The sequence below is a fragment of the Scytonema sp. NUACC21 genome (assembly GCF_054684315.1).
In genome coordinates, this window is sequence record NZ_BAAFZH010000102.1 from 1 (window position 1) to 115343 (window position 115343).

The window sequence follows — 115343 nt, forward strand, 5'->3', positions numbered from 1 at the left end:
AGAGGATTGTTATTCTGCTGTTTTACAGTGTGTAGCAATAAATCTAAACAAGGCTTACGCTAATTTTTTTGAAGGTAGGGCTAGGTTCCCGAGATTCAAATCAAAGCACCATAAGCAGTCAATCCAGTATCCCCAAAACGTTAAAGTTGTTGGTGATTGTTTGGAAATCCCTAAGATTGGAGTTGTTAAAACAGTCTTTCACAGACCCATTGAAGGAAAAGTCAAGACAGTCACCATAAGCAAAACTCCTACAGACAAATACTTCGCTTCTATCCTTTGTGAGGTAGAAGGTGAATCAAGCCAACCGAATGGTGATAGAACACTCGGTATTGATTTGGGATTGAAAGACTTTGCTATTGTTCATGATGGTAAACAAGTTACCAAACATTCAAACCCAAAACATCTAAAACGTCATGAAAGGAATCTAGCCAGGAAACAAAAAAAGTTTGCTCGTAAGGTTAAAGGTAGTAACTCAAGAAACAAATATAGAAAACTCGTAGCTAAAGTGTACGAAAGAGTATCGAATTCCCGTCAGGACTTCCTACACAAACTAAGTAGGTTCCTGGTAGATGAAAGCCAAATCATCGTTGTAGAGAATCTCAATGTAAAGGGAATGGTACGGAACCGCAAGAACCGCAAAATCAATATCCGATGTCGGTTGGGGAATGTTTGTGAACTTTCTAGACTATAAGTTAAAAGCCAAGGATGGACAACTCATAGAGATAGGAAGGTTTTTCCCCAGTTCAAAAACCTGTTCGCGCTGCGGTCATGTCGTAGATGAGTTAACGCTCGATATGCGGGAATGGGATTGCCCGTCGTGCGATACTCATCACGACCGCGATGGCAACGCAGCGTTGAACATCAGAAATGAAGGTATCCGGATATTAAAAAATGGCGGAGGGAGCCCCGTTATTGCTGATAGAGGCTGTCTAAGACCACCTACTCGTAAGGGCAAGGGGCAACGGTCAATGAAGTCAGAAGCCAACACTGTACTCGGTACTCCGAGTCAGTGTGGGTAGTTCACAGGTAATCTTCTGGGGAGAAGGGAGTCAATTAGGCGCTCAACATAAACTACAAGTTGTAATATAAAAAAATAATAAATTTTGTATCAATTCTTAACAATTCTATATATAAAATGGCAACTCCTGAGAAACGCGGATATACGCAGACGGAACAGACAAAAATCCACATTTATAGGTATTTATCTGCAGTTTACATCCATCCATCGCTGTAACTTATCAGCATTAATATCATTCCTGAGTTCGATCCCTTGAGTACTACAAGATAGAATATAGCTTAGCCTTGGTGCCGTTGTTTACTTAATTAGTAGCAAATTTTACAGAATTGGCTAAACAGAATTCTGTAATGAATAAAGGCTGAGAAGGCAGATAGCATCTAACCCCCAATTGTGAGTTTTATGAATTCCCGGATTCGCTTTTTGATGTGCTCCCCTGACTACTACGATGTAGACTATGTCATTAACCCTTGGATGGAAGGGAACATTCACAAGTCATCGAGAGACCGCGCCGTAGAACAGTGGGAAAAACTGCATCACACGCTTAAAGAACATGCGGTTGTAGATTTAGTACCCCCTCAGAAAGGCTGGCCTGATATGGTATTTACAGCAAACGCCGGTCTGGTGCTGGGAAATACTGTAGTTCTAAGTCGTTTTTTACACAAAGAGCGTCAGGGAGAAGAACCTTATTTCAAGCAGTGGTTTGAGGAAAATGGGTATACTGTCCACGAACTACCTAAAGATTTGCCTTTTGAAGGTGCAGGGGACGCACTGCTGGATCGGGAAGGGCGCTGGCTTTGGGCTGGGTATGGTTTCCGTACAGAATTGGATTCTCATCCCTATCTAGCAAAATGGCTGGATATTGAGGTGCTGTCGTTGCGTCTGATAGATGAGCGCTTTTACCACCTAGATACTTGCTTCTGCCCCTTGAGTAACGGCTATTTGCTGTACTATCCACCCGCTTTTGATTCCTACTCCAATCGCTTAATAGAAATGCGGGTTCACAAAGATAAGCGCATAGCTATAGCAGAAGCGGATGCGGTCAACTTTGCCTGCAATGCGGTGAATGTGGACCACATTGTTATCATGAATAAAGCTTCGGAAGCTTTGAAAGCACGTCTTGCACAAGTTGGTTTCCAAGTGGTGGAAACTCCACTCTCGGAATTTATGAAAGCTGGTGGCGCAGCTAAATGTTTGACTCTGCGCTCCACCGAACCCATACAGGAAGAAGTCCATGCCAATGTGTCGGTTGAAAGTCGCATCATCCGTATAGAAGGGCATTTACTTGACTCTGGTTTGATTAACCGCGCTTTGGATTTGATTGTCGATCCCGGCGGTAGTTTCCAAGTGCTAAATTTTTCATTGGGAGAACAGCGGCAAAGTACTTCAGCAGCAGAGGTGAAAGTCTCAGCGCCCTCCCATGAAGTTATGGAAACTATCGTTTCTCTTTTAATCGATTTGGGTGCGGTTGATTTACCCCAAGATGAGCGCGACGCCAAGCTGGAACCTGTTATTCTGCCTGGAGTTGCACCAGACGATTTTTATGTCACCACAATTTATCCCACTGAGGTGCGGATTAATGGTAATTGGGTGAAAGTTCACCATCAGCGGATGGATGGGGCGATCGCTATTTCCCAAACTCCCAATGGGCTGTTCGCGCAGTGTAAAATTTTACGCGATTTAGAAGTGGGCGAGCAGGTGGTTGTGGATGTCCAAGGTATCCGTACCATTCGCAAAACTGAATCGCGAGAACAGCGAAATGCCCAAGAATTCAGCTTTATGTCTGCAGGTGTTTCCAGCGAACGACGCGTGGAACTCGTTGTGGAGCAAGTGGCTTGGGAATTGCGTAAAATCCGCGATGCTGGTGGTAAAGTAGTGGTGACAGCAGGACCAGTGGTCATTCACACTGGTGGTGGCGAACATTTGGCGCGATTGATTCGAGAAGGATACGTTCAAGCACTATTGGGTGGGAATGCGATCGCCGTCCATGATATCGAGCAAGCAATCATGGGTACTTCCCTTGGCGTGGATATGAAGCGAGGTGTTGCAGTACGTGGCGGTCACCGCCATCACCTCAAGGTTATTAACACGATTCGTCGTTATGGTAGCATCGCCAAGGCTGTTGAGGCGGGAGTTATTACCACTGGCGTCATGTATGAATGCGCCCGCAATGGCGTACCTTTCTGTTTGGCTGGTTCTATTCGGGATGATGGTCCTTTACCCGATACCGAAATGGATTTGATTAAGGCGCAAACTGAATACGCTAGGCTGCTCAAAGGTGCGGAGATGATTTTGATGTTGTCTAGTATGCTTCACTCAATTGGCGTGGGGAATATGACTCCTGCTGGAGTGAAGATGGTGTGTGTGGATATCAATCCAGCAGTGGTCACAAAATTGAGCGATCGCGGTTCGATAGAATCTGTCGGCGTTGTCACCGATGTAGGATTGTTCCTCAGTCTGTTGATTCAGCAATTGGATAAGTTGACCAGCCCTTACACTGCTAAGGTGAGTTAATTGACGCTTTCTGCTTTACTTGCTGTAAGTAGGGTGGGTACTACCCACCTTACAAAAGAGACGGCTGAAAGCTGCTTTGAGATATTTACGCCTCAGTCCAACTATCTATAAGTGCGGGCAGAGCTTCTCTCAAGCGTTTTTGCCAGTCAGGAATAGCTTTTAATCGCGCTTTGAGGTCGGAATCTAGTTTAAAGCATATGGGGTTGGGATCTAGCGACTTCTCCCCTTGTGGCTGCCAGCGATATGGGTGATTTTTAGAAAAGGGCATACATAAAAATTCAATAGTGGTATACTACTTTAGTAAACCACAAAAATATTAGATGGTGAGAGTTTGTCAAAATACGATGAGTCAATCAATAAACTACAAAAGTAAGCAGATAAAGAAGAGAGGAAAAAATGCAAGGCGTAGCTTTCACCAGAGGGTTAGAAATTCGTTGGGTCAGCTTCATTGCTGATTTCTTACTAGCGGGGATGGTAGTTGGACCAATTGCTGCTCCCTTTCTGGCTGCGTCTGAGTTACCCCTGTTACCCATAATTGGAGACATCATTTATTTTATGGGCGAGCACGTGTGCCCGCAGCCAGATATGGGAGTAGCTTTGGCACCGCCTTACATTATGGCAATATGTATGCGTTGTTACGGAACTGTGACCGGGTTGCTGATAACGCGTCTGCTATTTGCAGTTACAAATGGTCAAGGTTTTTACTGGTTGAGCCAGTATGGTTGGAATGGTGCCGCCCTTGCCAGTATCTTAATGATGGCTTATCCATTAGAGTTGGCAGCACAGGTTCTGGGTTGGTGGAGTTTTAATAATTACGTTGTCACACCTTTTGGGTTGACGACGGGTTTGGCATGGGGATTGTTTGCTATGCCAATTTTGCACGGACGAACAATTAGGAAGCTATGCCGCTAATTATTAACTTCCTACCATCACGTGAAATTGTCGTGGACACTGTTTGACTGGTAAAGTTGTTGCTTGCAGTCACTTCATAATCTCCAAGGAAGCCCCTGATTTTGTATTCTCCATTGGCATCAGTTTTTCCTTGTGCGTTAGTCCACCACTGATTAAAAACTAAGTCTAGGTAAACCTGACCACTTAGCTTTAAGCTCCAGTCCGCATTATAAATTGGTGCATCGTAGAGCCAGTGTTTGCCATCCCAAAAACCCCACATCATAAAACCAGTGGTTGCTGGATGGCTGAAAACAGCTGTCATAAAATCCCGCGTTACGTCAGCCTGTAACTGCTCATCGGGTGTCAGGATGTCGAACTCAGTAATCTTGATAGGAAGGTTAAACTTAGCAAAGCGATCGAGAGTGCTGAGAAAGTCCGGTATTGAAATAACAGTACCATTGAACAGAAGATGACCTTGTATACCAATACCCTCAACGGGAGCACCATTAGCAAGTAGGTACTGAATTATACTTTCATATTCATCAGCCTTGATGCTGCTCTCATATAAGTTCTGGTTGACGTATAGAACAGCATCTGGATCTGCTTCATGGGCGACCTTAAACCAATCTACAAGAATCGATTGACCCAGAATTGTTTGAAAATCGAAGTTCTCACACGGCTCATTGACAACATCCCACTCTGTAATCTGACCCTTTAAGTAGCTAACTTCATCACGGATATGGTTGATGGTACGAGTGCGTAAAAGCTCATCAGCGGCTGCCTTTCCTTTCTGGGCGAGAGTATTGTTGTAGAGTGTCTCCAACTCAGGGGGCGAGTTCCGCCAACTTGGCCAAATCAGATTGTTACCTCTTGTTGTCAAATTTTTGTCTCTAAGCCATTTGACAGCTTCAATAGCTTGCGGACGTAATTCCGGGTTGTCCCAGAGTGCCCACTTAAGACCATTTTCGCTCGCCGCTTCATTAAATAGCTGTAAGATGTTGTCTCGATACTTACTGCTATCAGGGTTAACCGAACTCAACAGTAGACCATCGTCAATTGCAGTGCCAAATTTGTAGGCGTGGCGCTTCATGGCAACGCGTACATCTGCATTCGGAACCGGATTCCCGTTGACATCTGTCACGACGATCGTTAAATCACCTTTGCGGTATTTTTCAATATTCTGGGTAGCAACATCACGCCACCCGGTATTAGAGGGACTTTGCGCTACGAGCTCCGAGCCTTGTGTCTGTTGCTCTGGAAGAACTACTTCTTGCGCTTGTGTCAGTGCAACATGAATACCGAACATCATCAGAAAGCTGACCAAACCCGCTATCAGTGTAATACCTGTTTGCCTCCTCCATAACCATGTTTTTTGCTTTTTGGAATTACGCATGTTGACTATTTCCTGATTTTTTGCTTCTTTTACACGAATGCTTTTACTTAAAAACAGGGTGTTAGCTGAATCAGCATTGTTAGGACATGATACTAAAAGGTGCGCTCTTTCATCACACTTAGGGGAAAATCATTAAGACAGGTTTCGTAAGTTGAAGCTTTTGCTAGGAAATAGTCTGGGTAATTTCAATATTGACTTGATGGTGAGATAATTATAAGTTTTATCTTTACACCAGGCTTACCTCCTTGACTGCCCTGCCGTACCGAGAAGTCATCTCTGTGAATAAAGATCGAACATAGGTTTTCTGATTGTACTGCTTCTGTACTAGTTCGTATCCTCTCTGAGCTTGGATTTGAGCCTTATAAGGATTGTCTAAAAGGCTCTGTATTGCTTGTTTCATTCCATTAGCATCATAGGGATTAACACCAGTCACTATACCTATATCAATCAAATCACCAACAATTCCCGGCATCCGGGTAATGATAACAGGTCGCCGACAAGCCATTGCCTCAAACAAAGTAGTCAGTCCGGCTTCTTGGGTATTCTCAATTAGGGAAACAACACAGATGTCTGAATCGCGGTACAATTGCAGTAATTCACGCCAGTTGTAAAAACGGAATGACATGTTATCTGGTATGGGGTTGGGAAAAGATTTCTTTAATTTTTTTGCGTTAGGAGAAAAGGCACAGATTTTAACGTCAACATCTAAATCTTGAATTGCAGCAGCAAGAGTGCGATAGTCGCGTTTTTCTAAACCTCCGCTGCCAATAATCGGACGCTGCTTTTGGGTTGAGGCTATTCCTGGAGTAAAAAAGGATATGTCTGTTGGCTGCGAACTAAGTTGATAAACTTGATGCTTGGGTAACCTCAAGTACTCGCGCAGAAAGTTAATTTGTGAAGAAGCAGTAGATACAAATAAGTCTATTTTGTCTGCTAAGTTAAAGAACTTTAACGCTAACCGACCACGAGGTCTATTTATATTGTGGAAGTAGACAACGAATCTGGGTTTCTTTCCTTGAAGAGTGCTCAGTGTGGCTAGGGGAATACCTATATCTTCACCAGTGCAATAAACAACATCGTCCTCTTGAAACTGTGAAGACAATTTGCGTGCCAAAGCCCAGTGTTCGGGACGACTTATAATCTTTGCACGCACTTTATCTATAGGCAAAATTTCTTCTTCTCCTGTTTGATAAATCTCAGCCCCTAAAAGATGGCTTAATTCCCATATAGCGTGCATGGGACATATTCCTAGTTGAGCGTTTTGTGCTATGCTTTCTAAGTCAGATGATGGGCTGACAGCTATGTAGTATTTCAAGTTGTTCTCCTTAAGTTCTAATTTGGTACTAAGCTTTAGAAAAGATTTGGACTCCTAGTCTCACAAGAGCGGAATTGCGATCGCCATAGCAAGAGTAGTTTAGTAGATAGATTGCATAATATTGTGGTGGTCATTTAAATCACGTATACCACCACGAATAATGCTGGAACATTATATGTAACATTTCTACAGTTATGCATTTTCTGCAACTGAGAATTTCTATCAATCAAGGATACTAAAATGATATGTAAAAACTATTGCAATTAATCGTCAAGATTGTGTAATTTTATAAGGCTACATTTTATAGATACAGTAAATTCAACGTGTATAGAAAAGTCCTATATTTTAGCTTTCCTGTCAAGGACTTTTAACCGTTATTTTTTTGTTTAAACTTTCATTTTTTTAGGTTTTCCTATCTTGTACATTGATTATACTAAATGATTCTCGAATAATCCTGCAGTCATGGATAGTGGGCTTTAGCTAGACCTATGTTTGTTTCAAAAATTAAAGAGAATTTTACAACCATTTTTTCTTTTAAATTTTTTAAAAATTACTTTTTTTGGCATCTATCAAAAGTATGATTTCTCTTTTTTAAGAACCGATCGATTTCTTGCAAAGAACGCGCAAAAATTCCAAATCACTCTTGAAAAATTCTTTAAGTCATGTAGATAGGGCTATACCTTAGAGATCTAAGCTTTGTAAAGCATAGCCCTACCGACATATATTTTAAAAATCAAACAGGATTCCTATATATGTGAAAGAATGTGAAAGACTTTAATGCCACAGTGATTGAATCGGTAGCCCGAAACCTAAATAATTCCGAATGGTCAGAAGTAGGGCAAGAACCCCGATAAAAAAGACTGTGGTTTGAATATCTTGAACAAAACAAGAAAGTTTTTCCCGCCAAAGCCCATAAAGGTTAACTATATATAGAGGAAAATCACTTAGTGCAATAACAATAATTGCCCCAATGGTCCCGAATCGAGCGAAAAAAACGGGTAGGATGAACGTAATTGTTGCAAACCGAGCAAAGTTACTTTGGGCTGAGTACAAAGGTTTCCCAATTGCGAGTAGAGCGGGACTGATTGTATAAAATAGCAGGGAAAACCAGATACCACAGCATAGGATTGGCATCATCCAGGTCGCCTGACTGTACCTTTTGTCATACAATACTGCTATTACCAAATCACCAATAGTCACGAGGGCAGCTAATAAAACCCCAAACCCCAACAACATCAACCGTCGCTGACGGAGTATTTTTGTTCGTAAAGTTGCCCTTGGTGCGTCAGTTAGGTTAGCTATTGCCGGAAAAATCACTTTATAGCTAAGTTGTCTGATAACTTCTCGGGGTATGCTTGCTAGAGTGTAAGCTACTGTATAGACACCTAGCATTTCAAATGAAAGCAGCTTAGCTAAAACGAGACGGTCAGCTTGTTCAGCCGCAAACATCAGCCCTGATGAAATAAACATCCATTTTCCGAAAGACAAAATTTCTTTGACTGCTTCCGGTTCCCAGCCAAAGCGAGTGGGAGATCCTGGTACTAACCAGTAGCTGCTAATCGCTTTATACAATCCACCTACCGCCACTCCAAAACCTAAAGTCCAAATATTGGGGTACCACCAAACTAAGAGAATTAAGGTGGAAAAATAACAAAACTGCAATATCAGTTCGTAAACGTTGAGCTTACCTAACTCCATTCGACGGTGGAGAGTGTGCAGACCAATAGAACTTAATCCGTCAAAAACTGAGGAAAGCACAACGATAGGAATTAACCATAGAAGGCGTTGGTCATTGTAAAATTTTGAGATTGGAAAGGTAAGAACGAGGCAGACAAGCCAGATTACCAAACCTCGAATTGCTTGTAGTGTTTTTGCAGTGCTGAGGAAAGCGGGTTCATCACCTCGCTTGCTGTTGACTATGTTTTGAGCAATACCTATATCTGAAAACAATTCAAGACCCACTCTCAGAGTGTTGACCAAAGCCATCAGACCAAAAAACTCTGGTACGAGCAGGCGAGTTAGAATTAAATTATTACCAAACCGTAGGATTTGAATTCCTCCAAAACCAAGAATCGTCCAAATTGCACCACGGATGGCAAGTTTTTTTACAGATTTCATACTTTCATTTCAAGGTGATAAATTCTTGCGCTTAAGAGAGCAAGTTAAGTTTTTAAAGGACGAAGTTTAAACATATATTGAAATTCCAACCTTGAGCAAATCATGCTGAGGACAATCGGTCCGTAAATACCAACGGCTGACCCTAGTAGAAAATGCGTGACAGGTTCTGAAATGCCAAATAGTTTCTGAAGTAAAATGCGAACAGAGGATGCAGTAATGATATGGGCAACAAAAATTTCTAAAGAAAAGACCCCCCACTGTTTTGCAAAATGGAATCTATTGAACTTTTGCAGTAGAACGGACAAAGCCACTGAGGCGGCAATACCTATTATTGCGATGAAGAAAATTGCAATAGTATTTTCAGTTAATTGCAATAGCACTGCTAGCCCAATTGCTAAATATCCAACTACTGTTGTTAAAAGCAAAGGAAACAATTTCGTTTTGGTGATACCTGTAAGCCAGGAACTCATACCAAACATCAGCCCTAAAGCAAAGTAAATAGCATAACGCCGGACTAAATATAATACCCCCCAAAGTCCAATGCTGACATCGAAACAATAGGAAATGTACAATAATGCAGAAAGACTGAGAAAGATGGCAGGCGAGATTCTTAACTTATGGAGAATTCCATAGGCAAGCAAAATTACAAACAAAGTGTAGAGAAACCAAAATTGCTGGTAGGGTTGATAGGTAATTTTTAAAATATCTGCAGGTGAGACTGGTTGATTGGTGTAACGCGATATGAACAACTGTAGTAAGCTCTGGATCAGCGACCACACAAAATAAGGGTATGCGATGACATACACCTTATCAAGCACAAAATTTTTCAAAGGTTTGGAAAGCGATCGCTGTACAAACAAACCAGAGACGAAAAAGAACAAAGGCATATGAAAAGCATAAATCCAGCGATCGACAAAGACAATCGGCGCAGACTCTTCCAAAACGGAACTTTTCACCAAACCCTGTAGGACGTGACCCACCACAACTAAAAAGATACCGACCCCCTTGGTATAATCTACCCAGTCCAGTCTTTCCCGCTTTATTTTTGTAGATATTTCCTGAGCCATAAGCGTCTTTCCTCGTTACACCACTGATAAAAAACTTTAGGAATGTATAGAGAACAACATTTAGGGAGTCTATCTATTTTTCTAGTTATAGTTGGCTGATTGCAGTTTCTTTTTTGGTTGTGAAAACTGAAACTTCTTTTTGCGGTAAATTGGGACGGATCGATTCGACTCGTCCTTGTAATGCTGCAGTTATGACACAATGCAGCCGTCCAACCTCATGGATAATATTGAAGTCTTGTTCAACCTTTGCTCGACCTGCTGTACCAAATGCATCTCGAAGTTCGGGGTTTAGCAGTAATTTTGCGATACGATTTGCTAGGGAAATAGCATCTCCTGCTGGAACTAAGTATCCATTGACACCATCTTCAACCAACTCACTGACTCCAGCAATCTGTGTTGCTACAATCGGCACACCTGCTGCCATTGCTTCCATCAGTACAACGGGTATCCCCTCTGCAAAGCTAGACATTACAAACACATCTGTCTGTTGCAAATGCTGGCGTACTTCTGCTTGGGACTGATAGCCAACAAATTTGACATTGCTGTTTAATTTTAGTTCGGCAGTCATTGCTTCGAGTCGGGCTCGATCTGGACCATCCCCGACAACTGTCAGCACAATTTCTGGATGGGCATCTTTTAAAGCAGCAAGGCTTTCTAGCAGGATAGGCAACCCTTTTACTGCAGCCAATCGCCCCACAAAAAGTAACCGTTTTCCTAATTGGTTGTGAGTGACAACATCGAATAAAGCTGGATCGATACCGCAATGGATAATGTGCATTTGATTCCACTTGTCAATGGGTGCAAATACCATTCCTTGACTGCGGGCATAGTGGCTGATACAGCACACAAACAGCGAGCGTTTGATTTTTTCGTCGAGTCGCCAACGGTGAGGCTCAAAAAAGATGTAAGGACCGTGAAGGGTGAAGCTGTAAGTAAAACCACCTAAATCAGCCGCTAACATTGCTACGGTTCCGCTGGAACTGGCTAAGTGATTGTGTAGGTGTTCGATATGTTTGGTCTTGATTTGTTGAGCCAGAATACCCGCTTCTACAAAGTAGAATAATTGGTAGATAAAACCGCGCCATCCCGGCTGTTGTGTAGACCATGCTAGCTTCAATGCCCGCAAATACCGCATCGGGGAACCGAAAAATAAGCTTATATGCGCTAGTAGTAACCCAATGGGATTGGGGGGAAGAATATAGAAGGTGCGATCGCGTTCGCTTTTTTGTTCTGGTCCCACCATGTGTTCGTCCCCAGTGCGGCGAATGGAAAAGGTATGCACCTCTACTCCAAGTTCCCTTAAACCAGCGACTTCACGCTGGATAAAGGTATCTGTTGCTCTGGGGTACTCACCAGTTAAATAAGCAATTCGCATGACTCAGCCTCCTACACTTTGTAATGAAGGCGTGGGAGAAGGCACGTCTAACAATTCCAGATCGCTACAGCTGCGCTCAATAGCAGTGTCAAGCGAATACCTGGGTTCCCAGTTTAAAACTTTTTTTGCACGGGCATTAGGGTAGTTAAACGGCTTAAACCTAGCATCCAGTACTCTTGGAATAAATATACCGGGGTATCTTGCCTGTCCTTTGAGCACGACTTTATTGTATGTCCACAAGATCCAGGCTAAGAAGCGCATGAGGGACCAACTGATGGAAATTGTACGAGGCAAAGAATCTAAGTATCGAGCCAATTTCTCAGCATAAACATTTTGGGTGGGCAAATTGTCATCAATAATATTTAGGGTTTGCCCGATTGCCTCATTTCGCTCGACTGCAAGGACAATTGCGTCAGCACAATTTTCAACGTATGCCAAGGGACACTTGGCATTGCCGCCTACTTTCAACCACAGGTTACCGATTAACGGTGCTCCAATACAGGTATTCCACAGACTATCTCGTCCATAAATCATTCCAGGGCGAACATATGTCACCTGAGCCCTGTAATTCTCCTCGAACTCGCGGACAAGTTCTTCCTGTAGGAGCTTGACTTGTGCGTATTCATCCCGCTCAAGGGGATTGCTTTCCAGGGGTGTATCTTCAGAAATTGTTGTGCTAGATGAGTAGTCATACACCGAGAAGGTGCTGATGTCAACCAGTCGGAAAACTTGAGCTTCAATCATGGCGTCAAGCAAGTTTTCGGTGGCAATGACTGTACCGGCAAATCGTGCGTAAAAGTCACCATCTTTGACCACTGCCAAATGGACAACAGCATCTACACCTTTGAGTGCATCGACAATCCCATCCTTGCGCCGCAAATCAAGACGGGCAAGTTCTACATTTGGGTGGTTGTGCCATGCAAGGCGATTCACAGAACTGGCAGGTCGCACAACCGCACGCACTTGATGCCCGCGTCGCAGTGCTTCAGCGACAACATACTTGCCCAAATATCCTGATGCGCCTGTTATTAGTAGTTTCATACTCGGTTGGTCTCCGCAAGCAACAATTGAACTAATCGATTTGTACGTTCCATATCTTCAAACCCAATCGGTGGGGTTTTGCCATCAATCAGAGCTTCATAGGTTTTATCCAGAAGTCGATGCAAACCTTCATAGGGGGTTTTTTGCATAATCTTGCGTCGGAAGTTAGTCAACGATGCTCCCATCAACTCCCATCCGTTTACAAAATGGTTAATCAATGGCGAGAGGAGTTTACTACCCCGAGGTGCAACACAACGCAGGTAGGGCTGAAACAAATCCGTTTCTGCATAACCTTTTGAACCCCGCACGGTAACAAAGAAACACGTGGGTAGTGCGTGACAAGTGAAGCGAATTCGAGCGTGTTTTGAACCTGCGATCGCGATTGCATCTAAGTCGTCGTATTTAAACAAGTTCCCACCACCGTGATTGCTCCATGCAGCACTCACGCGATTGAAATCATCTGGAATGAAGCGTACAATCAAGGAACATATATGTGTAATAAAATCATGAACCACCCCTGCAGGGAGTTTGTGAATCGGATTGGGCAGATTCTCGTCTGCAAATGGTCCGCCGCTACGAATATCAACTGCTATCCGGACTTCTACTTCCTGCACCTCACCGATAATACCATCGTTTACTAATTGTTTGATTGCCAGGATTTGTTCGTTGAAGCAGTAATTCTGGTTTTCAATCAGCCAACGGTTCTGAGATTGGGAAAATTCCCAAAGTTCTTTGAACTCATCGTAGGTGGGTGTAATGGGTTTCTCACAGAAAACGTGTACATTAGCTGCCAAACAGTCCTGAGCAATTCGCTTGTGGGTATTGGGCGGGGTTAAAATGTGAACAACATCAGGCTTCACCTCATCCAACATTTGGCGATAGTCTGTGTAAATTGAGTCAGCACCAAACCGTCGCGCCGCATACCTAGCAGCTGCCTTGGAAAGGTCGCACACACTTGCTAAATGTGCGATCTCGCATTCAGCTAGAAATTTTAGATGCTCTTTGGATATGGCTCCCGTGCCAATTACAGCTGATTTCAGTGTTGTTGTCATTATTTTGTCATGTATCATTAATTGTTAATTGCTAATTGTCATTAACCATTGACTCTTAGCCTGCTGAAGTCACACTTTTGTATTCCAGAATTGTGCGCTGCTGGTTGAATAACCGAGAAATGTGAAACTTAATTTGACCCTGTAGTTGTGGAAATTTGTCTAACACACAAAACAGAGCGTAAATCATTGCATCTGATGATTGAAAACCTCTTTTGCGTGTAAAGCGATAAACGCGGAAAGCTAAAAAGGTATACGCAATTAACAGTAACACTATGCTCAAACCCTGAGTTGGCACAATAGCAGCGATCGCTAACAATGGCAAAAGCAAACTCCAGAACCAAATTCTACGACTTTCTCGCACCCAATGACGCTCTGGGCTGCGTCCGTGCAGCCAAGAACCCTCTGCATAAGCGTGACCGTTACGAATCGATCGCTTCCACCACTGCCCTAAGCGCAAAATTTGGGCATCGTGCAATGTCATTTCTGCATCAATACGCAAAATTCTACCACCTATTTGACGCAGTCGCACACAAAGTTCTGGTTCTTCGCCTGCAATCAGTGTTGGATTGTAGCCTCCAACCTGTTTGAATGCACTCACCCGCATCATCGCATCACCACCACAGGCTTTCGCTTCGCCTACGGGGGTATTCCACTCAATATCACACAGAAGATTGTAAACTGAGTTACGGGGAAACTCTTCGCGACGCCGACCGCACACCACAACTACATCAGGCTGGGCAACTAATTCACTTTCAGCTCGTTCCAACCATCCCTCTACAACCCGACAGTCCCCATCCACAAACTGAACAAATTCAACTTCTGGTTTGACTTGTAACAAGTACTCAAACCCTGCATTTCTAGCACGGGCAGCAGTGAAGGGAACAGATAAATCGAGTTCCACTACATGAACACCAAGGGATTGAGCTAGCGCTACACTACCATCTGTTGAGCCTGAATCAACGTAGACAACAGTTCTCCCTTCCCCTATCACTGATTTGAAACAATGGTAGAGACGTTTTCCTTCGTTGCGTCCAATAACAACAATTCCAATAGGTCGCAAGGTAATACCTCCTAAGATTGTAATCCGTTTTTATCAACTTAAGTTATGTTTTTTCTAACTAGTTTTTTTTGACTTACAGTTAAAGCTACTGTTATATAAAGAACCCAGTATAAATTAGCTAAACGCATTAAAAAACTTTCCGTCATGTTATTCATTGCCAGGAATGTAAGAAAAGCTAGCGGCCAAAGTTCTTCTAAATCTTTGGTTGCATAAGCTCGCTTTAATGCCCGCGCAAAGGATAGAACAAAACTTATTAAAAACACTAACAAACCAATAAATCCGACATCAAGTGCTATATCAATAAAGCCATTGTGAGCGTGGGGAGGAATCCAACCTGATATCGATTTACCTGCTTCAACTGCAAACTTACTTTTGGGTGCCCAATACGCATCACGACCATAACCCAATAATGGTCTTTCCATTAATCTGGCTATCACAGCACTCCATAAAGGCGTGCGACCAGTAAGAGTAGGATCTTTTCCTAAACCAGAAATCAATTCTACCCAATTACTAAAAATCACCAGAGCTACACATCCGAGAATCAGAATTCCAATGTCTATAAAAATTACGCTAATTTTTCCCTGCCAACGGAATTTTTTGTAAAATACCATAATTAGTATAAGCAGGAAAGAGAGCACAAGAGAAGTTTTCGATGTTGAAAGCAGCATCAACAACAGGGCGAAACTAAAACCAGTCCACCTATAGAGTTTTGAAGTCCCTTTTGGCAGGGAAAATAAGGCTAAAGAGCATAAAACCATCATGCTTCCAAGGTTATTTTTATATCCATATACTCCTCTCCATGCCCCTGGATGGTCTGCTCCATGTTTGCCAATAGAAGGCAACCCAATGGCAAAAACTAAACTCAGAAAAGCCCCTATTAATAAAGTAAGGGCAATAAGTTGTACCTGTTCTTTTAAGTTAAATCTTGTAGCGAAATATAAGCCAAAGGAGGTCATCATCAAGACCTCTTTCATATTAAACAATGTAAAATCTGGAAATTCAGACCAGAAAAATGATATTAGAGATAAAACCGTTAATATACAAAGTAAGAGGTCTCGACTAGCTGTGATTAATGTTTTTTTCCAATGAAAAATGACGAGGAAGCTAGAGCCAAACCAAACTAAATATCTCACCGATGTGACAACAGCACTTGGAAGAATATCGCCTATTGCGCCTATACCTAATGCTCCCGAGAAAAAAAATAATCCTAATATGACAAATCCCTGCTCAGCTAGTCTTAAAAACTTTTTCACAATCTTAAAAGAGGTTTAATAGAAGTACTTAAAGGAACTCTAGCTGTAAATCAAAAGTCATCGTTTAATGACTTTTGATTTTTTTACTCTGACCTACTTAACTACACTATGGATAACGTATCTTGCTGCCATCCATGAAACTTGTAGCAGGTTTGTTCTATATGTTTGATACGTCTTTCATATGTTTTCTCAAATGTATGTTTTTTGGCAAATTCTAAAGCCTTGAATGACTTATCTCTCACAGATTGTCTGTTCTTTTGCAATTCAGCAACCTTACAGGCTAGTGCTTTCGGTCGATCCATCTCAATCAGCCATCCTGCTTCAGAATATTTTACAATTCCCATAAATGCCTCATTAGCATATCCAATAATTGGTACACCACATGACATTGTTTCAAGATAAGTGCATGAAGGGTCGCTTTGTCTGTGACAGCAAACAAATAAATCCACATTTTGTTTGACAAAAGGAAGTAACTGTGATTTGAAACCCAGCATGCCCATCATCTTGACACAATCACTTAGACCTGTAGCGGCAATTTTGACCTGCATTGGCTCTTTAAGATTGCCATCACCACAGATAAACATTTGAAAAGGAACCTTTAATTGCTTGAGTTCTTGAGCAATATCTATAAGGTGATCGGCACCTTTCATTTCGATCAGGCGACCTGAAAAACAAAGTCGAAGAGGTTTGTGCTGACTGCACAGGTAGTTGGTTCTTTCTTCAACTTCTTCTCGGGTTGCTAACAAATTGTTAGGAACTCGGTTATCGAAATAAAGAAATGCGTTAGGGTTAATCTTGGAATATTCCTCGTAAGTGGGAGTTCCATTACATTGAATTCCATCCGCTAACTTGATAGCTTTTACCTGTTTTCTTTCCTGATTATCCTCCCAAAAAGTTTTTCGGAAACGGAGAAGTGGATTTCTCACGGTTAAATGTATGATTTGTTTCCTGGCTTTTAAGCTGTATTCTGAGATGTAAATACAAGGAACACTAGAGGATTTGCAGTATTGGCTGATTCGGTTGTGTTTGTGTCCAACAGCAGTGTAGACAATGGATGTGTTTTGAAGCAGAACAGCGGGACTGAGATGTTTGTAAGAGACTATTTCTAACTCGAAAGGTAGTTCCTTTGGCTTGAGAGTCACTGTCTCTATCAGTTCAGTTTTTTTCGGGTCTTGCTCTACAAGAAGTCTCATTTTACCGGGCCAGAGGCTCGAAAATTTAAGCATTTCATCCAAAAATTTTCTGACCATCATCACTTGTGTATCTTGCAAACTCTTGACTTGATAGTTGGGTAGTACAGTCAGACCTAAATTTTTGGGATTCATAATGACTCCTAATTATTCCCCAGAAGAAATTATAGGCAGACAAGCAAGCTTAAAACACAAAAGAAACCCCCAGTAAAGTTCTACCTTAATTAAAAATTGAAGTTGTGCAAGCCTCAAAAGCTTTGAAGTTAAGGCTTTGTCAGGTGTACTGTGTCTCTCTCAGTCCGAACCCAGTTGTTTTGGGGTTTAACCAGAAACTTGAAATAAACAGGAATTTTCCAAAGAACGTAAAAAGGAATCGTTAAAAGTTCGCGTAAAGGTAGGTCGTTGCTGGCAAACTTAGCCCAAGCCACAAGAATTGCCATGAGAAAACAAAATCCTGCTGTGGCAACTAGGGTCACTGATGTCCATGATGCCCCTAAAATTGCACACAATAGAGTTATTATCATGAGTGATAACCAAAGAACAACGAGCAGGGATAAAGGTGGCACGCACAAATCTAAAGCGCTTACTAACAAATCAAATCTTCTTTGAGAAACTGCTGCTTTAAGCAGGTGAGGAACATAAGCCTTTATGATTTGTAAATGACCGTGCTCCCAGCGTGTTCTCTGGCTTCTTGCTGCCTGCGCTTGTGGTGGTAGGTATGCTGTTACCGTCGCTTCTGGACAAAACATAGGTTTGTGTCCGGCGATAGTCAAATCCAATCCTAGTTTCATATCTTCAACAATATGACCGCTGGCTAGATTAACAGCGCGAATCACTGACCAAGGGAAAGCCATACCTGTACCGTTTAACAAGCAAGGCATTCTCAAGAAAGCTGACCCACGGGGACGAACTAAATTTCTCACTATGATGGAAAACTGTGAAACAAAGTCTTTTGATGACTTAGAATTTTTAGGTTTTGTCATTAAGTAAATAGACTGTACGGGTCGCTCTGTAGCGATCGCATACCGGGTAAGCTGTTCAATGGCACCTGAATGAACTGTACAATCAGCATCTACTATCACAACTACATCAGGTGGATCTGACTCTAGAAAGCGCAAACCATAGTCCAAGGCATACCCTTTGCCTCTTTGGTGAGAATCTTGACGTTCCAAGACTGTAGCACCTGCGGCACGAGCGATTTCAGCTGTTGTATCGGTGCAATTGTCAGCAATAACAATCAAGCGGTCTTGTTGCTTCAATACTGGGGTCAATTTTTCCAGCGTTGACCCAATCGCCAGTTCTTCATTATGAGCGGGAACCAGTACAGCTACTTTGGCATCCTGCCATCTATCCCCAGTCTGTAAAATGGTAGCTGGGAACAGTGCCGCAGTACATTCAATCAGAAAAAACAAGCAGATACTAAAAAGACCGGATGCACTGACTAGCAAAACAGCATCAGTACACAGAGTCAAGATCTGGCTTCCTGACATAGAATTGCAACCTCAATTAATAACTAAATTAAAAAGTAGTCAGTGGTTAGTGGCTAGTAGTTAGCAGTCATCAAGAACCACTAACCGCTAACCACTAACAAATACAAATCAAACTTTTTTCGTAGCGATAATTTTCGCAGGTATTCCAACTGCTGTTGCTCCTGCAGGAACATCGCACAGAACTACAGCATTAGCACCAATATTCGCGTTATCTCCGATAGTGACATCGCCAAAGATTTTTGCACCAGCACCAACATTGACACGCTTACCCAATTTAGGCGCATCAAAGGGACGCTCTAAGTAACGGTTACCCAACGTCACTCCTTGGCGAATGATACTATCGTCGTCGATAGAGCAGTATCCGTGAACGACTATAGCTCCTTGATGTTCGATTATGACGCGACGACCAAGTTGAACAGTGTATGGAAGTTCAATCCCGTAGCCATTGCGAACCTTTCTATAGAGCATTTTATATAGAATGCTAAAAGGTGCTCGCAAAAGCTTTGGTTTAATCTTCATCCTCCAAACACCAAAACGGTGAACTGCGACGGCTCGGAATCCCGGCTTGGTCCAATCTCTTCCGTGGGCAATCCAGTCTTCTTTAAGAAGTTGCCAAAGACTTAGAGTAGAAGTTTCCCCTCTGTCAATACTTGGCATCACGTTTATTTGTGTACCCATCGTTCAGTCCCCTTTTCAGTTTCTGCAAAACTTTGTTCCGTTCGAGGGTCGGAATAGTAGAAGTAACTGCTAGGTTCATGCTTCACTTTCACAGCGTTAGCAACGATACCTAGAACGTTAGCTTCAGAACGTTCCAGAAGGGACTTAGCAGCTGTAGCACTCTCTAAATCAACAACACCGGGTCTGGTTACCAACAAAACTCCGTCCGTCATTTTTCCTAAAATTGCTGCATCAGCTGTCCCAGCTAGGGGAGGAGTGTCAATCACGATGTAATCGTAATTTTCAGAAAACATCTGAATGAGAGCAGTCATACGTTCTGAATCAATCAAAGCAAGGGGATTAGGAGGTTGAACTCCTGCAGTCAGGACGGATAATTGTTTTGTCACCTCCTGTACAGCTTGTAAAAATTCATCGTGACCGACAATAACGTTACTTAAACCCACTGAGTTGATAAGACCCCACAGATGATGTTGCGTTGGGTGGCGCATATCTGCATCAATCAGCAAAACTCTTCGCTCTGCTTGAGCTAGTACCGCCGCTAAATTGGCAGACACTTCTGATTTTCCCTCACCAGGAACAGAACTGGTCACGACAATGGTGCGAACCTTTCTGTGACTGATGAACTTTAAGTTTGCCTGAAGCATTTGGTACGCTTCATGAATCACTGTACGAGGATAGGTAGCCACAACAATGCGAGGAGAGATTCCTTCACGCATCAAAGTCATGGAAGTCGATGTGGTATTTGATTCAAAATGTGGAATTAACCCCATTAGGGTGTAGCCAAAAAATGCTTCGGTTTCCTGAACTGTTTTTAGCGACCTGTCTACCAAATCCACAAAAAATGCTGCAGCTATACCAAGCAACAAACCACCAAATACACCACCCCCTCCCAATAGCAAGGTTAACTTAGAAAGAGTTGGTCTTTTGGGAACCTCGGCAGGTTGTACGATTCTAGCATTGCCAACGGTTTGCTTTTCAGCTACTTGGATTTCTTGGAGTCTTGATGTCAGATTTTCGTAGTTTTTTTGTGCGAGGTTTAGACGACGCTCCAAATCTCCTTGTGTTTTCTCCAAATTTGGTAGGGCTGTCAGCCTCTGTTTGTATGTCTCTCGGATACGAGACAACGCTTGTGTTTTCTTTTCCAAACCCTGGCGTTGTGTTTCTAACCGAGCATATTCAGTCGCCAAATCTTGTTTGATTTTCCCCATCTGCAACTTTCCAGTGGCGACCTTCTGCTGAGAACCAGAAACCTGACCTATCCGCGCTTGAAGTAAAGAATTGAGAGTTGCTTCCTGATTCTTTAAGTTAGTAATAAATGGATGCTCTTCCGTGTAGCGTGCTCTTTCCGTTGCTAGCTTTGTTTGTACCTTTTGTAATTCTCCCAAGACATCCTGTACGCCAGCCGTTTGATTTAAGGATGTAATATCTACGGCATTTGCCCCAGCCAATTTGAGTTCTTTACTGACTTGTGCTTGTTGAGCAGTCACCTCCGCTAGGGTCGCCTGAGCTTGATTTATTTCTTCCTCTAGCTGGGCAACATTACTAATAGCAGCGCTTGCCTCTTCTGGCAACTGGACAATCTTATTGCGAGCTTTAAACTGGCGCAGTGCTTCTGATGCTCTATCCAATTCTGCCCGAGCATAGGGCAGTTGTTTCTTAATAAATTCTCCGGCAGCAAGAACTTGAGATTGGTTTGTTTGAATGTTATTATCAACGTAGGTTTTCATTACCTGGTTGACAACTTCTGCTGCAAGTTCTGCCTTCTCCGATGTATAATAAACTTTTAAAACATCCGTGCCTACAACTGGTTCTACTTTGATTTCAAGTAATTCTGGCTCGAGAGGTTTCCCATCATCTCCTTTCAACTCTAAGGTATTAATAACTTGTTTCAAAATAGGTTGAGCACCCACAACTACAGCTTGGGTATCTAATGGGTTTCCCTCACGCATTAAGGATTCAAGATGTCCGATCTTCTCTCCTGCTTTTGTCAGCGATGAAGTTCTGTCTGATTGGAATAGAAGTATCCCAGTCGCTTGATACTTCGGCTTTTGTAGAGAAATTCCCACTGCTGATAATCCCAGGGAAGCAACAAGAACTGCGACTATGGTTTGCCAGCGTCGCTTCAAAACTAGCAAGTATTTTTGAATATCTATTTCTTCTTGATAGCCTTTTGTTTCCATACTAAACTAATTTCCTAACTATAGTTCAATGCGAAATTGCAGCCGACATTGAAATAGTAATGCTGATACTTCGGTCTCATAGCATAGGCTATCTTTCAGCAACTTGAAAATAATACTCCAGTAATACCTCTATAGAAAGATGTGATTTTAACTTCATTTTGAATGTTTACCGCTTGCGATCGCTGTTCAACTTCAATTGAACGGGTTTAAGTACCAAATTGTCAGTCTTTACACTCGATTAAACTGTATTTCATTCGCTTCCCTCTTTAGCAATATCTTTTGAGCAACAGCTGCGTGTATTGCCTTGCTAAGGGTGCAAGAAAAATCCTTCAGCTTACTCTTTGTATACTATTGTACCAATATGGCACTGTTTAATATCGCTGCGATCTCCAAACTGCCTTGGGTTGCACTTGCAAGGGCAGCGAATGCAATTTTGCCTGCCATAACATCTACGACTTTCACCAATGTTGGTAAATGCACAGAGAGGTTGCATAATTTTTCAAACCTTTCTATACTTCAACGAACCCGTTTCTCAGTATGACGTCCAGAACTACAAGTACAAACGGTAACGGTTGCAAACCAATTGATGTCTTCAAACACACTTTCAATTTAGTTGCACTTTCAGTTATTTGTAACTTTAAGCTCTAAGCATACTGACTTGTTACTGTTACATATTGTCGAAACTAAATATATCTTTTATCTTTTGCAATTTCAAGTAGAAATATGGAATCTTTTTAAAGAAACTGTAAATTTTATTGATTTAACATTAAAGTAATAAAAGTGATAAAAGTGTGTTTCTTATGCAATACATAAACGGCTACATGACCTGAAACCGTTGTAAATACAAATATTTCTCCTTGTATAATTAATTTCTAGATAACAGAGTTTTTACTTTCAAAAATATATAAAGATTTGATAATTCTCAATATGTAGCAAAAGTGGGAAAAGTGTGTAAAGAATGAATTTTAAGACCAAAAAAATACAATTTTTCCTATTTTCTAACTTATAGCATAATTAGTTAATGGCTTATAAAACCTGACGAATCAACCCATTTAGTACAAAAAGGCTCTCTGTATGAAGGCTAAAGGATGAAACGAACAAGTTTACAGCATTTTTCAGGTAAATGAAGTACAAAGTGAGGAATCATTTCAATGACCGGAAAAAAGTCCCACACCATTAGTCCGGTGATTGCAACAATCCGGTTCTTTTAAATTATGTCAACGGGAAATCGATCTTTTCAGCTATAAAGATCGGCTTTTTATTCCCAATGCGTCACAAATGACTCGACGTCCCAGAACACGAGTTCAACGGACACTTGCAAACCATTCAACAATTCCATCAGCTACTACTTTTGCTAACTTCTTTTGTTCTTGCAAATCCGTAACCCACTCAAATTCATAAGGGTTGCTCATAAAACCTAACTCTAATAACACCGAGGGTGCGCTGGCTGGACGTGTCAGTGCTAAATTATCCCAAAACACACCGTAGGAAGGTCGTCCTAATTTTCTTACTATATAGTTGTGCATGAAAACTGCTAGGTTATGAGCTTGAGGATGGTACCAAAAAGTTCCGACTCCTTGAGTTTTTTCGGCATCGCCTTCATCAGGCAAGGAATTGTAATGTACTGACAGGGCAATAGCTGGTTCTTCTTTATCGATCGCTGTGACACGGTCAACTAATGATACTTCGCGATCGTCCTCCCGTGTCATCACAACTGTCGCCCCTCGCTTTACCAATTCGTCGCGGAGCAATCTAGAGACACTGAGGTTAACATCTTTTTCTAAATAACCAGTTGGTCCTGCGGCACCAGATTCTTTACCTCCATGTCCTGGGTCTAGTAAGATTTTAATACCAGATAACGGATTTCGTTTTTTTACCTCTGTACTGGGAGGATGGCGTAAAGCTAAAATGAGACTTGTACCTTCGTATCTCAACTTGTATCCCCACTGTTGAGCATTTTTAAGATTAAACGTATACTGTACTGCCTCTTGTCCACTCTCTGAAAAGGTAAGTAATTGTTTCCAATCTAATCGAGAAATTAAGGGATCGTCATCCAAACGGATAATATCAGTTTGGGCAGTTGTATTATGAAGAGTAAGAGTCAAAATGCGATCGCCCTGCTCTACGTTCACGGGAACGGGAACTTGCAAAGGGAAAACCATTTCAGTTACACCGGGCAGTTTGCGATATCCAACACTCCGAATCATTGAGCGTGGAGGAATAGCCCCTGTAAGAACACGAGTTTCCTTGCTATTAATCCAAGCACCATAGTTTAATCGCAGCCACTCCCCTTCGCGTCCCGTAACGGTTGCTTGAGTACCCTTTGGTAGAGGCGTAAGTCTGGAATAATCTGTACTGGGTCCAGTGCGTGCTACTCCTGAATCTGCCGTCACCTCAATAACTTCTAACTGTGCAGGTGAGAGGATGGCAATTTTTCCAGGACTCGATTGAGTCATGGTTTTGCCATCTAAAGTCAGTTGAAACTGAGGTTGTCCCATATCAGCAGGTATTGCTACTGTTGTGCAACCAGCATACTTGCTTATTCCTGATTGCATAGAAGCTTGATTTTGTCCTGTTAAGGCTGCAGAATTTGCTGGAAGTTGTGCCACTTGCGGCTGGGGTAAAAGGGAAACAGTTTGATTTCCCAGCTTTACAGAAACATTTGCACCAGGAGGGGCTATGGCGCTAAAACAGATCGGTTCCCCTGGAAGTTTAGCAATATTGACTGCTGGGGTAAGAGAATTTTTAGCAAAAGCTAATCCCTGTGGTATTTCTGGTTGGGTCGAAACCCTTGTTACCTTAATCTGGACTTCCTCTTGCTGATAGCGGATGGTAAAGACATTTTCTCCCAACTGCAAAGGCAAGCTTGGGGCAAAATGACCGGACTTACTACGGTTTATTGGCTTACCATTGATTAAAACTTGTCCCTTCGATGGCGCGGTGCCAATGAAGAAGACTTTGCGAGCGCTTGTCTGGTAGTTTGCTCGCGGATAAACAATCTTCAGGGATTGCTCTTGAGCCAAAGCTACAGATGTAGAGATAACTATGGAAGTTAATATTACTAATCCTAGTACTGATTTCACGTCAAAATAGAATAATAATTTACAAAAAATAGTGGTGAGTGGTGAGTGTTAGTAATAATTCTTACTTACGACTCCCTACTCCCCACTCTCTAATTACTGTGGCACAATGGCGGGATGTATTTTTGGGAGTTGCAAGACATTAAAATTAATATGACTAAATTTGTATTTGTGACTGGTGGTGTAGTTTCCAGTATTGGTAAAGGAATTGTAGCAGCAAGTTTGGGGCGGTTGCTCAAGTCACGGGATTACTCTGTGTCAATTCTCAAGCTAGACCCCTAGCTAATAGCCCTAGACCATCTCGGTTCCCTACCGAATTGCGTCATCATTTGCTTTATCAACAGAGGTATGAAGCAGAATGGTTGCCTTTTGCCATCTAACCACCGACGATTATCCCCAATATAAGCAGTAGCACCTCGGTACGGTAAGCTCTCTAGAGACTCGGTGACCCATCGTCGAATTGAAAGTTGATGGTAAATCATCGGCTCATTGCGCCAAGGGACTGTTTGCAACTTGAAACGGATGACAAACGAGATGTCTGCTGTGCCTAGTTGTTTGTTATTTTTGATAAGTGGAACCTGATTGGGAGGCCATGACATAAGTTCCGCTCCTGGATTGAGGCTGACAACTCGATAAAATGTCAGTTGGTACTGACTGTTTACGCCAAAAGTGACTTCTGGGTTTTTCAGAAATTCAACAGCCAGGAAATCTGGTATCGCTTGAAAGCGAATATCAATGCCGTATTGATTTTTTACTTGAGATCGCAAGGGATAAATTGTTGGCTCCTCCTCCCACTCCCAAGCATCATCATCAAGTTTGTCGAGAATGGGCTCTACCTCATCATCACCCAAGTAATTGCTAAATTCCTCGCGCAGCCAATCTTTGATCAACCCAGGCAAGTCAAAAAGGTCGGCGCGTTCTGTCGCTAACAGCCAAGGTACACTAGGGCGTTGCCAGCCATTACGTTCTGTTTTAATAATGTTTGGAAAGCTGGCAGTTATGATACGGTCGAGGGAGTAGACGGGAACAGAGGGATAACCTCGACCCAGAAGTTTGACACGTTTTTGAGCGAGAGATTTAGCAACTTGCTGCCATGCAGTAGGAACCAGGAGAGAAAAAAGCTTGTATTGCATATCCTCAGTGAGTTCCCAAGCTCCAGGGAGAATATATTTAAAGGTCATAGCGTAATTCCTTTGTTTTTTTGAGTGCTTTGAAGAAAGCGCCGTAGAGCGATCGCGCTAAAGTTTTTTCCCAGGGTTGTTTTCCTTCAGCCTCGATAGCAAGTTGAAGTTCTTTAATAATGCCCACTAAAAGTGAGGTAGCTTCACTGTCGAGTTTGCTTTCAACTGATAGAGGAGCAAACTTGGCATCTAGAAAATGAACAATGCAGGGTACACCACCCCGTACCAAACGCCCGATGATTTGCCAAATACTTACCAACTGAGTCCAGCAAAGTACAGAACGTTCATCGTTAGTCAATTGCTTGAAGGACATTGCCCGACAGTTCAAGTCGAGCATTTTCGCTACCGCATACTGGTAAAATTCATTTTCTACATTTGCCAGCGAGAGAACATTGCTTCGTTTTTGCAGTGGCTTGTAGAGGCTGGATTCTGAAGATTTCTCCAGCGCCCAATTGTTAAGTTGTTGGACAGTCGTTTGCCAATCATCGGGCACTGGCATCGGTCGGCTCAAGAACACGGCTGCTCCAAATGCTGCTATCTGGTGCTCGTTAAGGATGTTATGACCCCGCTCTAGTGCCATCAAAGGAGCGATGACAATTAGAGTGGGGATTTTTCCGACATCCCGAATTTTTCCCCGACGAATACCGCTTAAGTGAGCCGGAGCATTATCTCGGCGCAGGGTGGCAATGTCTTCAAGATGTTCAACGCGGTAGAGGGGTTTTAAAATCGACTCAACCCACTCCGCTTCGTCATAGCTGTTAACAATCAATAGCAAGCGTTGGCGATCGCGCCACCGTTCTGAATCCTTCTGTTCCAGGTTTTTTAACGTCTCAAATAACTGAGTGAGAAAGCTTTTGGCTTGTGAAGCACGATCGCAGATTGCCTTCACCATATCGTCTGCAGCTTTTCTTCTGTTAGCTGGTGGCAGTCCTGATAAGGCGATATACTTTCCAACTGCGTTGCGCTGCGGGCTGAAGAAAAAGTCACTTTCACCAATCCCTGCATTGCCTGCCGTGTTATTATTGTTAGCGGGCTCTAGCAAAATAGTAGGGTTTTCCCGGATATGATAAGCCGGAGTGCCAGGAGCGTAGCTAGTTCCTGAAATTAGTACTGTATGAGGACCATCCCAACCGTCAACAGCAAAGAGATTGGGGAAATTCAGGAGTAAATAGCGACCTACTCCTACATAGCGGAAATACTCTAACTTGCCACCAGATTTGTTACTGCGATCGCGTGTATATCTAAAGCCCAGAATGTTCCCCACTGGCGAAGATGGTACAACCGGGAGGTAGTCGCGGGGTGGGCGGTACACAAGGGCAAGGCTGGTGTCGTGCAGGTCAAGAACACGCGAGCGAGTGAGTGCGTTCAGGTTATCAACTAAGAAACCTAGCCTGTCGTTGAGTACCGTCACGAGAATCGCTAAATGCAGGTGGTGCGTGGCTTCCTCAAACTTAGTTTTATCTGTGAGAGAAATTTCCATTGATTCGAGCCATCTACTTAACCAATCAGCAACCTCAGCCAATGCTCTAAAGTCACTTTCGGAACTCAGTAGGGTAAAGGCAAGGTCGGAAAGTTCTCCTCCTTTGCGGCGATTCAGGGGAGCTTGCAAAAATCCCTCCAGTGTTTGCATGATTTTTTTGCGGCGCTGACGCTCTTCTTCCGGAGGTAAACCAGCCTCAATCCGCTTATGCCTTTCCTTACTGCGTTCCCCACGTGTTAGCTTGGGCGACAGTTCGTTGTCTTCTGTTTCCGGTGTTTCCAGGATGTCACGGATAACATGGGCAAACAACGAACGACCCGTAAAGGGGTTTTGTCCCAACCATTCCACAAGTTTTGGCTGATTGTGGAGCCGAGGGAGAATTAGGTCAGTAGCAATTTGAGCGTAGTCATTGGCTCTCTTTGCCACTGCAACGAGTTCAGCTGCCATGTTGCGGCGGTCAGAATTGTAAATAGCGGTAGCGAATTTGAGTCCTAACTTATTTAATAAAGAGTTTCCAGAAGCATCGACTAAAACTTCATCTGGAGCACAAGCTTCGTCAAACTGCACCTGTACCCTGTCAGCTTCATCAACAAAAAGAAAGTCACATTCGCGGTAAACGGCTTCAGCGAAAGTCAGTTTTTCTGCAAAAACTTGAGAAGGAACGCGAGTATGAATGAAACTGGCTGGGGTTAACACCCACACCAAAGCTTGAGCAATGTCTCGTTCTAGTTGATGACGCGGACACTTATAATATAAGGGACAGGTGTATTTATCTTCAGATTCACCCTCCTCCAAATCTTCCAACTCCTCATCGTCTTCTACATTAGAGTTGCGATTGTCAGTAGTAGTTTGCTTTTGATAAAGGTTGTGACAGGGTTCGTCGCCAAACTCCCACTTATCCTCTGATTGCACAAGAGCTAACAAGGGACAGACGGGACTAAACCAACGCCAAGCTGGATGTGTTGCTCCTTTTTCTATTTCCTCACCCTTGGTAGCCAAAATTGGTTCGTAAACTTTTTCTAGATGTTGGAAGCGGTTGCTGCTTCCGAGTACGGGAGCCGCAGGAATTCCTAATCCATCTCGAAATAGGGAGGCGAGGCGCACTGCGGCGACAACATCATTGACAAGCAATGCACAGCGATATCCCTGTTTGGCGAAGTGGTAAATGAGGATATCAAGCAATGTAGATTTGCCCACGTTCAATAAACCGACAATGTGGACAAGTTTCTCTAGTTCTAATTCAGTATCTGGTTGGGAAGGATGGAAATCATTTGTTGATGAGTCGTATAACCAAATGGTAATTCCTTTAAGGCGGCTATGATAATTTTCTGGTTCGTACCCAGCTTTAGCCAGTTTGCCATCCATTTCCGAGGCATCTTCCCACAACTTTTCTAGAGTAACAGTACAGCTAGGGTTAATAGCCTTGCGCGTGCGGTGAAAGGATATCTGCGGCGCGGGAGCAAGATTCGCAACAGCTTCCGGAATGTTAATGGGAACCTCTACTGGGGTATAAGCTTGATGGGCAATTTTGGCGTACCAATACCCGGAAGTCGCTAGTTTGACTTTTCGTTTTTTATGTGATGGAGTTTTTGAAAGCGTTTGACGATATAGCTCTAAGCGATGGGGGTAAGTGCTAGATGGAATCAATTGTGGGACATCGTTTGTGTCTGCTAGTCTAAATATTTTAATGGTGTTAGGTAACTTAATGTATTCACTCAAAGAACGCTCCCATTGCCTACCTTTGCGACGCACCAGGTAGAAACGGGCTTTTTGTGCAAGTAGCCAATTTTCCTCACATTTAAATGCTTTAACTGGAAAGCGATATCCCAAAAGCAATGCTGATACGGAAGTTGCTCTTTCTTCTGGGGCTACCTCCATCAGTAAAGTCAAACCCAATTCCACCTCAGCAATCAGTTGGGCAAGACGCGCTATTTCTCTCTGCTGTATACTAGCGATCGCATCAGGCAAACTCTCTTCTACATAAGCTTTTAAGTCCTGTGATTTGCCAAGGGCTTCACGCAATGGCTTGCCCCATTGAGAAATGTTACGCATGGTTTTTCTTCTCCAGAATTTTTTTAGCCTGGGACATAATTTCGTCAAAGCTCCTTAATCGCACACCACCTAATTCAGATTCGAGATGTTGGCGCTGCACTCCGATACGCAATGCTTCTGCTCGCTCATTGGGAAAGGCCACAAAGGTTTCAGTTGTATCGAAGCGGTACTCTACCTTTCGCAACCGCTCTTCATCCAGATACGACCAATCCTTAACATCAATCGCCCACCGGGCTTTCTTGCTAAATTCCACGAGTAAGTCAAATTCATCAATCTCCGGCCAAAGAGTAACGCGCACCCCTAGTTTTGTGAGGGCTTCTGCAAGATGAATTTCCCAAAGTCCCGGTAGTGTCCCGTACCGATGCACGCCTGGGGTAACGGCTTTCCACGTTTCTGCTTCCTGTTTGGAAACTGACGGTAATGCTGGAAGATGGTGTTTGGCGCTGAGTTGTTCGCAAGTCATGTTTCGGCAAGTATAAGTCCTACCTGGACGGGAGCGCATTACATATTTGCAGCGCGGGCAGAACTGATAAGCACTGTCACCTGCCAAATCGATTAAATCTACGTAGATTTGCAGCAAAAAATCGCGCAGAGGTCTAAGTTGGGTTGACGACAGTAGGCGACGATATTCGGAGTAGGGGAGGACGGGACGTTCGATAATCAGCTTCCGCAAGGCGCGATATTGTTCTTCTAGCTGGTTTGCCCGACAGTATTGCAGCACATCGTGCAAAACTTTCTCTTGAACCTGCATTTCTACATCAGAACCCGTAACCTGCCACTGGAGGGCAAAGTCGGAAACTAATCCATCTTCTATAAGGGTGACTTCTGACGAAAGGTTTTTAATCTCTGCTGCGGGTTTCCACTCAACGACTGGTTTTTTTGCCCAGTTAAAAAATTCTGGAAGATTCGAGGGAGCAAGTTCATCTCCAGAAAGCAAAGACGTTAAGTACATTCTGGACATCCCGACGCGGAGGGCTTTTGGGATATGCAATTGCTTTTGTGGTTCTCGTTTTTCCCACTCTGCCAAGCCAGTCGCCAGATACCGCAATGTTTCCGTTACGGGTATTTGCGGTTCGGGTTCAACTTCCGGTTCAGGGGTGAGCAAGCGAAGACTGCGGGCTGCATTATCCTCCCATTCCACATCGATACCTCGCATCGTCTGCAACCAGCGTTGAAGCGTTGCTCTTTGACGAGGTTGCATACCTAGTTCAGCACACAGCTCTTCTAGGGTAGGTGCCTGTTTGTGGATGCGAAACCATTCTCGCAGCGCCTCTAAGATTTTGTCTCGATGTCTGGTGACTTTCATCGGTCGCCTTCCTACTCGCGCTTGTTTGACCAATTTTGGCACCCCCTTACTTATGGCGCAAGAATATATTGCAATGTTTCAATAATGTTTCTGATGTTTCCAATTTTATATTATTTTGTTGCTCTGATAATATGTTAACCTTTAGGGTTAACATATTTTTAGAAGCTATGGTATTATGGACATAGTGTTTAAAAACAAGAAACTCGAAAAAGATTGTAATGACCAAAGGCTTCTTGAGAAAAAGTACGGTACAGATAGAGCAAAACGCATTCGGCGACGACTTGATGATTTATATGATGCCAATGTACTTGAGGACATGAGAAATCTTCCAGGACGTTGTCACGAATTGCTTTATGACCGCGCAGGTCAGTTCTCATTGGATTTAGATCATCCCTATCGGCTTATATTCGAGCCTGCAAATGAACCGATTCCTACTAAACCAGATGGTGGTATCGACTGGACTGAAGTGACTGCCGTAAGAATACTCGGCGTGGAGGATACACATGAGTAAAAAAATTCAAAATCAGTACACGCCAAACTATGTTTCTGCTCCAGGGGAGACTCTTCAAGAAGTCCTTGAAGAACGTGGTATGTCCCAAGCAGAACTGGCGGAACGCACAGGTAGACCTAAAAAAACGATTAACGAAATCATTAATGGGAAAGCAGCAATTACCCCGGAAACAGCATTGCAATTTGAGCGGGTTTTAGGAATTCCAGCCAGCTTCTGGAACAACCGCGAACGACGATATCGAGAAGCACAAGCTCGAGCAGAAGAACAAGAGCGCTTAGAAAAGCAACTAGCGTGGCTTGACCAGATCCCCGTTAAAGCCATGATTAAGTTTGGGTGGATTCAGTACTATCAAGACAAAGTTGAGCAACTGCGGGAGGTACTGAATTTTTTTGCCGTCGCCTCCCCTGAACAATGGCAGGGAATCTGGTGCAACACTCATATATACTTTTGTAAATCTCAAGCATTCCAAAGTGACTTTGGTAATGTCACCGCTTGGTTGCGCCAGGGAGAAATTGAAGCAGCTAAGATTCCTTGTGCTATCTACGATAGCAACAAGTTTAGGGAGGCATTGCAACAAATCCGTGCTCTGACTGTGGAACCACCAGAGATTTTCCAACTGAAAATGGTGAAGTTGTGTGCTGAAGCTGGTGTAGCTGTCGTTTTTGTGCCGCAACTTCCCAAGACACGAACTAGTGGAGCCACTCATTGGTTGAATCCTAACAAGGCGCTGATCCAACTCAGCCTGCGTTACAAAACTAATGACTATTTGTGGTTTGCCTTCTTCCACGAAGCAGGTCATATTTTGCTCCACGGTAAGCGCGATTTCTTCCTTGAGGGGAAAGACGTTGAATCTGTCGAGGAAGCACACAAGGAACAAGAAGCAAACAAATTTGCTGAGGACATACTCATCCCCCCTAGTGAGTTGAAGCAATTCTTAGCATCAGGTCAACAACACAGTAAAGCAGGTATTGAGCAGTTTGCTGCTGAAATCAGCATTGCACCAGGAATTGTAGTTGGGAGACTTCAACACGATGGAGTTTTACCGCCCAGTCATTGCAATGATTTGAAACAACGGTTTGAGTGGGTGTTAGACGATCGGGAAAGCTGATTATTCGACAATCAACTCTTAGGGGGTTTGGTTTGATGGCAAGTGAAACGAACTTTGAAAAAATGTCCCGGATGACCTTATTACCCGCTATGCAAACGACACCAACAGCTGCGAGCAAAAAACCAACAAGTGAAGATACTAGTTCAGGTTTTGCCCTCTTAGAAATCTACGGTTCGATAAGAGTCAATTAAATGTTTAAGTCTAGTGGTATTGACAACATTAAGTTGATCCAGCTTTTGGCGAAATGATAACCAGTAGGGTGCCACCGATCCATTAAACTCCATCGATTTTTCAAAAAGCTTACAAAAAATCCCAGGGCAGGAATTGGAACGGTATATCTGATCGTTGCTACAAAATGCGTCTAAAATATATTGCCATTGAGCCGGATTAAGGAATTCTACCACCTTGACAAGTAACCGCGCATTATGACTAGCATCATTAAAAGAGCTAGATTGAATAAATTGATTGACAATGATGTCAACATTTTCTTTCAGAATTGGCTCCAAAAGCTTATCTGGAATTTTATTCCAATAATTGAATTCCTCAAATAATTCATAGAAAGTAGCTTGATTGACCAATTCTTTTACTGTATGGTCAAACAATTCAAGGAGATCGGGATTTAATTTTTCCATTAATTTGTCTTGTGCATTGATTTTAAGCAATTCTCCTAAAGAAGCAGTGGAAATTTTTTCCCTTAAGCAAAGTTCAATGAGGTCAAGAATTGAAGAATCTAAATATTTTGAAATTTTATCAATTAAGGTTTCGATACTAGCAGTTTGAATAGCTTCTTGGAGATGAGGTTGAATAGCAGTACTGAACAACTCATTTGCGCCTTTTCTCATGTCAATTAAATCATTTAAATCAGCTTGAGGTAACGCATCCTGAAGTAGCGGTGTAAGAATATTATCAATAAATTTTTGATCTTTACAAAGTGCTTTAGCTGATAAAAGATGCTTGAGAGGAATGTTCAACTTATTAATAACAATTTCTTTCAAAAAACTTATATGTGAAGATTTAATTAAAATATCGATATTCTGCGCTGAAAGATGTGGAGCCGATTTTGAGCTTCCATCAAAAATATCAAGCTTTTCAATAAATGCCTTCGCCTTCAATTGGCACGGTTCACTAAGATACTCCCAAGCGCTAACGCTGCTTAAATAAGCAATGACTTTATCCCAATTTGCATCCGTTACTTTATTAAGAATGATGTCAGAAAGTCCATCATTCAAAATTTTTCCAGTTTGTTGAGGATACAGTCTTACTATCGCATTAAGTGCAGAAAATTGACGCGCTCGTTCATCGTTTAGACGTTTATCAGTTAATAGACTAATCGTTAAGCCAAGGATAATATCTTTGATTAAGATAAACCGCGCACGAGCTAACAGACTTTTTTGGAAGTATTGAACTGCAAGTTCTACATCAACAGGAAAGTACTCGGATTCGATATCCTGGAAAATACGTTTCGCCGCCGCTCGCCCTTGAACTGGGGGACGCTGTAACAAGTGCATCACAGCACTTCTCAGGTGATAACGGGCAAGTTCTGCGGTTGCTTCAAAAGGTTCTTCTAATGAAGTCATCGACGGGTGAGCACATCGACTTCGATCCTCAAATAACCGTTGAATATCCGACTTCTCAATCGGAGAAATGAGTTCAAATTTAGTGAGTGCCCAATCGGGAATACTAGACTCGAATTGCCATAATTCCTTAACTTTTGCTTCTGAACTAATCTTTTCAAAGTTCTTTAGAAGATTGGCTGCTTCTCCATTCCCAAGAATATCGAGTTCTCTCAATTTATGGAGGAAATCAAAGACCACTGCATTCCAAGTTGCTACTATACAAGAACGAAAGGCACCTGCTCGATAACAGGCAACGGCTTCTTGAATCAATTGTTTTGCCCGCTTATCCCGACACCGAACCATCAATTCATCCAGGTCAATGAAGGTCTCTTGCATAAACACCATATTCCTCATGAGATATTACATATACCAGGATAGTCTAATCGTTAATATGCACCGAGTGTAGTTCATCCTTCCAAATGTGTAATAAGAATTTTTATCACAGAAACTATACCCTTAACTCGGTTTTAGGTGCGTAAAATTGTTGTACACCTTGCAGAAAAACTTATTAATCGCTCAAAATCCAGAAGAAGAGGATAGAGAATTGGTTATGAGATTAGCACTACTGTATCAGCAGGATAGGTAACTAGCTATCCTGCAAGGAAGAAGGCAAGTTGTGGAAAACTTACTAAGAGTTCGTTTTGGTTCATTAGATAATGAGCTTCAAGCAATTCTTGAACCATTGTTAGCTTTACCAGCAGAAGAATTTACTCCATTACTGATGCAGATGCCACGATGCCCAAATTCAATAGATTTTGTAGTTTGTTAGAATTGAGTACCATCCTGTACTATATTCTCTTTCTTTGTGCTCAAAATTCTCACTTGGCATAACATAAACTGCTTCGTAATTCCAAGTTTGTGCATTGTAAACTATTAATAAGTCAGTGGCTCCTTTGTCTTGTCCTTCCGCAATCCAAAGAGCGATTGGAAGGCTTTCTTGGTTTGTTTGCATAAAGTTTTTAGTAGAATTTGAACTGGTGTAAATATAGTCTTAAAATTATTACTCATCCTTTAACAAAAAAACCTTTGCTCTTAACATTATTTCATAATTTTGCCTGAATTTTGACTTGACTTTTGTGACGCTCCCCATAGCAACGGTTGGTAAATAGTTATGCTGTAATAATTTAAAAACGGTATAACCTTGGCATCGTACTATTCCATCTCACACTTAACGTGAGCGCCATGACCTCATGCCAATAAATAACTGTTCAAACCTTTGACAAAATTGTTGCTCTTGGTTTCTTCAACTGGAATCTTTGTAACGGACTACACTTGTGATTACACAGCCTTTAAGCGATCGCGAGCGCACCTTAAAACCCAATACGGTTCAGTTAAGGTTAATGTGTAAAAAGTTACGTTTTTAGAGACTAGAGCGCCGATACAGTAGTCAAGCAGGGGAGCACAAGATACATTTTTTCTCTGCGGTAACCTTTGATATGTCGTGAATGTAGAGACGAGCCGTGGCGCGTCTCTACAAAAAATTAGGCTGTTTATGATTTCTGTACCGATGCTCTAGCCATACTTAGTCTCTACGTTGTGTTACCGACAGGGATTTTGGTGTTATCTGAACCGTATTGCCTTAAAACCAACAAGAAGGATAAAAGAAGCAGTCAAGCATTAGGTAGTTTTCTGCCTCAACACATCCTCATTAAAAGCAAGAGAAATTCCGTATAGCACTGGCATTGTATGTCCTAACTGCAATCCCAATACAATCCACTCTTCCAAAGAATCTTTCAATTCTTCAAAGGCAGGCGTCAAGTGTGGGAGCATTGGCGTATAATCCTTGCAGTTTAGGCACTTCTCCATAACAAGTGCCATAGTCTAACATTTCATAATTAGCACGCTTCAAGGCTGCTTCAATATACTCTGTCAGCATTTTTTATCCTGGCTGATTTTTGCTTTATTACTTTATTTTAAGAAAAGTTGTGTTTAGTTAGAACAATTTTCCCTAGGCTAAGCGTTTGAGGAAACCTAGAGATCATTTATAAAGTAAATCTTAAATCACCAAATGTATTGTATAGAACGAAACCCAACAAACGATCTGACTTTTCACTTCATGTGGACTAGTAGTCTGTCGCAAAAGTTTTGATAGGTTCGTAGTTGCGCTGTCTTCGCCATAAAAAACAAATACGACTCAGACCAACCCCGCAAAATTAATGCGATAAACCACTAGTGGTTTATCGCATTAATTTTGATGGGTGATTAAAAAACCGCGATAGCGAAGCGTGCGCGCTAGCGCATAGACGCAAAGAGCACGAAGGAAGAGGAAAAAAAGATGAGTTTGAATGTTGTTTTACCTATCAAAACTTTTGCGATAGACCACTAGTCCACAAAAAATCTAAATTTCAAACCCAAAATTCAAAGTCTCTCTCCTTATAGGAGAGAGATTTAGAGAGAGGTTTTCCAGATCGCGTTAAACGTAAGAACAAATGACCGATTGTGTTGGGTTTCGCTGCCGCTCAACCCAACCTACAATTCATCTTAACTTACCTTAGCGATCGCCCTTCAGCACGACAAAGATGGTGTACTTAATACCACCAGTACCAAAGCTGCCAAGATATGCGCTCATTTACTTAAAGATAGAATATCTGAAACGTCAACAAATCCTCCATAACGGCGCACTACTTTAGAAACTTCCTGATACATATTTCCGACCTGACCAACTTTCTGAGTGAATAAATCATGACACCCAACAATAACAAGCAATTCTTGGGCGCGGGAAAATGCAACATTAACTCTTTCTGGTTCCTTAGCAAATCCAATATCTTTTCTGCTATTGTTACAGACAGTGCTTACAATTATGACAGGTCGCTCCATTCCTTGGAAGATATCTACAGTGCCAGTACGAATATTTAAAGATGGAAATTTACCTGTTTCAATTCTATCTTTGAGCAATCTGAATTGAGCGCCATAGAAAGTAATAATTCCCACTTCTTTTGGAGGCTGACCAGCAGCGACCTTGGAAGACCATGCGTTTTCCATTTGTTCGCAAAGCTTTTCAATAATATCAACTTCTTTTGGGTTAACCCGAGAAGTTCCCTCTCTTTGTTCTGCAAAACCCTGTTCAACGGGTGTTTTTATCCACACAATATGGTGGTTATCTTGAATCACCCGACCTGCTAGATGATGGGCGCGTTTTATATCAGGTTCTAAAATACCGCAAGTTAATCGATGCTGATAAAACTGATTGATGGCTCCCATAATTTGCGGATGCATGCGATACTGAATCGCGAGCATTCTCTTGATGGTTGGATGGGCAGATTCAAATTGAGTTTTGAACAGAGATTCTTTAATAAAGCTGAGTTCATCCTTAGTCATGTTCAGTTCCTCAGCAATATCTTCTATTGTCTCTTCCTGTAGCAAAGGCGGTAGCTGGCGGTGGTCACCTACCAAGACTATTTTTTTCCCTTTTAAAGCAGGAATTAACAATTCTGGGGGAGTGCATTTACTCACTTCATCAACAATCACAACATCGAAGCTGGGAAATTCTTTAGAAAAATCTCCTCTGGCTGCTTGTACGCAAGTGATACCAATAACATTAGCGTTATCTATATAAATCTGCTTCAATTCGTTTCGGTCTTGTGGGGAAGGATTGCGAAGTTTGCCAATCCAATCTTGCACATAATTTTGATAGCGATTGAGGTAAGTTTTTTCTTGTTCCAACTCTCTTTGCCATGAGTCGAATTGTGCTTTCAATTGCTGTAAGAATTTTAAGGTAAACAAACCTGTTGCTGGAATCTCAGGTTTAAATTTTTTGGGTAAGGTTTGCCATACTTGCTCCCACCACTTACGTTGGTTTATTAAATCTTCTGGTATTTGCAGTTGGGCTTGTCTCTCTAGTTCACTAAGTTTTATTTGAGATTGCTCTAGCTGGAGTCTTGCTTCTTCATTGTCTGCTTCTAACTTAGCAACTTGCTCATCCAAAGAGGTTTTGATAAGCCTTAGGATAGCAAAAGGATCTAAGGAAGAAATCAGAGTTTCGAGTTCTTTGGTAGAAGCCTCCCAAATTTCTACGTGTGTTAAAAATTGTTTTGAACTTTGCCAAATAGATGATTGGTTGGCAAGATAATGTTGGGTGAGCGTTTGTAGTTCTTCAGGTATATTTTGCTGTTGGTTTAGTTTTTGCAAAAGCTCGATCGCTTGGTTGAGTTTTAAATGACACTCTTGTTGAGTGATTTCTAGCTGATGTTGTGTGGCGGATATTTGCTGTTGTTGGGCTGCGATCGCTGTCTGACTTTCTTTTAACTGTTGTTGCCAATATAAAAGCTGTTGCTCTGTTTCTGGCTTGACTGATAAAACACATCTACGAGCATTTGCCAAGATATTTTCCAGAAGTTCTCTTGCAATAGAGTTAAGTGTAGATTCGATATTCTTCGGTTCCCATGATGCCCCATAAATCTGTTCCATTTGAGTAATAAACGGCTGTGTATGGTCAATTAAAACACCCCGTTGGTTTGGAGAAAGTTGGCTGTAGTTTCTATATTTTTGTACAAATTCCTGCCACTGTTGGTGATAATTTGTTGACAAAACCATTGGAGTTTGATTGAGGCTTTGGAACAAAAATTCACTAAATCGGTACTGTTTGCCACGGCGATCGGTAAAACCACCTTCTATCTCATAAGACAATGCATTTTTCAATTGCACCCAATTTGGGAGATGGTCTATTTTGTTAATTTTGTAATGTACGGGAACAAGTGGTAAGCTTAAAGTTCGAGCAATGATCCACAATCCTGCTGGTAATTGAAACATCTCATCAGTCAAGAGCGTACCTGTCCGCCGACAATTATCCACCAGTCGATACAACCGGGCATGGGCAGTGGATTTCCATTCTTTAACTGCATTAATAACAAACTCAAGCTCGCTTTTGCGACTTTCCAAACTCTTAATTCTTGTCTCTATTGTTCGTTGGTTTGTCAAGCTTTGCTGATAGTCTTTTTGTAACCGATCGAGAGAATTGGAATGTTGCTGAAAAAGCTGTACGAACTCACCCAATTCCGACATGACTTGTGCTGCATCCCGAGCATCACTAGAAATTTTTCTAAACTCATAGACGACTTTTCCCACAGTTTCTTGCAACCAAACTGCTAATCCAAAAGCACCGCGATTTGGACGAACAAAACCCAGTTCAGCAGCTTTGGTAAGGGCTGTACGTACATTGGCAATAAAGTTTTCTACGTTTTGATTTCCACTGGTGTAGGGCTTCAGAAGTGGCAGAAAATTTATGACTTCTGGGCTATCCCAATTTATATCTGGTGCATTTTTAAGCAAATTTTCCAAACCGACTTTTAGAGGTTGAACTTCACTTTTGGTAGTTAAAGTTTGCCGATAAATTATTTCGTAGTTTTTACAGTTTTCCTCTAAAGCTCCTTTTTCTGCTTGTAATTCCTTTTGTGTCTCCTGAAATTCTTTCTCTGCTTGCAGGTATGTCGCAAATGTCTGAGATGGGTTTAAAAGTTTTTGAAAAAGTTTTACATTTTCTTGCCGTTTTGAGAGATTTTTCTCACAGTCGTCCGCCGTATTTTGCAGCCAAGTTCCAATCACGTTATCTTCCAAAAATGGCTGTCCTTCTTCCTGCACTTTTTCGGCTTTTCCCTTCCGCAAAGCACGAATCACGGGGCTGTGAACTAATCGACTCAAAGCATTATCTACAGCTAAATTGGCTTGCGAGGTGATGAGGGTTTTTCCACCCCGCAAGGCTACTTGATAGCAAATTTCGGCAATGACTGTTGTTTTACCAGTACCGGGGGGTCCTTGAATCAAAACCATATCGGGGGAAGAAAGTACGGCTTCGACAGCAGCTATCTGATCGGGATTGGCATCCCGTTTTAATAAGTCTTGGGGTTGTAGTTGAACATATTTTGATGGGAGTTTGGCACGGGAAGCATCAAATAAGAATCGGCTTAAAGAGGGATTGTACGATCGCCCTTGTCGCAAGTTTTCTAATGCTTTTTTCTTTTGATTGATTTGGTGAATATCACCAGCAGCTTCAAAATACAAAAATCCTTTAGGAGGGAGTTTGTAGCCTCCCCGCGCCATTCGCTCGAAGATGTCAGAATCCAATCTTATACGAATTTTATTGTCTTCAGGGTTGATTTCTGTAATAGTGCCCAATTTTTCCCCGTCTCTTTTACTGCTATATTGGGGAGAAGACTCAAACAACATAACATCTTCATTTCGTGCTTTTCTTGCACGCTGCCAAAAGTCATCTTCGTTCAGCTTATTGATAGACACACCATCAAGGGTTGCTGAATTTGCATCAATTTCAAAGCTAACTCGTCTGGTATCTGCTCCATAGTTATGGCTGTTAAAAGATACGCAAAATTGCCGTAATTTTGCTATCCTTTCTTCTATATCTAAATATGTGTTCCAAACTTGTAGCTGTTGTTGTGTCGGTATTACCCTTTCCCCAACAAAGCCATTTGAGTTGTCACCTTTTCTTACATAAATAGTGTCTAAATTTGTTGGCTGATTTGCTTTAATAACAGCGGAAATCTGCACAACCCGTTTGCCCTCTTCTGCTTCAAAGGACAGGGAAGCTGATAAAATTGTCCCCGCAGGAATATCTTGTGCGTTGAGTCTTAGGCGTAAGTTTTGTACTCCAGGACAGAGGTGAAAATCTTGCACTTGCAGCCAGCTAACATCAGATACAACTTGACAAAATGCACCTATTTCTACTCTCCAAAAACGTTCTACCTGGCGATCGCTTTCTATCTCTCCAAAATCCAAAACGGCGGGAATATCCCAAGTCGCACTTTCCCATGTTACATTTGGTGCAATTCCCGTTAACTTCACATACTGACAAATTGGGGCATTTTCTTTTGAGGCAGAAAGAACTATTTCTCCCCTGTCACCGCCAACAGTTCGAGCGAGAGCCAAATTTACCAGTCGCACCCCAGGAACTGTGACAACCAATGCTGGCTCATCCACTGCAAAAATGATTGTCTGCGGACCCATACCGCGAATGGTAATTGACCGCTCAATGGTAAATGGTCCTTTGTATTCCCCAGCCCTCAAGCTGATTTCCGCACCATCACGGACAATTTGTAGTAATTCAAAAAAGTTTTCAGGTTCAGCTTGAAATGATGGCATCGTGACCTCAGGAAGTTGGAAGTTAAGCGAGTCGGCTTAAATAATTGTGACTAGTTCGTAGTTGCGCTTTAGCGCTTTAGCGTTACTAACGGATATAAAAATTTACATATCGTTACATTTTTTTGTTTTCTCTTGCCAACTTACATATATCATCCGAGTATTTTTCCTGTTGTCGAAGCTATAGATATAGCAGATTCTTGAACGGCAAACAATCTTTGGAACACAACTTATACTTCTAATTCCTAGCCAGAATCCCCCAACTTCTAGTTGGGGGTGTGGCTCAAGTCATTGAGTTTCACCAGAAGCGAGCGAGCACTAAAAAACCCCTTAGCAGGGGTTAAAGGTTTCATTTAGCTGTATGCGGTAGATTCTCAAGTCTGTCCGCTTTCCTGCTAATCCTGAATGTTAATTTCTTTTAAACATAAAATATAGAGAATAATTTCCAAGTAGACCCGTCCTAAAATTCGCAAGTCAGTCTGAGCAAGGCTTTGAAACCAACTCTTGCAGATTTTCTGGAAACGTAAGAATGAGGGCTTAATACAGTTGCTGATAGTTTAGAGCAGAAAAAACACATTTTTTTCTCACAATGGTAGACTGCTAATTTTACTTTCTACCATTTTTTGTGTCTAAATTATATTTTGGACGAGTCTAGTGTAATATTTTTCAGCGCAACGCTTTGCTCCTCACGCCTAAATGAAATTATTTCCTCCAAAACTAAAACCTAACGAAGATTTAAAACATCCTCTTAAAGACTTTGTCGATAAGACATCAAAGCAGGATTCAGCAATTGACAACTACTATAGATACTTTGCGGAAAGTACCAAGTCGTATTTGTATACAAAACTAGAGGTTGCATCGGAACACACTTATGTTTAAACGTTTCTTTTTAAATAATCTTTGTTTGGAAACACTAGCCCCTGGAATTGCAGTAGCATTACTGAGCCTTTCATCACCCTTGCTTATTAGCAATGCCGGTTGGGCACAAACTAATACAGTTAACGTTAACATTGCCCAGCGAAAGCAAGAGGATATTCAAAAGGATTTAAGCTCTATTGATGAGTTGATAAAACGTGGTGCGCTCGACAATGTTGAAGAACTTACCAAGTATCTGACACCGCAAAAGAACAAAGAAGTACGTATCCACGCTATGAATGGACTGAGGGGTGTTGGTACAGGCGCTGAGGCTGCGTTACCGACTCTCAAAGCCATACTTCAAGAACGAAATGCAGATAGGGAAGTACGGCTCATATCAATTGCGACAATTAGAAGCATCAATGCCAAGAGCGCAATTCAAGAACTTATCAGTGTAATTGATGACCCTGATTCTAAGGTTAGTTCCGCTGCGATCGAAGCACTGGGATCTGTAAACAAAGATGCTAGAGATGCGGTTCCTAAGTTAATTGCAATACTGCAAGATAGAAATCTCCAAGATTTAAGTCAACGTGTTAGCGCTGCTCAAGCTTTGGGAGTCATTGCAGGACCAATTGCGCGGAAAGAACCAAAGGTTATCTCTGTCCTTATACAAGCACTTGACGATCCAGCTTGGTTAGTACGTAACAGTGCCACTGTGGCGCTAAAAGAACTTAAGGAAAGGGCGAATGCGGATATCTCATCTGCTGTACCCAAACTCCAAAAAGAGCTTGAAGACAAGAATTATACCTTACGTCTGAACGCTATTAGCACTTTAGGAAGTATTAGATCTCAAGCAAAAGAAACAGTGTCTGACTTGATTAAGTCTTTAGAGGATGAGAATTTAGAAATCAAAGTAGTTGCTGCAAGATCTCTTGTCAATATATCTGAAGAAGTCGAGCAGGAAAATGCGAAAGAAAAGGGTGAAAAGAAGATTGACCCAGAAACAGAAAAAACTTTGCATGCCTTGGTAAAGGCTATTGAAAATACCGTGAAGCAAGGAAAAGTATCATGGTTTCCTGAAGAAGCAATCCAGCACATGGTGAGACTTGGTACAAGCATTGGCTCTCAAGCAGATGAAGTCAACCTAAAGGATTTGGAAAAAGTCATTTCAAAATTTGAAAAGGTTTTAAAAATCACAGAAAATATCCAAGATCGGGAGCTTAAATCTGCTAGAGATAGTATTAAGCAACAGATTGATTTCCTCAAAGGCAAAAAAACAGAACGCCAGTTTATTAATGGAATTATCAAAAATCCTTCAATTTGGATAATTTTAGTTTATTTAGTTTCCCTTTTTGGGATGTTTTGGCTACGTCCATTATGGCTACTGAAATTGGAAAACACCTTAAAAACCCTGTCTTTCAAAATCCCTTATTTAGATAAGGAAGTATCTCTGGCTGCGTTGCTTTTAATGCTGGTAAAACAGCCTAGAGTACTGGATGCTTGGGTAGAGGAGTATATCAAATCTGTTCGAGAGGAGTTCCAGAAAAAGGATACAGTTAGTAATAGAAATGTCTATATCCCCGTTCCTGTAAAAATCAACGATAAAACAATAGCCCAAATGAGTGGCAAAGATTTATACTCTGTTTTTAGAAAGCAGCGAGATTGTGTACTTATTCAGGGCGAAGGCGGAGTTGGTAAGACAAGTCTTGCTTGTCAAATTGCTAGTTGGGCAATGTCAAACTCGGAAGAAGAACGCTTGTGCAAACACCCTATGATACCAGTGCTGATTGAAGAAGATTTGGACTTGCAAATTATGCAGGGTATACAAGCAGTCAATGTACAAGTATCGGATATACAAGCTATGCAAAAGATAGGCAAACAAGCTTTGTTAAATGCTATCCGAGGACAATTGCAGGACTTGACCAACGAGCAAGAACCGATTTCTGAAGAATTACTAGAACGCCTCCTCAGACAACGACGGCTCTTGGTGATTGTAGACCACTTCTCAGAAATGAGTGAAGCTACTCGTAAGGCAATTCGCCCTGAGTCTCCAGATTTTCCCGTAAATGCATTAATTATTACCTCACGCTTTAATGAAACTTTAGGTCATGTAACCAAAACCACTATCAAGCCTCTACGTATAGAAGGCAATCGTTTATCGTCGTTTATGGAAGCCTATCTAACTCAGCAAGGTAAGCGCGACCTATTTACCGATGCAGAATTTTTTGATGCTTGCCGACGTCTCTCGCAAATGGTAGGTAATCGTAATATCACTGCGTTACTGGCAAAACTTTATGCAGATCAGCTAGTTGCTACCAGGGTAGAGGAAGTCAAAGAGTCACCGCTACAGACACCCAGTAACATTCCCGATTTAATGCTCTGGTATCTCAACGAACTTAACCGTAGCGTCACTGGAGATGATAAGTTAGGCGATCGTACCGTTCAGCAAGATACCAAAATCCTTGCTTGGGTATGTCTTCAGAAAACTTTTCGACCGGGATCTATCAAGCGTGAGGTAGCCCTAGCCGCCATTGGTGGCGATGATGCTGAAAATCGTCTTAAGTATTTAGAAGAACGCTTGCACCTCATTCAAACGATTGGCGCAGCCCAAGACCAAATACGTTTTGCTCTTGACCCCTTAGCGGAATATTTGGCTGCATTGCACGTGATGGAGCGTTTTAGACAGAATGAGCAACTTTGGCAGCAGTTTAAACAAAAAGCTACTAGTTTTTCAGAAGGACCAGACTCTATCAAAGGTTTCCTTTTAGCATTGCGTGACTGCTTAGTTGCCCAGCGCTTGGAAACAAGTATGCGTGATTTTTTAGAAGAGAGTTTAGGTACGCAAACTGATTTATTTCCAGTAGCTATGACAGCTTAGGAACTTCTAAATAATATGACTTTTCTCATCTCGTGAATAGTCAGGTTCTGGTGGTGCGGCGTGGATTTGGCGGTTACCATCTCCGTACAAGAGCTTGCTACACCCCTTCCCAGTAACTGCAAATAGCCCCTGGTTCCCCTATGCTGTGAGGTGTGGGGGATTTTGGTTTGTTTCTACCCTCTCCCCCCCAATCATGGGAGGAGACGAAAGCAAACCAACCCTGTTAAATTTTCTTTACATTTGGGCTTACCATCAATAGCCGACGTATTACTAGATGGCGAAAAAATGGAGTAAACTTGAATCAATTGGAGTAAGAACGCTCGGATTATTTTTGACAAATATTCACTTGTGCTGAGAGCGGCATCAAGAGAAGCCTGCAGTGACCTTGTTCCATACTGTTGCAGTTAAAGAGACGAAAAATGTTTCTATTTGAGTTGAGAATTTAATACTGGTCAAGTTATAGCTCTTTTTTTAAGTGTTCATGCATAAAGATTTACCGTTTTTTGTAAGCGATTGAAATCGGGATGTATTCGGTGCAATCTTAACTGAATTTTTACTCTAATTAAATGATTAATTTCACACAAATATTTATCTTTAAGGCTTGAGATGCGGACTAATTGCTGCTAGAATAATAAGCAATTGTGGTCGGAGAAATAGCCAACTCAAGTCATGGCATTACAACGCAAGAAAGGTTATTCCATCGAATCGAAAACAGCAAGATTTACCTTGTTAAGAGATGGTTTGTCCCTAGATGAAACCAAAACAGCTTTCAACGATTTAGTAACTTTTTACTTTGCTGTTGTTGCCACACACCCAGAAGGAACAACCTCTTCTAACGACCATTACAGGGTATACGAAGGTTTGACGGTAGGAGAAAATGCCCAGTATCCTTTACCAATAGACGCTCCGTGCGTATTTCGCCGCGCTGCTATCAAGAAAGCCATTGGTGCTTACAAAGGATGGCGGACTCAATATGAAAAATGGTCTTCTAGACCAGCACGATCTAAAAAACACAAACCACCAGTGCAACCACGTTCGTTCAACTTCAATCCAGTGTTTTATGCCGGAATGTGGAAGGATGACACGGGCAGTTCCATCGTGCTCAAGATCCGTAGAAATAACGCTTGGGTTTGGGTGAAATTCCAGTACCTTGGTTACGATTTTGGTGGTGATTGGGTAAAGGCATCGCCAACGGTGACGCTTAAAGGTGGAAGAGCTTACCTCGACTTCACTGTCGAGAAATACGTACCAGCAACAGGAGGTTTGAAAACTCTCATCACTAGTCCAAACCTACGCATTTGCTCTGTAGATTTAGATTTAGATGGCAGTATCGCAACTTGCAGCATACTTGAATCCGACGATAACGGAGTGGTGAAAGAAATTAGCCGCATGACAGTTCCAGGTCATACCGCTCACGTCAGTCGTAGGAAGTGCGATTTAGGGAAAGTTGCCCGTGCGATGAAAAAGACTGTCCGCGTTGACAAAGGTTTTGCTTGTCACAGATTCTCTAAGATATCCAGACGAGAACGTCATGAGGGACTGCGAGTCTCAAACGAAATCATTTCCTTTGCCAACCGTCATGGATGCAAAGTCATTGTGTTTGAACACTTAGCCAGCCTCAAGCCTCAACGAGGTCGGTACTCACGCCGTTCCAACCAAAAACGTGCTTACTGGCTCAAAGGAAAGATTTTTGAGAATGTGCGTCGAATTGCTTACCAAAAGTACGCTATTCTTACAGCAAGAGTCAATCCTAAAGATACTTCTCGGTTGTGCGCTGTCAATGGAGTAGAAGTCTGGAGAGGCAATCATTACTTACCCACTCTGTTAGAGTTTTGTCAACCTTACCAATATGGTGGCAAATGCTTTGCTACAGTTACAGGTCAACGTGGAAGTTCGGGATTAAACGCCGCACGTAATATTGGGCTAAAGTTCTTAGCCCGTAAGTTTGAACTGCCTAGACTTGAATTGAAAGTAGAGGGTAAGGGGTTCAATGTCGCAAAAGCCAAACTTGTAAAAGTTGGGTGCGCTCGGATTGCAAGCAAAGTCAATGGCTAACTGTACTCCAATCCGGTTGCGGGCAATGTGTAGTTGCCTCAAAGTCTCTCCTACCATCCTACGCCTACCCGGTTTGCTCTACGAGCATTGATTCTAGGTAAAGCGTTCACAGAGGAGAGGGGAAACAAAAAGTTATGGTTGGCTCTGGTTGACTACGCTTTTTGATTACACATCTTAAGATTACTTAGGTTATGAGAGCGACGGGGGTCAATTTTGGCAACGATTCAGTGCAAAAATGTCACGTTTTCCAATATCCAGGCAATTCTGTTTGACAAAAACGGGACACTGGAAGATTCAGATGATTATTTACGCGCCCTTGCACAGAAGGGAGCAAGAATGATAGATGCACAAGTTCCCGGTATTGGGGAACCATTGTTAATGGCATTTGGCGTGAATGGCGATCGCTTAGATCCTGCGGGTTTAATAGCAGTGGCGAGTCGTCGCGAAACAGAAATTGCTGCTGCTGCTTACATTGCAGAAACCGGGAGGGGGTGGTTTGACTCTTTGGTTATCGCCCGCCAAGCGTTGGATGAAGCAGAAAAATATGTTAGCAAAACTCCTTCACCTCTGTTCGTGGGTAGCTTGGAAGTGCTCAAGTCTTTATCCGAAGCAGGGCTGAAACTTGGTATTCTTTCAGCCGCAACCACCCAAGAAGTACGTGCTTTTGTCAAACACCACCAATTAAGTGATTACATTCAACTAGAAATGGGAGTTGATGAAGGTCCGAGCAAGCCAGATCCAGTTTTGTTTTTACAAGCATGCCAAGCTTTGGGCGTAGAACCTAGCGCTACACTCATGGTAGGAGATTCTGTAGGTGATATGCAAATGGCAAGAAATGCCAATGCAGCAGGTTGCATCGGTATCACTTGGATAGGAAAGACAGAAAATGTTAAGGGTGCTGATGTGGTTATCAATCAACTTGATGAAATTCAAGTTATTTTCTAAAGAAATTTTAATTGTCAGGTGACTAGTACAAGTGGGCGTAAATAAGGCAACCATTGTAAATCGCTCCAAAGCTGACAGTGTAAGCCTTTTAATTTCATCCTTTATCCTTCATACTTCTCCAGAGGAGACGCTACGCGAACAGCCTTTCTCTACTAATTCCTCAAGAATTTTTCAATGGCATTACAGGCAATATGCGTGCCATTTTCCAACCGAACTTGCCTGCCTATTTCAGAAGCTTTTACCGTGTAATTCGGCTCATTTAGTAACTTGTTTAACTCTGTAATAGCCCGTGTAGATGTATATTCGTTTCTGGAAATCATACGAGCGACTCCCAAACGAACCAGACGGGCAGCATTGTCTGGTTGATCGTGGTTCCAAGGAACGACAAGCATGGGGCGACCGGCGTGTAGTGCCTGTCCTGTGGTACCGATTCCTCCTTGATGGACTATTGCAGCCGCGTGGGGGAAGATTCGCGAGTAAGGTAGGTAATCAAAAGCCACTATTCCCTTTGGTAGTGAAGATGGTAGGGGATTTTTCCCAATAAGCAGAACTGCTCGATATCCCAGAGATTGAGCTGCTACTATGCTTTCAGCATAAAAATTGCCAGGATTGAGAACCGCAGAAGAACCCAAGGTAAATACAATGGGTGGCGTTCCCGATTCTAAAAACTGCTCTAGTTCGTGCAAATTGACAACATTTGGAGAGCGATCGTAAAAAGCAAAGCCAGTGATGAGTGTATTGCCAGCCCAATCCGGTTGAGCTTGTGCAAATGCGCTAGAAAATAGAGCCAGAGTTAATTTTTGAGAGTATTTTCCTTCAAATATAGGATTATTGACTCTTGGTAAGCCCAATTCTGCACGCAATTCTTGTAAAGGTTCTGCCCAATCGCGAGTCACAAATTTAGCCGCTTCTATGACAAAACCATTGACAAATGGACCGAGGGGACGTAATTCTGCTAAAAAGGGAAATGGTGCAAAGACGGGTGGGTCATAGGCAGAGAAAAAGGACATGGGCGAGAGGACATAGGAAACCCAAGGAACTCCAGTCTTTTGAGCAAGAATAGGAGCAGTATAAATTAACTCGCTTGTTACTAACAAATCGGCTGTTGGCACCACTGCTTTGAGTTCGTTATAGGTATCGCGTACCTGAGGCATGATGACTTCTCGAAATAGCACCTCAGTTCCGTTATGCACGTCCATCGCACGTTTTGCCAATTCGGAATTTGGATCGAGATGTGGAGGAATAGGATGAAAACACAGACCTTCAGATTCAACTAAGGTACGGTGGTATATACCCGTAGCGAAAATTACTTGATGCCCGCGTTTTTTCAGTTCCAATGCTAGTGCCATCAAGGGATGAATATCACCCAGCGACCCAAATGTTGCTAAAACGATGCGTTTGCTCATTATCAAGGCAAAAATACAGTTAACTTTTAGGTCAGAACCAGACCACGCCGTTCGTTGGCTGTGTTACACATTGAGAGTCCGAGCGCTCATAACAAGACGAGAACGCTATTGTCTGCCCCTTTGGTCATCCTAACCCGGAATCGCGATCGCTGTACCGATCCTCTAGGCGATCGCATGTAAATAATTCAATAGGGAGCTTTTTTCCTTAGGAGTAAAAATGCAGAAAATTGCGGTTTTATTTTTAGCTATGGCTATGGTTATTGGATACAATAACCTCTTAATTGCAAAACCACCATTAGTAGGAGAATTTAAGTTTAACGAAATTAGTGGAAGTGGTTGTGGAATGACTTTATGGAACCCAAGTAGGTCAAACAAAAATCAATTTTTGTTCTTTAACGGTCTTAATAACACCTCTATGGAGATGAAGATTAACGGAAAAATTACTAAATTTAATCGTGTAAAAGCAAGCGGTCAGAAATTCTACGGTCAACAAACATTCCAATCCTTTCGCGAGCGAAATGGCAAAATTATAGTTGATGTGGCAGTCAAACTCGGTGCTAAAGGTGAAATTGAAACTGTTGCTATTAAACAAGGCACGCTCGTTGTTAAACAAAACGGTCAAGAGGTGAAACTTCCTGTTGTTGGAGATGCTGGATGTTAGTTAAAACAGTTCAAATGAGAACCGCTATAGCTAGGCATTTCCTGAAATTTCTCTTTATTGTTGTAGTTAACAGGCGCGATGCACTCTACTTTATTCGAGAACCTTTTACTCAATGTCTTGCAGGGTGAAAGGTAATACGGTTCAGTTAATTAAATGTAAAAAAAGCACATATGTAGAGACGCGCCATGGCGCGTCTCTACATCTGGAATCCCCAATACTCTATCCATTTCCCTTAAAGTATGCACTTCAACTAAAACAGTCATTCCCAGGTTTTGAGCAATGTGGAGAAAATCTTTGATAGCTTCATCATTCAAAATTGCCGCAATGAGAAGAATTGCATCCGCACCTTTAACTCGTGCTAAATAAATTTGGTAAGGGTCAATAATAAACTCTTTACAAAGTAAAGGTATGTTCACTTTATTTCTAAGGATTTGTAAATTTTCAAAACTCCCTTGAAAAAATTTTGCATCCGTTAAAACAGAAATACAACTAGCACCTCCTCTTTCGTAGGCTAAAGCAATGTCTAACGGGTCAAAATTTTCGCGAATGATTCCTTTACTAGGAGAGGCTTTTTTGACTTCTGCAATAATACTAGGTTTCTTCTGATTCTGACGTATGGCTGCTAAAAAATCTCGCACATCGGGAGCAAAACTTGCTTGTCTTATTAAATTTTTGAAAGACAATTGCTCGTACATTAAAGCAACTTCTTGCTGTTTGTGTAAAACAATCTCTTCGAGAATATGAAGTGGTTTTACAGGTTGTGAGGTTATTTTAGTCTCTTGTCGGTAATTCAACATCTTAATTCCTCTCTAAAGTCAAACTAACTAAATTGTTCTACATACAAATTGCACATTTACTCTTGAGAGTCTGGCATAGGGCATAGATTCTCTAACATCTACCCCATACCCAATCTCATTAAACTTCATCCTTCATCCTTCATCCTTCATCCTTCATACTTCATCCTTCATATTTCATCCTTGGCTTTACACCAAAATAGAAGCAGGTTTTTTTGCGGTCAAAGCACTAACTACATTTTTGATAATTTTCAATCCAACTTCCTCGCTCAAAGTCATAATCGATTCTGGATGGAATTGCACACCTGATATCGCTAGTGTTTTATGCTCGATACCCATAATGATGCCATCTTCTGACATGGCTGTAATTTCTAGTTCTGGAGGTAAACTCTCAATTAATGCATGCAAAGAGTGGTATCGACCCACTTCAAATGATTCTGGTAAATCTCTAAACGCTACAGAGTTTTTATCAATTACCGAAATCAGCGATACTTTACCATGTTGGGGATAATCAAGAACCCCTAATTTTCCACCATGTGCCTCCACAATTGCCTGCATTCCCAAACACACACCAAAGATGGGTATTTGCCGTTTTTTACAAGCTTGAATTGTCTCGGTAATTTTAAATTCGCTGGGGCTTCCGGGACCAGGAGACAAGATAACCAAGTCGGGTTGTTCTGTATCAAATAATTTCTCAGAAAAACCATGTCTCAGGGTTGTAACGGTTGCACCTGTTTGACGAATATAGTTTGCCAAAGTGTGAACAAAGGAGTCTTCGTAGTCAATTAATAAAACTCGCTTACCTGATGCTGGATTGGCTTCTTGTTTATCGAGCGCCGATATTTTTGCCACCTCTTTACTTTTTTTATTTGTCTGGTGGAGTGTTTGGAAAAGTGCAGCAGCTTTAGTAATGGTTTCTTGGGCTTCTGCTTCGGGTATGGAATCATAAAGCACCGTTGCACCGACTCGCACTGTGGCAATTGAGTCTTTTAGCTGAATTGTGCGGAGAATTAAACCGGTATTCAAGTTACCGTTAAAATTTATGCACCCAATTGCACCACCATACCAACGTCTGGGACTGCGTTCGTGTTGTTCGAGAAACTGCATTGCCGACTTCTTGGGTGCCCCCGTCACCGTCACTGCCCAAAGATGGGTAAGAAAAGCATCTATAGCATCGAATTCCGGGCGCATCAATCCTTCTACATGATCCACTGTATGGATGAGATGGCTGTATAGTTCGATTTGACGGCGACCAATCACTCTCACTGTTCCTGGTTCGCAGATACGGGATTTGTCATTGCGATCGACATCGGTACACATGGTTAGTTCCGATTCATCTTTGCGCGAGTTCAACAATTTCTGAATTTGCGCTGCGTCATCGATCGCCGTTTGTCCGCGAGTAATAGTACCGCTAATTGGGCAAGTTTCTACACGTCTACCATCAACTCGCACAAACATTTCTGGAGATGCTCCAATCAAATATTCTCCACCTAAATTAAAAATGAATCCATAGGGACTGGGATTAATTTCTCGGAGAGTGCGGAAGAGTTGGATTGGTGAAGTTTCGCAGGTTTGGAAAAAGCTTTGACTGGGAACAACTTCAAATAAATCCCCACGACGGAAGTAGTCGAGGGCAGTATTTACCTGTTGTTCGTATTCTCCTGGCGCATGGTCGGAGAATTGAGTTGCTGTTAAACGCTTACCTCTATAGTTAATAATTTCACCAGTGCGTGGTAAATCTCTGGTACTACCATTGTTAGTGATGAAATCATACTGCAAGCGAAATGCTCTTTGCAAATGGTAATCCACAATGATTAATTCATCGGGTAAATATAATACCAAATCCCTTTGGTCTGATGCCCGTTCCAAAAACTTTGGCATTTGCTCGAACTGAAACACCAAATCGTAACCCAATGCTCCATATAGCCCTAAATGTTCGTCCTCTGGGCTCTCAAAAATCGAAAGTATTTTGCGAATTACACTAAATACTGATGGTTGTCTGCTGCGTTCTTCTTCGGAAAATAATTTTTTGCTCGGCTTAATCAAACCAGTTATGCAATTATCTACTTGACTTACATCTATAAAATTTGAGTGGATAGTTGAGTCATTAACCAAAATTTCTGCCACATAATTGAGTAATACCTTTCCTCGGTCGTTGTGCGCTGTAATAGTAAAAGAGTTATCGCGGGTAGCTATCTCTAATGGTGGATTCACAAAACCGATTGCCCATCTTTTATAACGTCCTGGGTATTCATAGCTACTTGCCAGTAAAGCCCCACGTTGGGAATCTAAACGAACTAAAACCTCTTCTGTCGCCGTATCAATATTCATAGGAAACTGCGATCGCGATATGAATATTCCACCTTTAGTAGTGTAGTTACGTGTATCAAAACTCATTTTTCTTACCTCTAAAATCCGATGAGTAGAGAATTAGCAATACTGTGGAAAACTGATGGAAAGTTATATCAATTTCAACAAAGCAAGGGACAAATGTTTTGGTATAAAAACTTTCCATCAAAACGAATTAACCATCTACAAACTCGCAGTAGCCATTTGAGCATTTCCCCGTCCGTTTGTAGCAGTTGAGAGTAAGGACGAACGACCATTTGCTCCTGCTTTACCGCGACCAAAGTATTGAGCCAGAGAATCAATTTCCTGCATCAATTCCACAAAATCTGCGGGAGTGAGAGACTGGGGACCATCAGACAAAGCTGCTTTTGGATTGGGGTGAACTTCTATCATCAAAGAATCAGCACCAACTGCTACCGATGCTTTCGCCATTGCCGATACATATTGGGAGTAACCAGTTCCATGACTGGGGTCAATCATAATTGGCAAATGTGTCAGGGTTCTTAAAACTGGCACCACAGATAAATCGAGAGTATTTCTCGTATATTGGCGATCGAAATTGCGAATACCCCGTTCGCACAAAATCACATTAGGATTACCAGCCGCAAGAATATATTCAGCAGCCATCAACCATTCCTCAATCGTTGCAGACATCCCCCGCTTCAGCAGAATGGGCATACCTGTAGCACCAGCTTTCTTTAACAATGAGAAATTCTGCATATTGCGAGCACCAATTTGCAGCACATCCGCAAATTCGGCAACGACTTCTAGATCGCTCGTATCCATAACCTCGGTAATAATCCCTAAACCTGTAGCTTCGCGAGCTTTTGCTAGCAGGGATAGGGCGCTTTCTCCATGTCCTTGGAAAGCATAAGGCGAGGTACGGGGTTTGTAGGCTCCTCCTCGGAGAAACTGGGCACCAGTAGCTTTTACAACCTGGGCAGTCTCAACAATCATTTCTTCGTTTTCCACCGAACACGGACCTGCAACCACAACAAGGGGATGGTTTTGTCCAAAAGTCACAATCCCGTTAGGAGTCGGAACAGCAACGGACGAAGGTTCTCCGTGACGATATTCTAGAGAAGCCCGTTTGAAAGGCTGTTTGACTCGAATCACCTGTTCGATGCAGGGGCTGATTTGTTGGATAGTTTCAAGATGAATTGAATTAGTTTCTCCCACCAAGCCGATAACAACCTTGTATTTTCCCTGTAATTTTTCAATATTGACAGGATAGCGGCTGAGTTCATTGATGATGCGATCGACTTCCAGTGGGGGGGTTTGGGGTTTGATGACAATTATCATTGGGATCTACCTGTTTTAGCTTTGGTTTGTATTGCAGTTTCTCAAGGCAAGTCATTTTTACTTGGCTTTTGTCTTCTAAGTTTTTATAGCGACGAAGTTTTAGAAGTTATGCATTAGTCCCTGGGAGTGCCATTCGATTACCTCAAAACGTAGCCTATAACAACGAAAACGTAGGGTGGGCACCGCTCACCAAAAGTAGACGTAGGGTGGGCACTGCCCACCGACTATAACGACGTAGGCACTGCCCACCATTACCTATAACGACAAAGATTTCAAGGTTATGCGCTAGAAGGGTATAGTTACCTCTGACAGGACTACCTGCGATCGAAGTCATTGTTTCTTCTCTCCTTGAATTCATAGAAAAATCAAATTATAATTTTAACTGGCAATTAAAGTTGTCACTCACATATTTACAATAAGAAATTACTCTTAATGCGTCGGTCTGAAAAAGTCTGAAAAGATAAGATCTTAAGTTACAAAAGATGAGCCCTCCGTCCATTCAACAGATGGTTAACCCAAGCATCCATAGAAGATACTTAAATTAACCACCCAGTACTCTACTTCAGCGTGGATTGCTCCTTACTGACGAGTTTGTCATCTTGGAAATTGGCAACAATCCGAGAACCATCTGCATTCTCCCAAACAAACGTTGCTGTTGTTGCAGAACGCTTGATTTCAGTGCCGCGATTTAAAATCGCCTCCACTGCTGCCAAAGACATCCCCAGTTTTAACCGCTCGTAATCTGCACGGCTGACGTGACTGAACTGTTGAATTTCAGTTTGGTCAGGTAATGTTCTCTGGTTCAGACCGCTTGTAGTTTTATAGTAGCCGTGAGCTAAACCGGAACCAAACACTGTGCCGATTGTAAAGACTAGGGCAAGCAGGCGAATGGAAGGATTTGCAGGATTCGGTTTGTTGTTAGTCATCGGATTTAAGATGGAAATATACTTGTAAACTAAAAAGCGCCTGGAGGACATCCAAGAAGAAATCCACCAGGTCTTTTCTTTGAAGTTGAATTCAGTTGAAAAGCAACTAAAAGCCCCAAAACGCAACAGCCTTTGACAGTTGCGACTTGGGGCAAATTCATTTCGTACACTCAGCACTTGCGGCATAACACCTATTGCTATCTCTCAGTGACGCAGATGCATGAACCGTACAGCTATATTACTGTTGAGCTGTTAACGTGTTCGAGCATCTCAAAAATACTATCACGGCATAACAACAATAGTTGCAATCCGAGATAGTATAAGGCACACTCATTAATACGAGTTGCCTTCGCGTTACTAAGGACGCCTCCTATGATGCCGAACACGCTAACGCTCCCTAAACTTTTAATCGGGCTGCCTTTAATCGGGATGCGTAAGGCATGTTGGTGGGCTGAGGGGTGTCTCCAGGGGGATTGTTTTAATCGGTGGCAGCCCTATTTTGTTGACGGGTCTGTTTGGACTTGACTCTTAACTACTCGTGTCAATCTAATCCCTGAAAGTCCCAATCGTATGATAGCAAACAAAATGTTATTTACGCAGACGAAGAGCGAAACCCATTCGCACAGACAAACTCATTCGCAACTTCTTATATCGTAAGCTTTTCCGATATCTCGTACTGGTGCCACGGCAAGGGATGGTCTTTGCGTACCCTCCTCATGCCCGTGATGCCGCTATGGAGAAGTGGCTGCGTGAAGAAGTCGTCAAAAGTTATTATCTCATAGCGTGCTTTTCCTAATTTTTTAGCACGGTACATTGCAATGTCAGCGTCACGGATGAGTTCTTCTGGCTCCTTATAAGTGCTTGAGCCTAAAGCGATACCAATACTGACAGTAGTAATTACTTCGTTTCCTGCAAGATTGAAAGCTCCTGTCAAAGCTGCATTTATTCTGTTAGCTATATTTATGACATCATTTAAATCTTGGATATTATCAAGTAGGATGGTAAACTCATCTCCGCCTAAGCGGGCTACTGTATCTCCGGCACGCAAACACCTTTCTAACCTATGTGCTAGTGCCATGAGTAATTGATCCCCTATCATGTGGCCAAGACTATCGTTGATTACTTTAAAGCGATCCACATCTAAGAACAGCACGGCGAATTTGTAGTCTGGATGAAGCTTTGTTAGCTCTAGCGATCGCTCTAACCTTTCGACAAATAAGGCACGGTTGGGCAGACCAGTGAGTGAATCGTGAAAAACATTATGAATTAAATAGCAAATCTAGGGATTTCTCAAAAAAAAGGCTTCTTCAGATAACGCCAATCGATTCACATCTGAGGTAACAGGATCTTCACGGGTCATAGTCTAAGTCATATTTTCAGGCAACGCATGGCTGTAAAATGCGTTGTAGCTAATTTTACCCCTGTTAGGATTTGAAAATACGGAATTTGGAATTGTAGTGTCAATTAAATTTACACGTTATTGCCTTATATTGTGTTTTTTGTATTTTAAAATACTAAATAAAAGTGGTTAAGATAACATAACTAAAAATAGTATCAATTTCATTGACAAGTTAATATTTAAATCGTTATCCTAACGTATAACATATATAGCGAAAGACCCCCTATTTGTGAATTTAGGTCACCTTAGGGGTCTTCCTGTATGCTTACTCCCTGTTACTGTTTGGCGACGGAAACCAGGGATTCACAACTTTTCGCGCAGTCCAAGGACTGCACACCTTTTTAGTATGTCAAACTCCAAATATAATCGCAACTCCCAGCAAAAAAATCATTCTGAGCAAGAAAATTCTGGGGTGTCTGTCAATTTGCGTCTTCCAGGTCGCACCATTGCCACAGCTTTAAGTGTTATTGTCGCCTTTGCTGGTGGTATGGGGTTTAGCGGTACTCAGAACCATAATGTCAATCAGAAGAACGAGGTTTGTACTGTAATTAACGAACATTAGAAATTTTACGAAGGGCGAACAACCGTTCGCCCCTACGTTCGGGTAATGCGTAATTCATTTCTACGTCTATACCTAATAACCGATAATATTAACTTGATTTTTGTACTGGCGTACAACAATTAGTCACAGGAAAAGAGACAACTTGTTGTAAATTAGCTTGTTCTAACAACTGAGTCCAAGCTGAGGAGATATCTTTTTCCTTCTTGTCACGCATATTGACAGCCAAAACAGTTAAAGCATCGAACCAAATACTATTTTGGGCGTAGGCAGTTGCTTGTGCAATGGGAGTTTTGGCATCTGCCAATTGATTTTTCAAAGTAGTAGATATAGGGTTTCTTTGGATACGACCTCTGACAGTTCCCGGTCTGTCTTCTACTGTTTTATAATCACAGTAAATAGAAAAAGACCAATTGTAGATTTTGCCTATTTGTAAAGGTGGTGTTTGTTGAGGTATGGTAAAACTCACTATACCTTGCGGGATATTAGTATTCTTTAATCTAGTTTTATAAACTTCTTTCCCTTGGTCATCTTCTAACACAAATTCAACAGCATCTTTTGGTGTCAAATTCCTGGGTACACTGAACCAAAATTGCGGTCTTTCGGCTACTGTTAAACCCCACAGAGAATCACCATTATTTGATTTAGTTAAGGGGACAAGTGCTGTTGGTACGCAGCCTCTTCCTGCTCCTCCTTGTGCTCTTCCTGTCGGTTCCCCACGGTCTGGTGGGGGTGGTGGTGACTGAAATTTGATTGCTACTGGGGTTGAATTTGGGTTTTCAGCGGTTATCTGTTTTCCATAAGTGCTCGCACAACCCATGCAGAGTCCCAGGATTACCGTAGTATGAAATATTTTCTTAAAAATTTTGCTTCTTAGTCCTGTGTGCTTCATGATTTTCTACGCTCCAAGTCATTTTGATTTTTTAACAGTGAAATGACAACCGTACCATTAGTCAACAATAAAGCGATCGCAGGGGAAGCTAAAGGTATCCAACCGCCATAATTAAGTAACATAAAACACACACCATAAAGGGTTGCTACTGATATCAATACCACTGTACCCATAATTTTTAAGCTGGAAAATCGCCATGCAATCAATCCCCCAATCATTGCCCAGCAAGTAATCCAAGCAAATTCTCCCCCACCAGACCAAACCCATAACAAAGGTCTTCCATCTAAAACGTAGCTAAGAATTTGACTGACCATATGAGCGTGAACCACCACCCCAGGAATTTTGTTGGAGGAACCCGCACCATAGGGTGTTGACCAATAATCCCCAGCGCTCTTGTCTACTATACCTATCAATACAATTCGGTTTTGGATAGCTTTGGGATTAACTTTGTCCCCAAGTAGATCCCGTAGCGTCACCCTTTGGGCTACCATCTGCGGGTTGGGCAGTGCTCGATAATTTAATAATACCTGAGAGCCTGCCGCATCTACGCTTTGATATCCACCCGTGCGATAACCTATAGATGGAAATATTTTTTTACCCAGTTTTAAATTGTCGTCTTGTGTGAATTCTGGCAAGATATTCTTGGTCTGGAGATATCGAAATGCAAGCTGGGTACTCAATGCGTAAGCTGCCGTACAGCGAGATGTGGTACTTGGTGTTATAAATAACAAGTGGCGACGGACAATACCATCGTAATCTTGGACAAAATCGCTAAATCCCAACTGGGACTCGGGGATTTCCGGTGATGGTAAAGTACCTGTAGGGTCATCTTTGATGTCAGGACGCTTGCAGATACCAATTAAACGCTGACTTTGCCGTAATTGCTTTGTTAATTCGGGTTTCTGACTAGGGTAATCGCGGTAGATATCTAAACCAATGGCTGTCGCTTGATATTTTTCTAATTTTTCCAATAATTTGCTGAGACTGGTATCGGATAAGGAACCAAAGCGTGGTTCTAAATCCTGGGATTGAATATCTTCGGAGGTTATAGTGACTATCAAAAGACGATCGTCCGGTTTTTCGGGGATTCGCGATCGCATTAACATATCAAACGCCGATAATTCGATGGGAGATAGCAACCCTAAAAATCTAATTCCTGCTACTAACAGGGTATTTACCAAGCTATAGAAAAGAATTAATCGCAATTGTTGACGATTTGGTAAGAATTGAATCGGATTTTTCTTTCCGTGCAATTCCTGCCAAGTCAGGGGGTTTTCGGCAGGATTTTGACAAATGACAGGTAGCCAAGTCGCGCAGGGAAATTCCGCTTCTAACCCTTGTAATTTTTCCCGTGCTTCCCGTACCGAAAGATAAAGAGATTTTCCCTTAGCAAAGGTAGTAAGAAAATGTTTGAGAAATTCCTGTGCGACTTTATCGGGAATCGGTTCCCGCATCACAATAACTTGGGGTAAATGTAAATCTGCTAAATCCCGTGCCAGTCCTAAACCATCGCAAGAATTAAAAATTGCCAATCTTAGACCATTGGATATGGCTTTTTTCAACCCATATCTTAATTGGTCAATTGTAAGGGTTTCCTCGGAATTTATCTGAATACATCCCTTTCCGAGACTCGAACTATGCCCTGCAAAAAATAAAATATCCCATTCGGACTTCCAAAGTTCCTCCGTTAGCTGTTGCGATCTGGGTTCGATAAGAAATGTAATCTCCGAATCGGGAAGCTGTTTTAATATTTGTTGGTCTTGATTAATATCAATCCCACTACTATTGCCTAAAATACTTAATATTTTAAATTTCTTTCTAACTCGATTTGTATTTTCTTTTAAAGAACGTGCATATTCCGGAGGACTCAAGGAAATTTCTGCTTGGGGATAATCAGATAAAAAATCCCACAAACACCAAGGTAATTTTAGAACCTTACGATTTGGCGTCACAATTATCAAACGAATTTCATCATTTGGCGTGAGATAAGTTCGCAGTTTACGTTCAATAGAGAAAAAAGAGCCTGAACTTAACCAGCGATTGAGTTGGGCTTGAAAATTTTGTGACACTTGTTGAAATTCGGCATAGGAAATATTCAGAGGTTCCCCGTCTTCCTCATCAATTTCAAATTCTGGATGTACTGTACTTCTTCGCCAAGCCAAATTATTATACAAAGATTCATATAATAACTGCCAACGTTGATAAATCTCATCTAGACTGGGAACTGCAGGTAAACTTCCCGCAAATTGCATTGGAGTGAGTTCTTGAGATTCCCAAAATTGCGCCGTCACAGTAGGGAAACCTTGCTGCAAATCTCCTTGTCCTAAATTTAAAACGATAAGCCTGTGCATTTTAGATTTCCCTTCAAACTCCTCGTCAATTAAATCAAAAAATCTTCTGTGACAACAAAATTATCTATTTCAATTTGAATCTTAAATTGAGTTCCAGGAGAAATTTTAAACCGTTTTAATTGCATAATATTATCCTGCATACGCGATTGACTTGACTGAATAACTTGTCCCGACGCAGATAGTAATTTGAGATGAGTTGCTGGTGGTAAAGCTTCTTCTTGGCTGCGACTGCGTAATTGAATCCGAATACTAATTCTACCGTCTGTTTCTGCATCCAATCCCATTAATAATAATGCTTCACAATTGGGTAAATTTAAGGATTTTCCCCTTTTGATAGTTGCATCATTTTCCTCTGTTGTTCTCCTAAAACTAAAGCTGAAAGCACTATTACCAAAGAAATTTTCTAAAGATTGCCAGCTATCTTCAAAGGTATTTTGCAACCATCGGCTGAGATTTACCGCTACCTGACTGGGTGCAAGATAACCTTGTAATTGTCCTTGACGTAATTGATGTAGTCTTTGTCGCCAAACATCATTACTTATCAATTCTCCCCATAAGGAAAAGGGTAATTCTAATCTGGGTTGAATAATATTTGGATTCGCTAATCTAGATAATACATTATCTGCTTGAGTTGTGGGTACAGGAGGTAGGCTAGTAAGAGAAACTTGGGTTTCCTCGTTGGGATTGAGTTGATTTACCACCCACAAAACATTTAAATCTTGAATGATTTCCAAGGCATCAAGGCTATATGTTCTGTCACTAGAGTTATAAGTAGCTGAATTTTTAATTTGTTTGTGCGTCGTATATCCCCACACTCGCATTGATAGCTCATCAGGGTTGATTTGAACTGCTAAATAATAATCTCCCGCCAATTTTGGAATATCCACCCATTCTTGAGGAATTTGATATTCACTATTATCCAAAGATTTTTCTGGTATCAAAATCAAACGTTTATTTCCCCAGCTTAAAGCCGTACCATTAACAACCGACCAAAAACTCGGGAGTAATATTTCATCTAACAAAAGACTTGCCTGTGGTTGATATTCTGCTTGCAGCCAAGGGAGAAAAGTTTGCAGGCAAATCTGGTTTAAATATTGATTCCACTGTCCTTTAGCAGTTGGTTGTGATTGGCTTTTTAGCCAAGATTCCTGTGCCAAATCGGAAGATATTTGGAATTGTAGTTGGGTAAGATTGTCGGCTAGGGAAGTCATTGGATTTTGAATTTTGAATTTTGAGTTGTGGATTTGTAGAGATGCTAGGGTATCGCGTCTTTACAGAATTTTGGGTTTTGAATTTTGGAAGTTATGAGTTTTAGATTTTTATCAAAACCCAATCGGTAGCACGCACGCAAAGCACCCATTAATCAGCCGCCGTGATAATGTGCTTGCAACCATTCCTCCAAGATTGTGCTGATATACTTAACCACGTCAGAGGTTACGGAATTATGCAGGGTTTCCTGACTCCAACGGGTTAGGGTTAATAATAATGATTCTCGTATTTTAGATAACTTGCGGGATACGGTGTATTGTTGGACTGCTAACTCTTTAGCGATTTGCTGTTGGGTTAAACCCTGTTGGTAATAGAGTTTTAGCAGTTGTTGAGCCGTAGAATCTAGCTTTGCGATCGCACCTTCTAAAACATCGTTAATTTGATTTTTTTGTTCGAGACGTGTAGCTTGCTCTTCGTGTTGAATCAATTCCGCGAGCATGGGTTCCCGAAATGAATCGACTAATTCATCCTGCAATTCCCCCTCCTCGTACCCTGGTTTGGGAGCGTTGAGGGACTTGACAGAGGGATACAAATATTTACGAACTTGATTTCCACATTCTGTTAGCCAACGTTCTATACTTTCCTGAGTACATTCCCGACCGGCGAAAGAAAGCTGGTGACGCCTTTGGTTATAAGCGGTTGCTATTTCTTCCCAGATTTTCGGTTCTGGTGGTGCGATTTGTCTCAACTGAGGGGACTTTCGCGGTAGATAAATACTTTCAAAACAAGTCCAAGCCAGCAAATAACTTTCAATAGTTGTAGCATCGAGTCCAGCATTTTGCAGGGATTCCGTCAGGAGTTTGCGACTGACTTTGAGTAATAAAGCCCAATTATTGCACAAATCAGTTTCCCGATTTCGCCGTAGATAATCTCGAATAATATTACCAAAAGCGATGGTCGCATAACCCTTAACGCTACCGCTGACATCGGGATTGCAAGATTTGAGAATTTTGGGAACAGATGCGATCGCAACTTGAAAAAAGTCTGGCATTTTACCGTTAGACTCTTGCAACCGTCGCATCATCTTTTGTAGGCTCCAGTAACAAGGTTCTTGCAGATAAGCAAACATATGTCCTAAAGCCAATTCCGCTTTTTCCGATTTTTGCACTTGTTTGTGCCAATAAACAGCCCAAAACTCCTCAGATGTTTGAGCTTCGGGAACCTGCTTGAAACAAGCTCTCATACTCCGATGTAGTTTAGCATCAGTTATCCAACTACTAAATTTATCGGCATCAAATTTTAAAAAAGTAGAAAAAAGTTCTATGATATTTTGACGTGGACGCATAAGCACTTAAAAATTAAAAGTTCAAAATAAAAAATTAAACCCACAACTCACATTACCAGGGATTTCCAATCAATGTAAAGCCAGCCCAATAATAAGGATGGGATAACTCCTGACTATCAAGTGCAGCAACTTGTGCAGGTAAAGAACCACTCCCACGAATTCCCGAATTCTTTTTTAAACTTACCTGCTGTGTGAGCATGGCAATTTGAGCTTGTCGTAGTGCTTCTGACTTAATTGGATTAGCTTTAAGTTGTTCGTAAAATTGAATCATTAAAGCCAAAGTTCCCCCGTCATCAACCGACCAAAGACTTGCCACAGCAGCTTTTGCTCCCGACTGTACAGCCAACCCAGCAAACCCCAACTCAGCTTGAGGATCGCCCAATGCAGTACGACAAGCACTCAATACCAATAACTCCACAGGAGGACTATCTAATTCCAGAGTTTTGAGTTCATCCAAGCGAACTTCGCTATCCCAAAACTGAATGTAAGATTGCTCAACAGAACCGGGGGAAAATTCAGCGTGGGTAGCTAAATGTACTATCCCGAAAGGATAAATAGAGCGTTCTTTCTTCAAGTTTTTTAGGGTAAATTCTTTGTTTAATAAAGACTTTCCCGCCCATTTATTACTTATAATATTTGACAACTCTAGGGGAACTGCAGGTAAGGGTTCCTTGTTTTGAAATTGCGAAGCTCCCATTGCTAAAACTCGGGCTTGGCTAATCTTGTTATTTTGAAAATCTAGTAGATTGAAAGCTGGAATAATGCCCAAACTATATTTCTCAACTAAAAACTTCTCCCCATCATGAATCGCCGCTAAAGGAACAGTTCGTAAACCACCTCCCAAACAAAATATAAGATTATTAATACCTTGTGCTTGTAGTTCAGATTCCAAAGGAGCAATTAGAAAGTCATATACTTTTTTACCCGAATTCAGATACTCACTGCGCTGAGAATTCGGATTAACAATATCAGTGCGGAATTGACTGACCAAGCTAATCAGAACCTCTCTTTTTGCTGCTGGAATACGCTTGTGAATTGGTGATTTATCCGGCAATACCAATATTAATTCGAGGTGATTGGGCGTAGGCACTGCATATATCAAAGCACTTTTTTTACCAACATTCTGACCTATATCACTTAGAATCTGCTTCATTTGTTGAACTTCGAGAACCTGATTGGAAGGCAGTTTTCCCTGGGTATATTCGTCATACTGCTGCTTCCATCCCCGCTCGATGTGTATAATTGCAGAGTTAATATCTTTACTGTCGAGTAACTTTTTGATAACTTCCGGTTGAAGACGCGACAAGGGAAGCGTATTCGATTTGGATGGTCGAGAAACAACGTTAAGGTGTTCTTGGGGAAGCTTGAGTTGGGTTAGCCCAATTGTGAATAAACTGAGCGTTGAAAAAGCCAATAAAGTTAGCTTAATTTTGTTCATATCTCTTCATGCACCAAGTTTACTTGTGATTCCTACACCCTCCCCAGCTGATTTTCCCGATGAATGCCTAAAACCACGAACCCACAATCAAATCATACATAAGAATCTCCTCTTGCTGACATAATTATTGCTGATAAACTATTACCAATAGCATCAACCTTTATTGGTTTAGGAATTTACTCAAGTCTTCCGCAGAGGAATCCATACATTGTCTATTGTAAAACTTTGCCGAAAATATACTAGTAGACCTTGGCGAAAATAAGGCTCACAGATGCACGCTCTTTGTAAAGCTTGCAGTATCAGCCTGTTAATTTCATCCAAATGCCTTTATACTGAGAGCCTTTTTTTGTCTTGATGTTCAAACTACCGCAATCCCTTTGCTTGCAAAAGCACATCTACCCAAGTCCGATCTGCTTCGTGTAAAAGTGGAATGGGGTCTTGGTGATAATCGATCGCCAAATCGTACCTCGCCTGGTTGTAAATTTGCAACACCAGGCTTTGCAAATCCACTGACAGTTCTGCATCGTTTGGCTTCAATGGAAGTGGGAATGTAGGAATGGCTTGCTGAAGATTAAATGCATAAAGTTGTGCCCTTGGACGTTGTTGGGCACGGCTGACTAAAATGCGGTAGTGTGAGTGAGGAACGTTACCTACCATCACCATTGGCGTTCCTTCCCGCAACAAATCTATTTCCACCAAATGGGTTGCGCTTTCTAAAACGGCATTGCGCTTTTTTTCATAAGTATCTCGTCCTTTACCGGGGCGCTTGTTTGTTGGGGATAAAATCTCAATCGCCGCAATCACTGTTCCTGTTGCAATATCCCGAATTTCTAGACAACCTTCTCGAATTTCCTGTGGAATCGGTAGCATCACAGTAATAGATGAATCAGATGCTGGGGTTGTCAAGGTGGTAGGAGATTGACGACTACCCGACTGAGATACCACTGACGCATTTGGAATTCCAATTAATACCGCATCCTCTGGCACAGTGGTATAAACCCGTTTCTCAATTGCCACCCGGTAGTCTTGGCTCAGGTTTGACTCAATTGCATTGGCGATCGCACTAATCAATCGATGATGTACTTCTGGCCATAATTCGGGATTTTCAAGATAAGGGTTCATTCCCGGAAATGGAGATGGCATAAAACAGCCTTAGAGTTCACAACTTTTTACACTTCTATCATATAAATTCTTTATTTACTTAAGAGTCAGGGGTTAGAGGTTAGAGGTTAGGGGTTAAGTGCCTCACTTATTCCCCCGATCTCTGGATTGGTCTTTTTACTAAGTTGTAATTCTTTACAAAAGTACACGACTCTCGTCATTATTACTTAGATAAATACACAGTCCCTAAATGCCGGTAATCAAGGGGAACCGAGGAATCAAAATAATTCGTAATTCGTAGTTGGACTTTCAATGACGAATTACGTTAGTGGTTGGGAGGAATAACTCTTGATTGGGCTGTGTCCACTCCGTACCATTGGTCGTAGCATTTGTTTCAACTAACTGACGAGATAACTACTAACCACTCACTAGATAAAAATTTTTTGCAGTCAATGCAAAAATCTCTGATAATAAAAATTTAAAAAAGCTGTTTCAATTATAAAGTAGCATTAAAAATTTGTTGTGCGGTCAGGTTTAGTTCTGGGAATGTAGGAGAAATAATGCGCTCTTCGCCCCTAAACTGATTAACTTGATATTCATCATTAACTAGTTTGTAAATTGACAAAGTAGGTTGTTTTGGGTCGCCTATATATTTGATGCCACCCAATCCCAAATAATCTACAATCCAATACTCTGATATTTTTATCTCTTCATATTCACCCAGTTTTTTATAGTAGTCATCACGCCAATTTGTGCTGACTATTTCCACCACTAAAGGGATAGAAATTCCTCGCTGAACAGTAGAGTACTTTGCCCAAAACTCCTCTGATTGTAGAGCAGGTTTATTGAGAATTAATATGTCTGGTGAATAAGTAGAATTGCTAGTTGCAGATTGTATGAGTGCGGTTTTGGGAATAAAGTAAGGAAGTTTTAGTCGTGTAAATTCTACAACTAACTGGGTATTTAAAAATCCCGTAACTTCTTCATGTTCCCCTAATGGCTGTGACATCTCTACTATTGCTCCATTATGTAGCTCGTAACGCTTTCCTGAATTTTCTGGAATCCACTCCAAAAATTCTTTAACTGTTATTGGCTTGAATAATGCTTGAGACATACTGCCCCTTGTTCACATCAATAAGTACATTTGTGGTAACGTTCAGCTATTATGCTATTACTTATTTTGTATCATCCGCGAATTATTTTTTCCCAGAGATGACACCAATTTCAAACATACAGCACATTTCAGGTAAATGAAATACATCGGCAGGGGCGTTGGCGGTGAACGGAGGCTCTCAACCCGCCCTAAAAACAATCCGTACAGCACCCTTGTTGTAACTACTGTAATCGAATTGTTGGGTTTCACTGCGTGAAACCCAACCTACAATTTTGTCATCCTGTGCAAAAACTGGAAAACCCGCCCCCCATCTCCTCATTTGCCTTAATGATTAAGTCTTTATGCGGACATGATATGATGCACTGCACCATTCAAGATGATGGTATGGGAATAGTTCGGGATATCTGCAATCAATTATTTGACCCTTATATTTATAGGGAGTCGGGCAAAAGCCACAGGTATCGGCTTAGGGTTGTACCTATGTCGCCAAATTATCACTGCTCACAAGGGGCACATAACGGTTGACACTCAACCAGGTGCAGGAGCAACGTTTTGGTTTACCATTCCTTTGGCTGACTGTTTCTCAACCTTTTAACAACCAGAACTTGCTGAAATTCTTACCAATGACAAATGACAAAGGACTAGTGACGACCTTCATTAGTTAACTTTATTTGTGTTAACCTATTTATTTTTGCCATAAACATATACAGTAATTTATGTTATATGTCCAGAGCATAAATTTAGATAAATATGTTTTACAAACCAATGTTTAACCCCCATTACCACGTTAGAGTAGTGGAACCCGATACCGTTTACCTACTTAGCGAGCAAGGGCAATGCACCCTTGGCGGTCGCCTATACGTTCTTTTAGCCCCCTTTTTAAATGGTCGCCATACTGTTAATGAAATAGCTCACCAGTTACGAGACGAAGCAACCCTCTTTGAGATTCACAATGTGTTGACCCGTTTGGAGAGCGAAGGATATCTTGCGGAAGCTCCGGATATCGTGCCACAAAAGGTAGCAGCATTCTGGAATGCCTTGGGAGTAGAACCTGGAAATGCCATTCGCAAACTGCAAGAGAGCAGGGTTTCCATAACTGCCTTTGGGGAAGTGGGAGTTGAGGCATTTATCCCCGTCTTGAAATCACTCGACCTTCAAGTTGGTGAGGGGGGAGACTTTACGGTTGTATTAACTGATGACTACCTGCAACTTGGTTTGGATGGGTTGAATAGGGAAGCAGAACAAACCCGAAAACCTTGGCTGCTTGCCAAACCTGTCGGTACAGTGATTTGTTTGGGACCGCTGTTTGTTCCCGGTCAAACTGGCTGTTGGGAGTGCCTTGCCAAACATCTGCGAAGCAAGCGTGAAGCTGAAACTACAGTAGAAAAAGGCGTAATACCATCCTTGCTCTCTTCTCGGGCAGTTCTTCCCACCAGCTTTCAGCTAGGGTTAAATTTGATAGCGATGGAAACAGCAAAATGGATTGTGTGGGGGGAGCATCAACACTTAAAAGGCAGGCTGATTGCAATAGATTTGACATCACTATCTATGCAATACCAAGTTCTAGATAAGCTTCCGCAATGCCCGGTGTGCGGTCCACAAATCAGGTCTTAAATCAATATTTTTTGTACTTGTTAATATATCTTGATGCAGCAATTAAAAGGCAGCGAAGGGCGTAGATTTTACCTCCGCTGCCCTTGGTAATGTTGCTTATACTTCCGCATCAAAATCCTTCTTTACCCAATGGTGCTTGGAAAGATTAGAAGCGCAAGCCAACTCCTGTTTGAATGCTGAGGGCATCTGCAGAACTATTTTCATAAGCATCAATGCCCCACTTAGCATCACCATATAAAACGAAGTTTTTTGCCACTTCTCTCTCAGCACCAATCGTTACGACAGGTGAATTTTGATTTCCCAATTGTGTGCTTTGACCTTCTTCAGTTACAAAGGAGTAACCGCCACCAACATAAACGTTCGTATTTTTAGCAACGGGTACATCGTAAGTTACCATTGGCATAGCTGCGGTTGCATCACCACCGAACAAAACAGCGCCGCGAACTGAAACAGGGGCATTGGGAACGGCAAATCGTCCTTGAATATTGCCACCTAATGTTGCTGCATCGTTGTCTTGTCCGCCGTTTGTCACACCAGCAGCAACACCAGCACCCAAGTAGTTAGCGGTTGTACCCCGTGTTGGAGCTGGTTGAGCAGAGGCAATTCCTGCGGAAAGAACAACAGAAGCAAAAACAAGTGCAGAGGTTGCTAATTTTGTGAGTTTCATAGGGTTCTCTTTCTAACGAGTTAAGTCGAATCAATGCTTTCTATTACTAGAGTCCCTTTTTTCACAAAAGATAACCTCGCACACTTAGGTTACCCAAACGGATGAAGTTTTTTCCACCCTGTTTGGTGAACATAAGGTCTGTTTTTTGAGATATAATAGTAGTTATAGATGTAAGGTTACGGGCTTCGCTTCAAAAAACGTTGTCGCAAACGAGAGACAAATACATTCACCTCTGGCATTTTTAGACTCGCGGCGATCGCAGCAAAAATTCCAATGCCAACTAAACCAGCAATAGCTAATTGCAATAATTGTATCGGCAAACCATCTTTACCTAGAAGCCTTTGAGAAAACTCAAGAGTCCCATAGCTTGCTAAGCCAGCCACCACACTACCAACGGTCATACCCAGAATGGGCAAACTCCACTTTAGCAAAGGTAATCCATGAATTTTACGATGCAGCAACCATAGCAACATTAATGTAGAGCTAAAATTTACTCCCACAGTGGTTAACACTAAACCAGGAGCACCTAATTTTAAAACATTAATAAAAAAGTAAGCTAAGACAACGTTGAGGAATATGTTAAAACTGCTAACCCGAAACGGTGTATCTCCATCACCCAAAGCATAAAAGACTCGAACCAAAACATCACGCGCCAAATAAACAAACATTCCAGCGCCATAAGCCACCAGCAAAGAAGATACCAGTTGAGATTCTGCTCGTTGGAAAGCTCCACGTTCGTAAATCACGCGCACAATTGGTACAGCCAAAGCGATCATCAAAGCACCGAGAGGCAGCATGGTAAAAGCGGAGAGGATCAACCCTTGGCGAATGCGTAATTTTAGGTCGTCCCAATCTTTGGGGTCTGCCAATCGGGAGAACACTGGTAATAGAGGAACCAAAATCATACTAGAAATAATTCCCAGTGGTGTTTGTACCAGAAGATTGGCATTCGCCAGTGCTGCTGCAGCCGATGGAATACCGGAAGCAAAAAACAAAATAACCCAGAGGTTGATTTGCAGCATTCCAGAGGAAATAGTGGCTGGTCCCATGATTTTCATGACCTCCCCCACCCCAGGCTGATTGATATTAAATCGCAAGCGAAAACCACCCATTCCAGCCTGTGCTTGCGCCACAAGCTGCACAACCCATTGCAATATCGCTCCGGCTAAGGTTCCTACAGCTAATACCATTCCGCCAAGCGCTGCGTATTCAGCCGTGGTAATTTTGTTACCCAATTGCAGCCACAAAATACCCAAACCGATAATAACGGTGATGCTGGAAAACAAAGGGCTGATGGAAGGCAGCCAAAATAAATTGGCAGCATTGAGGGTTCCAAAACCAATGCCAATCAACCCAGCGAGGATTGCCATTGGTGCCATAATTTGAAGTTGTTGAACTGCGATCGCTTTGACTGCTGCACCTTGTGGTAGTTTACTTAAACCAGGTGCTACCACATCGATTAAGTTTCCTGAAAAAAGAACCAAAAGAATTGTAAGAACGAGGAGTACACAACCCACAAGGGTTGTAATTGTCTCCACCAACGGAGCTGCTTCTTCTTGCTTGCGCTTAGCTAAAACGCTCACAATAGCACTATGGAATGGACCATTGATCCCACCCAGTAATATTAGCAAAAAACCAGGGATAACATAAGCAAATTGATAAGCATCAGCCACGACTCCCAGACCAAAAGCAGCAGCAATTGCTTGCTGCCGGACTAAACCCACAACTTTGCTAATTAAAGTACCTGCGGCAACAATGCCGGCGATTCCCGCTATTGAACGAGAAACCTTTTTGTCTTGTGTCACAAATAATACCTGACAACTATAGAAGAGCGAGTACCTGAAAACATTTAACCAAAGTTTACTCGTTTGTCAGGGTAATTTCGACAAAATCGTCGTTGATAGTAGTTAATGGTTATTAGTTAGTAGTTAGTAGTTAGTAGTTAGTTGTTATTGGTAGGGTGGGCACTGCCCACCATCCAACTACACTTTACCAGCAAACGCTGGACTGGAATTGAGCAATACCCATAACCAGGCGAGAGACAGAATGACCGTGATACCGAGTAGGCGAAGTAGAATTTTTTTCATGACTTTGTCAATGGTTATTTAGTTAGTAGTTAGTAGTTAGTAGTTAGTGGTTCGTAGAAAACGACTAAGCAGCAACAATCAACCACCAACCACTAACTATTCCCAATCTTTCCCAATACGGATAGTGATATCAGATTCCAACTCACCAGTTCCCGATACCTCAACCTGACCCTTGCCAAATAGCTCGTGTATTTGTTCTCCTGCTTGTCGGCTACCCTTCTGAACAATAATCTTAGATTCACTTCTAGTATCAGACCAATCTGGCACTGCGTAAACCTTAGCAAAACCTTTTTCTTTAAGATAATTGATGACTTTTTCAGCTAATTGGGGCTTTTGGGAAGCATTTTGAATAGCAATTTTAAGTTGTGATACAGGGCGCAGGGTTGGTGACATTCCAGATATTGTCACGCCCGCATACTCGTCAAGCAAGTCAACTCGTCCAGTCAAATCCAGCCAGTAGCTGTTTGGATCTTGACTCATACGGCTGAAGATACCGGGCAATATGGTCATTTGGAACTTATCCCGCTCTATATTCAGGCTAAAGTTGACCAACGCCATCATTTCTTCCAACTTGAGATTCGTATCAAAGTACCTTCGCATAAGGCGAACGAGTTGCGGCAACTTAGGCTTAACAGTAGGGCTGTAAAGACGTTCTCTCAAGCCCAAGATAAATGCTTGCTGTCGCTGAACTCTTTCCAAATCCCCCAACCCTTCTTCGCGGAACCGCACAAACTGTTCTGCTTGTTCGCCATTGAGAGTTTGCCAGCCACTGACTAAATTAATTGATGGTCCCCCAGTAGAGCCTTGTTGCACCATTGGTTTAGGTACAAATACTTCAACCCCACCAAACTGATCTACGAGCTGTCGCAAACCCCCAGAGGAAATACGGATATAGCGATCGATAGGGGCATTACTCAAAGTACGGCTGACTACCCGCGCTGCCATAACATGACCACCTTGGGCATTGGCATCAGACACTTTATGCAATCCCTTTTCTGGTATTGCTATCATGGTGTCTTTGGGGATCGATAGCACTCGAATTGTTTTGTTTTGTGGATTTAACCGTACTAACAACACTGTATCGCTTTTGCCAGAAAAACTTTCTGGAGAACCATCCACACTACCAGGAACGGGCTCAATACCCATTATCAAAATATTCATTGGTCGTGTGAGTTGGTATTGGGAGATATTACTCCACAATTCCCCTGGTAACGGGCCTTTGTGAGTATCTTGACCAGTACTACTGAACTCTTCGTCTGTTCGATCCATGTCACTCCATAAAGGAGTCCAAAGCGCCAAAGTTGATACCAGCAAACCTGATAGAGTGATCCCGACCACTATTGTTAGTATCCAAAATAACCACCGAGGCATTGCCAACCCCAGCCTGTAATAAAGTTGGCTGGGAATTGACCCTGTAGATTCCACGTAGGTATGGGAATCTTGTTCTTGGTGTTTGACTCTCACCTCATTTGGTGATTGTTGCTCCGCCTGAGATGTGCTTTGATTTGTTTTTGCTACTTGTTTGACCACAAATCTCTCCCCACTCAACCACTCCCTAAACGTAATGTTAATTCAAGCTATAAAGCTTGCAAGTGAACCAAATCACCTGCAAAAAGTATGAACGTATAAAGGATGAAGGATGAAGTCAGCCGTTTTTATCCTTGACCCTTTATCCTTGACCCTTTCTTAGGATTCCCTCTTATTTCACTTGAACAACTTTATACTTCTTCATTCTTCTTTTGGAGACAGTACACTTGTAATGTTCTTCAATAAGTTTCTATGAAACGATGAGTAAACCCTTATTCCCTGTTATTCTTGCCGGTGGTAAAGGTGAACGTTTTTGGCCTTTGAGTCGCCAAAATCGCCCCAAGCAATTTTTAAATCTCGATGGCAGCAATAGAAGCCTCCTGCAAGCAACTGCTGACCGACTGCTATCACTAGCAGGCGGTTGGGAGAACTTGTGGGTAATCACTTCTAGTCAGATAGCTCAAGGTGTTCGAGAGCAATTACCCGAACTGCCATCTGACAATTTACTAATCGAGTCACAGGGAAGGGACACTGCCGCTGCGGTTGCCTGGACAAGTTTGGAAGTTAAAAACCGTTATGGTGAAGATGCCATTATTGGCTTTTTTCCCGCTGACCACTGGATCGCCGACCAAAAAGCATTTGCAAGCACAATAGATGCTGCTTCGCAGCTTGCGGCAAGCTATTCAGCAATTGTTACTATGGGGATCAAGCCAACCTTCCCATCAACTGGTTACGGCTACATAGAACAAGGTGAAATAATTGATAGCTTTAATGACTTGCCAGCTTATCACGTCAACCGCTTTACTGAAAAGCCCGACCGTCAAACGGCAGAAAATTTTCTTTCTACGGGACGCTTTAGCTGGAATAGCGGCATGTTTGTTTTTCGGGCGGGTGTCGTTCTTGAGGAACTGCATACCCACGCGCCGGAAATCATCGAACCGTTAGAAAAACACGGTCCTGACATCTACCCCCAGCTACCTAAGAAGAGTATAGACTATGCATTAATGGAAAAGACAGGTCTAGCGTATGTTATTCCAGCAGATTTTGGTTGGGACGATCTGGGGGATTGGAATGCCATCGAACGCTTACTGAAAAAAGAAGGGTCTCCCAATGTTGAACTTGCTACTCACGTTGGGCTAGATACACAGGGGGCAATAGTCTATTCTTCAAATCCAGAGGATGTTATTGTTACCGTCGGTTTAGAGGATGTTGTGATTGTACGCGATCGCAATGTCACTCTCATTGTACAAAAAGACCGTACCCAGGAAATCAAGCAAGTTCTCAAAACACTGCAAAGCGATCCCCGATTCACCAATCTACTGTAAAATCTAGACCCTGAGCCAGAAGTTACAGGAGTGCATCCTTGAGTATATCTTGTATATCACCAGAAGGAGAGGATAAGGGGACAAGGGGACAAAGAAAACAAGGGAACTGTAGAATTTTTCTCCTTGTCTACCCCCTCTTCCTTGTCTCCCCAAACCCCACTCCCCAACCCTTAATCCCTCATCCCCAATCAAGATGTTCCTAACTCAAACCGTTCCCCGTCAAAGAGAAATTATTGAAGTTCTGCTTCGCAATGGCTGGGACTATATGCGGCGACTGATCACAGTTGGTAAAGCCGACGAACCCCAGCTACCAACACCTGCTGTATTAAAAAACATCTTGGTAGATTTAGGACCAGTCTACGTCAAGTTGGGTCAGCTGATGTCCACCCGCCCCGACTTATTAAGTGAACCCTACATAGAAGAATTGTCCACTCTACAAGATGAAGTTCCGCCAGTTTCTTGGGCAGATGTAGAAGTCCTGATTCGCAAACAACTGAAAAAACCTTTAGAAGAAACTTTTAGTACAATCAATGCTATCCCAGTCGCAGCTGGTTCTATTGCCCAGACACACCGAGCCACACTTGTAGATGGTCGGGAAGTTGCTCTTAAGGTGCAACGTCCGGGAATTGATATTACTGTTGCCCAGGATATTGCTTTAATTCAAGGTATTGCCGATTTGGTTGCCCGTACAGAATTTGGGCAAACTTATGAAATTAAATCTATAGCTGAAGAATTTACCAAAGCACTGGAAGCTGAGTTAGATTTTACACGAGAGGCGGGTTTTACTGACCAGTTGCGGCGCAATCTATCGAACAGTCGGTGGTACGATCCCACCCAATTAGTTGTAGCTGAAATTTACTGGGATTTGACCACACCAAAGTTAATGGTCATGGAGTGGCTCGATGGAGTACCTTTGCTGTCGGCAGATTTGAGCAATGACACCAATGGCTCCGATCCTGCAGCTAAGCGACAAGCAATTACCAGCCTCCTATTCCGTGCCTTCTTTCAACAACTTTATATAGATGGCTTTTTCCACGCCGATCCCCATCCCGGCAACATATTTTACCTCAGAGATGGTCGCGTTGCCCTTTTAGACTGCGGCATGGTGGGACGGCTCGATCCCCGTACCCAACAAATATTGACAGAAATGTTGTTGGCAATTGTGGATCTGGATGCTCAAAGGTGCGCTCAATTAACTTTACAACTAGCAGATTCTGCTGAACCAGTTATTTTGAGACGCCTTGAAAGTGATTATGACCGGATGCTACGAAAGTATTATAACTTAAGCTTGTCTCAACTGAGTTTTAGTCAAATCATCTATGAACTTTTGCAAGTAGCCCGTAACAATAAAATTCGCCTGCCCAGTAATATGGGTTTTTTCCTATGCTTTAGCTGGGATCTTAGCTGATTTAAATCTGACAATTCTTTTCAGTATTGCAGGTGGCACCATGCTGATTTCAACTATTTTTTTGACGGCAAATTCATCAATACGCACGATTGATTAACAAAGTAGGTCAGAGTTACCCATCGCACAAGCCCAGACTTTGTTGTTAGCAGAGAACGCCTTTTTGACCGATTTTATCGCGGCGATCCGGCGCGTAATTACAATAGTCAAGTATCAATCACTTTTATTTATTGTTTTGACAAATAAGAACATTTGCTTAGTCCTAAAGAGTTACCTAAAGTGGATGTTAAGACATAGGTGAACGATTTCAACAACACGACAACAAGTTAGCAACTCAAGAACTGAAGTTGGCAGGGTATCAAATTAGGTAAGACTTAACAGGAGATGCACGATGAAAGCTGACACCAACAAGACTGTCAAAACTGTTGTAGAACTGCCCCAGGCTAAAAATTATACATCAACTGAATTACAAAAGCAACAAAAAACTTCTGAATTGACGTTGGGGCAGCGTCTTGCCGATCTCGTTTATCTCAAATCCGTTACAGACAATGGTAATGTCGCAGTGAAAGTGATTCGCATTCAGTCAGCGCTTCAAAAAGATTTACCTTCTACAGCAATATACAAGGAGTGAAGTTGGAGTATCTGCAAACTTCATACCACCTCTCGGCTATCTATCTGTTTTTTGGATAAACATTCAAGGATAAACAAACATGAGTGCATTGTTTACTGCTATACCATCCAGTATTGCCGCCTTTAGCGCAACTAACCTTGATGACATTGTCATCCTGACAGTACTTTTCGCACAGGTCAATTCATCATTTCGGTATCGTCATATTATAGCAGGGCAGTATTTAGGGTTCACGGTGTTGGTTGCTATTAGTCTGTTAGGTTTTTTTGGGAGTTTTGTTTTGCCAAGTGTCTGGATGGATGTTTCTGGCTTTATCCCAATTGCGGTAGGTCTAAATCGCTTGGTCAAATTTGAAGAGGATAATCTGGATGATGAACTCACAATACTGCCTCCTAACTCCTCACCCATTCAGAGTTTGCTGTCTCCTCAAATCTATGGTGTTGCAGCCATTACCTTTGCTAATGGTGGTGACAATATTGGAATTTATATGCCATTGTTTGCCAGCAGTAACCCGATAAATCTACTCGTTATCATCAGCGTATTCTTTATTCTCGTTGGGCTCTGGTGTTATATAGCCCATCGATTAACTCATCAAAAAGCGATCGCCAAGATACTCATGCGCTACGGCAACTCCCTTGTACCATTTCTGTTGATTGGATTGGGTGTATATATTTCATTAGACAGCTTTTTGCTGGCTCTGTTATCAGTTACCGTCCTGTTTATTGGTTGGATAAGTTTTAGTATATTACGTCAGGGGGTGACTTCTGCATAGCAAAGGTGAGCCAATCCCCACATTAATAGGTTCCTATAAAGATTTATAATCGAAAAAGCAGAACTCACCGGTTTTTCATAAAATTCTTCTATTTTTAGGAAAAAATGATGTTTTGTGATGTGAAAAGTGATTAGATATAGTAAATTATAGTTCCAAGAAAGATACAGGCATTTTTCCAACCAAATAACAAAAATAGTGAGTAAAGAAAGCTAGTTGTTGTCATAATGAAGAGGAGCAGAATTGTGAAAAGTTTTAAAGCCTTGTTGGTGTTTCTGTTAATGTGGGTTACCTTGATGATTGCTCAACCTGCTTTTGCAGACCCGATCGCGGAAAAGAGCCCTGAGTACATCGGGATATCTCAACAGCTCGATCAACTCTTGCAAATTAGAAACGATCCATCACAAGGTGGTTATACTTCGGAAGATTTGCAGAAAAGAATTGCTGATTTGCAATTTCAGAAATATATCATGGAGAGCACAGAAGACTGGGGTGTTTGCCGAAATGAAACAGGAAGGACAATAGGTGTCTACGCTCATAGACCAAGCAAATACGGTACTCCTACCAATACCTTGTTCTATTTAGGAAATGGTCGCAAGACGGACGATGAGTGGGACTGTGATGGCATATACTTGCCCAATGACGCAAAAGTAGCTGGTGTTACTCTTCCAACCCCTGCACCTGAAACGACCGGACAACAGCCTTTTGTTCTCAAGATTATTGATGGAACAAAGCTGGTGGCTAGAACCAATCCTGTCACTGGCGAACTCGAATTGAATGCTCCTATTGCAGGCGCGATCGCTCCTGGTGAGCCAAACTGGACTATTCCCAATCTGTCTCAAGCAGAAGTAAGTACCCAAATCCCCAATGCCCCCATTGATTAAGACATAAGCGTTACTGTCGGCAACAGTTCAATTAAATTTTCTCACCCATTATTTACCAGCCCTCTTAATAAACATGAGGGCTATTTTATATGTTAACAATACCGATTCACCACGTTTGACATTACATAAGAGCATTTTATAATTTTCATCAAAATTTATAAAATTAGTTTAATTTTTCATAAAATTTTGCTTAACTTATCTTTCTTTAATTGTCAAAAATTGCAAAATGTCTACAATTAAGCAAATAACCTAACAAACAGAAGTTTTGGAGGAAACAAAGCACGGTAACAAAATACTTGCAATGGATTTATAATCCTTAATATGAAGTAAGAACTGTAAGGGCAACAATTTATTGAATAAATTTGGTATTAGTGTTGACATTAAAAATCAACAAGCTAATATTGATGCAAAGTTTTTGAGCATTGATTGTAGTACTACTATTATGAGATGGTGATTAAAAAAGATAGTGAAGAAATTGTAGTTGTCAAAGCAGCTATACCAAAAACTTTAAAAATTCAGTTTAAGGTTCTCTGTGTACGGAAAGAATTGGAAATGAGTCAGGTATTAGAGGATTTAATTCGGCAATGGATACAAGCAGGTGCGCCTGTTTCTAAATTTTCTGTTGATTTATCCAATCAAGATTCTGAAGATGTTAAAGCTTATGTTCCAAAATCATTAAAGCTTGAGTTCAAATTGCTTTGTACTCAGAAAAAAATTACGATACGTTCTGTTTTATACGGGCTGATCGAGCAATGGTTAAAAAGCAATGTTTCTAATGTAAATAGAAACATTATTTAGTCTTTTTATAAATTCGATCGCAAGATTGGAATAGTTTTTGTGTTTCTTTTATTGCTTATTAGAAACTAGATTGTTTACTAAATATTTATAGATAAGGAGTTCAACCTAAAAAATATAAACTGTCCGTTGTCGCGCTGTCTAGCTTGCGGTACGCTTAACGGCGAACGAATACATTGAAACGATAAAGCTAAAAGTAGCTTATACAAATTTGAAAAAAGAATGCAACACATTGATAATACCCCTGTCTAACCCTCTCCTTATGAAGGTTCGGGAACTAGATGTGCGATATTCCCACCTTTATAAGGGGGTAAATTCAACTTGTACACCACCGAGTGAGTAAGTGAAGGGTGTCAATAAAGAGATAAAATATTACGTAAAAAGTAAATAGTTTGTGTAAAAAAATATCAGTGTTTAGTCGATCGTGTTAAATTTAAGTGAAAAAATTAAAAAAATCTGAAAAGTTCAGATAAAGTCATAGAGAAAGTCAACTTTATCACTATTGAGACAAAGATGAATGTTGATGAGGCATTACTGGTTCTAGATATATTTCTAGAAAATCGACTAAACAATTTACAGGAGCTAGTATTCCGCCAATCTTGGGAAGGGCAAACCTATCAAGAGATAGCGGATAGTGCTCGCTATGATGCTAATTATATTAAAGATGTTGGTTCCAAGCTATGGAAGTTACTGTCCCAAGCACTGGATGAGGAGGTGACAAAAAGTAATTTTCGGTCAGTGCTGAGACGGCGAGGAGAAAATTACGCTCTTGAGAAGAAGTCGCAAGCAGTTCTGTTAAATTACGAAAAATTAATTAATAAAGAAGATTTGGAGGATTTCTCTGGGGATCGCAAGAAATTGGAACCTGTTATAGGGTTCAAGGGAAAGGAGCAAACAAAAGCCTCGGTCTCAATTCCCGATAGCTTAGATATTCCTGGCGGTTCAGTGCCATTGAATTCCTTTTTTTACATTAAGCGTCCTCCTATTGAAGAACTTACTTATAGTGAAATCAGCAAACCCGGAAGCCTAATCCGAATTAAAGCACCCAAGCAGATGGGTAAAACTTCCCTGATGCAGAGAATGTTGGCTCACGCCAGACAGATAGGGGGGGTACACACCGTATTAATAAGTTTTCAACTGGCAGATAGTCACGTTTTCACTAATTTGGACAAATTCCTGCGCTGGTTTTGTGCTAACGCCAGTCGGCAATTGAACGTAGAACCAAAGCTAGATGATTACTGGGATGAGGACATTGGGAGCAAAGTCAGCTGCACATTGTATTTCCAAGAGTACTTGTTGCAGAAAATCAGTTCTCCAGTGGTCTTTGCTTTAGATGAAGTCAATCGGATTTTTGAGTATCCAGAAATCTCTGGTGACTTTTTGCCACTGCTACGTTCTTGGTATGAAGAAGCCGCAGAACTGGATATCTGGCAAAAACTTCGGTTAGTGGTGGTTCATGCCACAGAAGCTTATATACCATTGGATATCAATCAATCTCCTTTCAATGTTGGGCTGGCAATTAAGTTACCAGAATTTACTTTGACCCAGGTGCAGGATTTGGCATTACGTCATGGCTTAGTTTGGGCAAAAGAGGCGGTAGGATCTCAAAAACTTGCTTCTCTTATAGAGATGATTGGCGGTCATCCTTATCTAGTACGTCTTGCCCTCTATCACTTGGCAACTCAGAAGATTACCCTAGAGCAACTTTTGCAAGAAGCCCCAACTATTGGTGGTATTTACAGTAACTACCTCCGCCATCACCTTGCCAATCTACAAGAACATCCCGAACTTGCAACGGCATTTAAACGAGTTGTGACAGCCACTGAATGCGTGCAATTAGAAGCAATTACTGCTTATAAATTAGAAAGCATGGGTTTGGTAAAACTTGAAGGAAATTACGCTTTACCCAGCTGTCAGTTGTATCGTCTTTATTTCTGCGAGCAATTGGGCTAGTGGTTATGAATAAGTATGAGTATCAAGTTGGGGGCAGTCTCAAAATGGATGCTCCTAGCTATGTCGAACGGCAAGCTGATTTTGACCTCTATGATGCCTTGATGAAAGGCGAATTTTGTTATGTGTTTAGTTCCCGGCAAATGGGAAAATCAAGCTTGCGTTTGCGAATGAGGTATCGACTTCAAGAAACAGGTTATTGTTGTGCTTCTATTGATATGACCAGGATTGGGAATGGCAATGTTACCCCTTCTCAATGGTATAAAGGAATAGTCGTTGATTTATTGCGGGGTTTTAATCTTTTTGGGACAGTTAATATAAAAACTTGGTGGAATGAGCGTGAAGATTTACCTCCTTTACAGCGATTAAGTCAGTTTATTGAAGATATTTTATTAGAAAAATTAAAAAGTGAAAAAATCTTTATTTTTATTGATGAGATCGATAGCGTTCTTAGCCTCAATTTCCCAGTTGCTGATTTTTTTGCTTTGATTCGGTCTTGCTACAACCAGCGAGCAGAAAATCCAGAATATAACCGTCTGACTTGGGCATTGTTTGGGGTGGCAACTCCTTCGGATTTAATCTCTGACCGAACTCGTACCCCATTTAATATTGGTACGTCTATTGATTTACAGGGTTTTAAGTTGTCAGAAGTGGAACCACTCGCCGCAGGATTGGGGGATAAGGTGGCTAATCCTATGGCAGTGCTCAAAGAAATTTTAGCTTGGACTGATGGTCAGCCATTTCTGACTCAAAAGCTATGCCACCTTGTGGAACATGAAAGAATTAGTGGCAGCACGGATTTACATGAGGAAGCAGGAGGTCTGGAAACCAAAGAACGATACAAGTTGGATTATCACTTACCTATAGTTAATTATCATCTCATCAGTATTTATTACCAGTTCCCTTCAATTATTCTTGACAAGCTCGTACAAACACACATTATTGACAATTGGGAAGCTCAAGATGAACCAGAACATTTGAAAACAATTCGCGATCGCCTCCTCAGTAACGAACAACGTACTGCTAGCCTGTTGGCACTTTATCAGCAAATTTTACAAGGTATTGAGGTACCGACAGATGACTCACCAGAGCAAATAGAGCTCTTACTGTCGGGCTTGGTCGTCAAGCAGGAGGGAAAATTAAAGGTAAAGAACCGCATTTATCAAAAAATTTTCAATCAAGCATGGGTAGAGAAACAGTTAGCCAAACTGCGACCTTACGGACAAGCTTTAGATGCTTGGATTGCATCATCACGTCAAGATTCTTCAAGGTTGCTACGGGGACAAGCCCTGCTAGAAGCACAAGCTTGGGCAGTTGGCAAAAGTTTGAGCGAACTAGATTATCAATTTTTAGCAGCTAGCCAAGAACTCGATAGGCGAGAAGTAGAAACTCAGTTAGCGGCAGAGTGTACTAAGGAAATCCAAGCAAGACTGTTTCAAGAGCAAAAAGTTGCCAAACTTCAGAGAGTCTCTCTCAGTGCAGTGAGTTTGGCATTTGCGATGGCTTTAAGTCTGGGAGTGGCAACATTCATCCAGTACCGTAAGGCACTGTTAAGCGAACTCAAAGCAATAGCCACATCTTCTGAAGCTTTATTTGCTTCAGATAAAAAATTAGATGCACTGATAGATGCAATTAGGGCAAGGCAAAGACTGCAAAGCCTCGGAGGTGCAGATCCACAGACCCAAACACAGATTGAATCTGTGTTGCGACAGGCGATTTATGAGGTGACAGAGTATAACCGCTTGTCAGGGCATAGCGCGGGGGTAAACGCGATTGCCATTAGTTCAGATGGTCAGATTTTTGCTTCTGGGAGTGCGGACAAGACAGTTAAACTCTGGAAACCAAATGGAACTTCGATCCAGACCCTAAAAGGGCATAGTGCGGGAGTAAACGCAGTTGCTATTAGCCCCGTTGGTAACACAGGCAAAGAAGGGGAAAAAAATATCTTCGTTGCATCTGGCAGTGAAGACAAGACAGTCAAACTTTGGAAAATAGATAGTGATGCTAGGGGGAAGTTTGAGACCCGCCCCTACGCAACCCTGAAAGGACATAGCGATGCAGTGGAGGCAGTTGCTATTAGCCCCGATGGCAAAATCATCGCTTCAGCAAGTGATGACAAGACAGTTAAACTCTGGAAACCTGATGGAACTTTACTACGTACAATTCAAGGGCACAGCGATGAAGTTGAAGCAGTAGCCATCAGCCCCAATGGCAATATGCTTGCTACAGCAAGTGATGACAAAACAGTCAAACTCTGGAAAATCGATGGTACGTTACTACGCACGCTAAAAGGGCACAGCGATGAAGTTGAAGGAGTTTATTTTAGCCCTAATGGGAAGATACTTGCCTCAGTGAGTGCAGATAAAACCGTCAAGCTTTGGAACATTGACGGTAAGGGCAAGTTTGAAACCCGTCCCTACGCAACCCTAACGGGACATAATAATCAAGTTGAGGGAGTTGCTATTAGCCCTGATGGGACTTTCATTGCTTCAGCAAGTCGAGATAAGACGATAAAAATTTGGAAACCGGATGGCACTTTGGTCGCAACTCTTATGGGGCACAACGCCGGAGTTAGGGAAATTGCTATCAGCCCTGACAGCAAGATGATTGCGTCGGCGAGTTGGGATAACACCGTTAAATTTTGGAAGCGAAACAGCGTATTATTGATGACTTTTCCCGAGCACAGGGATGCCGTTAATGGCGTTGCTTTTACTCGTGATGGCAAGATGATTGCTTCGGCAAGTCGGGACAATACGGTAAAATTTTGGAACCCAGATGGGACAATGCACATGAATCTCAGGGGTCATAACGCGGGAGTCAATGCACTTGCTATTAGCCCAGACGGTCACACCATCGCTTCCGCAAGTTCAGATAAAACCATTAAACTCTGGAACGCAGATGGTAAATTGCTGAAGACTCTTGTCGGGCATACTGATGTGGTTAAAGGGGTTACTATCAGCCCCGACGGCAAATTGATTGCATCGGTGAGTGATGATAAAACAGTCAGACTCTGGAAGCGCAGTAGCACGGGGGAGTTTGAAACCCGCTTCTACGCCACCTTGAGTGGACATACCTCTGGGGTGAATGGAGTGGCTATTAGCCCTGACAGTAAAATCATAGCTTCGGCTAGTGATGACAACACTATTAGACTTTGGAAATCGGACGGGGCTTTACTGAAAGCCCTCTCAGGGCATAACAATCAAGTCAATGCAGTTGCTATCAGTTCCAATGGCGATATTATTGCTTCAGCTAGTGCCGACAAGACAATCAAACTTTGGACAATTGACGGTATACCATTAGCTACCCTGAGTGGACATAGTGCAGGGGTAAATGCAGTTGATATCAGCCCAAATGGTGAGATGATTGCTTCGGCAAGTTCGGATAACACCATTACACTTTGGAGGATTGACGGTAAGTTGCTGACGACTCTTTCCGGGCATAGCGATATGGTCAAAGGGGTTGCATTTAGCCCCAACGGTCAAGCTTTAGCCTCAGTCGGCGATGACAAAATTGTTATTCTGTGGAACTTGAATCGTGTTTTGGCTTTAGATGAGCTTCTTGTTTACGCCTGTGATTGGGTGCGTGATTATTTGACAACAAACGTTGATATAAGTGACAGCGATCGCAATCTTTGCGAGCGACGTTAACGAGCGCTGAAGTACAATTAACATTATTTAAACAAATGTCTATATTATCAATCCTTGCCAGCCGTCGCTACGCGCTAAAAATACTCATCTTCAGCTTGATAACTGTTGCTTGCAGCAAGACATCTCAATTAAATATATCCCCAAATGTGGAATCTTCTACTGATAGTACAGCTTTAAAGATTTGGTGGGACAAAGGTGCCAACATAGAAGAGGATGACGCTTTAATTAAGCTAATTAAAGACTGGGAAAAAAAAAGTGGCAACCAAGTGAAACTTGCTTTTTATAGTAACGATGAGCTTCCTGAGAAAACCAGAAGGGCACTTCAGGCTGGCAATGTGCCTGACATAGTGATGAGTAGCAGTGCAGAAAGAGAGTTAATTCCACGTCTGGCGTGGGAAGGCAAACTGGCTGATGTTTCAGATGTCATTGCACCAGTGAAGAAGTACTATTCTGAAGCTGCCCTAGAAGCCGTTCATTTTCACGATCGTGTTCAGAAAAAGCGTAGCTACTATGCAGTGCCCATCAATCAATTAACTATTCACGTACATTATTGGCGGGATATGCTCAGGCAAGTCGGTCGTAGTGAAAGCGATATTCCCAAAGATTGGGATGGCTTTTGGGAATTTTGGAAACAAGTGCAAGATGACTTGCAAGTTCGGCATCAACAGGATAGAAAACAACTTATTTACGGATTGGGGTTTCCATTTTCCGGTGCTTCTGCCGATACGTATTATACCTTTGAGCAAATTTTAGAGGCATATAATGTCCAACTAGTCGATTCTAAAGGTCAACTCCGCTTCAACGATCCCAATGTGCGTAAAGGCATTGTTAAGAGTTTAGAGTGGTATGCAAAATTTTACCAGCAAGGTTACGTACCACCAAACTCAATCAAATGGTTAAATCCTGATAACAATCGCAACTTGCTTAACCGTACTGTGGTCATGACTCCAAACACAACACTTTCCATTCCTGCTGCCGTGCGCCAAGATTCTAACACCTATCGTAACAAGCTTGGCACTTTAGAATTTCCTAACAAACCCAATGGCGAACCAATGCGCTACTTAGTTGCGGTTAATGCCGCAATTTTGTTTGCTAATTCTCCCAAACAGAAAGAAGCTAAAGATTTTTTGGCATACTTAGTTCAACCCAAAACAATAGGAGCATATATCAAAGCTGCTGGAAGTCGATACTTACCAGTCATGGTGCCAGTATGGCAAGACCCATTTTGGACAAATCCTTCAGATATGCACCTTTCCACGGCTTCTAAAGCACTCATCAAAGGTCAAACACGTCCGTTTTATTTTGTCCAAAACCCAGCATACAGCCAGGTTTTACAGCAAAATGTCTGGGGGAAAGCTCTCAATCGAATCGCGATCGATGGCATCTCTCCACAGCAAGCAGCCAATGAGGCAATGGAGCAAATTCATCAAATTTTTGCCAAATGGCAGTAGAGAAAGTATGAAGGATGAAATATGAAGGATGAAATATGAAGGATGAAATATGAAGTAAACTAAATCAATAAACTGAGGGGCTTAGATTAATTTATCAACCTATTTTTTATCCTTTATCCTTCATACTTTATCCTTTTTTTGGTTTATGAGCAGAAAAACTCGCGATCGCTTTAGATTCTCTATACTAATAGCATTGGCAATTAGTTTGACAATCTTTGCTTGCGATCGAACGCCCACTTTAGAATCACAATTAAGACAACCTTCTGTTAGGTTATCACCTACAAATGATAAAGTCTTAAAGATTTGGTGGGATAAGGGTTTTGCTCTAGAAGAAGATGAAGCACTCGCCTTAGTTGTTAGAAATTGGGAGAAGAAGAGCGGTTATAAAGCAAAGCTTTCCTTCTATGGTTTGAATGAATTACCGCATAAAGCTTTAAGATCGCTACAAGCAGGTCATCCACCTGACATTATGCTAAGTTTTAGAGCTGACAAGGAACTCAACCCGCGTTTTGCTTGGGAAGGCAAACTAGCAGATGTTTCTGATGTCATTGCACCAGTTAAGAATCTTTTTCCCGAGTCTGTATTGGAAGCTGTTCATTTTTATAATAATGTTCAGAAAAAGCGCAGCTATTATGCAGTTCCTATTACTCAAACAACAATGCACTTTTTTTACTGGCGGGATATGCTGAAGCAAATAGGTAAGAGCGAAACTAGCATTCCTACGGACTGGAATGGTTTTTGGGAGTTTTGGAAACAAGTGCATAATGAACTGCGAACAAAACAAAAACAAAATCTTTATGGCTTGGGTTTGCTCTACTCAATCGACTCTGCGGATACCTATATTTTTCTTGAACATATCTTAGAAGCCTATGATGTAAAAATTGTTGATGAACAAGGTAAACTTCTTATTGGCGATCCCCGAACGAGGCAAAAAATTATTAATGTCTTAGACTGGTATGCTAAGTTTTATCAGCAAGGTTATGTACCATCAGATAGCTTAAGGTGGTTAAACCCGGACAACAATCGGAGTTTGCTCAACCGTGCTGTGGTGATGACTCCTAATATGACCCTCTCAATTCCCAGTACGGTAAGCAGAGATAGGGAAACCTACAATAACAAACTTGGCACTTTAAAATTTCCTAACAAACCTAATGGACAACCAATGCGCTATATAGTTACCGTTGGTCAAGTTGTATTGTTTGCTAATTCTCAGAATCAGGAGATAGCCAAGAACTTTCTCACATATTTAATTCAACCAGAAATATTAAACCAATACCTGAAAGCAAGTGAACGCGGTAACTTTCCCGTGCTGAAGTCTGTATGGAAAGACCCCTATTGGACAAATCCCAAGGATTCACACATTTCAAGTCTTGCTAAAACATTAATCCAAGGTTCAACACGTCCCTTGGATTACGTGCGTCACCCAGCTTATAGTGTTATTTTGGATGAGAATATTTGGGCAAAAGCTCTCAATCGAATTGTTGTCGATGGTGTTTCTCCAGAACAAGCAACTGATGAGGCAGCAGCACAAATACAGGGCATTTTTGCTAAATGGCAAGATCGTCCTTAGTTATTTGTCATTTGTCATTAGTAAGGGTTTCTGGTGTATTTACATTTTGTAATATAAATAGGATGACACAAATAAAGTTCATTCATGAGAACCGTCCTTAGTCCTTTTTCCTTGGTCATTTGTAAGGATTCTGGGTAGGTTTAAATTTCCTAACACAGTTTTGTTTATTCCCGCTCACCTACTTAAGTATGTCATTACAAAGTCATTTGTTAAGGGCAAAGGACTAAGGACAAATGACAAATGATAAATTTTGACTATTCATTTCTCGCTAAAAAGGTCATAATCACAAAATATTTTTTATTTGCTATGAGAAATGCTATTAAGAAAAAAATTCAGAAAACGCTTTCAATGCTCTCAGAATCAGCTAAGACTTAACCAAGTGACTACTACAATATTACAAATTATCCGTCGCCCTATCTTAATGGGATTGATACTCAGTTTTATTATTTTTTCTTGCACGCACAACTCCAATTCCGACACATCATCTCTCACCCCATCCTCCAGTGACAGCCGAGCCCTAAAAATTTGGTGGGATAAGGGCTTTACTCAGGAAGAGGATGAGGCGCTACAGCAGGTTGTGAGCCGGTGGGAACAACAAACTGGTAACAAAGTCAAGCTTTCTTTTTACAATAATGATGAGCTATCAAAAAAGACTCAAAGAGCAATTCAGGCTGGCAACCCACCTGATGTTTTGATGAGTGACAATGCCGATCGCGTTCTCAATGCAAGTCTTTCCTGGCAGGGTAAGCTAGCAGACGTTTCCGATATTATAGAACCTATCAAACCTTTTTATTCAGATACCATACTGTTAAGCGCTTATTTTTACAATAATCTCAAAAAACAGCGAAGCTATTACGCGGTTCCCGTTCACCAGAGCATACCTCATATTTTTTATTGGCGGGATTTACTAAAGCTAGGGGGTAAGAGCGAAAAGGATATTCCCAATTCTTGGGATGCCTTTTGGGAGTTTTGGAAACAAATGCAGGATAATCTGCGAACTCGACAGAATCAAAAAATATATGGAATTGGCTTTCCTCTATCAGTGGGCGCTGGAGATACCTATGAAGTCTTTGAGCAGATTTTGGAAGCTTACGATGTTGAGATTTTAGACTCTAAAGGTCAACTGCGCGTTAATGACCCCAAAGTCCGCCAAGGAATTATTAACTGTATAGATTGGTACACCAAGTTTTTCTACCAGGGCTATGTGCCACCAGAGGCAGTAAACTGGTTAAACCCAGACAACAATCGCAGCTTACTTAACCGTCGTGTGGTGATGACTCCCAACAACTCCCTCTCGATACCTGCTGCTGTACGCCGTAATCCTGATATTTACCGTAACAAACTTGGCACAATTGGGTATCCCAATAAACCTAATGGCAAGCCAATGCGTTATATTTCCCTAGTTCGGCAAGCAATTGTCCTAGCTGATTCTAAAAATCAGAAATTAGCTAAGGAGTTTTTGGCATATTTCATACAACCAGAGATAGTAGGGTATTATCTTAAGGCTGCTGGAGGGCGTTTCTTACCAGTACACAAGCAGGTTTGGAAAGACCCTTTCTGGAAGGATAAGAGTGACCCTCACATTTCGGTTGCTGCCAAACCGTTACTCCTGGAACAAACTCGTCTATTTTATACTGCAAAAAATCCTGCTTATACCAAAGTTTTGATGAAAAATATTTGGGGTCAAGCTATCCAAAAAGTTGTAGTCAATAATATTTCCCCAGAACAAGCAGCTAAGGAAGCTTTTCAGCAAATCGAGCAGATTTTTGCCGAATGGAAGTAGCATTTTTCAAACAAATTCGTCAAATCAAAATAACATATAGCAGATTGTAAGGGCGAACGACCGAGAGCCCCTACTTCATTTACCTGAAAAATCCTGTATATAATAAGAAAGAATTATTGCTGATAAAACACGTTAACTGCTTGCACGGGTAGCTGGGCAAAGGAAAGCCTCTGAACTCTCATGAATTTTTGGAAACAGCACCTAACCACTAAAGTCGCCAGTTCCTTCTTAATCTTGTCTTTGGTGACTGTTGGAGTTGTGGGAAGCGTTGCCTTCATCAAAGCAAGAGAGGCACTCAAAGAGGCTGCTTTCAATCGCCTGCGTGTCACCGCCTCCCTCAAAGAGAGAGAAATTATTCGTTGGTTTGAAGATCAACAACGAGATTTTCTCCTGACAACTCAGTTTCCGGATGTACAAGCTAACGTCAAGATACTCTTAAATCGGCAAATCACTGACACAGAGTATAAAAATTCTTACATCCTTCTTTCTAAATATTTACGGGGTGTTGTTAAACTCAAACCAAATCTTAAGGAAATTTTTATTATCGATCGCAGTAATAAAGTCATCTTATCCACAAATAAACTGCGTGAAAATCAGTATGAAATTTTAGCCAATATTACCTATATTGAAACAGTTGAGTCTGGAGACTCTTTCGACCCGATTTTTTATGTTTCCCCCGATACAGGAAAATCATCAGTAACTCTAGCGGCACCTCTGCGGGATGCAACTGGAACACGCCAAGGAGTGATATTAGCCAATCTAAACTTGGAAAGAATTGACCAAATTGTTCGGGAACGTAAAGGCTTGGGGAAAAGTGGTGAAACTTACTTGGTTGGTTCTTTGATTACGCAAAACACTTTTATATCGAAAGAAGATACGAATCACCAAAAATTTCCTGATGGTGTAAGCAGCAAAGGCATAGATGATGCAATGAGTGGCATCAGTGGCGAGGCTCTCTATAAAAATTATGCCAGCATACCAGTGATTGGGGTGTATCGCTGGCTGAACGATCAAGACCTTGCTCTCCTAGTGGAAATGCAACAGGAAGAAGCGTTTGCACCTGCTCGTCAACTAGCAGCTACAATTGTCTTAGTGGGGTTAATTTCCGTAGTATTTCTATTAATAGGTGTATATTTGCTGACAAAGCAGCTAAAAATCTCTCGGGAACAGTTAGAAAATTACAGCCGTAAATTAGAACAAAAAGCTTACGAAGCAGAGGCAGCTAACAGAGCTAAAAGTGAATTCTTGGCAAACATGAGCCATGAACTCCGTACTCCCCTGAACACAATCCTCGGCTTTACCCAATTATTAACCCGCGATCCATCTGTGAAGTTTTCACAACTAGAACAACTCCAAATTATCAGTCGTAGTGGAGAGCATTTACTGACTTTAATTAATGACGTGTTGTCAATGTCTAAAATTGAGGCTGGCAGAACAACACTCAATGAAAATAGCTTTGACCTATGGAGTATGCTTGATTCTTTAGAAGAGATGTTTCGACAAAAAGCAGAATCCAAAAGTTTAAAGCTCATATTTGAGCGATGTCCTGAAATTCCCAAGTATGTACAAACAGATGAAAGTAAACTGCGCCAAGTTTTGATTAATCTTCTTGGTAACGCTATTAAGTTTACGCACGAAGGTGGTGTTGCACTGCGGGTCAGAATTGTTGATATGTCGCCGTTAAGAGTTGAGAGTCAAAAATCCAAAGTCAACACTCAACCATCAACCCTTCATTTTGAAGTAGAAGATACTGGACCTGGAATTGCACCCTCTGAGGTTGAGAAATTGTTTAAACCCTTTGTTCAGACAGAAACTGGTAGAAAATCTCAGCAGGGAACAGGTTTGGGTTTAACAATTAGCCAACAATTTGTGGAATTGATGGGAGGAAAGATTGCTGTTAGCAGTACTTTAGGTGAAGGAACAATTTTTTCCTTTGATATCCAAATTTTCCAAGTAGAAGGGATTGAGACTCAAACTCAGCTAAAACGACAGCGCGTTATTGGTTTGGAAAGCAACCAACCCAGTTACCGCATTTTGGTAGTTGAAGACAAATGGGAAAATCGCCAACTCTTATTCCAAATGCTAGCATCCTTGGGCTTTGAAGTGCGTGGAGCAGAAAATGGTCTGGAAGGGGTCAATTTGTGGGAAAGTTGGGAACCCCACTTAATTTTGATGGATATGCGGATGCCTCTGATGGATGGGTACGAAGCAACTAAACGAATCAAAGCTCATTTGAAAGGTCAGGCTACTACTATCATTGCTCTCACAGCCAGTGCCTTTGATGAAGAAAAAGTTGTGATTTTATCCGCAGGGTGTGACGATTTTGTACGCAAGCCTTTCCGGGAAGAAGTGATTTTAGAAAAGTTGGCTCAGTATTTGGGAGTGCGTTATGTCTATGAAGCAACGGATGAAGTACAAACTCTGAATGGAACAACGGCTTCATCTTTCATCCTTGAGCCATCATCCTTACAAGTCATGTCTTCTGAGTGGATAGCACAACTCCACCAAGCAGCGCTTTGCACCGACGAGAAACAAATTTTCAGCTTGCTTGAGCAAATTCCTGAAGAATACACATTTTTGGCAAACGCCTTGGCTGATTTGGTTCATAATTTCCGTATTGATAAAATCATCGATTTAAGTCAAGCGGATTGAGAATGATTAATAGAACACAACTCCCAAAAGCAAATATTTTAGTTGTTGATGATACGCCGGATAATTTACGTCTTTTATCCGCTATGCTCAATCAACTTGGGTATGAGGTTCGGCGCGTGATTAACGGGCAAACAGCTTTAAAGACAGCACAAGCAGCCCCACCAGATTTAATTTTGCTTGATATTATGATGCCAGATATGAATGGTTATGAGGTTTGCCAACACCTCAAAGCATCACCCCTGACTTGCGATATCCCAGTCATTTTTATTAGCGCCCTGGATGAGGTTCTCGACAAAGTTAAAGCTTTTGCTGTTGGTGGTGTCGATTACATTACCAAACCGTTTAGTGAAGAAGAAGTTTTTGCCCGTGTGGAAAATAGTCTAACTATCCGCAGGCTGCAACAAAAATTGACAGAGCAAAATACTCGCCTGCAAGAAGAAATTCGTGTGAGCGAGGCTTACCGAAGGGCTTGCCAAAAAGCAGAGTTAGGGTTGCGTCTTTCACAGTTTTATCTGGATAAATTCAAAGATGCAATTTATTTTGTAGATTCCGATGCTCGGCTTATCTATGCTAATGAAGCCGCTAGTCGAGATTTGGGATACTCTTGCGAACAATTGTTAACTATGACTGTTTACGATATAGATCCAAATATTTCAGCAGCTAATTGGCGATCGCACTGGCAAGACTACAAACAACAGGGCTGTTTAACTTTTAAATCTCTTAACCGAACCTTGGATGGACAATTTCTTCAGGTGGCTGTCACTGTCAATTTCATGGAATTTAACGGTGAAGAATACCTTTGCGTGAATGTCTCTAAAGTTAACTAGTGAAGGTTGTTATCTATCCAGTGTTATTTATCCTTAGTAAGGGTTTTAGGTATATTTGCGTTTGGTTTATTCACGCCAATTTCTTATTATTTTAAATAATCACTGCAATTTTAGAAAAAATGATTCCAGCTTTATAATATTTTTACAAATATGCTCTGATATTTTTTCATGAAAACTTTAAAAGTATGTAAAAACGAGCGGATAAGGTTAAGTAAATCTAACTATAGGTTGATGAAGATAGTTAATAGTTGTAGTATAATTGTTAGCCACAGGTATTGCGCCCTCATACCATTTCACTGCTTGAAGCGTCTCTACACTATCTTTAACAAGACTTCTTGATTTTATTAGAAATATTTAAATTTAAATAGAGTAAATTAAATTAAATTTAAATATTTTCTAGCAACCATGAAAACCTTTTACAAATTTCTTGTATCAGGCACTGTTCTTGTTATTCTTAACAATTCTTTTCCTGCCCAAGCTAATGATGATAAGCTTTGGATACCCATTAGTAATAGAACCAATGGGTCTACTTATTTAGACGTGAATAGTATTACTCCTCAAGGGAATACTAAAACCTTCTGGCTATACATAAGCGTCAATCAGCCAAGCGCCCAGGGATGGTCAAAGATATTAGCCGAAGGAGTTGCTAATTGCAGTACTAAAGATACTACATACCGACAAGCAAAAGTTTATGACAGCCAAGATCGAGTAGTCAAATCACTTTCAACTGAAGGGATAAAACAACTCAACATAGAAGCTATTGCAGCCCCAGATGCAACAAATGAGGAACTAGCAGCTTTAGTTTGCAGTTCAACTCAATAGACATCTCCAACAAAGATTGTAGAGACGCGCTGTTTGAAGCGTCTCTACAATGGTTTTAGATAATGCATAATTAATTTCCACTCCTATGTCTAATGAAAACGTTAAGTAGGTCGGTAAGAAAAAACGTCACTGGTAAGGGTCGTCCTTAGTCATTTGTCATTGGTCATTTGTAAGGGTTTTCGATGCCGTTCAACGTGCTGATGAATTGGGAGATTTGGCAAATTCTTTCAATCACATGGCTTACCAGCTAAGGGAGTCTTTTCACGCCCTGCAACTGAGTGAGGAGCGTTTTCGTCGTGCCATTCTACAAGCTCCTTTACCCATTATCCTCCATGCAGGAAATGGCGAGATACTACTTATCAATCACGCTTGGACAGAGATCGCGGGATACTCCCACGAAGAAATACCTACTATCAAGGATTGGACTGAGAAAGTTTACGGTAGTGAAAAACAACTTATTCAAGAAACCATTGACCGTTTACACGAGATTAAGCACCGAGTTTCAGAGGGTGAGTTTACTATTAAAACTTGCATGGGCGAAACTCGCATTTGGGATTTTTACTCAGCTCCATTAGGTAACCTACCTGATGGAAGAAGCTTGGTGATTAGTACGGCGATTGATGTGACTGAACGCAAGCAAGCTGTGTCCGCTTTAATCAGGAGCGAACAGAGGTTTAAAAGTACATTGGATCGGGCTGCAGCTCATAGTTTGGGATTGAATGTTATTGCAGAGGGTGTGGAAACAGCAGAACAGTTGGCTGTACTTCGAGCTTTAGGATGTGAATCTGGACAGGGATACTTTTTCGCCAAACCACTAGATGCCGAAGCAGTTATTCCTTTCATACAAAGTTTTACGAGGAGTAGTTAATCAAGAATTAGAAGAAGCGATAAGTGAACTTTTTTGCAATCCTCAAGATAATGATAAACCTGATAGTGCCCTATTATACTTTGTTGTTGTAAACACGTCCCAATCAAGATTAAATTGCTGAATTTCAGTCTTCTATTTCTATAGCCCCTAAGGCTTTCAAAGTAGCTCTTTGACTTTTCGTTAAACCAATTACGTCTGTAATGTTCATACCCTCATAGGGTCGGGGAATCCTAAGAGTTTTTACATCCAGAGCTTTCCCAATTTCGATATTCCAAAAAAGCTTGATTGTTTCATCATCGCTACCACTAGCTAAGATTCTACCGTTAGGACTGAAAGTAACTGAGCGGATACCTTTAGTATGTTCTTGCAGGATTGTTTCACACTGACCAGTTGACACATTCCACAATCGTAACGTCCGATCTTCACTGCCACTAGCTAGAGTCTTACCATTAGGACTAAAAGCGATTGTTCGCACCCAGCTAGTATGTTCGCGCAAAGTTTTAATACATTCTCCTGTTTGAATATCCCATAGTCGTATTGTTTGGTCTTCACTACCGCTCCCTAAAGTTCTACTATCAGGACTGAAAGCGATTGACCTTACTGGACTACTATGTTTTTCTAAACTTTGGCAGTATTTACCAGTCTGAACATCCCACAACCTAATTGTGCAATCACCACTGCCACTAGCCAAAGTCTTACCATCAGGACTGAAAGCTACAGACCATATCCACTTTTTATGACCCATTAAAGTTCTGACAAGTTTGCCAGTAAAAACATTCCACACAAGCAGTACCCGATCCTGGCTGCCGCCAGCCAAAGTTTTACCATCAGGACTGAAAGCGATTGACCTTACTGAACTACCATGTTCTTCTAAAATGCGGCACTCACCAGTCTCATAATTCCACAGCCTTACAGTGCGATCGCTACTGCCACTAGCCAAAGTTTTACCATCGGGGCTAAAGGCAAGAGTAAGAACACGACCAATATCTCCCTGTAGAACCCTACGACATTTACAATCTTCAACGTTCCAAAGCCTTATTCTTTGGTCCTCACTGGCACTAGCCAAAATATTGTTATTGTTACTAAAGGCGATCGCCTGAACCTGATTGACAGATTCTCGCCAAATGGAATATTGATCCTTCAAGACATTCGATGATGTTCTTAGTACCTGATTTTCACTGCTGCTAATCAAAGTTTTGCCATCAGAACTGAAGATAATTGATTTCACCCAAACCCAATCAACATTTTCTTGCCAATAATCATTCTCACCCGTTTCTGCATTCCACAATTTAATTTGTTGGTCTTCACTACCGCTAACCAGAGTTCTACCATCAGGACTGAAAGCTATTAGCCTTACTGGACTGATATGTCCTTGCAAAATTTTACGGCATTCACCAGTTTCAACATCCCACAGCTTAACTGTGCTATCACCACTGCCACTAGCCAAAGTTTTACCATTAGGACTGAAAGCCACAGATAGAACCCAATCTGTATCATTTTTAAAAATTTTAGTGAATTGTAGAGTTGTGATATCCCATAATACTATTGTTTTATCTTCACTAGCGCTAGCCAGAGTTTGACCATCAGGACTAAAAACTATTGACCTGACTGGACCAATATGTTTTTTTAAAACTCCGCGTTCTTCACCAGACGTAACATCCCATATTCTCACTGTGCAATCACCACTGCCACTTGCCAAAATCTTACCATTAGGACTAAAAACCACTGACCATACCCATCTCGTGTGTCCTTGTAGAGTATGATGCAAACTGTTGGTAGTGATATTCCATAAACGTACTGTTGCATCTTCACTACCACTAGCTAAGATATCACCACTAGGATTAAAGGTAACTGTTCTTACTGGATTCGTATGTCCTTTGAAAGTGCTAATATGATCTCCATCAGTAAACTTTAATAACCGAACATCCCCATTATCATCTCCAGTAGCTGCAAGCTTCGCATCTAGACTAGATGCTACTGCCAAAATCCTCCCTAGCCCAATGTTGAAAACAGAATTTTCTAGGTTAGCTCCGGTGAAATCAACATTTTGAAGGTTTGCGTTGGTAAAATCACACCCTAATATGATAGCACGCCTAAGATTGCACCCTTGAAGACCCGCTTTATTTAGTCTCAAAAGAAGTGTTGCGACATTACCACCAACATACTTGACTTCTTCTGTAGTCTTTCCTCGTGTCGAAATAACGATACTTTGCAGCTGGTTAGCAGTGTTTTCTCCGCGTTCAACCATTAATACTAATAAATCAAAAATTGCTCTAGTTAACAGTGTTTGTCCAATAGTTGTACACAAGTATTCCAGCGGCTCTTGGGAAAATTTCTTGATTGGTGAAATAGTTAATGTTTCACTCTTGTTATTAACTTCTTGCTTAAAATATGAAGACCAAGTATAGTTTTTTGGCAACAAATCTTTAGGTGAATTTGGTGGCGAGGATCTAGCGAGAGCAATAAATTCTGAATCCAAGACACCTAATTCTGCAGCTAACTTATACGCAATGAAAAACTCTAAAAAAGATCGATGAGCTGGAGTATAGTCACCATCTGCATTGCGAATAAGCATAGTTTGCCCCATCATGTCATATTGCCAATGGTCTAAATCTTTTTGCTCCTGTACTACTGGGAATAAACTAAGAATGCGTTCTGGAAATTGTCGATAATTAAGGCTCAATTTATTAGTAGATAGCATTTCCCAAGATAATTCGCATAAGAAATAAAGCTTATCTGCTAAAGATGTAAAAGTACGTTCCTCTCTAATATCTCGTTCCATCTTTCTCCGTACAGCATAGAGATAAACCCTTGCTATATCTACAGGTTTTCCAGCTTGGATATCTGGTAGTGCATCTAAAACTAACTCTGTCATAACCGGACGACGAACTAGATCCAGAAGTTGAGGATTCCTCATCACTGCTTCTACTGTACTTGTATTATTGTCAGTTCGGGATAACAGCACCTGACGAATTTGCTGGTCGTTAAACTTCTCTAGTTCTAAAACCTCAAATTGAGGAGTTTCTCCTGTTAGATTAGCCGTGGAGGCACGTAATTCAGCATTTAGTAAGGCACGACCTTCTTTTGCTTCTGGGAAATGTTCTGTACGACAAGTAAAAATAACCTTTGCCCCAGGTACGACTACCTTAGCCAATTCCCAAAAGTTGTTAATCATTTCCTGCCGATTCACTCTAGCTGCCATTTCATCAAAACCATCAAAAATGATTAACAACTTGCCCATACGGTTAAGTTGCTCAAAGATTGAATAACCAGAAAGCAGAGTTTCGTGCTTGCGAAAGAAAAATTCGGATAATAATGACTCAACAGTGGCTGCTTTGGCATAATCCCGTAGCGGGATGACTATTGGCAGGCGAGGACGTTTTATTCCTTGATTTTGAGCAATGCGATACCTTTGCAGTGCGATCCAAGCATAGTGAAGGGCAAACCAAGTTTTGCCAGTGCCAAATTCTCCTAAAATTGAGAGGTGTTCTTTAGCAGGATCATCCAACCAACGGTCGATGTAACCATCAATCCAACCATTATGTTCGTCGTAACGACTCACCCCAATCTTTTGCTTAGAGATGTGATCGAACTCTTCTTTAATGCAGGACATGGATACATACATAGTATCAATTTTCTGGCGTTTAATCTGCTTTTCTAACCAATCAAAATATTTGCTGAAATCTGCATTTTGGTCTAGTAATTCATCCAATGTGAAACAACACAGATGCTGTTTTTCTGTCTTTTTCACTTCGTTACGGGCTGCCTGACTGATGCGGCGAAGGCTTACTAACCAACCTTCGTCAGTTTTTTGCTCATCTACTGACTGGTGTAGTGCTGACACATCTTTAACGCCTCCCTCGCCTGCAATACCATGCAATAAAATTCGATTGTATCCACGTCGCCGTATAGGAGGATTAATAATCCACTCAAAATAGTTTTCTTTCAAACATTCGGACTCAAATCTATACTTTAAAGTATCAAACCAAGGTCGCAACTGCTCGGCTAGATGGGCTAATAACTCATTTTTACGCTCTTTGGCGTCATTATCTGTGTCTTTGACTTTTGATTTTGACTCATATTTAGCTCTTCCTTGAATTAGCTGAATTACACCCCCAGAATTGTAAGCTACTGGATATTGAGGAATGTTCGTTTTTCTGTAGTACTCTTGTAGATCTTGAAAAACTGAGTCTACTAGTGCATGGTTAGTAAGCCATTCAAACTCTACAATTTGGTTAGGGTCAAGTCTCTTCAAAAGAGACCCTGTCAGTATCCCATGTTCACCATCTAACCGTTGATAAGCAACTTCATAATCACGGGACGCAGCAATAAAGGCGCGATCGCAACCTGAGTTATGCCTTCCCAGCTCAGTATCATTGAAATTGAGTAATTCTCCAGCAAAACAGCAATCTAACCAAATAACCTGCTGTTTTACTTGGCTTTGCTCCAACATATCCCATAAGTCTCGTAGCGAATAACCCCAGAAGTTTTTACTTGGACTAGCATCACTGGTTGCCAAAAAACCTTGTGTCAAACTTTTTCTTAATTGCTTTCGCAGTCCGTGTCCCGCAAAAAATAACAGCGCCGTCTCTGGAGGTTTCCTACTTTCTGGGAGGAACAATTCGGCGATTGCTTCTTCTAATTCTTCTGCCTTGATAAGCTTTTTGGGATCGACCTGCAATTTCCCATCTAGATTGCTGGAGGGTAAGCGCTTGACTCTAAAATTCCCGTAGGTTTCTAGAAGTTGAGCGATCGCCTCTGCGTCAGAAGCAGGAGTGGTGAGATGCTGGGGCTTGCCTGTTGACGAGTTTTTCAGGTTAGGATATTGATTAATACCTACTATCAACGCATCTCTGCTCATATCAATAATTTAGCAATTTAAAATAAATATCTTAGCTTAATTTAGAGATTATAACTAATTGCCATAGCGATTGCAAAATTACTCTTTTTTCTCTTCTCTCCCTGTAAAATTACTCATACTCCGACTAGCCACGCCGCATTTAGTTCCCACTACTATGAAGTACAGTAGATTCGATGTTTATGAGGTACAGTGCCTAATTCAAATTCCAAGTTTTAAAAAGCCACCCTACAATTGGTGTACCTCACGTACCGCAAACGCGCTGTATCTGTGAAATTAATAGAATTAAGATTGCACAGGAAGCGTTATAAAGACTACCAGAGCAAACTCTACTTACTACTTCCGACCTGCAAACACTTGTATGGCAAACCAAGTCACAAACGCAGCCACTATCCCAACTCCTACACTCACCGTTGCGGATACCACAGGCGAAAGCCAAGGTTCTGGAACTCCATGTTGTGATAGAAATGAACCTACAGGATATTTCGCTGCTTCCTTTGGGTTGGTTGCACCAGGAAATTGTCCAGCGATAGAAGCAACAAACGAACTAGCAGCTAACCCAACACCAACAATTGCTACAGTACTTTGAAAAGCACGATACGGCTTCAGCCGTTAAGCTTCGCTTATCGCGTTCTGAGCGTTCAATCTCCGCGATTCCCCGAATTGCGTTAATCAAGTCTGTTACTATTGTCAACCCAGGGTTCAAACTTTCGCAGTCGCTTTGAACTTGCTGTAAATATCTGCGTTTGACTTCTTCAATAAATTTCTGGAGAAACTTTAACTCACTATCTGTGTTTAATTCATTTAACTTTTGCTTAATTCTCTCCAATCGTCTTTCGTAGTTAAGCAGATTGATTTCAATTGTACGTTTTTGAGTCGCAAGATAATTCAAGTTGACAGAGTAGCGCCAAAGAATATTCTGAGCCTCAACTAAAGTTTGGCGCAATTTCTTTAAGTCCAACTTACTACATCAATTGTTACATTCAAGATCTCGTCACTTTCTCGGTCAGGTTTTCCCTCAAAATAGCCAAAAGTAGTTGGTTTTCGATTTTCGCGGGCTAGTTCTACTTCTAATTCCTTCTCGGTAGGCATTTGTTCTGGAGGAATAATGTCCTGGTGCAGAAAATGCACTGTATTTGCACTCTTCAGCAAGTACTGAACCAGAGTTTTGACTAACTTTCACCCTCACCTCGAAAGCTACAATTAAACTAAGCCCGAAAAACTCAAGGTGTTCAAAGACTATGGTAGCCATCACCCAACAACCCCAAAAAATGACCTTTGAGGAATATCTCGAATGGGAACTTCAGCAGGACGTTCGCTACGAATATATCAACGGCGAAGTTTTTGCGATGACGGGTGGTACAATTCCCCATAACGATATTGCTCTAAACTTTTACAGAGCCTTATACCCTCATCTGCGTTCCAGAGGTTGCCGGGTGAATGTGTCAGACGTGAAAGTACAAGTCAGCCCCCAAAGCCAGTACTACTATCCTGATGTTGTTGTCAGTTGCGACCCTCAAGACCTCAACGCCCGCAAATTTATTCAATTTCCCAAGCTGATTGTCGAAGTTCTCTCCCCTGGCACAAGCGCCAAAGACAGGGGTGAAAAATTCACTGAATATCTTAAGATACCCACTTTGCAAGAGTGTATGGTATGGTGCGGCTATTGGTCGGGATGTTAGTGCAAGTTGGTGCCGGACACCGGACACCAGAAGACTTTACTGACTTATGGAAATCTGAACGACGGGAAGAAGTAAAATACGCTGCGCCTCCCCAAGGTTTGTGTTTGTTGCGAGTCGGCTACCCAGATTTTCCCTTTCCTCCTGAGATTTGGTTTGATACTCAACCAAAATTTGTCATTGGTCATTAGTCATTAGCTATTTGTACCAGACAAAGGACAAATGACAGAAGACTTGTGACAAATGACAAAGGACTTTTGACAAAGGACAAATAGAAAATGACTAACAAAACGTTCCTTCCACCTGAAAAGACTCTTGAGCATAATTGGTATGTAGTAGATGCTACAAACCAGCGCCTTGGTCGTCTAGCTAGCGAAGTTGCCATGATTCTTAGAGGGAAAAATAAACCTCAATATACCCCTCACATGGATACAGGTGACTTTGTTATCATTGTCAATGCTGAAAAAGTGACTGTTACTGGTAAAAAGCGCACCCAAAAGATATACCAACGTCATTCCGGTCGTCCTGGTGGGATGAAAACCGAAACCTTTGATAAGCTGCAACAACGTTTACCAGAACGAATTGTGGAGCACGCTGTTAAGGGTATGTTACCGAAGAATACTTTGGGGCGTCAGCTATTTACTAAGCTCAAGGTATATGCCGGACCCACTCATCCCCATGCAGCACAACAACCAAAAGAGTTAAAGATTCAAACAATTCCAGGAGAAAATTAATGCAAGCAACAGATAACGACACCGGTCGTGCAATGTATTGGGGCACAGGTCGCCGCAAATCCGCAATAGCGCGAGTTCGTCTAGTTCCCGGTACCGGACAATTGATTGTCAATGGCAAACCAGGAGATCTTTACTTTCAGTTCAACGCTAACTACATTGCCCTTGCCAAAGCACCCTTGGAAACTCTGGGTTTGGAAAACGAATACGACATTTTGGTGAAAGCAGAAGGCGGTGGCTTAACCGGACAATCAGATGCTGTTCGCCTGGGAGTTGCCCGTGCCCTTTGCCAACTCGATCCAGAAAACCGCTCACCTCTCAAAAGCGAAGGTTACCTCACCCGTGACCCACGAGCTAAAGAACGCAAAAAGTACGGTTTGCACAAAGCTCGCAAAGCACCTCAGTACTCCAAGCGCTAATGACGGCTAATCGCTAACAGCAAGTCACAATTAGCAGTTAGCAAAAAGTTATAATAGATGTAGATCAACCACGGAAGAGAAAATGGCTAAACCAGATATTCATCCTCAGTGGTATCCTGAAGCCAAAGTTTACTGTAACGGTCAACTGGTTATGACTGTAGGTTCTACTAAGCCAGAACTACATGTAGACGTTTGGTCTGGAAACCACCCTTTCTATACAGGAACTCAGAAGATTATTGACACCGAAGGTCGCGTAGAACGCTTCATGAGGAAGTACGGCATGATGGAAGGTCAAACCGGCGGCAAAAGGAAAAAGTAGCGGGCTGGCTTTAGCTTTTAACGACGACCCTGCATAGGCTGGGTCGATTTGTCGTATCTAACGCTCAAGCCAATTTGCTATCTTTAAGGAGTGACTGCATTCGTCATGGCTGAAATATATCTGCTGGAGAAACTCAAGTCTGTTGAACAAACCTTTCATGAATTGACTCGTCGCCTTGGCGACCCCGATACTGCTAAAAATCCCGATGAGTATCAAAAGGTGGCAAAGGCTCGCTCTTCATTAGAAGAGGTAGTGAATACTTATGACATCTGGAAAAAAGCCCAGGAAGATTTTGCAGGGGCGCGTCAGGTGTTAAAAGAAGCTCAGGGCGATCCAGAGTTGCAAGAAATGGCAGCTTTGGAAGTTGAGGAACTTGAGCAAAAAATCGAAGAGTTGGAAAATCGGCTGAAGATATTGCTGCTACCACGCGACCCGAATGATGACAAAAACATTATGTTGGAAATTCGTGCAGGTACTGGTGGTGATGAAGCAAGTATTTGGGCTGGCGATTTAGTACGAATGTACTCGCGTTATGCCGATAGTCAGGCTTGGCGAGTAAAAATGGTCAGCGAATCTTTAGCTGAAATGGGCGGCTTTAAAGAAGCCATTCTAGAGATTCAGGGTGAAAACGTTTACAGCAAGCTAAAGTTTGAAGCTGGTGTCCATCGCGTGCAACGTGTACCAGTTACTGAAGCTGGGGGACGAGTTCATACTTCTACTGCCACTGTAGCAGTGATGCCAGAGGTGGATGATGTGGAAATTCATATTGACCCGAAAGACATTGAACTAACTACAGCTCGTTCTGGTGGTGCAGGTGGACAGAACGTCAACAAGGTGGAAACAGCAGTTGACTTATTCCACAAACCCACTGGTATCCGTATTTTTTGTACGGAAGAACGCAGCCAGTTACAAAACAAAGAACGGGCAATGCAAATCTTGAGAGCTAAGCTGTATGAAATGAAGTTGCGCGAACAGCAAGAAGCTGTGACTTCCATGCGGCGAAGTCAAGTAGGAACTGGATCTCGTTCTGAGAAAATCCGCACTTACAACTATAAGGATAATCGTGTCACCGATCACCGTTTAGGTGAAAATTACTCGCTGAACACAATTCTTGAAGGCGACCTTGAGAACGTGATTCAATCTTGTATTTCTCAAGACCAGCAAGAACGTTTGGCGGAACTCGCCGCTTCTGGCGCTAGCAATAACTAAAAGACGATTTTAACAATCTTCCTTTTACTTCTTGTTTTCAGGTAGAACCTGGGAATAGGTGACAAGAGGCTTCACCGTTTCTTGTTGCTCTACAGTCAAATCTGAATGCTCTAAACGATCGCTTGTGTGTATTGCTGTTGCGTCTACAATACACCAGCGGTTTTTTAATGCGTTGCAAAGTACATCTTCCATCTCTTTGAGATAAGGATGTCAACAGAGGTGTTACTAAGTAGCCAAATTCCTGAATATGCTGCTTGGAAGGCAGACAGCAAGTAGATTGACTGAAAATTGCTGTCACCGTTGATGACACAAGCAGAAAACTTGGGTTAAAACAGAGTGAAATTATTTGTCCCTGATTTTAAAGATGACTATAGGTGTTGGCTAATATAGCATCTTTGATTGTTAGCGGCTGAATAGCTTATATTTCTCATCATCTTTGTTTTAGCAAGATGGTATAACTTTTTGTTTCAGGTGCAGCTATGTCATTATATAAAGAACCATCGGATTGGCAGTTAAACCCAAACGAAACTTATCAAGCAATTCACTACAAAGGTTCTCTTGCAGGATTTTTAAAACAAGAATTTGCTGATGAGGTTTTAAAATTCTTAAACGAAGATGAAGTTATTAAAAAAGCTTTTAAAATAGCTTGTATTGATTTAATAAAACAATCGGGTGGGGAACTCAGTCAAGTCAAAGATTTGATGAAAAAATACATTTTTATGTGCGAACGTCCTAAGTATGGCACAAGAGCGATCGCTACTTTACTTCGGGAAAGACAACAGGAACTCGACTTGAACAATCAAGAATTTGCAAAGTTTTGCGATACTTTTAAGCTGTCACCTGTAGATCTAAATGGTATTTATGCTGGTGAAGCAGTGGATAATAGTTTGTTAGCACCGCTTTCTAGAATTTTAGGCATATCTAAGACAGAATTGTGTGAAGTTCGAGATGGGTGCGATCGCTCTACTGTTGGTAGTTAGTAGTTAGTAGTTAGTAGTTAGCAATTCTATTAACTACTAACCACTATCCAATAAAACTTACCTTCTTGGTGTAGCATCACCAAATTTAATTAAAAAAGCAATAGCAATACTGATAACCAAAATTATTGTTGTACTCAAAGCTGAACCAAATCCCCAATTTTGGGTGGGTCCGAGAAACTGGTTATAGACAAGCCGTGCTGCTGTCATACTGGAAGCACCACCAAGTAATTCTGGATTGATGAAATCTCCAAATGCAGTGATAAATACTAGAAAAGAACTTGCAGCGATTCCAGTGAGAGTTTGGGGTACTGTGACTTTCCAAAAAGTTTGTAAGGGATTTGCACCTAGATCGGCAGATGCTTCTAGCAAACGTTTATCTAATTTTTCTAGTGCTGCATATAGGATTAAAACCATGTAGGGCAGTAAGCTGTAGCTCATACCAATTAATACCGCAGGGCTGCGATTGAGTATATCTACAGTAGGTAAGCCTACGCTGCTTAGTATGCTATTGAGTAACCCAGTAGGACGGAGAATTGTAATCCAAGCATAAGACCGTAGTAGGGAAGAAGTCCATAAAGGTAAGACAAAACCAATCAGAAGCAAGTTTCGCCAGCGCTGAGGTGCAATTTGAGCAATCCAATAAGCAACAGGGAATCCCAAGATTAAACAAATTATCGTGGAACTGACTGCAAAAAACAGCGATCGCCACATAACTTGCAGGTATAGGGGATCGAGTATCCGTATGTAGTTGTAGAAACTGCTGGGATTGACTGTGTCCCCTGGTCGAATATTAGGTACCAAACTTAACTCGAAAATGATGAGAGTTGGCAGTACTAGCAAAAGCAACAACCAAATTCCGGATGGGGTCAGCAATATCAGCGGTTGCAGCCAGTCGAACCGAGGTCGAGATAATTTTGGCGCAGTAATACTTTTTGATGGGTGTTGTTGAGAATGGGGAATTTGAGTAGACACAAGCTTATTAAGCTAACTTTTACAGATGCACCCAGTTTACTTTGTAGGAGACGGTATATGGCAATATTATCCTTTACTGTAGAGGTCGATCCAATTACTATTAAATATTATTTCATAAATACGGTTATGGGTTTTGAGATAACCCTGTTGCTTGATAACTAGCCCCGACAAGAGCAATTCCCTTTCCTCAGGGCTATCAACTGAGACAAGCATTCCATAATTTAGAATTTGTCGATAGAGTTCGAGAAGACGAACAGTATCCTGTTTGCTGTTGAGGATGCGATCGCGAATAGTTCTTAAATGTTCTGGTTCATCCTGAGATTCCCAATTCTCAATAACTTGAGTTCGCACCAAATGTTCGATCCATTCAGCTTCCCCGCTAGTAGGAACACAAGAGGAGGAATTGCGGATAAGATGACAAAGCTTTTGCGTAAGAAAAGGCTGACCGTTAGTCCAAGCTAACAATTCTTTTAATATGACCTGCGGGTTGCTGACTTTTTCTGTTAATCCTTGTAACAAAGGTTGGGCTTCATGAAGCTGAAATCCGTTGAGTTGAATTGCCTGACCAATATTAAAGGGCGTTCTCTGGTTATCCGTAATCAAATCTGAAGGAGTAGCTACGCCAAATAAAGCAAAAGTTAACCGTTGATATTTTGGATTAATACTGCGTTGGTTGTAGCAAAAGCGGATGAGGGCAAAAAAGTCATTGACAGGGAAATTTAATCCCAAAATTGTATCAATTTCGTCTACAAAAATAAAAATATTGTCACTTTGAACGTGAGATAGAATAACTTCTTCGATAAATCGACCCAAACACTGAACGGGTGACAAATCTTGTTGCTCGTTCCACCAAGCTTTGAAATTTACCGTTCCGACCAAGTCAAAGTTTTGCCATAACTCCACTGCCAATCCCTTGTACCATTGAACCGGAGTGACACCTTCGACACCAAGGCGGGTAATGTCAATTGCCGCACAAGTAAAGCCCTCTTTTTGCAGGCGATCTATCATGCGTACCATGAGGCTTGACTTACCCATTTGCCGTGTATTGAGAATGTAACAGAACTCTCCATGCTTCAACGCTTTGTAAAGGAGTCGGTCTGCGGAACGCACGACATAAGTGGGAGCATCCATAGGCAAACTACCCCCGACTTGATAATCAAAAGTTGAGGTGTCCTCAGCACTTCTTAATAGAGCATTTTCAAATTCGAGTTCAGCTTGAGTTGCTTTCAAAATTTCCAGTATTTGCGAGAGTTCTTTAGTCCGTTCCTCGACTTTTTGTTCTAAAGTGCGGTTGGATTCTGCTAACTCATCCTTTGCCTTTTGCAAGTCTAGGTTTTTCCGAGCAACTTCTTGAGTAAACTGAATTCGTTCTGCTTCTGCCTGCCTGCGTTGGGTAATGTCAGTAAAGGCAGCGATCGCATAAACAATTTCACCCTTGTCATTATAAATTGGGGTAGCTGCCGCCTCTATAGGAATCATTTTATCTCCACAGGGAATTAGCATATCATCAACAGTTACACTTTCGCCTTTCAATGCTCTGACAATTGGTAACTGCTCAATGGGATACGATTGATTAGTCCTCTGCTGATAAACTGAATAAATAACATCATTTAAGTGATTTGCTGTGGTTGCGGTTTCCATACCAAGTATTCGCTTTGCAGCCTGATTGGCATAGTAAGGCTGACTGTTGGCATCAAAGACAAGCACGCCTACTGGCACAGCTTCTAAAAATTGAGTCAGTCTTGCCTCACTTTGGCGCAAGGCAACTTCCGCCTTCTGACGTTCAGTCACCTCTTGCTGCAAGCGAATTAGTAATTCTGCTTGAGCTTGCTGTGCGAGACGTTCCTGTTCTCGAACCGCTTTCATCCGCTGCACGTGTTCCAAAGTTTTATTCGTTGTAATTTCTAAATCCAGAAAATTAATTGGCTTAGTCAGGAAGTCAAAAGCACCCCGATTCATTGCCGTTCTAATATTTTCCAGATCTCCATAAGCAGAAATGATGACTGCTTTGACGATGGGATACAGTTCATTGATGTGATTGAGCAAAGCCAGCCCATCCATCTCCGGCATATAAATATCGGTTAAGACGATATCTACATCTGGTTCCGAACGCAGCTTTTCTAAAGCTTGCAAACCATTATGAGCAAAAATTAAATTAAATTGCTTTTCCCGAATTTTTTTTCTAAAAACTTGACGTAGTAGCAGTTCTAAATCGGGCTCGTCGTCCACAACCAGTATTTTAACTGTCATGATTTTTATCTATTGAAATTCTTCATAGATTGAGGATTTTTTCCTTAAGCTGATTAAACTCAATTGGTTTTGTAATATAGTCATCTGCTCCTAAATTTCTAGCGATTTTAGAATAATTATCATTATCATAAGCAGTAATTATAAAGACTTTTAAATGGGGGAATCTTTCCTTGATAATTTTGAGCAGCTCTAGACCGTTCATTCCAGGCATGTTAATATCTGCTAAAATCAAGGACAGACATTTAGTGAGACTATTTTGTAAGTTTTCCAGTGCTTCTTCTCCGGAAAAAGCAAAATACAATTGAATTTGATTTTGTCTGCTTTCTCTCCTAAACTTTTGCTGAAACAAGAGCTGGACATCTTGTTCGTCGTCCACAATCATTATTTTCATTTAAAACTTACGCATTGACTAAATGAACAAAATATGCAAAGAGTAAAAACTAAATTTAGTAAACTCTTCTACATTATTTTATTAGTAATCAAAAGTTTGTCTATACTGACGAATTGTAAGTTGTAACCTCTTTTTACTAAAAGTTTGGGGATTTGGGACCAAAGACGGTGCTTCGTCAAGCTGGATAGAATTTTGGGCTATCGGCATTTTTGAGCGTCCGTTAAGGCACCGCCCCTTATATACCAACACCATTAAGCCGTAGGTTGGGTTGAGGAACGAAACCCAACACAATGATCCCATTTGTTAAATTAAGCCGTAGGTTGGGTTGAGGAACGAAACCCAACACAAAACCGTATTGCCTTATGACCACTCTTTTCCCCCTGTCCCCCCTTCCATATTGCGTAAGTCTCGCCATCATTTAAATCTTCGTTCTTTCTGCAAAGATTTTGGTAAAGTAATCATAAATTCTGTAAAACTCCCCACTTGAGTGTCTACCCTAATACCTCCTTGATGCTGCTGGACAATGATATCGTGCGTGATAGAAAGACCCAGCCCCGTTCCTTCTCCAGGTGGCTTAGTCGTGAAAAAGGGATGAAAAATCTTCTCTTGCGTTTCTGGAGGAATCCCATCGCCGTTATCCCTAATGCTGATTTCAACACACTCACCCAAATTTTTAGTCTTGACAGAAAGGGTAGGTGAAAATTTTTCTCTCTCTTCGCCTGGTTGTGTCTGAAACCGCATTGCTTTCTTATGTGCTGCGTAACAAGCGTTGTTAATGACATTTATCAAAGCACGGCTCATGTTCTGCGGCACAATATTGATTTGACAAATATCATCATCGTAGTCAGTTTCTACCGTAATATCAAAAGATGTCTCCTTAGCACGCATTCCGTGATAAGCTAAGCTCACCGCTTCTGCTATTAACGCATTAATATTGGTGAGTTGTCGCTCATCGCACGTTTGACCCCGAGAATGCATTAACATTCCGCGCACAATATTATCGGCTCTTTTGCCATGCTCATTGATTTTTTGAGCATTTTGGCTCAAATCATTTAAAATCTCTTCAATGTATTCTCTGCTTTCTGGATCTAAATGGTCTTTGTGATTTTCAATTTCTGTTAGTAGTTCTTGGGTTAACTCAACAGAAAGTTCGGCAAAATTATTGACAAAATTTAAGGGATTTTTGATTTCGTGAGCAATTCCGGCAGTTAAAGCACCTAGAGAAGCCAGTTTTTCTTGAGCAATAATCTGGGCTTGCGTTGCTTTCAGTTTCTTAAGAATACTTGCCAACTCTTGATTTTTTTCTTGTAATTCCTGGGTTCTGACTTCTACTTTTTGTTCCAACGTTCGGTTGTAATCTTCTAACTGCTCGTATAAACGAGAATTTTCAATGGAGATGGCGGCTTGGGCAGAAAGGATTTTGAGGACTTCAACGCGATCGCTTGTAAAAGCTCCTGTTGTCAGATTATTTTCCAAATACAAAATACCACTGAGTTTGCCTTGATAAAGTAGGGGAGTACAAAGAATGGATTTGGGTTGAGTGGCAATAATGTAGCGATCGCGTGTAAACGAGCCTTCATTAGTAGCATCATTTAAAACCACATTTTCTTGGGTGCGAGCAACATAGTTAATAATGGCAGCCGATAAAAGAGGAATTTGGCTTTTAGGGTCTACTGATTCTATTGGCAGAGATTGCAGTACAATTACGTTCTCAGAATCTACATTTCCTGAAGCTCCAATAAACCATCTGCCTTCTTGACTCTCTTCCCGCTCTATAGGATTTGTTTGGGAGTGCAAAATTAAAAAACCCTTTTGAGCACCTGCATTTTCAATCAAAATTTTCATGAGTTTTTGCAGTAGCTTTTCTAGCACAATTTCGCTAGCCAGGGCTTGTGAAGCTTGCAATACACTGTTTAAATCCAAAACATCTGATGTTGTTTTACCTGATTCGGTAATTGAGACAGTTAAGCGGGTCGAAAGGCTATCTGTCGAGGCATTAGCTAAAAACTGCGGGTATCGTGCCTCTAAATCTTTTACCTTAGCGATAGCGCCCCAGCGCTGATAAGCATAATGGGCATCTTGTAGATAGTGTCGAGCAACGTGTTTTTGGCCTTTGGCTAGGTAAAATCTACCTGCTAATTCGTAGGCGAGGGCTTCCTCGTTGAGATATTCGTTTTCCTGGGCGAGAGTAATGGCGCGATCGTAATATTCTCTGGCATCACTATCTTTACCTAATACACGAGTGCGTTCGGCTTCGACTAAATAGAACTTATGGAGAAAATTCATGGGAGCATGATGTGCCCAGTTTTCCATTTTTTTCTGGTTAATATCTACTTTTTCTAAAATGCACTTTTGTTCGGAAGTTGTGGCATCAGGAAATATAGCTAGCTGGGCAAGAGATTCGTAAAAGTTACCGATAGCAGTAGAATAAAATCCCAGTGCTACACCCGCATACTCTCTCATTTTATTAGCCATTTCAAGTGCTTGCTGGTAGTCTTGAAATAGATAGCCGAACAAAAGTTTATGTACATAAAAGTAAAAAACAGAAGTTAAATCGTTCGCTCTATGGTAAAGAGACAACATTATTTCTTCATCATTACTTTTAACGGCAAAACGACAGGGATTTTGGTTCTTTCCAAGCAGGTTTGAGACGACCTGTTGAAGCAATTCAATCCAACGCAGGGGAATTTTCTGTTGATATTGATGCAGAACTTCATTGTATTTGATAATTTTTTGCTCCAATACCCCCAATTCCTGACCCAGCCAGTATGCGTGTAAAGAGTATTTAAATAGAGCTAGACAACTCCAAATCAGATCTCCTGTTTCCAGCCCGCGTTGGTGTATCTGTAGAAAAGACTTTAACGATTCTCGGAGATGCTCTTTCCAATGTCTAACGAATGTATTGAAGACAAAGCTCGTCTTAGCCTCAAATTGTTTGGTATCAAACCTTTCCAAAAGGATCAATGCAAGTTGGCAAAACTGATAGCCTGCATCAATATCTTCTGTTACCCCACATAGAAGGATTCCATAAGCAGCATAGGCAGAAGTCGAGAAAGATGTATTGCCAAACTTTAACGATAAATCGACCAATTCCAGTATCAGGAAAGGGAAAAGTTCAGGGAATCCAACAGAAGCAACGCTAGCTAAGAGAAATAAGAGCAGCATAGCTGCTCGTTTTGTAGCATCCGTCATTTTTGGCTGCTTAATCAAATCCTCAATCCTTCGCCCAGCCCAAATAGCTTTTGTCTCTTCCAAACGACTCACTAAATCTGCCTGAATTGGTTTTTCTGGCAACTCCACTCCACACAATTGCAGTGCTTGCAATCCAATCATCATTGCTTTTGATGATTGCTGCTGCCCAAAATAAGCTTGAACCTTAATTTCATAGGCTTTTAGTGTATCCAGCAGGGTTTTGGCTTGTTGCAGTATCACCTCAGTCCATTGCTCTAGCTCTTCAAAGTGATTGCTGAGGCTGGCTGCTTCTGCTGCTTCCAAGTACAATGTCAGGGTTAGCTCATACTGCTGCTGCCAACTATCTCTATTCAATAAAACGGATTGAGGGGAGTTAAGCAGTTCGATACCAATTTGCAAATAATGAAAAGCTGGTTGATAGGCTGCCGATGCCTTTGCTTTCCGACCCGCTATAAGGTTTAATTGGACTAGCTCATCTCGCTCCGTCTGATGTCTGAGGCGATCGTGACCCTGGTTTAGTTGGTTGACAATGTTAAATATTTGCTGTTCTCGCTCGTCTAACGGTGTGTTTTGTAGCAGCAGTTGTCCTATTTGCCAGTGTACGTCTTGCTTTTCCGCTTCAGGAATGAGGGAATAAGCAGCTTGCTGGATGCGATCGTGAGCAAATCTGTATTCGACTGTGACTTCATCTGCCAAACCCTCAACGTTGAGATCTATTAATTTGTAAGCATCTCCCAAAGGCAAGAGTAGACCCTCCACCATCGCCGCCCACAGATTGCTAGCTGTTGCTTGAGGTGATTTTTCATAGATGACTGCCAAAGTCTGGAGTTCAAATTGGTTGCCAATACAGGCAGCAAGCTTTAAGACTTGTTGTGTTTCCTCTCCCAATTTTCGCAGCTTGGCGGTCATCAGTTCGACTACATTATCAGTAATATTCCGTGACTGAATTTGCGCTAAATTCCATTGCCAAGTATTCCTTTGATAGTCAAATTTCAACAGTTTTTCAGTATAGAGTGACTTCAAAAATTCATTCATAAAGAATGGATTTCCATGAGTTTTTACAAGTAGCAATTCTGACAGCAATCTGGCTTTTTCTAGCGAACAATTGAGGGTATCAGCCGTAAACTGCGTTACATCAGGCAAAGTTAAGGGAGCAAGCACAATTTGATGAATTGTTGTTTTCCTCTGGCGGATTTCATCTAGCATTAATAATAAGGGATGGGTTGCACTTACTTCGTTATCGCGATAGGCACCAATTAGCAATAAGTTATGGCTATCTACGGCAGTCATTAACAGTTCAATCAATTTGAGTGAAGCTGTATCTGCCCACTGTAAGTCATCCAAAAAGAGGACTAGGGGGTGTGAGGGTTGGGTAAATACTTGGATGAAGTTTTGAAACATTAGGTTGAAGCGATTTTGGGCTTCTGTTGGAGCCAATTCCGGTACTATTGGTTGGGAGCCGATAATCAATTCTACTTCAGGTATGACATCAATTATTACCTGACCATTGGAACCTAAAACAACTAGTAGTTTTTCTCGCCAGTTCTCTATCTGGGCTTGACTTTCTGTTAACAATTGCCGAATTAAGGAGCGAAAAGCTTGTACTAGCGCAACATAGGGAATATTTTTCTGATATTGGTCAAATTTACCGGAGGTAAAGTACCCTCGCTTCTCTGTAATTGGCTTATAAACTTCTTTAACTAAGGCAGATTTACCAATACCAGAGTATCCCGTTACAAGTACCATCTCGCTGCTGCCCTGACTGACTTGTTCAAAAGCAGCTAATATCCTGTTGATTTCTTTATCCCGCCCATAAAGCTTTTGTGGAGTTTGAAATTTCCCTGAAACATCCTGTTGACCAAGGGGGAAGGAATTAATCTGCCCCAGAGTCTGCCATTGCCGCAGACATTTCTCCAAATCCGCCTTCAGACCAGAAGCTGTTTGGTAGCGGTCTTCAGCGTTTTTTGCCATAAGCTTCAGCACGATCGCTGAAATGACTGAGGGAATATCTGCTCTGTGTTCGTGTGGTGGTTCGCATTGTCGGGCAATATGACAATGTATTAATTCCAATGCATCATTTGTAGAAAAGGGCAGTTGATTTGTCAGTAATTCGTAGAAGGTGACTCCCAAGGAATAAAAATCGGTTCGGTAATCAACAGCCCGGTTCATTCGTCCGGTCTGTTCTGGGGATATATAGGCTAAGGTTCCCTCCAGCAAATCTGGATTGCGAAAAGTTGTGGCTTCTCGTGAAAGTTCTGTGGAGATGCCAAAGTCAATGAGTTTGATTTGAAGCGTTGTTTGATTCCAAACGATGTTAGAAGGGTTAATATCTTTGTGTATGATATTTAGGTCATGTACCTGACTGAGGATGTCAGTAACCTCAATTGCCAGGGACAAAAACTCATTGAGAGCCAATTGTTTGTTTTGCCTTATTCGTTGGACGGATTCACCGCCAAAATCTTCCAGAACCATGACCCACCGATGCTGGTCTGTTTCTAAACTGTAGGCATCTACCACACCTGTCAAAGCTAGGTTTTTTGTAATTTCATATTCTCGCCGAAACTCAGCAATTCTTTTTGGGGTAGGGTAAGCTTGTTTCAACATTTTAAGAATAACGCGTTGGTTATCTCTTTGTCGGTAGGCACGGTAAACCAACGAATTATCGCTTTCATAAAGCACTTCTTCAGCGTGATAGCCTAAGATATCCATAGCCAAGCCCGAACAATTGGAACGGTTTACTCCAGCCCGTAGAAACGAGCAGAGTTATCCCATAGTAGCTTTTGTACGGTTTTCCTGGGTAGTCGATCCTGAAGTGCTACGGCTTTTTCGCTCATACTCATATCGTGATCCACATGAGGGTAGTCAGAACCAAAGAGCAAATTATCCGAACCGATGTACTGAATAATATTCTCCAAATAAGGTTCCTCTGGCTCAATGGCAACAAAGCACTGGCGGCGAAAATACTCCGAAGGCTTCATCTTAACGTTATCTGCAACTTCCCACGCTAGTTGTTGATACTCTTCATCCAAGCGCCACAACCAATAGGGTAACCAGCCACAACCAGCCTCAAGGAAACCAACTCTTAGCTTGGGATGACGTTCTAAAACTCCTCCTTCAATAAGTGCTAACAGTGCCATCATCTGCTCCATTGGATGAGAACAGGCATGTATGGCAAAATGAGTATTGAACCGATCTGCACCAGCTGTTGGTAAGCGGCAATATGTCCCTTCATGAATACTGACAGCAACGTTTAAACGCTCGCACTCAGTCCAAAATAATTCGTAGGATGGGTCACTTAGCAATCGCCCTTTCACTGGATTAGGTGGTAACACAACAGCTTTCCAGCCAAATTCCACGATCTGGTGCAATTCAGATACCATCTTTTCTGGCGCATGAATATTAATGGCTCCTACTCCTTTCAAAATTTGTGGAGCATAGTTACAATAATCTCGCAACCAATTGTTATAAGCGTTGGTAAATGCTCCAGCTAGTATGGGAGACATTGTCTCTACAGCAAAAAGCCACAATCCAGTGCCGGGGTAGAGAAACGATATATCAATTCCCATCTCCTGAATCCCTCTTACTCGGGACTCCGCGTCGAAGCGACTTAGTGCAGAAATAGGATGAGATTTTATAACGTGCTTGGCTATCTTATTGCGGTAATCAGCAGATAGCTTATAGAAAATCTCCTCACCTCCTACTTTCAAATCTGCTGAGGGTGCATACTTTTTAAAAGCAGGTTCAAGGTACTTTTCCCACATATCAGGAGGTTCGAGTACGTGTGAATCGGCATCAATGATTTGATATCCTTTAAGCATAATTTTTGTCATTTGTTATTTGTCATTTGTTATTTGTCATTGGTTATTTGTGCTTAACTAATGACAGATAACCATTGACTAAGGACGACCTTCAGTTACATTTGTTTGTACTGACTTGATTACAATTACATCCACATTGGAAAAGGATTGAATTGATTTTCTTTCAGTGGCTCTTGCAACCAACCCAACTTGACGGGAACATTATCAAGTCTTCCAGAATTTAATCTTTTCCAGAAGTGACGCATTCCTGGAACAATGACTTTCACGACTTTGAGTCCGATATCGGGACGGGTCTGATCTAAAACCAGCATTTCCATGCCATGTTTCTCACTAATTTGCTGGCAAGTCATTACGTCTTCAAACAGATTATCACTCCAAACTTGGGGATAATCGGAATAAGTTTTTGGTGCAACGCTTTCATCAGGAACCAAGTAAGGTTGATTTGTTAGCGTAGCAGTTGTCCACCATTCAAGAGCTACTGGATCGGCGGATGAGGGATATTGGGTATTACCATCAATATCTGCTGATAGAACTGCTAGAAGTGACTGGTTTACCTCTGTTAGCGCTCTTGAAATAGCAATTTTTGGATCGAAATGGGAGCCAAAACCATAGATAATGTCTTC

The 115343-nt window shown here is 41.6% G+C and carries 83 protein-coding genes and 6 pseudogenes (1 of these 89 running past the window's edge); 38 read left to right on the plus strand and 51 right to left on the minus strand.

Annotated features, from left to right (window positions below):
• From ACYRY3_RS33490 to argZ, 3 genes are all read left to right on the plus strand, one after another.
• Positions 1-691 (plus strand): RNA-guided endonuclease InsQ/TnpB family protein (locus tag ACYRY3_RS33490; protein WP_460205983.1); only part of this gene is annotated, 691 nt, incomplete at its 5' end.
• Positions 672-1019: a zinc ribbon domain-containing protein gene (locus tag ACYRY3_RS33495; RefSeq protein ID WP_460205984.1), complete on the plus strand. Its 348-nt coding sequence runs from the start codon at positions 672-674 to the stop codon at positions 1017-1019. The genes ACYRY3_RS33490 and ACYRY3_RS33495, both read left to right, overlap by 20 nt.
• Positions 1020-1417: 398 nt before the next feature.
• On the plus strand, positions 1418-3529 hold the full coding sequence (gene argZ / locus ACYRY3_RS33500) for a bifunctional arginine dihydrolase/ornithine cyclodeaminase (protein ID WP_460205985.1): 2112 nt from the start codon (positions 1418-1420) through the stop codon (positions 3527-3529).
• A gap of 85 nt (positions 3530-3614) precedes the next feature.
• Here the strand turns inward: argZ and ACYRY3_RS33505 are convergent, their stop codons facing one another.
• Positions 3615-3797 (minus strand): hypothetical protein, encoded by a 183-nt coding sequence (locus ACYRY3_RS33505; RefSeq protein ID WP_460205986.1) that lies wholly within the window; start codon positions 3795-3797, stop codon positions 3615-3617.
• Positions 3798-3925: 128 nt separating this feature from the next.
• Here ACYRY3_RS33505 and ACYRY3_RS33510 point away from each other — a divergent pair, with 128 nt between their 5' ends.
• Entirely contained in the window at positions 3926-4441 is a 516-nt protein-coding gene (locus ACYRY3_RS33510; protein WP_460205987.1) for a DUF2085 domain-containing protein, read from the plus strand.
• Here ACYRY3_RS33510 and ACYRY3_RS33515 read toward each other — a convergent pair.
• The 15 genes from ACYRY3_RS33515 to ACYRY3_RS33585 all read right to left on the minus strand — a co-directional run bounded on the left by ACYRY3_RS33515 (position 4422) and on the right by ACYRY3_RS33585 (position 24715).
• Positions 4422-5813 (minus strand): endo-1,4-beta-xylanase, encoded by a 1392-nt coding sequence (locus ACYRY3_RS33515; RefSeq protein WP_460205988.1) that lies wholly within the window; start codon positions 5811-5813, stop codon positions 4422-4424. The genes ACYRY3_RS33510 and ACYRY3_RS33515 overlap by 20 nt on opposite strands.
• A gap of 226 nt (positions 5814-6039) precedes the next feature.
• Entirely contained in the window at positions 6040-7128 is a 1089-nt protein-coding gene (locus ACYRY3_RS33520; RefSeq protein ID WP_460205989.1) for a glycosyltransferase family 4 protein, read from the minus strand.
• Between the two features lie 774 nt (positions 7129-7902).
• Entirely contained in the window at positions 7903-9246 is a 1344-nt protein-coding gene (locus ACYRY3_RS33525) for an oligosaccharide flippase family protein (protein ID WP_460205990.1), read from the minus strand.
• Between the two features lie 44 nt (positions 9247-9290).
• Positions 9291-10313 (minus strand): acyltransferase family protein, encoded by a 1023-nt coding sequence (locus ACYRY3_RS33530; protein WP_460205991.1) that lies wholly within the window; start codon positions 10311-10313, stop codon positions 9291-9293.
• Between the two features lie 85 nt (positions 10314-10398).
• Entirely contained in the window at positions 10399-11688 is a 1290-nt protein-coding gene (locus ACYRY3_RS33535; RefSeq protein ID WP_460205992.1) for a glycosyltransferase, read from the minus strand.
• Positions 11689-11691: 3 nt separating this feature from the next.
• Positions 11692-12729, minus strand: coding sequence for an NAD-dependent epimerase/dehydratase family protein (locus ACYRY3_RS33540; protein WP_460205993.1), 1038 nt, complete (start codon positions 12727-12729; stop codon positions 11692-11694).
• Positions 12726-13781 carry a Gfo/Idh/MocA family protein gene (locus ACYRY3_RS33545; RefSeq protein ID WP_460205994.1) on the minus strand — a complete coding sequence of 352 codons (1056 nt, stop codon included), beginning with the start codon at positions 13779-13781 and terminating at the stop codon, positions 12726-12728. The genes ACYRY3_RS33540 and ACYRY3_RS33545 overlap by 4 nt, the downstream gene beginning before the upstream one ends.
• Before the next feature lie 55 nt (positions 13782-13836).
• Positions 13837-14841 (minus strand): glycosyltransferase family 2 protein, encoded by a 1005-nt coding sequence (locus ACYRY3_RS33550; protein WP_460205995.1) that lies wholly within the window; start codon positions 14839-14841, stop codon positions 13837-13839.
• Positions 14842-14879: 38 nt separating this feature from the next.
• The gene (locus ACYRY3_RS33555) at positions 14880-16094 is read right to left on the minus strand and encodes an O-antigen ligase family protein (RefSeq protein WP_460205996.1); all 1215 of its coding nucleotides are present in this window, start codon (positions 16092-16094) and stop codon (positions 14880-14882) included.
• Positions 16095-16195: 101 nt separating this feature from the next.
• Positions 16196-17419 (minus strand): glycosyltransferase, encoded by a 1224-nt coding sequence (locus tag ACYRY3_RS33560; protein ID WP_460205997.1) that lies wholly within the window; start codon positions 17417-17419, stop codon positions 16196-16198.
• A 128-nt stretch (positions 17420-17547) separates the two neighbouring features.
• On the minus strand, positions 17548-18774 hold the full coding sequence (locus tag ACYRY3_RS33565) for a glycosyltransferase family 2 protein (RefSeq protein ID WP_460205998.1): 1227 nt from the start codon (positions 18772-18774) through the stop codon (positions 17548-17550).
• Between the two features lie 108 nt (positions 18775-18882).
• A complete protein-coding gene (locus ACYRY3_RS33570) occupies positions 18883-19452 on the minus strand; it encodes a serine O-acetyltransferase (protein ID WP_460205999.1) in 570 nt (189 codons plus the stop codon).
• Positions 19437-21632: a GumC family protein gene (locus ACYRY3_RS33575; RefSeq protein WP_460206000.1), complete on the minus strand. Its 2196-nt coding sequence runs from the start codon at positions 21630-21632 to the stop codon at positions 19437-19439. The genes ACYRY3_RS33570 and ACYRY3_RS33575 overlap by 16 nt, the downstream gene beginning before the upstream one ends.
• A gap of 348 nt (positions 21633-21980) precedes the next feature.
• On the minus strand, positions 21981-22112 hold the full coding sequence (locus ACYRY3_RS33580; RefSeq protein WP_460206001.1) for a hypothetical protein: 132 nt from the start codon (positions 22110-22112) through the stop codon (positions 21981-21983).
• An 824-nt stretch (positions 22113-22936) separates the two neighbouring features.
• Positions 22937-24715 carry an N-acetylmuramoyl-L-alanine amidase gene (locus ACYRY3_RS33585; protein WP_460206002.1) on the minus strand — a complete coding sequence of 593 codons (1779 nt, stop codon included), beginning with the start codon at positions 24713-24715 and terminating at the stop codon, positions 22937-22939.
• Positions 24716-24865: 150 nt separating this feature from the next.
• Here ACYRY3_RS33585 and ACYRY3_RS33590 point away from each other — a divergent pair.
• A pseudogene (locus ACYRY3_RS33590) lies at positions 24866-24991 on the plus strand (hypothetical protein); the annotation flags it as partial.
• Here the strand turns inward: ACYRY3_RS33590 and ACYRY3_RS33595 are convergent.
• The 3 genes from ACYRY3_RS33595 to ACYRY3_RS33605 are packed head-to-tail and all read right to left on the minus strand — an operon-like array spanning position 24991 to position 30731.
• Positions 24991-25893, minus strand: coding sequence for a pPIWI_RE module domain-containing protein (locus tag ACYRY3_RS33595; protein ID WP_460206003.1), 903 nt, complete (start codon positions 25891-25893; stop codon positions 24991-24993). The pseudogene ACYRY3_RS33590 and the gene ACYRY3_RS33595 sit on opposite strands and share 1 nt — an antisense overlap.
• Positions 25883-29425, minus strand: coding sequence for a pPIWI_RE_Z domain-containing protein (locus ACYRY3_RS33600; protein WP_460206005.1), 3543 nt, complete (start codon positions 29423-29425; stop codon positions 25883-25885). The genes ACYRY3_RS33595 and ACYRY3_RS33600 overlap by 11 nt, the downstream gene beginning before the upstream one ends.
• Positions 29418-30731 (minus strand): restriction endonuclease-related protein, encoded by a 1314-nt coding sequence (locus ACYRY3_RS33605; protein ID WP_460206006.1) that lies wholly within the window; start codon positions 30729-30731, stop codon positions 29418-29420. The genes ACYRY3_RS33600 and ACYRY3_RS33605 overlap by 8 nt, the downstream gene beginning before the upstream one ends.
• Positions 30732-30906: 175 nt before the next feature.
• Between ACYRY3_RS33605 and ACYRY3_RS33610 the strand changes: the two genes are divergently transcribed.
• Together ACYRY3_RS33610 and ACYRY3_RS33615 are read left to right on the plus strand one after the other, a co-directional pair.
• On the plus strand, positions 30907-31242 hold the full coding sequence (locus ACYRY3_RS33610) for a type II toxin-antitoxin system RelE/ParE family toxin (protein ID WP_460206007.1): 336 nt from the start codon (positions 30907-30909) through the stop codon (positions 31240-31242).
• Positions 31235-32350, plus strand: a complete 1116-nt coding sequence (locus ACYRY3_RS33615; RefSeq protein WP_460206008.1) for a HigA family addiction module antitoxin — start codon at positions 31235-31237, stop codon at positions 32348-32350. Before ACYRY3_RS33610 ends, ACYRY3_RS33615 begins: the two co-directional genes overlap by 8 nt.
• Positions 32351-32508: 158 nt before the next feature.
• Here ACYRY3_RS33615 and ACYRY3_RS33620 read toward each other — a convergent pair whose 3' ends face one another.
• A complete protein-coding gene (locus ACYRY3_RS33620; RefSeq protein ID WP_460206009.1) occupies positions 32509-34236 on the minus strand; it encodes a hypothetical protein in 1728 nt (575 codons plus the stop codon).
• Between the two features lie 205 nt (positions 34237-34441).
• On the opposite strand from ACYRY3_RS33620, the pseudogene ACYRY3_RS33625 reads away from it, so the two are divergent.
• Positions 34442-34735: pseudogene (locus tag ACYRY3_RS33625) on the plus strand (hypothetical protein); the annotation flags it as partial.
• Here ACYRY3_RS33625 and ACYRY3_RS33630 read toward each other — a convergent pair.
• From ACYRY3_RS33630 to ACYRY3_RS33645, 4 genes are all read right to left on the minus strand, one after another.
• Positions 34712-34918, minus strand: a complete 207-nt coding sequence (locus ACYRY3_RS33630; protein ID WP_460206010.1) for a hypothetical protein — start codon at positions 34916-34918, stop codon at positions 34712-34714. The pseudogene ACYRY3_RS33625 and the gene ACYRY3_RS33630 overlap by 24 nt on opposite strands.
• Before the next feature lie 665 nt (positions 34919-35583).
• Complete coding sequence (locus ACYRY3_RS33635; RefSeq protein ID WP_460206011.1) at positions 35584-35736, minus strand: hypothetical protein; 153 nt, start codon at positions 35734-35736, stop codon at positions 35584-35586.
• Entirely contained in the window at positions 35708-35842 is a 135-nt protein-coding gene (locus ACYRY3_RS33640; protein ID WP_460206012.1) for a hypothetical protein, read from the minus strand. The genes ACYRY3_RS33635 and ACYRY3_RS33640 overlap by 29 nt, the downstream gene beginning before the upstream one ends.
• A 689-nt stretch (positions 35843-36531) precedes the next feature.
• A complete protein-coding gene (locus tag ACYRY3_RS33645) occupies positions 36532-41055 on the minus strand; it encodes an AAA domain-containing protein (RefSeq protein WP_460206013.1) in 4524 nt (1507 codons plus the stop codon).
• Positions 41056-41923: 868 nt separating this feature from the next.
• Between ACYRY3_RS33645 and ACYRY3_RS33650 the strand changes: the two genes are divergently transcribed.
• From ACYRY3_RS33650 to ACYRY3_RS33660, 3 genes are all read left to right on the plus strand, one after another.
• Positions 41924-44785, plus strand: a complete 2862-nt coding sequence (locus tag ACYRY3_RS33650; RefSeq protein WP_460206014.1) for a HEAT repeat domain-containing protein — start codon at positions 41924-41926, stop codon at positions 44783-44785.
• A gap of 669 nt (positions 44786-45454) precedes the next feature.
• Positions 45455-46840, plus strand: coding sequence for a nuclease/transposase family protein (locus ACYRY3_RS33655; RefSeq protein ID WP_460206015.1), 1386 nt, complete (start codon positions 45455-45457; stop codon positions 46838-46840).
• 213 nt (positions 46841-47053) lie between these two features.
• Positions 47054-47785: an HAD family hydrolase gene (locus ACYRY3_RS33660; protein ID WP_460206016.1), complete on the plus strand. Its 732-nt coding sequence runs from the start codon at positions 47054-47056 to the stop codon at positions 47783-47785.
• 152 nt (positions 47786-47937) lie between these two features.
• On the opposite strand, the gene ACYRY3_RS33665 is transcribed toward ACYRY3_RS33660, so the two are convergent.
• Positions 47938-49191 carry a glycosyltransferase gene (locus ACYRY3_RS33665; RefSeq protein WP_460206017.1) on the minus strand — a complete coding sequence of 418 codons (1254 nt, stop codon included), beginning with the start codon at positions 49189-49191 and terminating at the stop codon, positions 47938-47940.
• Positions 49192-49408: 217 nt separating this feature from the next.
• Between ACYRY3_RS33665 and ACYRY3_RS33670 the strand changes: the two genes are divergently transcribed.
• Entirely contained in the window at positions 49409-49852 is a 444-nt protein-coding gene (locus ACYRY3_RS33670; protein ID WP_460206018.1) for a hypothetical protein, read from the plus strand.
• A 194-nt stretch (positions 49853-50046) separates the two neighbouring features.
• On the opposite strand, the pseudogene ACYRY3_RS33675 reads toward ACYRY3_RS33670, so the two are convergent.
• The 6 genes and pseudogenes from ACYRY3_RS33675 to ACYRY3_RS33700 form a co-directional block, all read right to left on the minus strand.
• Positions 50047-50649, minus strand: a pseudogene (locus ACYRY3_RS33675) (indole-3-glycerol phosphate synthase TrpC); the annotation flags it as partial.
• 186 nt (positions 50650-50835) lie between these two features.
• Complete coding sequence (locus tag ACYRY3_RS33680) at positions 50836-53043, minus strand: anthranilate synthase (RefSeq protein ID WP_460206019.1); 2208 nt, start codon at positions 53041-53043, stop codon at positions 50836-50838.
• 135 nt (positions 53044-53178) lie between these two features.
• Positions 53179-54297, minus strand: a complete 1119-nt coding sequence (gene aroF, locus ACYRY3_RS33685; protein WP_460206020.1) for a 3-deoxy-7-phosphoheptulonate synthase — start codon at positions 54295-54297, stop codon at positions 53179-53181.
• Between the two features lie 154 nt (positions 54298-54451).
• Positions 54452-54631, minus strand: a complete 180-nt coding sequence (locus tag ACYRY3_RS33690; RefSeq protein WP_460206021.1) for a hypothetical protein — start codon at positions 54629-54631, stop codon at positions 54452-54454.
• Between the two features lie 223 nt (positions 54632-54854).
• On the minus strand, positions 54855-55223 hold the full coding sequence (locus tag ACYRY3_RS33695) for a hypothetical protein (protein WP_460206022.1): 369 nt from the start codon (positions 55221-55223) through the stop codon (positions 54855-54857).
• Between the two features lie 646 nt (positions 55224-55869).
• Positions 55870-56502 (minus strand): diguanylate cyclase domain-containing protein, encoded by a 633-nt coding sequence (locus ACYRY3_RS33700; RefSeq protein ID WP_460206156.1) that lies wholly within the window; start codon positions 56500-56502, stop codon positions 55870-55872.
• A 466-nt stretch (positions 56503-56968) separates the two neighbouring features.
• Between ACYRY3_RS33700 and ACYRY3_RS33705 the strand changes: the two genes are divergently transcribed.
• A complete protein-coding gene (locus ACYRY3_RS33705) occupies positions 56969-57184 on the plus strand; it encodes a hypothetical protein (protein WP_460206023.1) in 216 nt (71 codons plus the stop codon).
• Between the two features lie 88 nt (positions 57185-57272).
• Here ACYRY3_RS33705 and ACYRY3_RS33710 read toward each other — a convergent pair whose 3' ends face one another.
• The 7 genes from ACYRY3_RS33710 to ACYRY3_RS33740 all read right to left on the minus strand — a co-directional run bounded on the left by ACYRY3_RS33710 (position 57273) and on the right by ACYRY3_RS33740 (position 66631).
• Positions 57273-58073 carry a DUF928 domain-containing protein gene (locus tag ACYRY3_RS33710; protein WP_460206024.1) on the minus strand — a complete coding sequence of 267 codons (801 nt, stop codon included), beginning with the start codon at positions 58071-58073 and terminating at the stop codon, positions 57273-57275.
• Complete coding sequence (locus ACYRY3_RS33715; protein WP_460206025.1) at positions 58070-60424, minus strand: CHASE2 domain-containing protein; 2355 nt, start codon at positions 60422-60424, stop codon at positions 58070-58072. Before ACYRY3_RS33715 ends, ACYRY3_RS33710 begins: the two co-directional genes overlap by 4 nt.
• Before the next feature lie 29 nt (positions 60425-60453).
• Positions 60454-61635 carry a DUF1822 family protein gene (locus ACYRY3_RS33720; RefSeq protein WP_460206026.1) on the minus strand — a complete coding sequence of 394 codons (1182 nt, stop codon included), beginning with the start codon at positions 61633-61635 and terminating at the stop codon, positions 60454-60456.
• Between the two features lie 152 nt (positions 61636-61787).
• Positions 61788-62978 (minus strand): sigma-70 family RNA polymerase sigma factor, encoded by a 1191-nt coding sequence (locus ACYRY3_RS33725; protein ID WP_460206027.1) that lies wholly within the window; start codon positions 62976-62978, stop codon positions 61788-61790.
• A 52-nt stretch (positions 62979-63030) separates the two neighbouring features.
• Entirely contained in the window at positions 63031-64416 is a 1386-nt protein-coding gene (locus tag ACYRY3_RS33730; RefSeq protein ID WP_460206028.1) for a CHAT domain-containing protein, read from the minus strand.
• Between the two features lie 363 nt (positions 64417-64779).
• The gene (locus tag ACYRY3_RS33735; protein ID WP_460206029.1) at positions 64780-65559 is read right to left on the minus strand and encodes a DUF4058 family protein; all 780 of its coding nucleotides are present in this window, start codon (positions 65557-65559) and stop codon (positions 64780-64782) included.
• A 454-nt stretch (positions 65560-66013) separates the two neighbouring features.
• Positions 66014-66631 carry a Uma2 family endonuclease gene (locus tag ACYRY3_RS33740; protein ID WP_460206030.1) on the minus strand — a complete coding sequence of 206 codons (618 nt, stop codon included), beginning with the start codon at positions 66629-66631 and terminating at the stop codon, positions 66014-66016.
• Between the two features lie 418 nt (positions 66632-67049).
• On the opposite strand from ACYRY3_RS33740, the gene ACYRY3_RS33745 reads away from it, so the two are divergent.
• Together ACYRY3_RS33745 and ACYRY3_RS33750 are read left to right on the plus strand one after the other, a co-directional pair.
• Positions 67050-67226: an ATP-binding protein gene (locus ACYRY3_RS33745; RefSeq protein ID WP_460206031.1), complete on the plus strand. Its 177-nt coding sequence runs from the start codon at positions 67050-67052 to the stop codon at positions 67224-67226.
• A 155-nt stretch (positions 67227-67381) separates the two neighbouring features.
• Positions 67382-68245: a TOMM precursor leader peptide-binding protein gene (locus tag ACYRY3_RS33750; RefSeq protein ID WP_460206032.1), complete on the plus strand. Its 864-nt coding sequence runs from the start codon at positions 67382-67384 to the stop codon at positions 68243-68245.
• A 145-nt stretch (positions 68246-68390) separates the two neighbouring features.
• On the opposite strand, the gene ACYRY3_RS33755 is transcribed toward ACYRY3_RS33750, so the two are convergent.
• The 3 genes from ACYRY3_RS33755 to ACYRY3_RS33765 form a co-directional block, all read right to left on the minus strand.
• Positions 68391-68912, minus strand: coding sequence for an outer membrane beta-barrel protein (locus ACYRY3_RS33755; protein WP_460206033.1), 522 nt, complete (start codon positions 68910-68912; stop codon positions 68391-68393).
• Positions 68913-69088: 176 nt separating this feature from the next.
• The gene (murJ, locus tag ACYRY3_RS33760) at positions 69089-70717 is read right to left on the minus strand and encodes a murein biosynthesis integral membrane protein MurJ (RefSeq protein WP_460206034.1); all 1629 of its coding nucleotides are present in this window, start codon (positions 70715-70717) and stop codon (positions 69089-69091) included.
• Between the two features lie 378 nt (positions 70718-71095).
• The gene (locus ACYRY3_RS33765; protein ID WP_460206035.1) at positions 71096-72529 is read right to left on the minus strand and encodes an LCP family protein; all 1434 of its coding nucleotides are present in this window, start codon (positions 72527-72529) and stop codon (positions 71096-71098) included.
• Between the two features lie 257 nt (positions 72530-72786).
• Here ACYRY3_RS33765 and ACYRY3_RS33770 point away from each other — a divergent pair, with 257 nt between their 5' ends.
• The 15 genes and pseudogenes from ACYRY3_RS33770 to ACYRY3_RS33840 all read left to right on the plus strand — a co-directional run bounded on the left by ACYRY3_RS33770 (position 72787) and on the right by ACYRY3_RS33840 (position 93902).
• Complete coding sequence (locus ACYRY3_RS33770; protein ID WP_460206036.1) at positions 72787-73851, plus strand: mannose-1-phosphate guanylyltransferase; 1065 nt, start codon at positions 72787-72789, stop codon at positions 73849-73851.
• A 193-nt stretch (positions 73852-74044) separates the two neighbouring features.
• A pseudogene (locus ACYRY3_RS33775) lies at positions 74045-75232 on the plus strand (ABC1 kinase family protein); the annotation flags it as partial.
• A 415-nt stretch (positions 75233-75647) separates the two neighbouring features.
• On the plus strand, positions 75648-75887 hold the full coding sequence (locus tag ACYRY3_RS33780) for a hypothetical protein (RefSeq protein WP_460206037.1): 240 nt from the start codon (positions 75648-75650) through the stop codon (positions 75885-75887).
• Between the two features lie 79 nt (positions 75888-75966).
• Complete coding sequence (locus tag ACYRY3_RS33785; protein WP_460206038.1) at positions 75967-76656, plus strand: cadmium resistance transporter; 690 nt, start codon at positions 75967-75969, stop codon at positions 76654-76656.
• A gap of 242 nt (positions 76657-76898) precedes the next feature.
• Positions 76899-77537 carry a hypothetical protein gene (locus tag ACYRY3_RS33790; protein WP_460206039.1) on the plus strand — a complete coding sequence of 213 codons (639 nt, stop codon included), beginning with the start codon at positions 76899-76901 and terminating at the stop codon, positions 77535-77537.
• A 447-nt stretch (positions 77538-77984) separates the two neighbouring features.
• Complete coding sequence (locus ACYRY3_RS33795) at positions 77985-78335, plus strand: hypothetical protein (RefSeq protein WP_460206040.1); 351 nt, start codon at positions 77985-77987, stop codon at positions 78333-78335.
• A 510-nt stretch (positions 78336-78845) separates the two neighbouring features.
• Entirely contained in the window at positions 78846-80285 is a 1440-nt protein-coding gene (locus tag ACYRY3_RS33800) for an AAA-like domain-containing protein (RefSeq protein WP_460206041.1), read from the plus strand.
• Between the two features lie 5 nt (positions 80286-80290).
• Positions 80291-83929 carry a WD40 domain-containing protein gene (locus tag ACYRY3_RS33805; protein WP_460206042.1) on the plus strand — a complete coding sequence of 1213 codons (3639 nt, stop codon included), beginning with the start codon at positions 80291-80293 and terminating at the stop codon, positions 83927-83929.
• 35 nt (positions 83930-83964) lie between these two features.
• Positions 83965-85380 (plus strand): ABC transporter substrate-binding protein, encoded by a 1416-nt coding sequence (locus ACYRY3_RS33810; RefSeq protein ID WP_460206043.1) that lies wholly within the window; start codon positions 83965-83967, stop codon positions 85378-85380.
• 145 nt (positions 85381-85525) lie between these two features.
• Positions 85526-86950, plus strand: coding sequence for a sugar ABC transporter substrate-binding protein (locus ACYRY3_RS33815; RefSeq protein WP_460206044.1), 1425 nt, complete (start codon positions 85526-85528; stop codon positions 86948-86950).
• A gap of 379 nt (positions 86951-87329) precedes the next feature.
• Positions 87330-88733: an ABC transporter substrate-binding protein gene (locus ACYRY3_RS33820; RefSeq protein ID WP_460206045.1), complete on the plus strand. Its 1404-nt coding sequence runs from the start codon at positions 87330-87332 to the stop codon at positions 88731-88733.
• Positions 88734-88913: 180 nt separating this feature from the next.
• Complete coding sequence (locus ACYRY3_RS33825; RefSeq protein ID WP_460206046.1) at positions 88914-91385, plus strand: hybrid sensor histidine kinase/response regulator; 2472 nt, start codon at positions 88914-88916, stop codon at positions 91383-91385.
• A 2-nt stretch (positions 91386-91387) separates the two neighbouring features.
• Positions 91388-92212 (plus strand): response regulator, encoded by an 825-nt coding sequence (locus ACYRY3_RS33830; RefSeq protein WP_460206047.1) that lies wholly within the window; start codon positions 91388-91390, stop codon positions 92210-92212.
• A 405-nt stretch (positions 92213-92617) separates the two neighbouring features.
• Complete coding sequence (locus ACYRY3_RS33835; RefSeq protein ID WP_460206048.1) at positions 92618-93034, plus strand: surface-adhesin E family protein; 417 nt, start codon at positions 92618-92620, stop codon at positions 93032-93034.
• A gap of 235 nt (positions 93035-93269) precedes the next feature.
• Entirely contained in the window at positions 93270-93902 is a 633-nt protein-coding gene (locus ACYRY3_RS33840) for a sensor domain-containing phosphodiesterase (RefSeq protein ID WP_460206049.1), read from the plus strand.
• Positions 93903-94026: 124 nt separating this feature from the next.
• Here the strand turns inward: ACYRY3_RS33840 and ACYRY3_RS33845 are convergent, their stop codons facing one another.
• Complete coding sequence (locus ACYRY3_RS33845) at positions 94027-98763, minus strand: WD40 domain-containing protein (RefSeq protein ID WP_460206050.1); 4737 nt, start codon at positions 98761-98763, stop codon at positions 94027-94029.
• A gap of 358 nt (positions 98764-99121) precedes the next feature.
• Here ACYRY3_RS33845 and ACYRY3_RS33850 point away from each other — a divergent pair, with 358 nt between their 5' ends.
• Positions 99122-99349 (plus strand): hypothetical protein, encoded by a 228-nt coding sequence (locus ACYRY3_RS33850; RefSeq protein WP_460206051.1) that lies wholly within the window; start codon positions 99122-99124, stop codon positions 99347-99349.
• Here the strand turns inward: ACYRY3_RS33850 and ACYRY3_RS33855 are convergent.
• Positions 99308-99706, minus strand: a complete 399-nt coding sequence (locus tag ACYRY3_RS33855; protein ID WP_460206052.1) for a hypothetical protein — start codon at positions 99704-99706, stop codon at positions 99308-99310. The genes ACYRY3_RS33850 and ACYRY3_RS33855 overlap by 42 nt on opposite strands.
• A 5-nt stretch (positions 99707-99711) precedes the next feature.
• Positions 99712-99891, minus strand: a complete 180-nt coding sequence (locus ACYRY3_RS33860; protein WP_460206053.1) for a hypothetical protein — start codon at positions 99889-99891, stop codon at positions 99712-99714.
• Positions 99892-100001: 110 nt separating this feature from the next.
• On the opposite strand from ACYRY3_RS33860, the pseudogene ACYRY3_RS33865 reads away from it, so the two are divergent.
• The 6 genes and pseudogenes from ACYRY3_RS33865 to prfA form a co-directional block, all read left to right on the plus strand.
• A pseudogene (locus ACYRY3_RS33865) lies at positions 100002-100415 on the plus strand (Uma2 family endonuclease); the annotation flags it as partial.
• Positions 100406-100630 (plus strand): annotated as a pseudogene (locus ACYRY3_RS33870) (tRNA pseudouridine(38-40) synthase TruA); the annotation flags it as partial. The pseudogenes ACYRY3_RS33865 and ACYRY3_RS33870, both read left to right, overlap by 10 nt.
• An 87-nt stretch (positions 100631-100717) precedes the next feature.
• Entirely contained in the window at positions 100718-101173 is a 456-nt protein-coding gene (rplM, locus tag ACYRY3_RS33875) for a 50S ribosomal protein L13 (RefSeq protein WP_460206054.1), read from the plus strand.
• Positions 101173-101589, plus strand: a complete 417-nt coding sequence (rpsI, locus tag ACYRY3_RS33880; RefSeq protein ID WP_460206055.1) for a 30S ribosomal protein S9 — start codon at positions 101173-101175, stop codon at positions 101587-101589. Before rplM ends, rpsI begins: the two co-directional genes overlap by 1 nt.
• 82 nt (positions 101590-101671) lie before the next feature.
• Entirely contained in the window at positions 101672-101908 is a 237-nt protein-coding gene (gene rpmE / locus ACYRY3_RS33885) for a 50S ribosomal protein L31 (RefSeq protein WP_460206056.1), read from the plus strand.
• Between the two features lie 105 nt (positions 101909-102013).
• Positions 102014-103117, plus strand: a complete 1104-nt coding sequence (prfA, locus tag ACYRY3_RS33890) for a peptide chain release factor 1 (RefSeq protein WP_460206057.1) — start codon at positions 102014-102016, stop codon at positions 103115-103117.
• Between the two features lie 24 nt (positions 103118-103141).
• Here the strand turns inward: prfA and ACYRY3_RS33895 are convergent, their stop codons facing one another.
• Complete coding sequence (locus ACYRY3_RS33895) at positions 103142-103309, minus strand: hypothetical protein (protein WP_460206058.1); 168 nt, start codon at positions 103307-103309, stop codon at positions 103142-103144.
• Positions 103310-103596: 287 nt separating this feature from the next.
• On the opposite strand from ACYRY3_RS33895, the gene ACYRY3_RS33900 reads away from it, so the two are divergent.
• Positions 103597-104097, plus strand: a complete 501-nt coding sequence (locus ACYRY3_RS33900; RefSeq protein ID WP_460206059.1) for a hypothetical protein — start codon at positions 103597-103599, stop codon at positions 104095-104097.
• A gap of 57 nt (positions 104098-104154) precedes the next feature.
• Here the strand turns inward: ACYRY3_RS33900 and ACYRY3_RS33905 are convergent, their stop codons facing one another.
• The 6 genes from ACYRY3_RS33905 to ACYRY3_RS33930 form a co-directional block, all read right to left on the minus strand.
• Complete coding sequence (locus ACYRY3_RS33905) at positions 104155-105069, minus strand: ABC transporter permease (RefSeq protein WP_460206060.1); 915 nt, start codon at positions 105067-105069, stop codon at positions 104155-104157.
• Between the two features lie 66 nt (positions 105070-105135).
• Positions 105136-107319, minus strand: a complete 2184-nt coding sequence (locus ACYRY3_RS33910) for an AAA-like domain-containing protein (protein WP_460206061.1) — start codon at positions 107317-107319, stop codon at positions 105136-105138.
• A 22-nt stretch (positions 107320-107341) separates the two neighbouring features.
• Positions 107342-107701, minus strand: a complete 360-nt coding sequence (locus ACYRY3_RS33915; RefSeq protein ID WP_460206062.1) for a response regulator — start codon at positions 107699-107701, stop codon at positions 107342-107344.
• Positions 107702-108124: 423 nt separating this feature from the next.
• Positions 108125-113611 carry a trifunctional serine/threonine-protein kinase/ATP-binding protein/sensor histidine kinase gene (locus tag ACYRY3_RS33920; RefSeq protein ID WP_460206063.1) on the minus strand — a complete coding sequence of 1829 codons (5487 nt, stop codon included), beginning with the start codon at positions 113609-113611 and terminating at the stop codon, positions 108125-108127.
• A gap of 26 nt (positions 113612-113637) precedes the next feature.
• Positions 113638-114732, minus strand: coding sequence for an amidohydrolase family protein (locus ACYRY3_RS33925; RefSeq protein ID WP_460206064.1), 1095 nt, complete (start codon positions 114730-114732; stop codon positions 113638-113640).
• A 113-nt stretch (positions 114733-114845) separates the two neighbouring features.
• On the minus strand, positions 114846-115343 hold the end of the coding sequence (locus ACYRY3_RS33930) for a TOMM precursor leader peptide-binding protein (RefSeq protein ID WP_460206065.1). Its footprint extends 1788 nt past the window's final position; the window shows 498 of its 2286 coding nt (coding positions 1789-2286); the start codon falls outside the window, past its right edge; its stop codon occupies positions 114846-114848.

Coding starts and splice junctions, on each gene's coding strand:
- rpsI (WP_460206055.1), top strand. CDS start 101,173: ATGCAAGCAACAGATAACGACACCGGTCGTGCAATGTATTGGGGCACA.
- ACYRY3_RS33810 (WP_460206043.1), top strand. CDS start 83,965: ATGTCTATATTATCAATCCTTGCCAGCCGTCGCTACGCGCTAAAAATA.
- ACYRY3_RS33545 (WP_460205994.1), bottom strand. CDS start 13,781: ATGACAACAACACTGAAATCAGCTGTAATTGGCACGGGAGCCATATCC.
- ACYRY3_RS33735 (WP_460206029.1), bottom strand. CDS start 65,559: ATGCCATCTCCATTTCCGGGAATGAACCCTTATCTTGAAAATCCCGAA.
- ACYRY3_RS33795 (WP_460206040.1), top strand. CDS start 77,985: ATGGTGATTAAAAAAGATAGTGAAGAAATTGTAGTTGTCAAAGCAGCT.
- ACYRY3_RS33610 (WP_460206007.1), top strand. CDS start 30,907: ATGGACATAGTGTTTAAAAACAAGAAACTCGAAAAAGATTGTAATGAC.
- ACYRY3_RS33705 (WP_460206023.1), top strand. CDS start 56,969: ATGTCAAACTCCAAATATAATCGCAACTCCCAGCAAAAAAATCATTCT.
- ACYRY3_RS33750 (WP_460206032.1), top strand. CDS start 67,382: ATGTTTTACAAACCAATGTTTAACCCCCATTACCACGTTAGAGTAGTG.
- ACYRY3_RS33805 (WP_460206042.1), top strand. CDS start 80,291: ATGAATAAGTATGAGTATCAAGTTGGGGGCAGTCTCAAAATGGATGCT.
- ACYRY3_RS33840 (WP_460206049.1), top strand. CDS start 93,270: ATGGCTTACCAGCTAAGGGAGTCTTTTCACGCCCTGCAACTGAGTGAG.
- ACYRY3_RS33530 (WP_460205991.1), bottom strand. CDS start 10,313: ATGGCTCAGGAAATATCTACAAAAATAAAGCGGGAAAGACTGGACTGG.
- ACYRY3_RS33835 (WP_460206048.1), top strand. CDS start 92,618: ATGAAAACCTTTTACAAATTTCTTGTATCAGGCACTGTTCTTGTTATT.
- ACYRY3_RS33695 (WP_460206022.1), bottom strand. CDS start 55,223: ATGACTAACAACAAACCGAATCCTGCAAATCCTTCCATTCGCCTGCTT.
- ACYRY3_RS33600 (WP_460206005.1), bottom strand. CDS start 29,425: ATGCGTAACATTTCTCAATGGGGCAAGCCATTGCGTGAAGCCCTTGGC.
- ACYRY3_RS33920 (WP_460206063.1), bottom strand. CDS start 113,611: ATGGATATCTTAGGCTATCACGCTGAAGAAGTGCTTTATGAAAGCGAT.
- ACYRY3_RS33570 (WP_460205999.1), bottom strand. CDS start 19,452: ATGGGTACACAAATAAACGTGATGCCAAGTATTGACAGAGGGGAAACT.
- aroF (WP_460206020.1), bottom strand. CDS start 54,297: ATGATAATTGTCATCAAACCCCAAACCCCCCCACTGGAAGTCGATCGC.
- ACYRY3_RS33560 (WP_460205997.1), bottom strand. CDS start 17,419: ATGAATCCCAAAAATTTAGGTCTGACTGTACTACCCAACTATCAAGTC.
- ACYRY3_RS33645 (WP_460206013.1), bottom strand. CDS start 41,055: ATGCCATCATTTCAAGCTGAACCTGAAAACTTTTTTGAATTACTACAA.
- ACYRY3_RS33780 (WP_460206037.1), top strand. CDS start 75,648: ATGAAAGCTGACACCAACAAGACTGTCAAAACTGTTGTAGAACTGCCC.
- ACYRY3_RS33615 (WP_460206008.1), top strand. CDS start 31,235: ATGAGTAAAAAAATTCAAAATCAGTACACGCCAAACTATGTTTCTGCT.
- ACYRY3_RS33815 (WP_460206044.1), top strand. CDS start 85,526: ATGAGCAGAAAAACTCGCGATCGCTTTAGATTCTCTATACTAATAGCA.
- ACYRY3_RS33535 (WP_460205992.1), bottom strand. CDS start 11,688: ATGCGAATTGCTTATTTAACTGGTGAGTACCCCAGAGCAACAGATACC.
- ACYRY3_RS33925 (WP_460206064.1), bottom strand. CDS start 114,732: ATGACAAAAATTATGCTTAAAGGATATCAAATCATTGATGCCGATTCA.
- ACYRY3_RS33640 (WP_460206012.1), bottom strand. CDS start 35,842: ATGCTGACAGAGTATATTGAAGCAGCCTTGAAGCGTGCTAATTATGAA.
- ACYRY3_RS33720 (WP_460206026.1), bottom strand. CDS start 61,635: ATGACTTCCCTAGCCGACAATCTTACCCAACTACAATTCCAAATATCT.
- ACYRY3_RS33800 (WP_460206041.1), top strand. CDS start 78,846: ATGAATGTTGATGAGGCATTACTGGTTCTAGATATATTTCTAGAAAAT.
- ACYRY3_RS33670 (WP_460206018.1), top strand. CDS start 49,409: ATGCAGAAAATTGCGGTTTTATTTTTAGCTATGGCTATGGTTATTGGA.
- ACYRY3_RS33595 (WP_460206003.1), bottom strand. CDS start 25,893: ATGACCTTTAAATATATTCTCCCTGGAGCTTGGGAACTCACTGAGGAT.
- ACYRY3_RS33730 (WP_460206028.1), bottom strand. CDS start 64,416: ATGAACAAAATTAAGCTAACTTTATTGGCTTTTTCAACGCTCAGTTTA.
- ACYRY3_RS33895 (WP_460206058.1), bottom strand. CDS start 103,309: ATGGAAGATGTACTTTGCAACGCATTAAAAAACCGCTGGTGTATTGTA.
- ACYRY3_RS33540 (WP_460205993.1), bottom strand. CDS start 12,729: ATGAAACTACTAATAACAGGCGCATCAGGATATTTGGGCAAGTATGTT.
- ACYRY3_RS33515 (WP_460205988.1), bottom strand. CDS start 5,813: ATGCGTAATTCCAAAAAGCAAAAAACATGGTTATGGAGGAGGCAAACA.
- ACYRY3_RS33770 (WP_460206036.1), top strand. CDS start 72,787: ATGAGTAAACCCTTATTCCCTGTTATTCTTGCCGGTGGTAAAGGTGAA.
- ACYRY3_RS33525 (WP_460205990.1), bottom strand. CDS start 9,246: ATGAAATCTGTAAAAAAACTTGCCATCCGTGGTGCAATTTGGACGATT.
- ACYRY3_RS33755 (WP_460206033.1), bottom strand. CDS start 68,912: ATGAAACTCACAAAATTAGCAACCTCTGCACTTGTTTTTGCTTCTGTT.
- ACYRY3_RS33630 (WP_460206010.1), bottom strand. CDS start 34,918: ATGCAAACAAACCAAGAAAGCCTTCCAATCGCTCTTTGGATTGCGGAA.
- ACYRY3_RS33510 (WP_460205987.1), top strand. CDS start 3,926: ATGCAAGGCGTAGCTTTCACCAGAGGGTTAGAAATTCGTTGGGTCAGC.
- ACYRY3_RS33635 (WP_460206011.1), bottom strand. CDS start 35,736: ATGCTCCCACACTTGACGCCTGCCTTTGAAGAATTGAAAGATTCTTTG.
- ACYRY3_RS33740 (WP_460206030.1), bottom strand. CDS start 66,631: ATGTCTCAAGCATTATTCAAGCCAATAACAGTTAAAGAATTTTTGGAG.
- ACYRY3_RS33910 (WP_460206061.1), bottom strand. CDS start 107,319: ATGACAGTTAAAATACTGGTTGTGGACGACGAGCCCGATTTAGAACTG.
- rplM (WP_460206054.1), top strand. CDS start 100,718: ATGACTAACAAAACGTTCCTTCCACCTGAAAAGACTCTTGAGCATAAT.
- ACYRY3_RS33505 (WP_460205986.1), bottom strand. CDS start 3,797: ATGCCCTTTTCTAAAAATCACCCATATCGCTGGCAGCCACAAGGGGAG.
- ACYRY3_RS33565 (WP_460205998.1), bottom strand. CDS start 18,774: ATGTCAGGAAGCCAGATCTTGACTCTGTGTACTGATGCTGTTTTGCTA.
- ACYRY3_RS33650 (WP_460206014.1), top strand. CDS start 41,924: ATGTTTAAACGTTTCTTTTTAAATAATCTTTGTTTGGAAACACTAGCC.
- ACYRY3_RS33575 (WP_460206000.1), bottom strand. CDS start 21,632: ATGGAAACAAAAGGCTATCAAGAAGAAATAGATATTCAAAAATACTTG.
- ACYRY3_RS33785 (WP_460206038.1), top strand. CDS start 75,967: ATGAGTGCATTGTTTACTGCTATACCATCCAGTATTGCCGCCTTTAGC.
- ACYRY3_RS33710 (WP_460206024.1), bottom strand. CDS start 58,073: ATGAAGCACACAGGACTAAGAAGCAAAATTTTTAAGAAAATATTTCAT.
- ACYRY3_RS33845 (WP_460206050.1), bottom strand. CDS start 98,763: ATGAGCAGAGATGCGTTGATAGTAGGTATTAATCAATATCCTAACCTG.
- ACYRY3_RS33900 (WP_460206059.1), top strand. CDS start 103,597: ATGTCATTATATAAAGAACCATCGGATTGGCAGTTAAACCCAAACGAA.
- ACYRY3_RS33690 (WP_460206021.1), bottom strand. CDS start 54,631: ATGACTTCGATCGCAGGTAGTCCTGTCAGAGGTAACTATACCCTTCTA.
- prfA (WP_460206057.1), top strand. CDS start 102,014: ATGGCTGAAATATATCTGCTGGAGAAACTCAAGTCTGTTGAACAAACC.
- ACYRY3_RS33665 (WP_460206017.1), bottom strand. CDS start 49,191: ATGAGCAAACGCATCGTTTTAGCAACATTTGGGTCGCTGGGTGATATT.
- ACYRY3_RS33915 (WP_460206062.1), bottom strand. CDS start 107,701: ATGATTGTGGACGACGAACAAGATGTCCAGCTCTTGTTTCAGCAAAAG.
- ACYRY3_RS33725 (WP_460206027.1), bottom strand. CDS start 62,978: ATGCGTCCACGTCAAAATATCATAGAACTTTTTTCTACTTTTTTAAAA.
- argZ (WP_460205985.1), top strand. CDS start 1,418: ATGAATTCCCGGATTCGCTTTTTGATGTGCTCCCCTGACTACTACGAT.
- ACYRY3_RS33655 (WP_460206015.1), top strand. CDS start 45,455: ATGGCATTACAACGCAAGAAAGGTTATTCCATCGAATCGAAAACAGCA.
- rpmE (WP_460206056.1), top strand. CDS start 101,672: ATGGCTAAACCAGATATTCATCCTCAGTGGTATCCTGAAGCCAAAGTT.
- ACYRY3_RS33830 (WP_460206047.1), top strand. CDS start 91,388: ATGATTAATAGAACACAACTCCCAAAAGCAAATATTTTAGTTGTTGAT.
- ACYRY3_RS33715 (WP_460206025.1), bottom strand. CDS start 60,424: ATGCACAGGCTTATCGTTTTAAATTTAGGACAAGGAGATTTGCAGCAA.
- ACYRY3_RS33605 (WP_460206006.1), bottom strand. CDS start 30,731: ATGAAAGTCACCAGACATCGAGACAAAATCTTAGAGGCGCTGCGAGAA.
- ACYRY3_RS33680 (WP_460206019.1), bottom strand. CDS start 53,043: ATGAGTTTTGATACACGTAACTACACTACTAAAGGTGGAATATTCATA.
- ACYRY3_RS33850 (WP_460206051.1), top strand. CDS start 99,122: ATGGCAAACCAAGTCACAAACGCAGCCACTATCCCAACTCCTACACTC.
- ACYRY3_RS33825 (WP_460206046.1), top strand. CDS start 88,914: ATGAATTTTTGGAAACAGCACCTAACCACTAAAGTCGCCAGTTCCTTC.